Origin of the sequence: Microbacterium plantarum (assembly GCF_035231185.1) — a bacterium.
Taxonomy (GTDB): Bacteria; Actinomycetota; Actinomycetes; order Actinomycetales; family Microbacteriaceae; genus Microbacterium; species Microbacterium plantarum.
The window spans coordinates 796,364-910,062 of sequence record NZ_CP141117.1 but is presented as its reverse complement, the minus strand read 5'-3'; the positions used below and the strand labels follow the sequence as shown (position 1 = coordinate 910,062).

The window sequence follows — 113,699 nt, the reverse complement described above, 5'->3', positions numbered from 1 at the left end:
CACTGCTGGGCTTCGCCGCTCTCGGCCACCTGCCGTTGTTCGGCTCCAACCTCGCCTTCCGTCGCGCGGCCTGGCGCAGCGTACGGACGGAGGTCCACCGCGGCGACGCAGAGGTGCACGACGACTTCGACCTCGCGTTCCACCTCGGCGGGCGACACCGCATCGCGTACTCGCGCCGTGCCGACATGGGGATCTCGATGCGACCCTTCGACGACGGGCGAGCCTTCCGCACGCGTATCGCCCGCGGCTTCCGCACCGTCCTCACCCACTGGCCGGACGAGCTGCCCCACCGCCGCGTCGCCCGGCGGCTCCGCCGCGCGCAGCGCGTGGCCCCGGAGCACCCGGCCTCGGAGCTGTCTGCGCAGGTCGGCCCATGACGGTCTCGACGGGCACGGCTGCGGCGATGCCGCGCATGTTCGGCCTCGACGAGATGCATCCCGACGACCTCCACGTCGCGACCTGGAACATCCGGCGGCGCATCGACGGCCCCACCTGGCCCCCGAACGACCGCTGGTCGGTGCGAGGTCGGCGCCTCGCGACGGTGCTCCACGCCGACCCGCCCGCCATCCTCGGAACGCAGGAGGCGATGCCCGATCAAGCCGACCTGGTGCGCGCCTCGCTCGGCACGGCCTACCGCTTCGTCGGTCATGGCCGGGGCGCCGACGGCCGCGGCGAAGGCTGCCCGATCTTCTTCGACAGCGAGCGGCTGGAGCTCACGGACCACGAGCAGCTCGCTCTCTCCGAGACGCCCGAGGTCGCGGGGTCGATGTCGTGGGGCAATCCCGTGCCGCGGGTGGTGGTCCGCGCCGCCTTCCGCGATCGGGTCACCGGCAGCGACCTGACCGTTCTCAACACCCATCTCGACGTGTTCTCCGCTCGGTCACGGCTGCGCTCGGCGTGGCTCCTGCACGACCTGGCAGCCGAGACGACGGGGCCGGTGGTGGTCATGGGCGATATGAACGCCGGCCCGGGGTCCGCGCCTCTCGCCGCATTGTTCAGCGGCGACCTGGTGGATGCGTGGCACACGGCAGGGGTGCGGACGACCCCGCTCTGGGACACCTACGGCGGTTATCACCCGCCGCGCGTGCGGAAAGGACCGATCGACTGGATCGCGGTCGACCGGCGCACCCGCGTCGTGCGCGCCGCGGTCGACACCCGGACGATCGACGGCGCCGCGCCCTCCGATCACCTCGGGATGCACATCCTCCTCCGCCTGAGCGGGGAGCAGTCGTGAGCCGGCCCGTCATGATCGACAACTTCCTCCGACCGCCCCGCACCACGAGCGCTGTCGCCGCGGACGCGGTGCGGCTGTGCGGCGTCCTCAGCATCGTGGTCGCGGTGCTGTGGTTCGAGCCCACGGACGCCGGCATCCTCGCCTTCGCCCTTCCCGCACTCGTCGCACCGCGGTTCGTCGGCGTCCGTCCCGCATTCGACATCCTGTGCGGCATCACGGTCCTGGTGGCGGCGTGGAGCAACGTCGTCGATCTGTACCGCAGCGTCCCGCCGTGGGACATCCCCGTGCATCTCGTTTGCACGGGCGTCCTCGCAGCGCTCGCCTACATCGCGGCGGCTCGGGTCTCGATCGTGCCGCTTCCCGGCGCCGCGGGCTTCCGGCGGCGGACCGGCCTCACCGTCACGACGGCGTTCGGTCTCGCCTTCGCGGCCCTCTGGGAGATCGTGGAGTGGGTCGGCAAAGCCTTCGTCGACTCCATCCTCGTGACCTACGACGACACGATCGGCGACATGGCCGTCGGTGGACTCGGCGCGCTGATCGCCGGCATCCTCGTGGCCCGCGTGCGGCTGACGGTCGAGCGCACGCCCGCGGCGGGCAGCGACGCCGACCACGATGCCGCGGGCGTCACGCCCTCCCGGTGAGGATGAGGTTCCAGTAGACCCAGGGCAGCACGCGCCGGTCGAAGAACCACGACAGCGCGCTCTCGCGGTACATGCGGCGGAAGAAGGGGATCGTCGGCATGAGCTCGCCGGAGGGCCCGAACTCGGCCCACACGACGCTCGAACGCGACACCGTCATCGGGCATACGCCGTAGCCGTCGTACCGCGCACGGGGTTCGCCACCCGAGGCGACGGCCGCGAGGTTCTTCGCGAGCACCATGGTCTGCTTGCGCAGCGCTCCCCCGCTCTTCGAGTTCGTCGTCGCGGCGGCGTCACCGATGGCCCACACGTTGCCGAAGCGCGTGTGGCGGAGGGTCTCGGGGTCGACGTCGACGAACCCGTCCGCATCGCCGTCCGCTGCCAGACCCGAGGCGCGGATCCAGTCGGGCGCCGACTGCGGCGGCACCACGTTGACGAGATCGAACCGGAGGCGTTCGATGCCGGAGGGCGAGCCGATGACGACTTCGGAAGCCGCGGCATCCACCTCGATCAACGCGCTCTGCGTCCGCAGCTCGATGCCGTAACGGTCGATCGCCCGCTGGATCTCGTGGTCGAAGGCCGGGATGCCGAACACGGTGCTCTCCGGCACGACGAGGACGACTCTGATGTCGTCGAGCACACCGGTGCGCTGCCAGTAATCGCACGCCTGGTACATGGGTTTCTGCGAGGCACCCGCACACGAGGCGGGGCCTGCGGGCTGCGTGAAGACGACGGTGCCCTGCCGCAGATCGCGCAGGCGCAGCGACGTGCGCGCCGCGAGGTCGCCCTCGTAGTGCGTGGTGACGTCCCCCGTGCCGATCGACTCGGCGAGGCCCGGAACGCTCGCCCAGTCCTTCTGCATCCCGGGGCTGAGGACGAGGTGGTCGTAGCCGATCTCGTCGCCCGAGATCAGGCGGACGACCGATCGGTGCGGGTCGACCGAGACGACGGCATCCTGGATCCACCGGACGCCGTCGGGGATGACGCTGCGCTGTGGCCGGACCGTCTCGCTGATGCGCGCGGTGCCGCCGGCGACGTGCGAGAACAGCGGCTGATACTCGTGGACGTCCTTCGGCTCGATCAGCGCGATGTCGTCGAGTCCGCGCCGCTGCAGTCGAGCCGCGGCGGACACCCCGCCGTTGCCGCCGCCGACCACGACGATCCGATGATGCGCGGTGTGCGACCGGGTCGCTCGGGGATCGGATGCTGCGTCTGCCGTCGCCATGCGACCACGGTAGGTGGCAGGCGCGGAACGACCGAGGTGCTTGCGTCGCGCGACGGCGGGGTCTAGAGCGTCTCGGTGATGTAGATGAGCACGAAGATCGCGAGAGACCCGACGGCGAGGATGCCCATCGCGACGGCCAGCCGCCGACTGCGGACGGGGGCATCGGCCGACGACCGGGCGGCGACGACCATCATCGCCCAGCCGACGACCGCGAAGATGATGCCGACCGCGGGCAACGCCGTCTGCAGCTGGAATGCCAGCACGTAGAGCACGATCGCGACCGCGGCCAGGACGCCCGCGGGCACGAGCCACCGCGAGGCCGATCCGTGCCGGAAGCTGGCCTGATTGGTGAGATCGGTGGGATCGGGCCGGGGGTGGCGGTCCGGCATCTGCTCGGGTCCGTGGGGCTCGTTGCGCTTGTCGACCATGTCGTCCTCCCGTTCGACCCCACGGTATGCGCTCCCCGCGCCCCCGCCGACCCCCTTGCGCATCCCGCGCCGAGCACGCACCGTCCGCGCGAGAACGCACCCTGCACGGTGCGCTTTCGGCGCGACGGTGCGTACTCGCGCAGCACAGCCGGCGCGGGCGGGTCAGCGGGCGAGGGCGACCATCTCGGCACTCCGGTCCCAGAGCTCGCGGGCGAGGTCGGCGTCGGTCGCATTGCGGTGGGAGCGGGTCGGACGGTCGTTCTCGTAGTAGGCGCCGGGCACCCAGTCACGGTTGGGGATGCCGTCGGCGAGGAAGACCAGTCGAGCGCCGCCCTCGTCGGTGGTCGTGAGCAGGCGCCGGGCGAGTGGGTTGTGGTAGACCCAGCGGAGCGGGCCGGGAACGTTCGCGGCGAACTGCGTCGCGACGACGCCGGGGTGGAACGCGGCCGCCGAGATGCCCTGTTCGCCGAACCGGGTCTGGAGTTCCCGCGTGAACAGGATGTCGGCGAGCTTGGCGTTGCCGTAGGCGATGCGTCCCGAGTAGTGCTTCGCCGCGTTCAGGTCGGTGACGTCGAACCGTGAGAACAGGCGAGCCGCCACACTCGCCGTCTGGATGACGGATGCCTCGCTCTCGATGAGCCGCTCGAGCAGCAGGTTCGTCAGCAGGAACCCGGCGAGGTGATTGACCTGGAAGGTCTGCTCGTAGCCGTCGACGGTGAGGGCACGCGGGCCGAAGATGCCGCCGGCGTTGTTGGCGAGCACGTCGATGCGCGGATACGCCTCGAGCAGCTCGTCGGAGAGCCGACGCACCTGCGCGAGCTCGGCGTAGTCGGCCAGGTGGTAGGGCGCGCCGAGCTCGCTGGCGAGAGCCCGCGTCTTCTCCGGCGAACGCCCGACGAGCACGACTCGATGCCTCTCTCGCGCGAGGCGCCGCGCCGCGGCCGCCCCGATTCCGTCGCTGGCTCCCGTGATGACGATCGTGCGCATGCCCGCAGTCTCGCAGGCTGCGGCCGGTCGACGGGAGTGCTGGCGCATCCGACCCCGGTGTGTCAACGACTTCTCCCCCGGCACCGGCCGGCGGAAGGATCGCGGCAACCGAAGCACAACGGAAGGAGCCGGCATGGCTCAGGAACTGTCGAAGGGCGACCGCGTCAGCTGGGACACCTCCCAAGGGCGGACGCAGGGGAAGATCGTCGAGAAGAAGGAGAAGGACTTCCAGTTCGCGGGTCAGAAGTTCACAGCATCCGCCGACGAGCCGGCCTTCATCGTCGAGTCGGAGAAGAGCGGCGACCAGGCGGCCCACAAGCGTTCGGCGCTGCGCAAGCTCAGCGATTGAGCGGCAGCCACCCCGCAGCGCGACGAGAGGCCCCTCCGCCGAACGGAGGGGCCTCTCGTCGTAGCCGTCAGCGTCGAGGTCAGTTCTCGATGTCGCCGCGCCAGGCTCCGGTCTCGGTGCCGCGCGACTCGATGAACTCCTTGAAGCGCGTGAGGTCCTTCTTCACGGCGTGGTCGTCGATGCCGATGGCCGCGCCGACCGACTCGACGAAGCCCTCGGGCTTCCAGTCCAGCTGAACCGTGACGCGGGTCTCGTTGTCGCTGAGCTTGTGGAAGGTCACGACACCGGCGTGCTCGTCCTTGCCGCCGACGCTGTTCCAGGCGACACGCTCGTCGGGGTGCTGCTCGGTGATCTTCGCGGTGAACTCGCGCTCAGCCCCGCCGATCTTGACCTTCCAGTGGGTCGTGCCGTCGTCGAGCTGGGTGACCGACTCGACGAAGCTGAGGAAGTGCGGGAACGACTCGAACTGCGTCCACTGGTTGTAGGCGACGGAGACGGGAACGTCGACGTCGATGGTCTCGATGATGCGAGCCATGGGCGGCTCCTTTCGTTTCGATTGCGGGGCTGTCACCATGCTTCGCCGTCACCGGCGCCATCGCGACCGACTTGCGACCTCGACGGTCGGCTGGTAGGCCAGGGGCGGAGTCAGTCGAGTCCGCGTACCGGCACCCCGAGCCATTCGGCCAGGTCGCGGATCTCCGCCTCGACCATCTCGCGTTCCTCGTTCTCCCAGGGCACGAGCTCGTGCAGCGACGCGACGACGAGGTTCTCCTTCGGTTTGTCGAGGGCAGCGTCGAGGAGGCCGATGAACCGATCGCCGCAGAGGATCGGATGCGCGAAATACCCGTACACGCGCTGAGCCTTCGGAACGAACTGCTCGAGCTTGTAGGTGAAGTCGAACGCCTCAATCAGGCGCGGGCGGTCGAACAGCATCCCGTCGTACGGGTTGAGGATCGCCACCCTCCCGCCGGGATCGTCGTCGATCGCCTCGAGCACCCGCGGGTCCACCCGCCACTTCCACGTGCTCCCCTCGACGACGGCCGGCTCGCCGGCCATCCCGACTCCCGACCACGACGACTTCTGCCGCGCGAGCCCCGCGCCCTGCAGCCGGCGCTCGTCGAGGATCGCCCCTGCCTCGTCGTAGGTCAGGTCGGCGGGCTCGGGACCGCGAGCCCGCTCGGCGACATCCCAGCGGCGCAGTCGACCGGCGCGCCCCACGACCGCGACCTCGCCGAGCCGCTCGAGCAGATCGAGCATGCGCGGCACCTGGTTGTCGCTGTACCAGCCGCTGTCGTTGCCGGCGGGCACGGCGGCGGTGTCGGGGATGTCGGCCGCCAGCAGCGGTCCGTCCGCGCGCAGGCGCGCCAGCACGTCGGCCCGGAACGCGCTGTTGGCCTCGAGCCACGCCGCGGTGCTCTCGCGCACAGGACGCATCCGCATCCGCACGCGCATCGCGGGCAGCATGCTCGCGGGGTGGAACGATCCGGCGTACTCGAAGAGGTGTCGGTCGTCTTCGACGGCCTTCGTCAGCTGCCCCGGCTCATATCCCCAGCCGATCCTCGCCCACGGGATGGCCTGCTCGCTGGGCGCGATGACGGCCGTCGGGTCGATCTTGATGGCGCCGATCTGCTCGGCCACCTCGACGACGTCGCCGGGACGGTCTGCCTCGAGCAGCTGCGCCCGCACGATGACGCGGCGCGCCTGCTCGCGCGTGAGCCGATGCGGTTCCATGCGATGACGCTACCGCCGACCCCCGACCGCGACGCTCAGAAGCGGGCGACCCACTCGGGAACGGTCGCCGTCGCCGGGCCGAGCAGGACGTCGTCGAACAGGCGAAGGTCCTCGTAGGCCTCGAGGTTCAGCAGAGCGGTGCGGGCCCCGGCTTCCGCCGCCACCGCGACGAGGGATGCCGCGGGCGTGACCGCCCCCGACGTCCCGATCACCCAGAACTGCTCGCACAGCGCCACCGCGTCGAAGATGTCGTCGAGCCCATATACCGCCTCACCGAACCAGACCACGTCGGGGCGGAGCGCTCGGGCTCCGCACACGGGGCAGGGCGGCCCGTCGGCGAGGTCGCCGTGCCACCGCATCCGCTCTCCGCACGCCTCGCAGAGCGCCGACTCGAGCTCGCCGTGGATGTGGCTGACGCGCACCGACCCGGCACGCTCGTGCAGATCGTCGATGTTCTGCGTGACGATGAGCACATCGCCCGGGCGCAGTGCTTCGAGGTCGGCGAGCGCGATATGCGCCGCATTGGGCTCCGCGGCGGCCGCCGCGCGACGACGCTCGTCGTAGAACGCGTGGACGAGAGCCGGGTCGGCCGCATAGCCCTCGGGAGTCGCGACATCCTCGATGCGGTGGTCCTCCCAGAGTCCGTCGGCGGCGCGGAACGTACGGATGCCCGACTCGGCGGAGATACCGGCCCCCGTGAGGACGACGATTCGCGCCACCGTCAGCGCCGCGCCGTCAGGTCGGGGGCGAGAGCCTCGCGCTCGTCGAAGACGAAGCACTCTCCGTTCCAGTGCGCACCGCCCGCGTGCTCGAAGTAGCCGAGGATCCCGCCCTCGAGCTGGTAGGCGTCGACCCCCTCCTCGCGCAGGACGATCGCCGCCTTCTCGCAGCGAATACCTCCCGTGCAGAAGCTGACGACCGTCTTATCGGCGAGCTGGTCGCGATGCGCGGCCGCAGCATCCGGGAACTGGGTGAACCGTTCGATCCGCCAGTCGACGGCGCCCACGAAGGTGCCGTAGTCGACCTCGAACGCGTTGCGGGTGTCGAGCAGCACGATCTCGCGGCCGGTGTCGTCGTGGCCCTGGTCGAGCCAGCGCCGCAGGTCGCCGGGCGACACGCTGGGCGCGCGTTCGGCGGCGGGGCGGATCGCGGGGCGGTCCATGCGGATGATCTCGCGCTTGACCTTGACGAGCATCCGGCCGAACGGCTGCTCGTCGGACCAGCTCTCCTTGGCCGTCAGCGCTGCGAAGCGCTCGTCGGCGCGCAGGTCGTCGAGGAAGCCCCGGACATCGGTCTCGGCACCGGCGAGGAAGAGGTTGATGCCCTCCTCGGCCAGCAGAATCGTGCCCTTGAGCCCCGCGCCCACGGCACGCTCGCGCAGCACCTCGCGCAGTGCGGCGGGGTCGGCGATGTGCGTGAAGAGATACGCCGAGACGTTGAGAACGGATGCCACGCCTCCAGCCTACGAAACCGGCGGCCGCACGCGGATCGGGCGCAGTTCCCGATCTTCGCCGCAGAAGAATCTGCGCGCGATGCCGAGAACTGCGCCCGAAGCCGAAGCCGGAACGGCCCGAGGGGGGTCAGTTCACCTCGGAGGGGTGGGCGCTCACGCGGCCCGAGCCGTCGCCCGGGTCGAGCGCCGAGATCGCGTCGACCTGCGCCGTGGTGAGCTCGAAGTCGAACAGCGATGCGTTCTCGACCATGCGCTCGCGGCTGACCGTCTTGGGGAAGACGATGAAGCCACGCTGCAGGTGCCAGCGCAGCACGACCTGAGCCGGGCTCTTGCCGTGCGCGGCGGCTGCCTCGGCGACGGGCTCGGCACCGAACAGGTCGTACTTGCCCTGACCGAGCGGACCCCACGACTCGATGCGCACGCCCTTGTCGGTCGCCCAGTCGACGACATCCTTCTGCTGGTAGGCCGGGTGCAGCTCGATCTGGTTGACGGCGGGGAGCACACCGGTCTCGGCGTGGATCTTCTCGAGGTGCTCGACGAGGTGGTTCGAGACGCCGATCGAGCGGGTGTGGCCCGCGTCGCGCAGCTCGATGAGCTTCTGCCACGCGTTGACGTAGTTGCCGTTGGCGGGGGCCGGCCAGTGCACGAGGTAGAGGTCGACGTGGTCGAGCCCGAGCTTCTCGAGGCTCTCGGAGAGTGCCTTGCGGGGCTCATCGCCGCCCTGGCGGTCGTTCCACAGCTTGGTCGTGATGAACAGCTCGTCACGCGGGATGCCGCTCGCGGCGATGGCGCGGCCGACGCCCTCCTCGTTGCCGTAGATCGCGGCGGTGTCGATGTGGCGGTAGCCCGCCTCGAAGGCCTCGGAGACGAGACGCTCGGTCTCGGCCGGGTCGACCTTGAAGACGCCGTAGCCGAGCTGCGGGATCTCGAAGCCGGAGTTGAGTGACACGTTCGGAACGTGGATCTGATCTGCCATGAGTCCACCCTACGAGCGCGCTCCGACCGCGTCGCCGGGATTGACGCGGGGCGCTCCGAGGGGCATGGCAGCACTCAGCCGGCGAGCGCGTGCAGGGCGTCGCCGGTGAGGCGCTGCGTCGTCCACTCCGACATCGGCTCGGCCCCGATCGAGCGGTAGAACGCGATCGAGGGGGCGTTCCAGTCGAGGACGGTCCACTCCAGCCGCGAGTATCCGCGTTCGACGCAGACCTCGGCGAGCGACGCGATCAGCGCCTTGCCGTAGCCGGTGCCGCGCTGCGATTCGTCGACGAAGAGGTCTTCGAGCCAGATGCCGTGGCGTCCCGTCCAGGTCGAATAGGTCAGGAACCAGATCGCGATGCCCATGATCGCGCCGTCGCGCTCGACCACGTGGCAGAAGGCGCGGGGCTCTGGTCCGAACAGCGTCTCGGTGAGCATCTCGGCGGTGTTCTCGACGGCATCCGGTTCGCGCTCGTAGACGGCGAGGGCGTGGATGCAGGCGAGGATGCCGGTCTCGTCACCGGGGCGGGCGGCGCGCAGGACAGCGCCGCCGGTAAGGTCGCGCGGGGTCATCCCGCCAGCGTATCGAGCGTGGCGTCCGCCGCCACGCCGCGCCAACTCCTCACTTTCGGGCGTTGCCCGCACCGGACGGCCCGGGATGCCCGCGATGGCCGCCGAGACGACCTCCGACCATGAGGAGTTAGCGCGAGCGTCGGGAATCACCCGACGAGCGGGCCGCCGTGCCGCCAGTACCCGAGGAACGAGATGCGCTCCTTCGGCATGCCGACCTCGGCGGTCAGGAACCGGCGGATGCCGGTGACGACGCCCGACTCGCCGGCGAGCCACACGCCGTAGCCCGGGTCGGCCGCGGCGGCGGCACCGTGCTCCGCGGCCCAGGACCGCACCGCCGTGGAGAGGGCGTCGTCGCCGGCGCGGTGCTCGACACGCGTCACGAGGGCACGGTCGGCGATCGATCGCGTGACGAGGTCGTCGGCGGGGTCCGCCGCGCCGACGATCACGTGCGGCTGCGCCTCCTCCGGCAGCGAGTCGACGATGTTCCGCAGGGCGGGGAAAGCCGTCTCGTCGCCCACGAGGAGGAAACGGCTCGCCTCGCCCGGCGTCCAATGGATGCCGTATCCCGTCCATCCCATCCGCACGTCGGGTCCCGTGATGACGAGCGGGTCGCCGGGGCGGGCGGCCAGGGCCCATGCCGAGGCGGGGCCGACGGGCTCGTGCAGGAAGAAGTCGACGTCGATCTCGCGTTCGGCGACGCGAATCGCCGACGGCGTATAGGTGCGCAGCACGTTGCGGTCGTCCTCGTCGAGCGCCTTCCACCGGGCGTACCAGTCGGAGGGGTGCGGGGTCGGCTCGTCGAGCAGGCCGAACTCGGCGAGCCCCGGGTGTGGGCGCCCGGGCATCGGCAACACGATCTTGATGCGCTGGTCGAGCCCCCACGGCGCGAAGTTCGCCAGCGCCTCCCCGCGAAGGGTGATGCGGATGAAGCCGGGGCTCAGTCTCGCCACGGCGGCGACCTCGACGACGAAGGCGCTGTACGCCCAGGGACGCTCAAGGCTCACGGTGCTTCCTCCCCCGTCACTGCCCTGGGCCGACGCGCGCGCAGCGGCACGACGAGCGGCCCACCCGTGACCGGATCATCGACGACGACGTTCGCGAGCCCGAAGACCTCCTGCACCCGCTCGCTCGTGATCACCTCCGCCGGGGGTCCCTCCGCGAGGATGCGCCCGTCTCGCATCGCGACGATGCGGCTCGCGTACCGGGCGGCGTGGTTCAGGTCGTGGAGCACCGCGACGATCGTACGGCCCCGCTCGTTCAGCTCGGCGAAGAGCTCCATCAGGTCGACCTGGTGGGCCATATCAAGGAACGTCGTCGGCTCGTCGAGCAGCAGCAGGTCCGTCTGCTGCGCCAGGACCATTGCGACCCAGACGCGCTGCCGCTGGCCGCCCGAGAGGGCCTCGACCGCGCGCGAGGCGAGCTGCGTCGTCCCGGTCGCCGCCAGCGCCTCGTCGACGGCCGCATCATCGGCGGCCGACCACTGCCGGAAGAGGTTCTGGTGCGGATAGCGCCCGCGTCCGACGAGCTCGCGTACGGTGATGCCCTCGGGCGCGATCGCCGATTGCGGCAGCAGACCCAGTCGGCGGGCGACCTCCTTCGCGGGCAGCTCGGTGATCGCGCGCCCGTCGAGCACGATGTTCCCCGCACGCGGCGCGAGCAGGCGCGACAGGCCGCGCAGAAGAGTGGATTTGCCGCAGGCGTTGGGCCCGATGATGACGGTGAACGACCCGGGCTCGATTCGTACCGACAGATCGCGGACGATCTCGGCGCCGTCGTAGGCGAGGGTCACGGACTCGGCGGCGAGCGATGTCGCCGAAGGGAACGGGTCAGGCACGGCGGCGGACCTCCAGCACGATCATGAGGACGAGGTAGGCGCCGCCGAGCGAGACGGTGACGACGCCGACGGGAAGCGGAGCGGGCAGCACGTGCTGCGCGATGAGGTCGGAGGCGATCAGCAGCACGGCGCCGATCAGGGCGGAGAGCCCGAGCGACAGGTGCGGAGTGCGCGCGATGAGGCGCCCCACCTGCGGCGCGGCCAGCGCGACGAAGGCGATGGGACCGCCGACGGTCGTCGCGGCCGCGACCAGCACGACCCCGACCAGCAGCGCGAGCGTGCGAACGAGCTGCGGTCGGGCGCCGGTGGCGGCAGCGAGGTCGTCACCGAGCTCGAGCTGACGCAGCCGCGGTACGAGCGCGAACGACAGGGCGACGAACGGCACCGCACACGCGAGTGCACCGGCCACCGCCGGAGCCGTGACGCCGTTGAGACTGCCTGCGCCCCAGGCCGAGGCGAACATCGCGGTCTCGAGCTCGATCTGCAGCAGCATCCAGGTGTTGAGCGACGCGAGCATCGCCGAGACGCCGATGCCGACGACGATGAGGCGGAACCCCTGCAACCCGCCGCGCCAGGCGAGCGCCCAGATCGCGACCGCGGTGCCGAGAGCACCGATCAGCGAGCCGCCCACGAGCACCGGCCAGCTCGACGACACCAGAACGAGCGCGGCGAGCATCCCGGTGAACGCTCCGCTCGACAGCCCCAGGATGTCGGGGCTCGCGAGCGGATTGCGGGTGACGGTCTGGAAGAGCGCCCCCGCGATCCCGAGGATCGCCCCCACGCCGAGGGCTCCGAGCGCTCGCGGCAGCCGCCACTCGCGGACGACGGTCTGCACGAGCGCATCGTCGCTCGCGCCGGCCAGCGCCGCGATGACATCGCCCGGCGCGACGGGGAACGTACCGGCGCCGAGGGCGACGACCAGCAGGACGCCCGCGACCACGAGAGCAGCCATCCCGACGACGACGCTGCGCAGGCGGACGGGAACGTGCAGTCCACCGACCCGCAGGCGCAGCATCCGCGGCCCGCCGCTCACAGTGCGCTCGCCCGGCGTCGGCGCGCGAGCGCGATGAGGATCGGAGCTCCCACGAACGCCGTGACGATGCCGGCCGGCAGTTCCGCGGGCGCGATGAGCACGCGCCCCACGACGTCCGCGGCGAGCACGACGACCGGGGCGAGCAGGGCGCTGACGGCGAGGATCACCCGGTGATCGGCACCGAACAGCCAGCGTGCGATGTGCGGCACCATGAGCCCGACGAACGAGATCGGCCCCGCCAGTGCCGTCGCCGCCCCGGCCAGGAGGGTCACCGCGACGGTGACGCCGATCCGGATGCCGGCGAGGTTCGCCCCCTGCGCCCGAGCGACGTCATCGCCCAGTGCGACGGCGTTGAGTCCGGCGCCGAGCACGAGCGCCAGGACGAGCCCGAGCGCGATGAAGGGCGCGACCGGCACGATGGTGTCCCAGCCGCGACCCAGGAGCGACCCGGCGTTCCAGCTGCGCATCGCAACGAAGGCGTCGGGATCGCTGAGCACGATGCCCGTCGTGATGCCCGACAGCACGGCACCGAGCGCGACACCCGCGAGCGTGAGCCGGATCGGTCCCGCCGCCCCGCGCCCGCCCGAGCCGATCAGGTAGACGGCGACCGTAACGACGAGTGCGCCGACGAACGCGAACCAGACCGCTCCCGACGTCGCGTGGACGCCGAGGACCGCCATTCCGAGCGCGACCGCGAGAGCGGCGCCGGCGTTGACTCCGAGGATGCCGGGATCAGCGAGCGGATTACGCGTGAAGGCCTGCATCAACGCTCCGGCGACACCGAGGGCAGCACCCGCGATAAGCCCCACGACCGTCCGCGGAACGCGGAGCTCGGCGACGACGAACGTCGCCTCGGGCGAGCCCTCGCCGCGCAGCACCCCGATGACGGTGTCGAGTGACAGCGGATTCGCCCCAACGGCCAGGGATGCCGCGACGACGAGCACCAGGGCCAGGGCGATCGCGGCCCCCGCCGCCGCGCGTCCGGCTCTCGAGCTCACCGCCCGTCGAGGAAGCGCTCGATGTCGCTCAGCACGCTCTGGGCGCCGCGCGGACCGACACCGGCCACCCAGGTGCTCGTGTCGACGAGGGTCACCGACGGGAAGGCATTCGCGTTCTGGGTGATCGCCGCCGGAACCGCCGATGCGTCGGTCGTGTCGGATGCCGTGACGAAGACGGCGTCCGCACGCGCGTCGAGGACGTTCTCGGGAGAGATGTCGGCCTGCAGTCCGTCGGCCCAGTCGTGCGCGGGCGTCGTGTAGCCGACGCACTCGAGCAGGCTGCCCGCGAACGAGACGGGTCCGTACAGGCTGAGGGTCGTCTCGTCGCGGGGGCGGATGACCTGTGCCGTCTTGCCGGCGAGATCGTGGGCTTCGCCGATTTCGGCGCAGCGGTCGTCGACGGCGGCGATCTGCGCCGCGACCTCATCCTCGCGCCCGAGCGCCTCGCCGATCAGCTCCGCGTTGTCACGCCACGGGTCCGCCTGCGTCGCGATGAAGACTGTCGGGGCGATCGCGGACAGCTGGTCGTACAGCTTCGAGTGACGCGCCTCGGTTCCGAGGATGAGATCGGGCTTGAGCGCGGCGATCGCCTCGAGGTCGGGCTCGGGTACCGTGCCGACCGGTTGAACGCCATCGACGCCGAGGTAGGCGGGGATCCCCGCGACGTTACTCGCGACCGCGGCTCCGACCGGCGTGATGCCGACGGAGACCGCGGTGTCGAGTTCGAGGGGCTCGAGGGTCACGACGCGCTGGGGCTGCTCGGGAATCTCGGTGACGCCGCGGGCGTGCTCGACGGAGCGAGCCGCGGCGCTGGCCTCAGGGGCGACGTCGGCCGCAGAGGGCTGCGCCGCACATCCGGCCACGACGAGGGCCGCGGCGGCCGAGATGGCGACGGCGCTCAGGGCGCGCCGAAGGGGACGAGACAGCATGTGGGGGCCTTCCCTCGGGTCGATCTCGCGGCGAGCGCGATGAGGCAAGGCAACCCTAACAAAAACGGTCAGTCGGCTGTGAGGGCCGCCTCGATCGGGGTGTCGCCGCCCGTGAACTCGATCATGCGTCCGGCCGTCGAGGGCTCGGCGAGGACGGCTGCGATGACCGCCGCGACATCGCCGCGGGGAACGGACTCCTCGCCCGAGCCGCCCACCGTGATCTTGCCGGTCGGCTCGTCGAGCGTCAGGCCGCTCGGCGCGACGATCGTCCAGTCCAGCCCGCTCTCGCGCAGGTGCGCGTCGGCCTCCGCCTTCGCCTCGGCGTAGGCGTAGAAGGAGTCGTCCTCGGGCACGCCGTGATCCGGTCCCGCACCGAAGTACGACACCATGACGTAGCGGCGCACGCCGGCTGCCGCGGCGGCGTCGATCGAGCGGATGGCCGCGTCGCGGTCGACGGCCCAGGTTCGGGCGGCATCCCCTCCTCCGGCTCCGGCAGCCCAGACGACCGCGTCGTTGCCGCTGAGCAGGTTCGTCAGCTGGTCGACGTCGAAGGACTCGACGTCGGCGACGAGTGGCGTGGCACCGGTCGCGGCGACGTCGGCCTCGTGATCGCGGTTGCGGATGACGGCGGTGACGGTGTCACCGCGCTCGGCGAGGATCGGCTCCAGGCGGAGCGCGACCTTGCCGTGGCCTCCGATGATCAGGATGCGGGACATGGGTGTTCCTTTCGTCGGGGGGGGTGTGGATCGGATGCGGCTGCGCCGGCTCTTCGGCCGGCGCGTCAGCCGCGGAAATCGTCGGGATCGATGTCGTCGAGGAACTCGCGGAACTCCGCGACGCGCTGCTCGGCCGCCTCGGGAGTCTCGGCCCCCTCCGGCGCTTCGCTCACGGTATCGGGGATGCCCGCCTCGGCGAGCACGTCGTCGGCGACGAAGATCGGCGCCCCGGCACGCGAGGCGAGCGCGATCGCGTCGGAGGGGCGGGCATCGACCACCCGAGATCCGGTGAGGGCCGTGACCGTCACCTCGGCGTAGAAGGTGCCGTCGTCGATGCGGGTGACCTCGACACGGTCGACGGTCGCGTCCGTCGCGTCGAGCAGGCGGATCATGAGGTCGTGCGCGAGGGGACGCGGGGGCGAGACCCCTTCGACCGCGACGAGGATCGACGTCGCCTCCTGCGAACCGATCCAGACCGGCAGCACCCGATCCGACAGCGCGTCGACGGGCTTGAGCAGGATGACGTGCTGCTGAGCGGGATCGAGCGCGACCCCGAGAACGCGGACCTGGACCATGACACCTCCCGGGGTCGGTTTCGCCCAGCCTATGCACGGGGGAATGCGAACGGGGCCACGGGCGTTGCGGGTTGACATGCAGCGTTTCGGCACTCTCTCGTTCGGTCACTACGGTCCCCTGGGCGGCGGTCGCGAGCTCACCGCCGGTGATTCGCTGCGTCAGGCCATCGACCTCGCGCAGGGAATGGACGACCTCGGCGCCGTGGGCGCCTACTTCCGCGTGCACCACTTCGCACGGCAGCAGGCGTCGCCGATGCCGCTGCTGGCCGCGATCGCCGCGACGACGAAGAACATCGAGATCGGCACCGGCGTCATCGACATGCGGTACGAGAACCCGCTCTACCTCGCCGAGGAGGCCGCGGCCGTCGACCTGATCTCCGACGGGCGACTCGCGCTCGGCGTGAGCCGCGGGTCACCCGAGACCGTCGTCCGCGGGTACGAGGCGTTCGGGTACACCGGCTCGCAGGATCCCCGCGGCGCCGACATCGCACGCGAGCACTTCGACACCTTCCTCCGCGCCATCGAGGGCGAAGGACTCGCCGAGCGCGACCCGAACAGTCCCTTCGGCGGCGGGAACGGGATGCAGCGGATCGAGCCCCACTCCTCCGGACTCCGCTCCCGCATCTGGTGGGGCGCCGGCACGACCGAGACCGCTGAGTGGGCCGGACGCAAGGGTGTGCACCTGATGTCGTCGACGCTCCTCACCGAGGCGGACGGTACGCCGTTCGACATCCTGCAGGCCCGACAGCTCGATGCGTTCCGCGCCGCGTGGCGCGAAGCCGGGCATCCCGGTGAGCCCCGCACGTCGGTCAGCCGCTCGGTCTTCCCGATCACGACCGCCGAGGACGAGCTGTACTTCGGCGGCAGCAACGACCAGGACGGCATCGGTTACATCGACGGCATGCGCTCGACCTTCGGCAAGACGTACGCCGCGGCGCCCGACGTCCTCGTCGAGCAGCTGCTGCAGGATGCCGCGGTCATGAGCGCCGACACCCTCATGCTGACGATCCCGTCGCAGCTGGGCGTCGAGTTCAACCTGCGCATCGTCGAGTCGTTCGCGAAGTACGTCGCTCCCGCGCTCGGCTGGAAGTCGGCACCCGCCACCGTCTGACCGCCTAGGCTCGGCGGCGTGACGAAGCTCGACGTCCATCCATCTGCACCGCTCGCGATCGCGTCGGGCGCGGTCGTACTCGCGGGACTCGACGTCGCGTCCGGCCTGATCGCGGTGCGAGATGACGAGGCGTATCTCGCTATCGCGGTGTCCGCTGGCCTTCGTCTCTTCGCGGCGCTGTGCCTCGTCGTCGCGCTGGTTGCGGCGTTCCTGACCCCGAAACGGCGGGGCGTGCAGATCGCCGGGGTTCTCGCGGTGGCGGTGGTTGCGATCGCCGTGGTATCCATCGGCGAACACCTCGCCCGCGAAGCGAGCGCCTTCATCCCCTGACCTGACACAGCCCAGCCAGCCGTTAGCGTTGAGCGCGAGCGCCGCTGACCGGCGCACGGCTGCCGCGACCGCGGCACCGCCCGCCCCCGAAGCGAAGGCGCCGCCATGATCATCGAGCTCGTCCGTATCGACCCGACGGGAGCCGACCGCGAGGAACTGATCGCGTTCATGACCGGCGAGGTGTTCCCGTTCCACGTCGGGACCCGGCCGACGCGCGAGCAGGTCGAGGACGGCATCGCCGCGGGACGGTTCCGCGACGACGACAACGACTCGTTCTGGATCGACCATGTCGAGCACGGCCGCATCGGGTTCTTCCGCCTCGAGGAGATCAGCGACGGCGCACCGCTGTTCGATCTCCGGCTGGCGTCGGCGTGGCGGGGCCGCGGCCTCGCGAAAGACGTGCTGGCGACGGCGGCAGACCACGTGTTCACGACGATGCCCGACGTCGACCGCTTCGAGGGGCAGACCCGCGAGGACAATCGCGCGATGCGCCGCGTCTTCGATGCGTGCGGCTGGGTCCAGGAGGCCTACTACCGCGAGGGATGGCCCGTCGAGGGGGCCGAACCGCTGGGATCGGTGGCGTACAGCATCCTCCGTCGCGACTGGGAGACGGGCGAGGTCACGCCACTGCGCTGGTCGTAGCTCGCGCCGAGCACGCACCATGGCGGCGAGAATGGAGGGATGACGCAGCACCGCCGCACCATCATCGACCGTGACGGCGTCTCGCTCACGGTGACCGAGGCGGGAGGGTCGGGTTCCGCGGTCCTGCTGCTGCACGGGTTGGCGGGCAGCTCGCGCGAGCTCATGCCCACGGCGGACGCGCTCACCGACCGGCATCGCGTGCTGCTGCTCGACCAACGCGGTCATGGCTGCAGCACGCGGCGACCCGACGATCTCTCCCGCGACGCCTTCGTTGCGGATGCCGTCGCCGTGATCGAGCGGTTCGCGCCGGACGAGCGGGTGGCGCTGGTCGGACAGTCGATGGGCGCGCACACCGCGTTCCTCACCGCGAGCCGTCATTCCGACCTGGTGAGCCGGCTCGTCATGCTGGAGGGACACCCGGCGGGAAGCGCCGATCCTCAGGATGCCGCCGACCTCGGCGCCTTCTTCGCCTCGTGGCCGCCCCCGTTCGCCGACGCTGCCGCCGCGCGGGCCTTCCTGGGCGACTCGCCGCTCGTCGACGCCTGGGTCGCCGACCTCGAGAAGACGCCGTCGGGATTGCGGCCGCGCTTCGACGCGGACGTCATGCAGGCCGTGATCACCGCGGTGCACGAGCCGCGATGGCCCGAGTGGGAGAGCCTCACGGTGCCGACGACCGCCGTCTTCGCCCACCGCGGCATGTTCTCCCCCGAGCAACAGGCCGAGCTTGTCCGCCGACGCCCCGGCACCCGCATCCTGCCTCTCCCCGACGGCACCCACGACGCACATCTCGACGCATTCCCCGCTTGGCTCGCCGTGCTGCGTGAGGCGCTTGCCTGACGTAGCTCGGCCGAGTACGCACCCATGGCGCCGAGAGCGCACCGTCGCGGGTGCGTTCTCGCCGCGACGGTGCGTGCTCGCCGCTCGCACGGGCCCGCAAGGGTACAACCACGGCGGGAGTGGGCGAAAGAGCGAACGTGATCCCGCGGGCGCGGCCATAACCTGTCGTCCGCCCCCGGGTGCCCACCGGCACCTGTTCCAGCGAAGAAAGAAGAAGCACCATGCTCTGGACGATCCTCGGCCTCATCCTCGTCGGACTGATCGCCGGCTTCATCGCACGCGCCGTCATCCCCGGCAAGCAGAACATCGGCATCCTGATGACCATCGTGCTCGGCATCGTCGGCTCGTTCGTCGGCGGATTCCTCGGATTCCTCATCTTCAACCACAGCCCCGAGGGCGGCTTCCTGCAGCCCTCCGGCATCATCGGCTCGATCATCGGCGCCATCATCGTGCTCGGCATCTACGTCGCCGTCTCGCGCCGCGGCTCGACCCGCACGCGCTGACACCGCTGCGCACGCGCACCGCGCCAACTCCTCAGATTCGGCGATCCCCTCCCCTGGCGGGGGCTCGGCACCGCATGGCGGGTCGGATTCTGAGGAGTTGGCGCGTCGTCGTTGGACCGGAATACGAACTCGCCCCCACACCTTGAACCCAACATGAGCACGATCGGAAACAGCGACCTCTCCGTCTTCCCCCTCGCCCTCGGCGGCAATGTCTTCGGCTGGACCGCCGACCGCGACGCGTCGTTCGCGATCCTCGACGCTTTCGTCGAGGGAGGCGGCAACTTCGTCGACACCGCCGATTCCTACAGCGCCTGGGCGCCCGGCCACAGCGGCGGCGAGAGCGAGACGATCATCGGCGAATGGCTCGCCGCGCGCAGCCGCCCCGAGGTCGTCGTGGCGACCAAGGTCAGCCAGCATCCCGACTTCCGCGGCCTGTCCGCCTCGAACGTCCGCGCTGCCGCGGAGGCATCGCTGAAGCGCCTGGGCGTCGACGCGATCGACCTCTACTACGCCCACTTCGACGACGAGGAGACCCCTCTCGAAGAGACGGTCGGCGCGTTCGGCCAGCTCGTCGCCGACGGCCTCGTCCGCCACATCGCCGTGTCCAACTACACCGCCGAGCGCATCGAGGAGTGGCTGCGCATCGCCGACGAGACCGGCGTCGCCCGCCCCGTGGCCATCCAGCCCCACTACAACCTCGTGCACCGCAACGAGGTCGAAGACACGATCGTGCCGATCGCCGAGCGCGAGAACCTCAGCCTCGTCCCCTACTTCGCTCTGGCGAAGGGCTTCCTGACCGGCAAGTACCGGTCGACAGACGCCTCGGGGCACGACACCCCGCGCGCCGAGGGCGCCGCCGTGTATGCGACGCCGCAGGGCCTGCAGATCATCGAGACGCTCGAGCGCATCGGCGCCGCACACGACGTGTCGATCGCCTCGGCCGCTCTCGCGTGGCTGCGCTCGCAGCCGACCGTCGTCGCGCCGATCGCGAGCGCCTCGCGCCTCGAGCAGGTGCAGGGCCTGCTCGACGGCGGACGCGTCGAGCTCACGGCCGACGAGATCGCCGAGCTCACCCGCGTCTCGACGTGGAGCCCGGAGGCCTGATCGGCAGCATCCGTAGCTCGGAGAATCACGCGAACCTCGGAGCCCTGCGCACGCGGGCTCCGAGGTTCGTCATATGCTCCGACGTTCGCGTCGACGCGCGCTCATCGCCGCAGGTCGACCGCCGTGGAGTCGCGGGCATGCAGCGAGGGCAGCACGTGGGTGCGCTGAACGGGTCGCGCGGCCCCGCCGGCCAATCGCGCCGTCACCGCCTCGACCGCGAGCCTGCCGATGTGCTGCTTCGGCGGCCGCAGAGCCGTGATGGCGGGCTCGGCGCTCGCAGCGACCTCGTCGTCGTAGGCGATGATCGCGAGGTCGTCGGGCATGGACCACCCGAGGTCGCGCGCCTGCTGCTGCACGAGGACCGCCTGAGGGTCCGAGTGGACGAGCAGCGCGGTCGTCCTGCTCCGGCGGCACTCGGCGAGCAGGTCCGCCACGACGCTCTCGCGCGTTGCGGCGTCGAGCTCGTCGAGGGAGAGATCGCGGTCGATCGTCGGGACGAGCCCGTCGTTCTCGATGGCACGCCGCCAGCCGCGTCGCAACGGGGGTGATGTCGGCGAACCGGCCGATGTCACGAAGCCCACGCGGACGTGTCCGCGCGCCGAAAGATGGGCGGCGGCCAGCGATCCTCCGAAGTCGTGGTCGGTCGTCACCCACTCCAACCGGGTGAGCGCGAGGTGCGAGGGAGCGCTGCGCTCCGCCAGGACGACGGGGATCGGCAACGCGTCGAGCCAGTGCAGCAACGCCGCACCGTCGGCTCCGAGCGTCTCGGGCGCCACGATGAGCCCGTGAAGATCGCCCATGTCGAGCAGCGACGAGATCTGACGGCGTTGGTCGTGCACCGAATAGCTCGCCCCCCGCAGGATGAGCTGAACGCCCGCATCCGTCGCCGCAGCACGGGCACCGATGACGATTTGCGGCCAGTAGTAGGTCAGCGACGGGACCACCATTCCCACCCGGAACAGAGTCGGACGTCTACCGCCCACCCCGAGCGGTACCGAGGTGTCGAGGCGACTGCGCAGAGTGGCTCCGCCATGCACCCGCGTCAGCAGCCCGCGGTCGGCGAGGTAACCGATGTCGCGGCGGATCGTGAGTTCCGCGACCCCGAAGCGGCGAGCGAGATCGGCGACACGGACCGAGCCCGCGTACCGGAGCTCGTCGAGGATGCGCTCGCGGCGCGACACCGCGAATCTCGCCCCCATCGGCTCCTCCACGCCACCCACCATAGCGATCGCCTCGGTTCGAGTGTGTTCGAATGCGATCGGATGCCTCGCCTCGATGGCGCCCGGGTGGTTCCCTCGAAGCATCCCCACTGGACCTTCACCGACGAGGAATCCACCGATGACGAAGATGTCATGGGCTCGGGCGTTCGCGCCCGTCGCCGCCGCTCTCATCACGACGACCGGACTGGTCGTCCCCGCAACCGCGGCGAACGCCGTACCCCTCTCGTCCGTCGCAGCGGATGCCGCCACGGCGACCTCCGGCGCTTCCGAGCTGCCCACGCTCACCTATGACGACGTCGCAGAATGGGCCGAGCTGCTCGTGGACGGCGAGGACGTCGAGCGCGATGCATCGGGCTCGCCGTTCAACACATTCGGCGGCTTCGGCTCGGTGTCGTGCAACAACACCTCGAACCTCCTCCTCGATTACAAGGAGGAGCACCCGGACGTCTATTGGCGCATCCTGCGGATGCTGTTCGACCCGGTGGAGGGCGCGGGTCTGAAGCACATCAAGGTCGAGCTCGGCGCGGACAACAACACCTCGTCGGGAACCGAGCCCGCCACGAAGCGCTCCGCCGACGAACCCGCCAACGTGCTGCGCGGCGCCGGCTTCCACTTCATCGCCGACGCGCAGTCGATCAACCCGGACATCGAGGTCGAGGCGCTCCGCTGGGGCGAGCCGTCGTGGACGAAGGCGCAGCCCGACCTCCGCTACCAGTGGTACAAGGAGACCATCGACGCCGCCTACGACACCTACGGTGTCGAGTTCGACTACCTGAGTCCGTCGCAGAACGAGGTCCACGCGAACTACATCGGCTCCGAGCTCGCCTGGACCGTCGACTTCGCGAAGCGCCTCGAGGCGGACGCTCGGGCCGAGGGCGCGCGCTACGACTACTCGAAGATCAAGATCGTCGCGCTCGACTCCTACCGGAACGTCGGCCAGGTCTCGCGTGCGATCCTCGCCAGCCCCGAGGCGCTCGAGCAGGTCGATGCGATCGGCTACCACTACGACATCTCCGGTGATCCGGCGCTGACCCGCCTGAACAAGGAGTTCGGGATGGAGGTGCTCTATTCGGAGGGCGTCGCGCCGATGATCGACCCCGAGTACCGCGTGCAGGCCGACCCCACGCGCGGCGGCATCGGGGGCACCGTCGGCGCCGTCGACATCGCCGACCGGTTCATCAACGCCTACCGGTGGAGCGGCTCGAGCGCCGACCCCGGGCACATGACGACGTTCCTCTTCCAGCCCGCCGTCAGCGCGCTGTACGAGGGCTCGCAGTACTCCCCGAAACACCTCATCCGGGCGTCCGACCCGTGGTCGGGCTACTACGAGGGCGGTGTCGGCATCGCGCTGGTGCGGCACTTCACGCAGTTCATGGACGAGGGCTGGGAGTACATCGAAGGCGCCTCGGGCGGCGACGGGCAGAAGGGCGACGGCGGAACCGTCGTCGACACCTCGACCCGCACAGCCCTGACGCTGCGCACGCCCGCGGCCGACGTCGCCGCGGGCGAAGATCTCGAGTTCAGCCAGGTGCATGCCAACAACACCTCACGCGTCCGGAACTTCGAGGTGAAGGTCGCGAACCTCGACACCGACGACGACACCCCGCTGTACGTCTGGGAGACGACGGGGCCGGATGCCGGTGACGCCTTCGACGCGGACTGGTTCCAGAACACCGGGAAGGTCGTCCCGGTGCGCACCGAGACGAAGGACGGCGTCGAATACGACGTCTACCGGGTGCAGGTGCAGCCGTACTCGATCCTCACTCTGGCGACACAGCAGCACGGCATCCACGACGCCGCGGCCGACTACGCCAGCGGCCAATACGCCGCCACCGCCACCGACGACGTCCTGCCCCTTCCCTACACCGACGACTTCGAGTACGCCGGCTACGCCGTTCAGGACGTCGGCGGCGTCCCGATGGACTACGTCACCCGCCGGGGCGGGTCGCCCCGCTACACCGCCGACCAGAACGGCGCGTTCGAGGTCATCGGCACGGATGCCGGCAACGTGATGCATCAGGCGATCCACGCCGACAACCGCGGCTACACCTGGAACGTCTGGGGCGACGGCTCGCAGCGCAACCCCTCCACCACGACGCCGGCGACGGTATTGGGCGACCACACCTGGACGAACTACACCGCGAAGATCGACTTCCGCCTCGACGGTGTGGTGCGTGACGCATCGCTGGCGAACTTCGCGGGCCTCGGGGTGCGGCAGACGACCACCGAGGGCACCGGCGCGGACCTCGCGACCTACACCGCTCGCGTGCACGCCGACGGAACGTGGGAGCTGCGCAAGCTCGGCCAGAACGTCGCGACCGGCACCATCTTCATGTTCGACGCCGATGCGTGGCACGAGCTCGAGGTCGAGGCCCGCGAGAACGTCATCACCGTCCGCCTCGACGGTCAGCAGCTCGGCACCTACGCCGACACCACGCCGAACCCGACGATGGCCGGGCGCGTCTCGATCGTGAGCGGCTACTACAACACCCAGTTCGACGACCTCGCGATCAGCCCCATCGAGGATCTGTCGTGGCACGCCGTGAAGGTCGATGACGCCGACGCGCGCATCGCGTACCCGCAGGGCTCGTCGTTCACGCAGGCCGGCTATGCCCACTACAACCGCACGCAGCACGTCGTCGCCGCGGGCCGCTCGTTCGCCTTCGACCTCGAGGGCACCGGCTTCAACCTCAACGGCGCGACCGGCGCCTCGGTCCTCTCGATCATGATCGATGATCAGCCGGCACGCTCCGTCACCGTCTCGGGCATCGGCAACCGCCAGACCTCGGCATGGGTGCGCGGACTCGAGGACGCTCCGCACCGCGTCACGGTGCAGGTCGTCTCGGGAACCTTCAGCCTCGACAGCATCGACTTGCTCGTCGGCGGATCGAGCGGTGGCACGGCCGACCCCGAGCTGCGGCCGGTCGAGGTCCTGACGGCGCTTCCCCGCCTGTCGACCGCCCCCACGGCGGTCCCGGGGCTGCCCGACACCGTGCGCGCTCGCAGCGAGGCCGGCGGCGAGATCGACGCCCCGGTGACGTGGAGCACGACTCCCGCGCAGTTCGGCACCGCCTACGATCTCGTGAAGGTCGACGGTGTGTTCCGCGACAACCCGGCACTGGCGGTCAGCGCCTACGTCGAGGTGGTGCCCGCCGGCATCCGCTACTTCGTCGATGCCAACGCCCCCACCGATGCGCCGTCGTATCCCGCGATTCGGGATGCCGCGGCCGACACTCTGCGCAACACCGCCGCCGACGCCGCCTACTCGGCGAGCGCCGGATGGGGCCGGGTCGGATCGGCGTCGGCGAAGGGCCGTCTGAATCAGACGCCGTACGACAAGACCCGCGAGACCGGCTGGTACAGCGCGAACGCGGCGACCCCCCTCGTCTACCGCTTCGCCCTGGAGGCGGGCGAATACGACATCGCGACCGGCCACACCGAGTGGTGGAACCCCGGCTCGGGGCGCAGCCGGGTCGTGACGGGTACGGTCGAGTACACCGCGGGCGGCGAGACCGTGCAGGTGCCGATCGGCAACCACACCTTCGCCAACGGCAGCATCGGCCAGAGCGCTGTACTGCGAGGTGGATTCACTCTCGACGCAGCGACCGACGTGACGGTGCGGATCAGCGGAACCGGCGGAACGGAGGCCCCGGCCCTCAGCTGGATCGGCATCTCCGACCACACCGAGACGGCCGATCGCACCGAGCTCGCCGCGGCGTTGGCCGAAGCGACGACGGCGCCGCGGCAGGCCTACACCCCCGAGACCTGGCAGGCATTGCGCGAGCAGGGCCTCGCGGCCAAGGCCGTTCACGACGACCCGACGGCGACGCAGGAGCAGGTGGATGCCGCGACCGCGGCGCTGCGCGCGACGATCGACGCCCTCGTCGAGGTCGCCTACCTGGCACTGCCCGACTACCGCGTCGCCGTCGTGGCAGGCGAGGAGCTCGATCTCCCCGACACGGTCGAGCTGGCGACGCGCAGCGGTGCGACGCAGGAGGTCCCCGTGCAGTGGCAGGAGACGCCGACCGCCGAGACGCCCTACGCGGTCGTCCCGGTCGCAGGTCGCGCCGGTCAGACCGGTCAGACACCGGTGACGCTCCAGCTCGAGGTCGTGCCGGACGGCGTCGTTGCCTTCGTCGACGCGGCATCCACGCAGGGCGCCGCCGACATCGAGGCGCCGGGGGCGTCACCCGCCTTCGATGCTGTCGCCGAGCTCCGCGGCGACGCGCTCATCGGCGACGTCCCCGATCAGGTATTCGACGACGAGACCGGGTGGGGGCTGCGCAACCCGATCGGGTCGGGCGAGAGCTATGTCGGCCTCCGCGCCCGCGGCACCGGCGTCTACGACAAGAGCCGCACCACCGGGTGGTGGGCGAGCTCAGGCGGATCGGTCGACTACGGCTTCACCCTCCCCGCCGGCTCGTACGAGCTGACCAGCGGGTACCAGGAATGGTGGAGCGTGACGCGCCAGGTCGCACCGAGCGTCGAGATCGGCGGCGAGCGGATCTCCGGCGATCGGGTGAACCTGTCGGGATCGACCCCCCAGGGCACCTCGACGATCGCGTTCACGCTCGACGAGGAGACCGTCGTCGACTTCCGGGCCGCGCGCGGCACCGGGACCGCGGACCCCGTGCTCAGCTGGATCGCCATCGCCGATGTCACGGCGCCCGGCGCACCCTCCGGCGTCGCGGCCGAGGCGACGTCGACGACGACCGCGACGGTGTCGTGGCAGGCACCAGCGGGTGCCGGTACCCGGTACGACGGTTTCCGTGTCTTCGTGGGCGACGCGGCCGAGCCGGTGTGCGAGGTGGCATCGGATGTCACCACCTGCGAGGTGACCGGGCTGACCGCGGGCAGCACCTCCGACGTCTCCGTCGTCTCTTTCGACGCCGATGCCGAGAGCGAGCGCGCCACGGTGAGCCTCGTCCTGCCCGAGGTGCCGGCCGACGACGCCCGCTCGGTACCCGGCAAGGCGGTGCTGAGCTCGGACGACGGCTGGGACACGGGCCTGAGGGACGGGACGTTCCGGGTCACCATGAACCTCTGGTGGGGTCAGAACGGTTCGCTGTTCAAGCTCTACCGCGACGGCGAGCTGGTCGGGTCGGTGCCGTTGGAGATCGCGAGCGGCCCGAGCGCACAGCAGGCGGTCGTCGACATCGCGGGACTGCCGAACGGCACCTACCGGTTCACCGGTGAGCTGGTGAACTCGCGCGGGACGACGGCGACGGCACCGCTGACGGTGACCGTGACCGACGCCTCCCCCGGCTCGCCCGTGCTCTCTCACGACAACCACGACGGCGACGGCAGCTACACCGTGCGCGCCGACATGTGGTGGGGCACGAACGCGACCTCGTACCGGTTCCTCGAGAACGACGTCGAGGTTGCCGCGGGAGACCTCGCGTCCGCCAGCCCACGAGCCCAGATGGCGACGCTCGCGGTGTCGGGCAAGACCCCCGGGCGGTACCGGTACGTCGTCGAGTTCATCAACGCGGCGGGCACGACGGTGAGCAGGCCGCTCGTGGTGACCGTGCGGTAGCGGCATCCGTAGCTCGGAGAATCACGCGAACCTCGGAGCCCCGCGCACGCGGGCTCCGAGGTTCGTGGCTTTCTCCGAGGTTCGCCGGCCGAAGTGCTCGACGGCGTGAGCAAAACGACAAAATTCACGGTGTGGTAGGACCACACCGGTTTTCCGTGTTTAATGAGTCCTATGAGCACCGCGACCGTCGGATACAGCGCCATCTCGAGCTACTCCCGCGTGGAGATCCTGCACCTCATCCAGGAGCAGCCCCGCCGGACGATCCTCGAGCTCCAAGAGGCCACCGACCTGCACCCCAACACCATCCGCGAGCACCTGGCACGCCTGATCTCCGACGGGTTCATCGTGGCCGAGAAGGAGCACCGCACCACCCGCGGCCGCCCCCGCGTGCTCTACAGCGCCGCTGACGGCGACGCGACCCGTAGCGCCATCCAGCGCCGCAAGGTGCGGGATGCCGCGCAGCGCGGCGACCTCATGCGCCGCGTCCTGACCCTCGACGTGCCGGACGTGCTCGAGACCCGCGCCCTGCACCAGATCGATGCCCTCGTCGAGGAGCTCGAGGACGAGGGCTTCGACCCGATCATCGACGACGCCGCGCTGACCGTCGACCTCACCCCGTGCGCCCACGCGACGGCGCAGGCGGATCACCGCGAGGTGCTGTGCAGCGTGCACTTGAGCCTGCTGCAGGGTGTGCTCACCGAGGCGGGCGGACCGCTCGCTGTAGATGGCATGCGCTCCTCGTGCGACCCGTCGGTGTGCATCATCCAGCTGCTGCACGCAGCGACCACCCACGACTGACCCCGATCGGGCTGGGCACGGCACCCGAGCCCGGCGTCAGACCCCGGCGGCCGCGATCAGGATCGCCGCCGTCGAGCGCGCGTGCGCGGTGTCGTGATCGCGCTCGCGCAGCCGCATCGCCAGGTCTCCGCTGACGACGAGAAGCAGCCGCTCCGCAAGCTCGTCCGCGGCGGCGCCGGCGACGGGACGCGCGAGCGCCGTCAGCCGCGCCCGCATGCCCTCGGTGTCGGCGCGGACAGCGGATGCCACCTCCGGCGGCGGGTCGGCATACTCCGCGGCCGCCCCGAGGAAGGCGCACCAGCGCGACCCGCGTGGCTCGTCGCGGAACGCCGCCAGCGCGTCGAACACCGCCAGCAGGCGCTCCACGTCGTCGGCGCTGCGCGCCACAGCGGCATCCCACGTCTCCAGCCACACCCGCTGCCGCCGCTCGAGCGCCGCCGCGAGCACCGCCTCTTTGCTGGGGAACCCGCGGTAGAGCGTCGCCGCCGACACGCCAGCACGCGCGATCACCGCATCGATCGGCGTCGCGGCGATGCCCTGCGTGAAGAAGAGGTCCTCGGCGGCGTCGAGGATGCGTTCCTCCGTGCGCGGCCGCATTCCCATGCCAGCACTCTATGCTCGGTAAAGTGAAACGGTCGTTTTTGTTTTGGCGGTGGCCCCTCGTCGCTTCGGGTGTCGCGCTCATCGCGGCGACCTACGGCCTCGTGCGCCTAGCCTTCGGACTCCATCTGCCCGATATGAGCGACGACCTCGGGATAGACACCGGCGCGGCCGGCCTCATCTCGGCGGCGGGCTCGATCTCGTACGCGGTCGCCGCGGTGATCGGGTTCCTCGCCGCCGAGCGCCATCCCCGGCTCCTCGTGATCGCAGCGACCCTCACCGCAGGCGGCGGCGCCGTCGGGATCGCCGTGGCGACGGATGCCGCGACCTGCGCCCCCGCGGCGGCGATCGCCTCGGCCGGGGCCGGGCTCGCCTCCCCCGCCCTCGTGCGCCTGGTCGCTCGCACCTTCGCCGAGCATGAGTCGAGCACGCCGCAGGCGATCGTCAACGCCGGAACCGGCCCGGGCCTCGTGGCTGCCGGAGCAATCCCCCTGATTCTCACCGCCGATTGGCGCATGTGCTGGATGATCGCGGCCGTCGCCACCGCGGTGGCGGGGATCGCCGTCCTCATCACCGACCGCGCGCGCGAAAGCGCACCGGTCGACACGCGCGCGAACCGGCCCGCCATCCTCCCGCCGCGCGAATGGTGGGCGGCGCATCGGTCCGCGGTCGCGGCATCCGTCCTCCTCGGGGTCGGCGCGTCCGCGATCTGGAACTACGGCCGTACCGTCCTGGTCGAGGCGGGAGCATCGGAGGCGCAGTCGGTGACGTCCTGGATCCTGCTCGGATGCGGCGGCGCCGCCGTCATCGTCACGTCGCGGCTTCTGCGCGGGCTGCAGCCGCGCGCCCTCTGGCTGATCGGCGCGAGCCTCATCAGCGTGTCGACGCTGGCGATCGGCGCTGCCCCGGCCCAGGGCACGCTCTCCGCCGCAGCGTGCGCCGTGTTCGGGTGGGCGTACGTCACGGCGTCGGGGGCCCTCATCGGATGGACGACGCAGATCAATGCTGCCCACGCGGCAGCCGGCACAGCCCTGCTGTTCGTGACCTTCATGGTCGGCCAGGCGCTCGGAGCGGCGGTTCTCGGCGCCCTGCTCCCCCTCGTCGGGCCCGTGACCGGGTTCGCCGCCGCGGCCGCTCTGGGCATCGCCGGCGGCGCGAGCCTGATCGCACCGGCCCGCCGCGAGGCGACCGCACCCCGCGTCTGAGCCTCGACCTCGGCCTAGCCGCCGATGGCGTTCATGCCGCGCGCAGGCTGCAGGAAGGCGGGGTCGTCGATCGCGTGACCGGCCTTCTTACCCGCGATGCAGTTGCGCAGCACCTGATCGATCCGGTCGGCACGGCCCTCGGGCGTCATCTCCGAGCGGAGAACCGGGAGCAGGTCGTACTCGTCGATCGAGAAGAGGCAGTTGCGCAGCTGACCGTCGGCCGTCAGCCGCATCCGGTCGCACGCACCGCAGAACGGCGCCGTCACCGACGCGATGACGCCGACCGTGTGCGGGCCGCCGTCGAGGCGCCATCGCTCGGCGGGCGCACCGCCACGCCCGGGGACGGGCTCGAGACTCCAGCGCGCGGACAGCGCCTCGAGGATCTCCTCTCGGGTGACCATGGTGGACCGGTCCCACGTGTGCCCGGCATCGAGCGGCATCTGCTCGATGAAGCGCATCTGGGCGTCGTGCTCGACGGCGAAGGCCACGAGGTCGGCGAGCTCGTCGTCATTGACGCCGCGCATGGCCACCGCATTGATCTTCAGGGGGCGGAGCCCGGATGCCTGCGCGGCGCGCACGCCGTCGAGCACGTCGTCGAGACGGTCGCGACGCGTGAGGTTGCGGAACCGTTCACGGTCGAGGGTGTCGAGCGAGATGTTCAGGCGAGCCAGCCCGGCGGCGACGAGGTCGGGCAGCACCTGAGGCAGCCGGATGCCGTTGGTGGTCATGGCGATCTCGATCGGGCCGTCGGATGACTCGATCGCCGCGAGCCGCCGCACGATCTCGACGAGGTCCGTCCGCAGCAGCGGCTCGCCGCCCGTGAGCCGGAAGGTCGTGATGCCCGCCGCAGCCGCGACGGTGGCGGTCTCGACGATCTCGTCGAGGGTGAGGATGCTCTGCCGAGCGAGCCACTCGTTGCCCTGCTCGGGCATGCAGTACGTGCAGCGCAGCGAGCAGCGGTCGGTCAGCGATATGCGCAGGTCGCGGTGGACCCGGGCGAATCTGTCGACGAGCGGCTCCCCCATGGGTCGAGCGTAAGCGGCTCCGGTGCACCCGCGGGTCGATCCCGCCCGATCGGCCCGCGTCGGCTGTGGTCTGACAGCACCTTGATAAGTGGTCAGACCACGCGTAGCATTATTCCCGGCCGCCCCTGAGACCGGGGAAAACCACACTCGATACCTTCAGCCTGTCGAAACCTTCGCCTCCCGAAAGGCACCTCCCGATGGACTTCCTCGATCCGCTCCTGCTGGCCCGCTGGCAGTTCGGTCTGACGACGCTTTACCACTACCTCTTCGTGCCGCTGACCCTCGGGATGGCTCTCGTCGTGGCGATCTTCCAGTCGGTGTGGCACCGCACCGGCAACGTGAAGTGGCTGCACCTGACGCGCCTGTTCGGCAAGATCTTCCTCATCAACTTCGCGATGGGCGTCGTCACGGGCATCGTGCAGGAGTTCCAGTTCGGCATGAACTGGTCGGCCTACTCGCGTTTCGTCGGCGACATCTTCGGCGCACCGCTGGCCTTCGAGGGCCTCCTCGCCTTCTTCTTCGAGGCGACCTTCATCGGCCTGTGGATCTTCGGCTGGGACAAGCTCCCGAAGGCGCTTCACCTGTTCTCCATCTGGATGGTCGTGCTGGGTTCGACCCTGTCGGCCTACTTCATCCTCGCGGCCAACGCGTTCATGCAGAACCCGGTGGGGTATCAGATGGCCGCCGACGGCGGCCGCGCCGAGCTCATCGACTTCGGGGCGGTCCTCACCAACCCGATCGTGCTGGCCGCCTTCCCGCACACGATCTTCGCCGCGTGGATGTTCGCCGCCGCCGTGGTCATCGCGGTCGCCGCCTGGCACCTCTCTCGCGCGCAGCACATCGAGACGATGCGTCCCGCGCTCCGCTTCGGCATGTGGGGCATGATCGTCTCGTTCGTCGGCGTCGCCCTCTCGGGCGATCAGCTGAGCCTCGTGATGGTGGCGACGCAGCCCATGAAGATGGCCGCGGCCGAAGCCATGTTCAACAGTGCCTGCGGCGCGGATGCATCCTTCTCGATCTTCTCCATCGGAACGCCCGATGGCACCGAGGAGATCTGGTCGCTGCGCGTGCCGTACCTGCTGTCGTTCCTCTCGACCCACAGCTTCGACGGGTGCGTCGAAGGGCTCAACGACCTGCAGGCCCAGTACACCGAGACCTTCGGTGCGGGCGTCGATTACCGCCCGATCGTCTGGGTCACCTACTGGTCGTTCCGCTGGATGATCGGCCTCGGCGGTGTCGCCACCCTCATCTCGGTCGCCGGCCTCTGGCTGACCCGCAAGAAGGCTCAGCGTCCCGTGGCCCGCTGGATGTGGAAGGTCGCGATCTGGTCCGCGCCCCTCCCCCTCCTCGGCAGCCTCGTCGGCTGGGTCTTCACCGAGATGGGCCGCCAGCCCTGGATCGTCTTCAGCCTGATGCTGACCGAGGACGGCGTCTCACCGAACGTCCCCGGCTGGACGGTCCTGATCTCGCTGATCGCGTTCACCGCGGTCTACGCCTCGCTCGCCGTCGTCGAGTTCGGCCTCATCCGCAAGGCCGCACAGAAGGGCCCCGACCCGCTGCCCGAGCCGGGCTCGCCCGAAGCCGAGAACCCCTCGGCGTCCCACACGCAGACCACCGTCTACTGAGGAGCACGACATGGATCTCGCATACGTCTGGTTCTTCATCGTCGGAGTCCTGTTCGTGGGCTACTTCGTCCTCGACGGGTTCGACTTCGGTGTCGGGATGTCGCTGCCCTTCCTCGGGAAGGACAACGTCTCACGGCGCCAGATCATCAACACGATCGGTCCGGTCTGGGACCTCAACGAGACCTGGGTCATCGTCGCGGGCGCGTGCCTCTTCGCGGCCTTCCCGGAGTGGTACGCGACCCTCTTCAGCGGGTTCTACCTGCCACTGCTGCTGATCCTCATCGCCCTGATCCTGCGCGGGGTCTCGTTCGAGTACCGCCACCAGCGCGATGATGCCACCTGGCGCAAGCGCTTCGACCTCATGATCGTCGTGGGCTCGGCGCTCCCCGCCTTCCTCTGGGGCGTCGCGGTCGCCAACATCGTTCAGGGCGTGCCGATCGACGCCGACAAGGAGTTCACCGGCACCCTGTTCACGCTGCTGAACCCCTACGGCCTGCTCGGCGGGGTCGTGACGCTCCTGCTGTTCTTCACGCACGGCGTCTACTTCGTCGCTCTCAAGACCGACGGTGACGTCCGCGAGCAGGCCCGCCGGCTCGCGACGAAGTCGGGACTGCTGACCCTCGTCGCGGCGGCCGTCTTCCTCGCCTGGACCGTGCTGTCGGCCATGGGGGCCCAGGCGCCGCTGCTGCCGCTGGTGTTCGTGACGGCCACCGTCGCCGCGGTCATGCTGATCGGGGCCATTCTCGCCAACGCGACCGGGCGTGAGGGTTGGGCCTTCGCGGGAGGTGCGGGAACCGTGATGTTCGCCGTCCTGACGCTGTGGCTCTCGCTCTTCCCGAACGTCATGCCGTCGTCGACGGATCCCGCATGGAACCTCACAATCGAGAACGCGTCGTCGACGGATTACACGCTGACGATCATGACCTGGGCGGCCGTGATCTTCCTGCCCCTCGTGCTCCTCTACCAGGGCTGGACGTACTGGGTCTTCCGCAAGCGCGTGACCCGGGCACGCATCGAAGAGGCCGAGCTCGTCACCCACTGACCGAGTGACGGGATGCCTCGGATCCGCGCTATCGCGCCGGACCCGAGGCATCCCGGTCCCGGGGTAAGGCAGGATCGAAGGGTGAGCATGGACGACCCCGAGGCGCCCGCGCGCTCGAGCGGACGACCCGTCGATCCGCGGCTGCTGCGCTACGCCCGCACCTCGCGCCTCTTCTTCGTCGCGATCGGCGCGATCGGCCTCGCCCAGACCGCCGTCGTCGTCGGGTTCGCCTGGCTGACCACGCAAGCGATCGTCGGAGCCATCGGCGGGATGCCGGTAGCCGACCTCATGCGCGTCCTCGCCGCCCTCGCCGCCGTCGTCGCCGCGCGCGCCGGGCTCCTCTGGCTGCGCGAGGGCGTCTCTGCTCGCGCCGCCGCCCGGGTGCGCAGCGAGCTGCGCGGCGGGCTCACCTCGGCCGTCGGTCGCCTCGGCCCCGGCTGGCTCGCGAACCGCAACTCTGCTCAGCTCGCGGTGACCGCGGGCCGCGGCCTCGACGCGCTCGACGCCTACTTCGGCCGCTACCTGCCGCAACTCGTCCTGACGGTCATCGCGACCCCGGTGCTCATCGCCGTCATCTGGTGGAGCGACTGGATCTCGGGCGTGACGGTCCTCCTCACGATGCCGTTGATCCCGCTGTTCATGGTGCTGATCGGACTCGCCACCCGCGCGGTGCAACGCGCGCAGTGGCAGACCCTCCGCCAGCTCGCAGCCCGCTTCGCCGACACCGTCCGCGGACTTTCGACCCTCACGGTGTTCGGCCGGCAGCACCGCGCCGCGTCATCGATCGAACGGGTGACCGAGAACTACCGCATCGAGACGATGCGCGTGCTGCGGGTGTCGTTCCTATCGGGCTTCGCGCTGGAGTTCCTCGCGTCGATCTCCGTCGCGATCGTGGCGGTGTCGATCGGCTTCCGGCTCATCGACGGCTCGCTCGCCCTGTCTGTCGGACTCTTCGTGCTGCTGCTGGCCCCCGAGGCCTACCTTCCGCTTCGTCAGGTCGGGGTCCAGTTCCACGCCGCCGCAGAGGGTGTCGCGGCCACCGACGACGTCTTCGAGGTACTCGACGCGGCGCGCGCGCTGCCGCCGCAGGATGCCGCGAGCTCAGCGTCGACGACGGACGCCGCGACGAGCGTCGCGGCGGAGCGCGGCATCCTCCGCGCCCGTGAGCTCCGGGTGCGGCGCGGCGATTCGCTGCTCGCACCCGTGTCGTTCACGGCGAGGCCGGGCACGATCACGCTCCTGTCCGGGCCGAGCGGCGCGGGCAAGTCGAGCGTCTTCGCCGCGCTGCGCGGCGTCGCCCCGTTCGAAGGGGAGCTGACCCTCGACGGCGAGCAGGTTCCGCCGCCGGCGTCGTGGCTCGCCTGGGCCGGACAGGACGCGGGGCTGATCGCCGGCACCGTCGCCGAGAACGTCACGCTCGGCGCTTCGACGGACCGCGTCGCCGGGCCCGCGGGTGAGCGCGCCGTCGTCCGCGCGCTCACAGCCGCCGGCGCCGCTGACCTCGACCCGGCGCTCGAGCTCGGCGTGCGCGGCGCGGGCCTCTCCGGCGGGCAGGCGCAGCGCGTCGCGGTCGCCCGGGCTCTCTTCCGGCACGTGAACAGCGGTGCGCCGGTGGTCGCGCTCGACGAGCCGAGCGCCGCACTCGACGCCGAGACCGAGGCCGCGCTCTGGCAGAGCCTCCGCCGTGTCGCTGACGACGGCGCGACTGTCCTGCTCGTCTCGCACCGGGAGTCTGCCCGGTCGATCGCCGACGTCCTCGTCGACGTACGACCCCGATTGGAGGTGACGGCATGACCACGACGTCCGAGGTGCTCCGCGGCGCGATGCCCCCGCCGCGACGATTCTGGCGCGCCCTCGCGACCGGGTTCGCCACGGAGGCCTCGGCCGTCGCGCTCCTCGCGTGCAGCGCGTGGCTCATCGTCCGCGCGAGCGAGCAGCCCGCGGTGATGTACGTGATGGCGGCCGTCGTCGGGGTGCGGGCGTTCGCGATCTCGCGTGCCGTCTTCCGCTACCTCGAGCGCCTCACGTCGCACGATGCGGCGCTGCGTCAGCTCGCAACGACGCGGACCGACCTCGTCCGACGCCTGATCCCGCTCGCACCCGACGGGCTCGGCCGCATCCGCCGCGGATCCGCGCTCTCCGCCCTCGTCGACGACGTCGACGACCTGCAGAACCTGCCGCTGCGAGTGGTGGAGCCGCTCGTGGCCTCGGCCACCGTCGCTCTCGCCGCCGTCGTCTTCGTCGCGACGGTCTCGTGGCCGGCCGGGCTCACCCTGCTCGGCTGCCTCGTCGTCGCCGCGGCGGCGGCCACCGGCTGGGGCTGGGTCGCGGGTGCTCGCGCGGAGCGCACGATCGCCCCGCTCCGCGCCCGGCTCGCCGACGCCGTCGCCGACCATCTCGGAAGCCTCGACGTGCTGCTGGCGTACGGGGCCGAAGAGCAGAGCCGTCGCCGTGTCGAGGCAGCGGACGCCGACCTCCGACGTGCGGTCGTCCGCCGCGCCGGTGCGCAGGCCGGAAGCGCAGCCATCGTCTCGCTCGCCGCGGGCGCCGCATCGATCCTCGCCGTCATCGTCACCGCCCCGGATGTGACCGCCCTCGGCGGTCCGTGGCTGGCCGTCGCCGTCCTCGTGCCGATGGCCGTGTTCGAGGTCTTCCAGACGGTTCCGCTCGCAGCGGCATCCTGGCGTCAGGTGCACGCGTCGGCGGAACGGATCGCCGAGACCGTGCCCGGCGACATCCCGTCGGGACTCGTTGCGAGCAGCGTCGCACCCACGGGTGTCGCGCCCGCGCTCGGCGACGGACTGCACCTGCGCGACGTGTCGGTGACGTGGCCCGGAGCAGATCGGCCGGCCCTCGCGGGCGTCGACCTGGATGTCCGCCCGGGTGAACGCCTGCTCGTCGTCGGCTCGAGCGGTGCGGGCAAGTCGACGCTCGCGCATGCCCTTGTGCGCTTCCTCGACGTCGATGGGAGCTACCGGATCGGGCGCACTGACGTGCAAGGCCTCTCTCCCGACGACGTGCGGCTGACAGTGGGACTGTGCGAGCAGCAGCCGATGCTCTTCGACGAGGACATCCGCCAGAACCTCCTGTTCGCCCGCGACACCGCGACCGACGCCGAGCTGGAGGCCGTGCTCGAACGCGTCGGCCTGGGCGGCTGGCTGCGCGAGCGCGGCGGTCTCGACGCTCGCGTCGGCGAGCACGGCGCCCTCGTCTCGGGCGGCCAGGCGCAGCGCATCGCGCTCGCTCGTGCGCTGCTGCACGGCTTCCCCGTGCTCGTGCTCGACGAGCCGACGGCCGGGGTCGACCCCGCGGCATCCGACGCGCTGATGCGCGATCTGCTGTCCGCCGTAGACCCGGAACGTGCCGTCGTCCTCATCTCGCACGTCCGGGTGCCGAGTGCGCTCGTCGACCGCACGGTCCGCATCTCCGACGGGCGCCTGCTCGCCGGCTGACGCGCGGCCCCCACCCCGCGCCCACCCGCCCCCCACACCCCGCGCGGTCCCATTTCGGCCGGGAAACCCGCCCCCAAACCCGGCCCAACGGGGACCTCGGCGAGCCGCGTGACCGGGCCTCAGCGGTCGAGGTCGATGCCGAACGCCTGCGCGCCGGGCGAGGAGGGCAGGCGCTCGAACCCCAGGCGGTCGTAGAAGGCGAGCGCCCCGTCGTTGGCCGCCGACGCGACCAGGTGCAGACGGATGACGCCCGACGCGCGGAGCTGCTCCGACACCCGGTCGATCAGCCGTCGCCCCCACCCCTGCCCCTGGGCCGCGGGCAGCAGGTCGATGTGCAGGTGCGCGGGATAGGTCGCGGCGAGCGGCTCGGCTCCGGGGCGTCGACCGTAGGCGTATCGCAGCGTCCCCGCCTGCCGCGAGGTGTCATCGGGCGAGGGCACGGGCCAGCGGTCGGCGAACCGCGGCCACCAGTCGCCGCGGAACCACTCCTCGAAGGCATCGGTGTCCGGCGTCGCGACGACGTAGCCGATCGCCCGGTCCTCGTCATCGGCCACGACGAAGGCGGAGTCGGGATGCCGCTCGGCGTAGGGCAGCACGAAGATCGCTCCCCAGATGTCGTCGTCGTCGAAGAGTCCGGTGGCATCGGAGCCGTGGTCGGCGGTCCGCAGACAGATCTCGCTCAGCGCGGCGTCATCGCCGGGCCGGACGGCGCGCATGTGGGGCATTCCCCCATCGTGCCACTCAGTCCCATGTGATCGCGGCGGTCGGCAGCGAGAGCTGCACGAGGCCGCCCGCGCCGAGGTCCGCGGCCAGATCCACCGGGATGTCGACCGCCGCCGGCGGATCGGAGACGATCACCCGGACTCCGCCGACGGTGGGCTCGAGCCGAACGACGCGAGCCCGCCACACGACGCGGTCGGCGTCCGACGGCGCAGCCCCCGACCGCGCGAGCCCGTCGCCGGCCGCGACCCCCTCGAGCCGGACGTCGCTCGGGCGGAACAGAGCGGCAGCGGCACCACCGTCCGCGCCGGGCCGGGGCACCGCGAGGGTGCCGGCCTGCCAGACCGTGTCATCGCCCTGGCCGACCACGTTGCCGACGACACGGTTCACTCCCGCGATGGCAGCACCGAACGCCGTGGCGGGGGTCCGCAGCACCTCTCGGACGGCGCCGCTCTGGGTCACGAGTCCCGCTTCGAGCACCACCAGCCGATCGGCCACCGCCGCCGCATCGAGGGCGTCGTGGCTGACGATCACGGCCGTCGCCCCGGCAGCCCGCAGCTGTTCGCCGAGCATCGCCCGCAGTGACGCGGCCGTCGCCGGATCGAGCGCCGTGAACGGCTCGTCGAGCAGGATGACGCGGGGCCGCGCCGCGAGCGCGCGGGCGAGGGCGACGCGCTGCTGCTGCCCCCCGGAGAGCTCCCGGGGATGCCGGCCGCCGACCCCGGCGAGCCCGACCCGCTCGAGCCATTCGTCGGCGATGAGGCGCGCCCGGCGTGCCGGCTCTTTGCGAGAGCGGAGCCCGAAGGCCACGTTCTCGCGCGCCGAGAGGTGCGGGAAGAGGCCGGGGTCCTGACGCAGCATCACGATGCCGCGGTGCTGCGGCGCCACGCGCCTGCGGGGGCTCGCGACCTCGTCGTCGTCGACGCGGATCGATCCCGCGTCGAGCGGCACGAGGCCCGCGATCGCCTCGAGCACCGTCGTCTTCCCCGCGCCGCTCGGCCCCATGACCGCGACGACCTCCCCCGGTTCGGCGACGAGGTCGACGGTCACGGTGAGGCCGGGCCGCTGCACCCGGACGCGTGCCGTGAGCCGGGCACTCATCGGGCACCGCCCGGCCGCCAGGCCCGCACGAGCAGAAGCGCGGCGATCGCGGTGATGAGCAGGAGGAGCGACAGTGCCACAGCCGTGCCCTCCGACACCCCGGCACCGTTGAACGCCGTGTAGATCGCCAGCGGCATCGTCTGCGTGACGCCGGGCGCGTTGCCGGCGAACAGTGCGGTGGCGCCGAACTCGCCGAGGGCGCGGGCGAAGCACAGCACGGTCCCTGCGATGAGCCCGGGCGCTGCGAGCGGCAGGGTGACCCGGAACAGGATGCGCCACCGTCCCGCCCCGAGCGCGGCGGCGGTCTGCTCGTACCCGACTCCCGTGGCGCGAAGTGCGCCCTCGAGCGCGAGCACGAGGAAGGGCAGAGCGACGAAAGTCTGCGCGATCACGACAGCCACGGTGGTGAACGGGATGCGGATGCCGGCTTCGCCGAGCATCGCGCCCAGCCAGCCGGTCCGCCCGAACAGGAACAGCAGGGCGACGCCGCCGACCATGGGGGGCAGCACGAGCGGGACCGTCACGATGGCTCGCAGCACCGCCGCTCCGCGGGCGCCTGCCCGGGCGATCGTCAGGGCGAGCGGAACGCCGAGCACGATGCACGCAGCGGTGGCCGCGAGCGCGGTCTGCAGCGAGAGCGCGAGCGCCGCGCCGGCCTCGGGCGACGTGACGTCGGTCCACACCGTCGTGGGGTCGACGCGGCCCACCAGGGCGGCCAGCGGGACCACGAGCAGCGCGAGCCCGACGACCGCCGGCACGAGAAGGACGCGCGGCACATACCCCGGCGCGCTGCGGCGCGTCGTCCGGTGACCGCCGGCCCCACCGCCGCTCACGGCGCCCCGAAGCCGAGACGGCGCAGCACCGTCTGGCCGTCTTCGGACAGCACGTAGGCGACGAACTCCGCGGCGGCCTCGGGCGACCGCGCGTCGGCGAGCGCCGCGATCGGATACCGGTTGACGACTCGCTCGGCGCCGGCGACCTCCACCGTCTCGACATCGCCGGTGAGGGCGGCATCCGTGACGTAGACGAGGCCGGCATCGGCCTCGCCGCCCGCGACCTTCGTCAGCACCGCGGTGACGTTCTGCTCGTAGCTGTCGACGCTCGGAGTGACACCGGCGTCGCGGAGAAGCGTCTCCGAGGCCGCGCCGCACGGCACCGCCTGTGCGCACAGCACGACGGTGCGGTCGGCGTCGGCGAGGTCTGCCAGGCCGGTGATCGAACCGGGGTTCCCGGCCGGCACCACGAGGGTGAGCCGGTTCGTCGCGAAGACGTCCGGGGCGGCGGCGAGCCCGGCGTCGACGACCTTCTGCATGTTCGCCTCGTCGGCCGAGGCGAACACGTCGCCGGGGGCTCCCTCGATCAGCTGCGTCGCGAGCGTCGACGACCCGTCGTAGCTGATGGGCGAGATCGTGACGGAGGGATGCCGCTGCTCGAACTGCGACGCCAGCTCGTCGAATCCCGTCTTCAGCGACGCGGCAGCGAAGACGGTGACCTCGCCCGAGACCTCGGATTCCGCGGCGCCCGGCCCCGACTCCGCGACGCCGCCCGCGGCGCACCCGCTCAGGAGGAGCATGACAGCCGCGAGGGCGGCGACGGTGATTCGTCGTGTGCGCACGGCTCAGTCCTTCGGAGTCTCGACCACGACCGTCGTGGCCTTCACGACCGCGACCGCGAGCGATCCGGGTTCGAGCTCGAGTTCGCGCGCCGCCTCGGCCGACATGAGCGACACGATGCGGTGCGGTCCCGACTGCACGTCGACCTGGGCCATCACCCCGTCGATCTGCACGCGGGTGACAAGGCCGACGAAGCGGTTGCGGGCGCTCGAGAGTCGGTCGGAGGGGTCCGCCGCGGCGGAAGCGAGCTCGACCGCGTGCGCGGCGAGCGCGTCGCCGGGCACCCTCGCCGGGCTGTCACCCGAGACCGGAAGGACACCCTGCTCGATCCAGCGGCGCACGGTGTCGTCGCTGACTCCGAGCAGGCGGGCCGCCTCCGAGATGCGATACGTCGTCATGGGCCGAACATACCCGCATCTGCGGAGCAGAAGGAGCGAATCCGCCGCATCCACGGACGCTCGCCCCGGGCCCGCCCACGTCCGCCCCCGCTACCCCTATGCGCGTCTAGCCTGATCCCATGACCCTGCCGCCCCTCGTCGATCCCGCCGAGACCCTGTCGAATCGTGAGCGCGAGCGCACCGCGAGGCATGCCGTCCTCGCGGGCCTGGGCGACCAGGGTCAGCGACGACTGGCGGCGGCCCGCGTCGCGGTCGTCGGTGCCGGTGGTCTCGGCTCGCCGGTGATCCTCGCCCTCGCCGCCGCCGGGGTCGGGACGATCACCGTCATCGACGACGACGTGGTCGAGTTCGCCAATCTCCAGCGGCAGGTGATCCATCGCGTCGACGACGTCGGCGCACCGAAGGTCGCCTCCGCGGTCCGAGCCGCCACCGCGTTGTCGCCCGAGACCCGGATCGAGACGCGCCGCGAGCGGCTGGATGCCGATAACGCGTCGCGTCTGCTGGCGGGGAGCGACCTCGTCATCGACGGCACCGACACGTTCGAGACCCGCACCGTCGTGGCCGCGGCATGCGCGGCACTCGGGCTGCCGCTCGTCTGGGGCGTCATCCAGGAGTTCCACGCGCAGGTCACCGTCTTCTGGACCGCGCCGCCGGCAGGCGTTCCGGCCGTCGGCCTCGACGACCTCTACCCCGCGGGCAGCGCGGACGACCTGCCGACGTGCGCCGAGGTGGGCGTGCTCGGGTCCCTCTGCATGACGGTGGGCGGGATGCTCGCGACCGAGGCGATCAAGCTCATCACCGGGGTCGGCGAACCGCTCCTCGGCCGGCTGGCCGTCGTCGATGCCCTCACCGGCGCCCAGCGCGAGGTCCCGCTGCGCGCGGCGTCGAGTGCGGCGTCCCCGGCCGCGGTTCCTCCGCCCCCTGCAGAGCCGAGACGGACCGCGGCACCCGAGGTCGATCTCGAGCAGCTCCGAGCGCAGCAGTCCGTCGGCGCGGTGGTGCTCGATGTGCGGGAGCCCCACGAGACGGCGACCGGTGTGCTGCCCGGCTCGGTGCTGGTACCGCTCGGCGAGCTTCTCGCTGATCCGAGCCTCGCCGGTGCCGACCGGGTCGTGGTGGTGTGCGCGCACGGCATCCGCGCCCATCGCGCTGCGGATGCCCTCCGGGGCCGCGGTGTCGCGGCATCCGTGCTCGCGGGCGGGCTCGCACGGTGGCAGTCGTGAGCGGGGGGCTGCGCACCGTCGAGGATCAGCTCGCGGACGTCCTCGCCGCCGTCCGCCCGCTGCCGACCCGCACGGCCGGGCTCGCCGACGGCGCCGGCTGCGTCCTGCGCGAGGCTGCGACCGCGCGCGGGGGGATCCCCGACTTCGACAACTCGGCGATGGACGGCTTCGCGGTGCGCTTCGATGATGTCGCGACGGCGTCCGCCGAGCGTCCCGTCGACCTCGCGGTCATCGCCGATCTGCCGGCGGGCACGGCGGACGATCCGCATCTGACCCCCGGCGAGGCCGCACGCATCATGACGGGCTCCCCGGTGCCCAGCAGCGCCGACACCATCGTGCCGTTCGAAGACACCGCGGGCGGCCTCGATGATTCGCTGACGACCGCACGCGTGCTCACCGCCCCCGCGAGGCGGGGCATGTTCGTCCGGCGCGCACACGACGACATCCGCCCCGGCGACACGGTGCTGGACGCCGGGACGCTGCTCGGCCCGCGGCAGCTGGCGGCCCTCGCCGCCGCCGACATCGCCCGGGTCACCATCTCGGAGTCCCCGCGCGTCGTCGTCATCTCGACCGGCAGCGAGCTCGTCGAGCCCGGCTTCCCACGCATCCGCGGACAGATCCCCGAGTCGAACGGCCTGCTGCTCGAAGCGCTCAGCCGTCAGGCGGGCGGTACGGTCATCCGCCGCGTGCACGTCGACGACGGCGGCGCCGCCTTCCGGCACGAGATCGCCGCGGCCACGACCGGCGGATCCCGAGCGGACGTCGTCATCACCTCGGGCGGGGTGAGCGCGGGCGCCTACGAGGTCGTCAAGACCGAACTGGGCGACGCGCTGCGTTTCTCGCGGGTGGCGATGCAGCCGGGCAAGCCGCAGGCCTTCGGGGTCCTGCCGTCGGGAACGCTCGTCTTCGGCCTGCCGGGCAACCCGGTGAGTGCGGCGGTGTCGTTCGAGGTGTTCGTGCGCCCTGCCCTGCTCGCCCTCCAGGGCCGCTCCGACCTGCGGCGGCCGGCGCTCCGGCTTCCCGCGGCCGAGTCCTGGCGCACGCCACCGGGTCGTCGGCAGTACCTGCCCGCGGTGGTCGACCGCACCGACCCTGCAGGATGGTCCGTGCGCCCGGCGACACCGGGCGGCTCGGGCTCGCACCTCGCGGGCGCACTCGCCCTCGCCGAGGCGTATGCGGTCGTCCCGGAGGAGACGGCCGTCGTCGAGCCCGGCGACCTCATCGACGTCGTGCTGCTGGAAGGATGAGGGCATGAGCTTCACACACCTCGACGACGCCGGTCACGCCCGCATGGTCGACGTCACCGCGAAGCAGCCGACCGTCCGCGCGGCGACTGCTCGCGGATTCGTCCGCTGCTCGCCCGAGGTGGTCGCAGCGCTGCGCGACGGCGCCGTGCCGAAGGGCGACGTCCTCGCCGTCGCACGCATCGCCGGCATCCAGGCTGCGAAGCGCACCCCCGAGCTGCTTCCGCTGGCGCATGTGATCGGCGTGCACGGCGTCGTCGTCGACCTCGACATCACCGACGACGGCATCGAGATCGAGGCGACCGCACGCACCGCCGACCGCACCGGCGTCGAGATGGAGGCGCTCACCTCGGTCTCGGTCGCCGCCCTCGCCGTCGTCGACATGGTGAAGGGCCTCGATAAGGCGACCTCGATCGAGAACGTCCGCATCACCGCGAAGTCCGGTGGCCGCAGCGGCGACTGGCGACGTCCCGGCGAGGACGCCTGATGGCCCGCGTGCGCTACTTCGCGGCCGCCGCCGAGCGCGCGGGGAGGCCCGAAGAGGATCGCTCCGAGAGCAGCCTCGGCGCCCTGCGCGACGCGCTGTCGCGGGAGCACCCCGGGCTCGCGGCGATCCTGCCGAAGTGCGCCATCCTGGTCGACGGCGCACGCGTCGCCGACACCACCGAGATCGGGCCCGACGTCACCGTCGACATCCTGCCGCCCTTCGCGGGCGGCTGAGACGGCCCGGGTTCGACGCGATCAGCCGCCGATCCCCTTCCACGCCGTCGTGCCGTCGGCCTCGATCTGCTGCTTCCAGATCGGCAGCTCGCGTTTGATCGCCTCGATCAGCTCGCGGCACACGTCGAACGCGTCACCCCGGTGCGCCGTGCCCACCGCGATGACGACCGCGGCATCGCCCACCGCGAGGTCGCCGATGCGATGGCTGACCGCCACGACGCCGTCGCGGTCGCCGAGCGCCGCCGAAGCGATGGCTCGCAGCGTCGTCTCGGCGTCGGGATGGGCCTCGTAGTGCAGCGCGGCGACCGTGCCCGCGGCATCCGGGTCGTGGTCGCGCACGGTGCCGACGAAGCTCGTCACCGCTCCGACGGCGGATGACTCGACGGCCTCGAGGTGCTGGGAGACGTCGAGAGGCTCCGCGGTGATGCGGGCGATGCGGATCTCGCCCATCAGTGATCGTGCCCGTCGAGCTGGGCGACGACGTGCCCGGCGATTCCCGTCACCACGTCCATGCCGGATGCCACGGCGCGCGGCGACCCCGGCAGGTTCACGATGAGCGTTCGGCCGGCCACCCCGGCACGTCCGCGTGAGAGCACCGCCGTGGGCGTCTCGGAGACGCCGCGGCGGCGCAGCTCTTCGGCCACGCCGGGCAGCTCGCGCTCGATGACCTGGCCCGTGCCCTCGGGGGTCTCGTCGCGGGGCGCCACGCCCGTTCCGCCGGTCGTCACGACCAGACGCGCTCCGTCGGCGATCGCGGAGCGCAGCGCCTCGGCGACGGAGGCGGCGCCGTCGGCGACGATGGTGGCCTCTGCGCATTCCCACCCCGCGGCGTGCAAGGCCTCAACGGCGACGGGACCGGCCGCATCCGGACGCTCACCGCGCGCTGAACGGTCGGACACGGTGATGACGGCGGCGGAGCGGCTCATGACCCCACCCTAGAAGCGTCCGCGCCTGCCGTGGCGGTGTCATCGTCGGCATGGGTGTTCTCGACGGCGATCCGTCCCTCCTCGACCTTCCCCTCGGCCATCTCGGTGATGCGTGTGGCCATCGCCGTGAAAATGAGCCCGTGGAACGGCAGCACACCGAGCCAATACAGTCGCCCGGCCAGTCCGCGGGGGAAGAAGATCGCACGCTGCTCATACCGGGCACCGCCGTCGCGCGGTGCGACTTTGAGCTCGAGCCAGGCCTCCCCCGGCACCCGCATCTCGGCACGCAGCCGCAGCAGGCGGCCCTCCTCGACGGCCTCGACGCGCCAGAAGTCGATCGCATCCCCCACTCGCACCTTTCCCCGGCTGCGGCGGCCGCGCGCGAGGCCGATGCCGCCGACGAGACGGTCCATCCAGCCGCGGATCTCCCACAGCGCGCGAGCCGAGTACCAGCCGTTCGTCCCGCCGATGCCGGCGATCACCTCCCACAGTCGCTCGGGCGACGCGCTCGTTTCGGCGGAGCGCTCGTCGGTGAACACGGTGCGGCCCGCCCATTCGGGGTCGCTCGGCAGCGGGTCGCTCGGCGCGCCGAGCACGTCGGCGTCCTGCCAGCTCGTCTCGACCTCGTCGGCGTCCACCCGGCCCAGCGCCAGCCGCACGCTCGTCCGGTACGACGTCAGGCCGCCCTCGGGCTGCGGGATGATGTCGTCGATGTCGTGGTCGTCCATGACGCACTCGTTCTGAAGCGACGCGATGAGCGGGCGGGCGATGGCGCGCGGCACCGGCGTCACGAGGTTGACCCAGTGGGAGGCCAGCCCGGGCGTCAGCACCGGCAGGGCCGCGATCGCGCGCTGCCGCAGGCCCGCCTCGAGGGCATAGCCGTTCATCATCTGTCCGTACCGCAAGACGTCGGGACCGCCGATGTCGACGGCACGGTTCAGCTCAGGATCGACGCGGGCTGCGCCGAGCAGATAGTGCAGGACGTCTCGCACGGCGATCGGCTGGATGCGGTTGCGCACCCACTTCGGCGCCGGCATGTACGGCAGCACATCGGTGAGATGACGCACCATCTCGAACGACGCCGACCCCGACCCGATGACGACGCCCGCCTGCAGCACGAGGGTGGGCACGCCGGACTCCAGCAGAATCTCGCCGACCTCCACGCGCGAGCGCAGGTGCGGCGAGAGCTCCGCATCGGAGGGGTGCAGGCCACCGAGATAGACGATGCGCTTCACGGATGCCGCCGCCGCGGCGTCAGCGACCGTGCGGGCGGCCCGCTCGTCGGCCGCCTCGAACCCGGCCCCCGCTCCCATCGAATGGATGAGGTAGTAGACGACATCCACGTCGTCGACAGCCTCGGCGACGGCATCCGCGTCGTCCGCCGAGCCGCCCACGATCTCGACGGCGTCTCCCCACGGGAAGCTGGCGACCCGCTCGGGCGTCCGTGCCAGCACGCGCACGCGGTACCCCGCCGCGACGAGGCGAGGCACCAGCCGTCCGCCGATGTACCCGGTGGCGCCGAGGACGAGGGCTCGCGGGGCGGATCCGTCCGGTCGGGGCTGCGCCTGCAGCTCGGGCTCGTGTCCGGTGGGTGCGGTCAGCTCGGTCATGATCAGACGGTAGGCGTCCGTCGGCCCCGTCCGACACGACTTGACACGTGACGGATGGACGGTCGCCGGCCGGGCGTACGGGCCGTTCGCCTCACGTGCGCGCGATAGGCGGCGACGCACCGGACCGCAACGCCCGTCGCCGAGGTTGCGCACGACCCCGCACCGGGGTCTACGCTCCCGTGAGCGAAGGACAGTCGTCTGGCGACCCGAGCCCGGCGGCACTGCCGGAGGAGAATCGAATATGTCACGCACGCGCACCAAGCGGCCTGCCCGCCGACGTCTCGAGGTCGACGACGTCATCGTCGTCGAACGCAAGAAGGTACGCACCGCGATCTCGGGCACCGTCGTCGGCAACTTCATGGAGTGGTTCGACTTCGGGATCTACGGCTACCTCGCCGTGACCCTGACGGTGGTGTTCGCCGAGGACATCCCCGACCCCTGGGGCCTTCTCGTGACGCTCCTCGGCTTCGCCGTGTCGTTCCTCGTGCGTCCCCTCGGGGGGATCGTGCTCGGCCCGCTCGGCGATCGGATCGGGCGCCAGAAGGTCCTGTTCCTGACGATGGCGATGATGGCGACCGCGACCGCGCTCATCGGACTGCTGCCGACGTCTGCGCAGATCGGTATCTGGGCTGTCGTCCCCCTGTATGTGCTGAAGATGGTGCAGGGCTTCTCGACCGGCGGCGAGTACGCCGGGGCGTCGACGTATGTGACCGAGTTCTCCCCCGACCGCTCGCGCGGTTTCTGGGCATCATGGCTCGACGTCGGCTCGTACGTCGGCTTCGCCGCCGGCGCTACGGTCGTCGCGCTGACCACCCTCATCACGCAGGGGCTCTGGGGCCCCGACGCGATGGTCGACGGCGGCTGGCGCATTCCGTTCCTCGTCGCCATCCCGCTCGGCATCGTCGCCATCTGGTTCCGCCTGCGCATCCCCGAGACCCCGGCATTCGAGCAGGAGTCGGAGTCGGCCGCGGCGCCCAGCAAGGACGACCCGATGGCTCGTCACGGCATCGGCGGCATCCTGCGCCACCACTGGCGGACGATCCTGGTCGCCGTGGCGATCGTCGCCGCGACCAACACGGCCGGCTACGCGCTGACCAGCTACATGCCGACCTACCTCGAGAAGGAGGTCGGACTCTCGAACCTCTCGGCCGCGGTGGCGACCGTGCCGGTGCTGATCGTCATGTCGGCGACGCTGCCGTTCGTCGGGCGCCTCAGCGACCGGTTCGGCCGGCGTCGCATCTACGCTTTCGCGATCGGCGCCTCCCTCGTCCTGACGATCCCCGCCTTCGCCGTCATGCAGATCGGCGAGCTGTGGGCCGTGTTCATCGCGCTGGGCATCATCGCGGTACCGGTCGCACTGTTCGTCGCGATCTCGGCGAGCGCCCTGCCGGCACTGTTCCCCACCGCGACCCGCTTCGGCGCGATGGGCATCGCGTACAACCTGGCGGTGTCGCTCTTCGGCGGCACGACGCCGCTGTTCAGCCAGGCGCTCATCGAGTGGACGGGCAACACCTACATGCCCGCGTTCTACATCATGTTCTTCTCGGCGCTCGCGGCCGTCGCGCTCTTCGCGATGCGCGAGACGGCGCAGCGGCCGCTGCTCGGGTCGGTGCCGACGGTCGAGACGATCGCCGAGGCCGAGGCGCTCGTCGCCGGGCAGGACGACGATCCGCGCATCGACACCTCGACGATGCCACTCGACATCATCCGTCCCTGAGACGCCCGCGTCCCGGGCGCGCCGTCAGCGCCGTCCGGTGCTCAGCGCCGTCCGGTGCTCAGCGCCGTCCGGTGCCGAAGATTCCCCGGATGACGCCGGTCAGCACCTCCTGGGCCGCGCGCGAGCCGAGGATCTGCTCCGCCGGCGTTCTCCGGCGCGAGCGCGTGTTCGAGGTCATGCTGCGCAGCATCCGGTCGTCGTCGCGTCGCTCCTTCGCCTCGTCGGCCGCGGCCTGCTTCCGGATGGCGGCGAGCTGCTTCGCGTAGGCGGCGTCGGCCTTCGCCCGCAGCTTCGCGGCGTCCTGCTCTGCCTTGCGGCGCGCGGCCTCGGCCTCGGCCGCATCGAGAGCCGCCTGCGCGGCGTTCATGCGAGCGGTGAGGATCTCGCGCGCCGACTCGCGATCGACCGCCTCGGCGTAACGCGGCCGGATCTCGGATGCCGCCACCCGGGCCTGGACGTCCTCCACCGCTGCCGGCGACATCGACGCCTGCGGCGCACGGAGCCGTGTCCACGCGACGGGGGTGGGCGCACCTTTCTCGTTCATGACGGTGACGACGGCCTCGCCGGTGCCGAGCTCCTGCAGAACCCTCTCCAGGTCGTAGCCCGATCGCGGGTAGGTGCCCACACTCGCGCGCAGCGCCTTGACGTCATCCGGGGTGAAGGCACGAAGCGCATGCTGTACGCGCGAGCCGAGCTGCGCCAGCACATCGGACGGCACGTCCTTGGGCGTCTGCGTGACGAAGAAGACGCCCACACCCTTCGACCGGATGAGCCGGACCGTCTGCACCACCGCGGCGAGGAAGTCCTTCGACGCGTCGCGGAACAGCAGATGCGCCTCGTCGAAGAAGAACACGAGCTCCGGCTTGTCGACGTCACCCACCTCGGGCAGCACCTCGAACAGCTCCGCGAGCAGGTACATCAGGAAGGTCGAGTAGAGCACTGGGCGGTCGGCCACACCGGGCACCTCGAGGAGGGTGACGATGCCCTCGCCCGCGTCCGTGGTCCGCATCAGGTCTCGGACGTCGAACTCCGGTTCGCCGAAGAAGACGTCCGCCCCGGCGTCGGCGAAGGTGATGAGTTCGCGGAGGATGACGCCGGCCGTCGCCTTGGAGAGTCCGCCGAGCTCCGCGAGCTCGGCTTTGCCGTCATCGCTCGTGAGGTAGGTCAGCACCGCCCGCAGATCGGCGAGGTCGACGAGAGCCAGGCCGTTCGCGTCGGCGTAGTGGAAGACGAGACCGAGACTCGACTCCTGGGTCGCGTTGAGTCCGAGCACGCGGCTCAGCAGCAGCGGGCCGAAGCCGGAGACGGTCGCGCGCACCGGCGTTCCCGCCCCACGGCCGCCGAGCGCCAGGAACTCGGTCGCGAAAGAACGCGGCGACCAGTCCTGCCCGATCGCGCTCGTTCGCGAGAGGAGCTTCTCGCTCGGCTCGCCCGCCGAGGCCAGACCCGAGAGATCGCCCTTGATGTCGGCCGCGAACACCGGCACGCCGTTGGCGGCGAGCTGCTCCACGAGAACCTGCAGCGTGCGGGTCTTGCCGGTGCCAGTGGCGCCGGCAACGAGACCGTGACGATTCGTCATCGCCAGCGGGATCCGCACGAGCGCATCACGCTGCGGCTCGCCGTTCAGGAGCGCCCCGAGCTCGAGGACGGGACCGTCGAACGTGTAGCCCCGGCGGATGTCGTCGACCTCGGATCGGTCGAGCGGAACCGCCGCCCCGGAGGGCTCGGCTTCCCCGGCCGCCGACGGCTCGGGTTCGCCGGTCGGAGCCGACGGCGCCGAGTCCCCGGCCGGGGCCGACCCGGCTCGCGCGGCGGCTGCCTCGGCGGCGGCCAGGGCGGCTCGAGCTCGGGCGGCGACGAGCGCGGCCTCAGCGGCTTCCGCTTCCGCACGCAGTCGTGCGAGATCGGCTGCGGCGATCGCGTCGTCGGAGGGCATGGCCGGGTCGTCGGGCGAGACGCTCATGCCGGCGAGCCTAGCCCCGCCGCTCTCGCACGGCGCGGCGCTCGCGTTCGAGCTGCTCGGTGAACATGGCGGCCACGATCAGGGCGACGCCGGCGCCCAGCAGCATCCCACCGACGGTGTCGGAGAGCCAGTGAGCGTGCACGACCGTACGGCTGAGCGCCATCAGCAGGGTCCAGACGATTCCGACGAGCGCGACCCAGACGCGCGGGAAGAGGATGATCGCGACGATCGCGATCGTGGCCGCATTTGCCGTATGCCCCGAGGGATATGAGCCCGCATCCGTCGTCACGAGGATGTCTTCGGGTCTCGACCGATCGACGAGGTTCTTGATCAGCTGGACCACCAGCGCGCTCAGCGCCGACGCCACGAGGAAATAGCCCGCAGCCCAGGGCCGTCGCAGCAGGACCAGAGCCACGGCGACCGCGATCGGGATCGCGAAGACGCCGACCCACGTGCCGCCGATCCGGTTCATCACGAGCCCGAACACCAGGCCGACCGCGCCCGGGTCGGCCGGCAGCGTCTCGTTCCACCACCGGTCGATCGCGAAGGGCTGGCCGAGCTGCGTGAACAGCCACCATCCCAGCAGCGCACCGGCCACCACCAGCACGAAACCGATGGCGGCGCGGCGCGGCCAGAGTCGGCGGGGGTCGGTCGGCGGAGCGTCGTTCATCCGTCCATTGTGTCGACGGCGGCGGATTCGACCCCGCCCCTTGCGCTGGGAGCAGCGATCAGGGAGAGAGCTGCGGCACGCTGCGCGGCCTCACGACGAGCCACAGCGAGAGGACCGCCACCACGGCGCACCCCGCCATCACCGAGGCCATCGTCGTCGCGGTGATGCCCGAGCCGCCCGAGATCCACGCCGCGAGCGGCGAGATGAAGCCGGCGACGCCGAAGTTGACGGCGCCGATCAGGGATGCCGCGGTCCCGGCGGCTCGGCCGTGACGGTCGAGAGCGAGCACCTGAACGCAGGGGAAGGTGAAACCGCACGCCGTGATGAAGAAGAACAGCGGCACGACCGTGCCCCACAGGCCCAGCCCCAGCTGGTCGGTGACGATGATGGTGGCCCCCGCGATGACGAGCACGGCGGTCGAGACCGCCATGACCCACTGCGGGCCGAAGCGGGCGGCGAGCCGCGACGCCGTCTGCACGCCCAGCACGACTCCGAGGGAGTTGACGGCGAACAGGACGCCGTACTGCTGCGGATCGAAGCCGTAGGTCTGCTGGAAGAGGAACGACGACGACGACAGGTACGAGAACAGTCCGCTGAAGGTCATGCCGCCGATGATCAGCACGCCGATGAAGATGCGATCGCTCAGGACGCTGCGGTAGCGCTGCCAGACCGTGGCGGAACCGCTGTCGCGGCGGCGCGCTTTGGGCAGGGTCTCGGGCACGAGGAAGAGCGAGGCGATCAGCATCACCGCGCCGTACGCGGCGAGCACGACGAAGATGCCGCGCCAGGGCATGACCGTCAGCAGGCCCGAGCCGACGAGCGGGGCGGCGACCGGGGCGACACCGGAGACCAGGGCGAGTCGGCTGAGCATCACCACGAGCCGGCGTCCGCCGAAGAGGTCGCGCACGATCGCCATCGCGACGACACCGCCCGCCGCGGCGCCGATCCCCATGAAGACCCGGGCGGCGCTCAGCAGCTCGAGGGTCGGGGCGATGGCGGCGGCCGTGCTCGAGAGCACGTGGAGCGCGGTCACGCACAGCAGCGGGACCCGGCGCCCCAGCTTGTCGCTGAGCGGGCCGACGATGAGCTGGCCCAGCGCGAAGCCGACCATCGTTCCGGTGAGCGTCAGCTGAATCGCCGCCGCCGTCGTCTGGAAGTCGGCCTCCAGCGCGGGGAAGGCGGGCAGGTAAAGGTCGATCGTGAAGGGCCCGAGCGCCGTCAGCGCGCCGAGCAGGATGATGTAGATGACGCGGCGTGAGGTCGGGATCGCGTCACCCGGATGCAGCATGATGGGCGCGGTAGCCGGGTTCGAGCCCAGCGTGCGGATCGCCCCGGTGGCGGAGGAGGAATGATGGGGAGGAGTTTCGGGCACGTCTTCTTCGTTTCGTGGCAGCAGCGTTTTTGAGCGACCTTCTATCGTAACCCGCCGCCGCTCCGCGTCGTTCGCGCCTCTCAGCCGATTCACCATTCACGCGCATAGGCTGGCTCCGCGCCGCGCGCGCTCCGACACTCCCCTTGCCCCCGAACCGAGGTCACAGCAATGACTCCGTCCGCCGACAAGCGAACGAGCGGCAATCCTGCCGCCCAGGCCCAGATCAACCTCACCGTCAAGCAGCAGCGCGAGCAGCAGAAGCAGGCCAAGCTCGCCGAGTACCAGAAGCAGCTGGCGAAGCGACGTCGCAGCAAGCTGACGTGGTGGGTCGTCGGCTCGACCGCCGCGGTCGCCGTGGTGGGCCTCATCGCCGCGTCGGTCATCCTCGCGCCTCGGCCCGTCACGTACGAGGCCGGCAACAGCACGGGTCGCGAGATCCCCGGGGTCGAGACGTTCCAGAACATCACGACGCACGTGGAGGGCACCGTCGAGTACCCGCAGAACCCGCCGGCCGGTGGCGAGCACAACCCGTACTGGCTCAACTGCGGCGTCTACACCGAGCCGCAGGCGAACGAGAACGCGGTCCACTCGATGGAGCACGGCGCCGTCTGGATCACGTACGACCCGGCCCAGGTATCGGATGCCGACATCGAGACCCTCGAGGGCTACATGCCGAGCACGTACGCGCTGCTGACGCCGTACCCCGACATGGACACCCCCATCGCCGTGAGCGCCTGGAACGCGCAGCTGAAGGTCGACTCGGCCGACGACGAGCGCATCCGCGACTTCTTCACCGAGTACTGGCGCAGCCAGAACGTCCCCGAGCCGAACGCGATCTGCTCGGGCGCGATCGACGGCCCCGGCAAGGCGTGACGGACGAGGTCACGGCGGAGACGGGCGCGCAGATCCCCGTCCCGTCATCCACCGGCCTGCGCTGGTGGGCGGTGCTCCTCATCGTCCTCGCGGTCGCGGGCTCGGCATTCGCGGTAGGACGTTTCTCCGCCTTCGGCACCTCCCCGTCGGTTCCCGGCGGCTCCTCCCCCGAGGCCGGGTTCGCCCGTGACATGCAGGTGCACCACACGCAGGCGATCGAGATGGCGATGACGATCTATCGCAAGACCGAGGATGAGGGCATCCGCACGCTTGCGTTCGATATCGCCACCGCACAGGCGGGCCAGCGCGGCGAGTTCTACGACTGGCTCGTCCAGTGGGGGCTGCCGCAGGCATCCACCGCGCCCCTCATGCAGTGGATGGTCGGGCACCCCGCTCACAACCACGGGACTCAGGCGCAGCAGCCGAGCGACGAAGAGCTCCGCGCCGAGATGGGCATGGCCACGCCCGCTCAGCTGGCGCAGCTGGATGCCGAGACCGGGGTCGCCGCCGACTGCACGTTCCTCGGCCTCATGATCCGGCACCACGAGGGCGCGATCCCCATGGCGCAGGCTCTCGTCGACCTCGGCAGCGACCCGCGGGCCGTCCAGGTCGCCGGCGGCGTCATCGAGACGCAGAGCGCCGAGATCGACCTGATGCGCTCGATCCAGCAAAGACTGGGGTGCGAGGGCTGACAGCCCCCGCACCCCAGCGGCATCCGATCCTGCCGATCAGCCCTTCGTCGCACCTGCCAGCAGGCCGCGCACGAAGAAGCGCTGCAGGGCGAAGAACACGATCAGCGGCACGATGATCGAGATGAAGGTTCCCGCCGACTGCAGGAACCAGCGGTTGCCCCACGTGCCCGACAGCGAGTTGAGCGCCTGCGTGATCGGCAGCGCGCCCGGCGACGCGAAGATCGTCGCGACCAGCAGGTCGTTCCACACCCACAGGAACTGGAAGATCGCGAACGATGCGATGGCCGGGGCTGCCAGCGGGACGATGATGCGGAAGAAGACCTGCCCGTGGCCGGCGCCGTCGACCCGCGCCGCCTCGATGATCTCGCCCGGGATCTCGGCGATGAAGTTGTGCAGCATGAAAGTCGCCAGCGGCAGGGCGAAGATCGCGTGGGCGATCCAGACGCGGGCGAAGCTGTACTGCACCTCGTTCAGGCCGAAGCCGGGGAAGATGGGCACGTCGTTGATCGTCAGGCCCTCCGAGAAGAGGCTGAGCAGCGGAACCAGGGCCATCTGCAGGGGCACGATCTGCAGTGCGAAGACGAACACGAACAGCGCACTGCGGCCCTTGAAGTCGATCCAGGCGAACGCGTAGGCGGCGAGGGCTGCCATCACGATGGGGAACACCGTCGCGGGGATGGTGATCGCGAGCGAGTTGATGAACGCCGACGCGAGCGTCGTGGACGTCCCGCCCGACGTCAGCGCCTCGGCGTAGTTGTCGAGGGTGAACTCGGGATTGGTGAAGACGGTCCACCAGCCGGTGGACTGGGTGTCGGCACCGGGTCGGAACGACGTCACGAACAGGCCGAACGTCGGGATCGTCCAGAAGACGGCGATGATGACGGCCGCGATGGTCGCGCCCTTCGACGTCAGCTTCTTGTGGGCGATCGCCTCGTTGCGGCGGGTGTCGCGCGCCACTTGGCGCTTGGTGCGGGTGTCGACGGGCGCGGCCGGGGCTGCAACGGTCATCAGCGGATCTCCCTCTGCTTGGCCATCGATCGGGCGTTGTAGATGATCAGCGGCAGGACGAACAGGAACAGCACGACGGCGAGCGCGGACGAGTGCCCGTAGCTCTGGAATCGCTGCTGCTGGTTGACCATCTCGAAGCCGAGCACGGTCGTCTCATCGCGACCGCCGGTCATGACCGCCACGATGTCGTACACCTTGAGCGACGCGATCGTGATGGTCGTGAGGACCACGATGAGCGACGACCGGATGCCGGGCACCGTGACGTTGCGGAACCGCTGCCAGGCATTGGTCCCGTCCAGCTGCGCCGCCTCGAGCTGCTCGGTCGGCACCGCCTTGATCGCGGCCGACAGAATCACCATGGCGAATCCGGTCTGGGTCCAGATGAACACCACCAGGAGCATGAGGGTGTTGATGACCGGCTTGATGGCGAGCCACTGGATCGGATCGCCGCCGAATGCCGTGACGATCGCGTTGAGCAGGCCGACCTGCTCCCCCTGGCGGGCGTCGTACATGAACTTCCAAATGATGCCGGCGCCGACGAACGAGATCGCGACGGGCATGAACACCAGGACCTTCAGGACCTTCTCGCCGCGGGCACGATCGATGAACACCGCGTACGCCAGGCCGATGGCGACGGAGATCGTGGGAGCGAGGAGCGCCCACAGGATCGTGTTGACGACCGAGGCCGTGCCCGTCGGGTTCGTGAACACCCAGAAGTAGTTCTCCAGGCCCACGAACTGCTCGCCCGACTTGTCGTAGAACGACTTGAAGATCGTGGCGATCGCGGGGTAGATCAGTCCGAGCGCCAGCATGATGCTGGCCGGGGCCATGAAGAGGATGAGCTGGAACAGATAGCCCGCGCCCTGACGCGACCGGAAGTCCGCGAAGAAGAGCAGCGCACCGACGAGCAGCGCGATCGCGACGACGTAGAGGACGGCGTTGGCGTAGGGCCGCAGCAGCAGGAAGGCGAGCACCGGGATGACCAGGCACGCGACGAGCCGCATGATGAAGTAGCCGCGACCCGGGCGGGGCGCGTACTCGATGAGCACCAGGATGATGCCCACGACGAGCCCGAACACGGCCAGGATGACGGGGATCTGGATGAGCGGGTTCATCGCGCCCAACCAGAGGAAGAAGCTGTTGAGCGAGAACCCGATCGTGATGCGCGACGATTCCTCGCTCGATCCGGTGAAGTTCAGCAGCAGGAGGATGGCGACGATCAGGGCGAATCCGGCGGCGACGATGATCCGAGTGATCGACCGCCCCTTCGGATCGGTGGCGTGCGTGGTGGTGGGAGGTTCGGTGTCGACGGGTCTGTCGACGGTCGTCTGCGACATGTGGATCCCCTTCTGAGTACAGCGGCGTACCCGGGCGGTACGGACGGGAGGAGCGGGGCCGGGCTTGTGCAGCCCGACCCCGCTCGGCTCAACCGATCGTCAGGCGACGATCAGTTCTCGTAACCGGCCTGGATGTCGGACAGGACCGTCTCGGTGTCCTTACCGTCGATCCAGTCGACCATGCCCTTCCAGAACGAGCCCGAGCCCACCGTGGACGGCATCAGGTCGGATGCGTCGAAACGGAAGACCGTGGTCTCGTCCTGCAGCGTCGTCATGGCTTCCTGGAGGAACTCGCTCGAGGCGAGCGAGGGGTCGGCGTTCTTGTTCGCCGAGATCACGCCGCCGAGCTTGACGCGCGCGTCAGCGAACTCGGGCGAGGCCATGAACTCGAGAACCTTCTGCGTCGACTCGTCGTCCGAGAACGCGGCGACGAACTCGCCGCCGCCCTCGACCTGGAGCTCGCCTTCGGTGTACCCCGGCGTCAGGAACGCGTAGACGTCACCGTCGGGAGCGACCTCGGGGGTCGCGCCGTCGGCGGTCTGCACGTCGAGGAAGTTCGCCGACAGGAACGAGGCCTGGTGCGTGAGGGCGCAGTCACCGCTGGCGACAGCCGCGGCCACGTCGCCGAACGCGGTCGAGTTGATGCTCTTGACGTCGCCGTAGCCCGCGTTGACGTACTCGGGGTTGAGCAGGATCTCGCCCACCGCGTCGAACGCGGACTTGATCTGCGGGTCGGTGAACTTCACGTCACCGGCCACCCACTGGTCGTACACGTCGGGGCCGGCCTGGCGCAGGACGAGGTCCTCCACCCAGTCGGTGCCCGGCCAGCCCGAGGCGGCGTCGGAGGCGAAGCCGGCGCACCACGCGGGACCGCCGGTCGTCTGCACGATCTTGTCGGTGAGAGCGATCATCTCGTCCCACGTCTTGGGAATCTCGACACCCCACTCGGCGAACTGCTTCGGGGAGTACCAGACGTAACCCTTCAGGTTCGCGAGCATGGGTGCCGCGTAGAAGGTGTCGTCGAACGTGCCGTACTGCTTCCAGTCGGGCGACCAGTTCTCGTCGACCGCGCTCTCGACCGCCTCAGTCGCGGGCAGCACCTTGCCGGTCTCGACGAGCGTCTTCAGCAGGCCGGGCTGCGGGACGATCGCGATGTCGGGGGCGTCGCCACCGGTCACCTTGGTGACGATGTTGCCCTCGAACGACTTGTCGCCGGTGTACTCCACCTTGATACCGGTGTCCTCGGTGAACTGCGCGAACGACTCGTTGAGTGCGTCAGCCTCACCACCGGTGATGCCGCCCGAGATGCGGACGGTCGTCTTCGCGTCGCCGCCGCCCTCGCCGCCGCCTTCGGCGCACCCAGCCAGCACCAGTGCTGCCGCGCCCATGAGGGCGACGGGGGCAAGAAGACGGTATCGCTGTGACAATGCCATGTACTTCTCCTCTATCGGGATCATCGTTCACCCAGAGGAGCCTTGTCCGCATCCATTGGGGAACCGATTCCAGGACAACCTACTGTCCTGCGGAGTCCGGCACAACCAGCGGAATATCACGGATTGACAACCATCCCATGTGGTAATAAGCGAGGCCGTGGGAGCGCTCACACTTGAGACGCCTGGAACCGGTTCCCGGTCGCGGTCGAAACCGCTACGCTCTGGTGGGAGTCCCCCGGCAGGTCTCCCCGAACGGACGAGGAGGTCCCATGAGCACCATCGCCGACGTGGCCACCCGTGCAGGGGTGTCGAAAGCGACGGCGAGCCGCGCCCTCACCGGACGCGGGTACGTGTCCGACGAGACCCGCAGGCGCGTCGCTGCCGCAGCACAGGAGCTGTCGTATGTCGCGCACTCGTCGGCGATGAGCCTCGCGACCGGTCGCACGCAGACCGTCGGCGTCGTCATGCCCCACGTCAGCCGATGGTTCTTCGGAGAGGTTCTCGAGGGCATTCAGGCGGCTCTCCTGGAGCACGGCCTCGACCTGACCCTGTACGACGCTCGCCCGGGGACGGAGACGCGGCGCCGGGTGTTCGAGGACTTCCTGGCCCGTCGGCGCTTCGACGGTGTCATCGCGGTGGGCCTCGAACCTGCCGAGAGCGAGCTGGACGCACTGCTGGCGCTGGGAAAGCCAGTCGTCAGCGTCATCGGCACCGAGGGCGACACCAGCCTCGTCACGCTCGACGACGCGCACGCCACCGCTCTCGCGACCGCGCACCTCGTCGAGCTGGGGCATCGCCGCATCGCGTTCCTCGGTGGCACCGACTCCACGCACTGGCCTCACGTCGAGTCAGAGCGATACGCCGGCTACGAGTCGGAGATGCGTCGCGCCGGTCTCGCCGACGAGATCTCGCGGGTGCCGGCCGAGCTCTCGATGCCAGCCGGGTACGCTGCCGCGGTCGACCTGCTGAGCGACCCCGCCGCCCGACCCACGGGCATCGTTGCGGCCTGTGACGACGTCGCGATCGGAGCGATCATCGCCGCCCGCCGCCTCGGCATCCTCGTCCCGTCGTCGCTGAGCGTCGTCGGCATCGACGATCACGTCAATGCCGAGATGTTCGCCCTGACGACGTTGCGACAGGTCCCCCACGAGCAGGGCCGGGCCGCCGTCGAGCTGCTCCTGCGCCACATCGAGGACCCCGAGGCCGACACCGTGACGATGCGGATCAAGCCGCGCATGGTGGTCCGGGGGACGACAGCGGGAGCACCCGGACACAGCTCCGTCGCCGTCCGCGACTCGACCCTCTCCCGCCGGGACTGAGTCCGGCGCAGACGACGACGGCCCCGGATGCAGCATCCGGGGCCGTCGTGCTGCTCTCGAGTGAGAGCGGGGAATTACTTGAGGGTGACCGTCGCGCCGGCCTCTTCGAGAGCGGCCTTCGCCTTCTCGGCGGTCTCCTTGTTCGCGCCCTCGAGGACGGCCTTGGGAGCACCGTCGACGACAGCCTTGGCCTCGCCGAGGCCCAGCGAGGTGAGCTCGCGGACCGTCTTGATGACCTGGATCTTCTTGTCGCCGGCAGCCTCGAGGATGACGTCGAACGAGTCCTTCTCCTCCTCGGCCTCAGCGGCACCAGCGCCACCAGCGGCGCCGGCAACGGCGACGGGGGCAGCAGCGGTGACGTCGAACTTCTCCTCGAACGCCTTCACGAACTCGCTGAGCTCGACGAGGGTCAGGCCGGCGAACTGCTCGAGCAGCTCCTCGGTGGAAAGCTTCGCCATGATGTATCTCCTAGATAGATGGGGTTGGTGTAAGAGCTCGCCTGTCGCTCACGCGGCGTCGGCGGTCTCCAGCTTTTCGCGAAGCGCGTCGATGGTGGCGGCAGCCTTGCCCATCGTCGCCTTCATCATGCCCGCGGCCTTGGCCAGCAGAACCTCGCGGCTCTCGAGCGAGGCGTACTTGTTGACCTCGTCGGCGGTGAGGGCGTTGCCCTCGAAGATGCCGCCCTTGATGACGAGGAGCGGGTTGGCCTTGGCGAAGTCACGCAGAGCCTTGGCGGTGGCGACGAAGTCGCCGTGCACGAACGCCACGGCCGAGGGACCCTTGAGGTCCTCGTCGAGCGCCGTGATCCCCGCGTTGTTCGCGGCGATCTTGGTCAGCGTGTTCTTCACCACGGCGTAGTTCGCGTCCTGACGGATGCTGTTGCGCAGCTGCTTGAGCTGGGCCACCGTCAGACCGCGGTACTCGGTCAGCAGAACGGCAGTCGAGTCCTCGAATGACTTCGTGAGCTCGGCGACCGATGCGTCCTTCTGCACCATGGTCACTCCTTGATGTGTGCCTGACGCCCCGCGGTGGCGGAGCGCCGGCCTCGACCAGCCCCGGACATGACAAAAGCTCCGGCGCAGAGGCACGGAGCTCGGTTCCCGAAGGAGAAGTTCAGTGTCACCTGCGCGGGCCCCTGCAGTGCAGAGCTTCGATCACGAGTGCGCTCACGCGCACACCGATGACCAGCGGTCTTTGGCTTACCCCCACCATACCCCCACACCCCCCATCCCCCAAATCCCCCCACCCCCGCGCCGAGCGCACGGCATCCCGCCCACTGCACGGCACCGCTACGCAGCGTGCCCGTGCACTCGGCGCGAGCTCGTTCGCTCGGCGCCGGCCGCGAGTTCTGCACATGTGGGGGTGGGGTGGGGGTGTCCACACATGGGTGGGGGGATGGGGTGGGGTGCGGGGGTGGGGGTGAGCATGGGCGGGATGCGCAGACGACGAGGACCGGATGAGGTGCGGGCATTGCTCCACCGCCGACGCGACCTGCTCGTGGCGGGTGAGAGCGAACGCTCGATCGACCGCTCGGTGCGGGACGGCATCCGGGTGCACGTGCGACGCGGCTGGTACGTCGACCGCGCCGCGTTCGATGAGCTCTACGCCGAGGACGCGCATCTGCTCCATGTGATGGCGGTCGCGCACGAGGTCCGGGGGCACGCGGTCGTCTCGCACGAGTCCGCCGGGGTCCTGCACGGCCTCGATCTCTATCGCCTCCGGCCGACCCGCGTCCACCTCACGACGGCCCCGGGCGCCCGGGTCTCCAGCGGCCCCGATGCATTCCGCCACTGCGCGCCTCTCGATGCGCATGACGTCGTCGAGGTGAACGGCATCCGCTGCACCTCCCTGGCGCGGACGGTCTTCGACGTCACGCGCACCATGACTCCCGAGGCGGAGCTCGTCATGGCCGACCGCGCGGAACGGATCTGGTGCGACCGCACGGGCCGCTCCCCCGACGACTGGCGGATGGCGATGTCCGCTCGGATCGCCGAGGCGGGCGCGGCGCGAGGGATCAGGCGGGCTCGATGGGTGGCGGGCTTCGCCGACGGCCGGGCCGAGTCGACCCTGGAAAGCGTGAGCCGGTTCCGGTTGCACCAACTCGGCTTCCGGTCGGTTCGGCTACAGGTGCCGATCGCTGGCCCGCGCGGTGCGGGCTGGTACCGCGTCGACTTCGGCCTCGACGACGCCGATGCCTGGGGCGAATGCGACGGCGTCGGCAAGTACCTCGACCCGGAGCTCCGCTCAGCCCGCTCGGCAGAGAGGACGGTCCTCGACGAGAAGCGCCGCGAAGACTGGATCCGGGGTACGACCGGGCGCCGCCTCGTGCGCTGGGAACCTCGTCACGTCACCTCCCCGTCAACCCTCGCCGCCCACCTCAGGGCATTCAACATCCACCCTCCCCGTTGAGCGCACGGCTTGCCGCCGAATGACCGCGACATCTACGCACCGATGCCGTGCAATCGATGGGATGCCGTGCACTCGACGCCTACGCGTGAGGTGGGGTGGGGCGGGGGCACGCCGAGGGGCAAGGGCAGGGAGGGAGGGCGGGCGGGGTTAGGGTCGAAGGCGTGTCACCCGAACTCGCTGCTCGCATCGTCGCGGACTCGCGCGACCGCGTGGCGTGGATCCGGGCTCGCTCGCGGGGCATCACGGCGACGGACGTCGCGGCGCTGACGAGCCCGAAGGCGATTGCGCGCGCCGCCGACGCCAAGCTCATGGGCTCGGGGTTCTCCGGCAACGCGTACACCGACCACGGTCGCCGCCGCGAGCCGGAGATCGCCGCCTGGGTCGCTGCGACGCACGGCATCCAGCCATCGTCCGCGCTCTTCCACGCCGTGGTCGAGAAGCGACACCTCGCCACGCCCGACGGCGTGATGGTGGATGCCGACGGCCGTGTCACCCTCGCCGAGATCAAGACCACGAACAAGAGCTGGCGCTCGATCCCCCGCACCTATCTGCGTCAGGTGTGGTGGCAGCAACACGTCCTCGGCGCCGAGCGCACCCTCGTGGTGTGGGAGCAGCACGACGACTTCGTCCCCATCGACGACGAGCCGCGCTGCGCGTGGGTCGACCGCGACGAGCGCGAGATCCGATCACTCGTGAATCTCGCGACCGATCTCATCGACGAGCTGTACCGCCGCACGATGCAGCGGCGCGCGGCGGAAGCGCCGCGGATCGTCGCATCGCGCCCGCGCGAACCCTTTCGAGCCCTCGCCCTCAGCGACTGACCGGCCTCTCGTCACGGGCGGGGCGATCACGCCAGCGGCGTGACCACCTTGGCCTCGGCATCCCAGAGGCGCAGTCCGGTCAGTTCACCCTCAAGGGTCGGCGCCCCGACGATGCCGAGCGCGCGTCCGATCTGCTCCGCCGTCATCCGGCGCGCCAGGGTGATGTGCGGTGTCCATCGGTCTGCCGCGGTGACGGCGTAGCGCACCGGCGGCGGTCCGATGAGGTCGACGATGCGGGCGTGAAACCTCAGCAGCGCGGCCGTCATGACGAGGGGCCGGGCCAGGACGAACCTCTCCCCCGCAGCGAACACCACCGCGCCACCGAGCCGGCACTCCACCGGCAGGGCGTCACCGAGACGCGCCAGTTCGCGCCCAGCATCCGTCGACAGGTCGTCGCGCACCGCGAGAGTCACGTGGGGGCGGTTCGATTCCGAGGGATGCCGCCCCGCGCTGGGCAGGTCGGCTTCGATGAGCCGCTGCCAATCGGCCCGCACGGCCACCTCGATGCGGGTATCGGGAAGCGCCTCCACACTGAACACGTCCCCATCCTCGTCGCAGCGAAGCGCGCGCGGGAATAGTTGACGTAACTCAACGATTGAACATATAGTTGACCGATCTCAACGGTTGACTTTCGTCAACCAGTTACGCCGCCCCGCGGCTACCGAAGTACCGTCCGCCGACGATCCGCGCCAACGCAGCCGCGTCCGTCCGAATCCCAGGAGGACTCATGTCCGCTTCCGCATCCACTCAACCCGAGGGGAAGAACATGTCGCGCCGCGGCGTGCTCGAGGCCCTTTCGGGCCTTCTGCTCGGCATGTTCGTGTCGATGCTCGCCTCGACCGTCGTCTCGACCTCGCTGCCGGTCATCATCCACGATCTCGAGGGCACCCAGGCCGCCTTCACGTGGGTCGTCACGGCGACTCTGCTGACGACCGCGATCTCGACCCCGATCTGGGGAAAGCTCGCCGACCTCACCAACCGCAAGGTGCTGTACCAGCTCGCGATCGTCATCTTCGTGCTGGCGACCGCGGCTGCCGGCTTCTCGCAGTCCCCCGAGATGCTGATCGCGTTCCGCGCGGTGCAGGGCATCGGCGCCGGTGGCCTCGCCGCCCTCAGCCAGGTGCTGATGGCCGACATCATCAGCCCGCGCGAGCGCGGCCGCTACATGGGCCTGTTCGGCGCCGTCATGGCCGTCGCCACGATCGGCGGCCCGCTGCTCGGCGGCGTCATCACCGATGCCTGGGGCTGGCGCTGGAACTTCTTCGTCGCCCTCCCCGTCGCCGTCGCCGCCCTGCTGATCGTGCAGCGCACGCTCCACATCCCCGCGCACCCGCGCAAGGAGACGCGCATCGACTACCTCGGCATCGTGCTGCTGTCGGCATCCGTCTCCCTGCTGCTGATCTGGGTGACGCTCGCGGGCGACTCGTTCGAGTGGATGAGCGTCGAGACCCTCCTGATGGTCGGTGGCGCCGTCATCGGCGCGGTGCTCTTCGTGATCACCGAGCTCAAGGTGCGCGAGCCGCTCGTGCCCCTCACGCTCTTCCGCAACCTGACCTTCACCCTCTCGGTGATCGCCTCGATCGCGACGGGCATCGCCATGTTCGGCGCCTCGGTGTTCCTCAGCCAGTACATGCAGCTCGCCCGTGGAGCCACCCCCACCGAGGCCGGCCTCATGACCATCCCGATGATCGGCGGACTGCTCGTCGCCTCGATCGGCGTGGGCGCGCTGATCACGCGGACCGGCCGCTGGAAGCCGTTCCTCATCGTCGGCGCACTGCTGCTGATCGGCGGAGCGAGCCTGCTCTCCACGATCCACTACGACACCGACTTCACGCTCGTCTCGATCTACATGGCGATGCTGGGCGCGGGCATCGGCATGACGATGCAGAACCTCGTGCTCGTCGTGCAGAACACCTCTCGCCCCACCGAGATCGGCGTCGCGAGCTCGGGCGTGACGTTCTTCCGGAGCCTCGGCGGCACGATCGGCGTCTCCGTCATGGGGGCGGCGCTCGCCTCGCAGGTCACCACGCTCGTCAGCGATCGGAAGGACGACATCCAGGCCGCACTGGTGTCGCTCGGCGACCAGGCCCCGACCTGGGCCGCACAGCTGCAGTCGGGCACGCTCCCCCAGGTCTCGGCGATGCCCGAGGCGCTGCGGATCGTCTTCGAGGACATCTACGCCACCGGCATCTCGCACTCGTTCCTCATCGCCGTGCCGTTCGCGGTCCTGAGCCTGATCGCGATCGTGTTCCTGCCGAACAAGCCGCTGACGACGATGACCACCACCGAGCGTCTGCAGGCCGGCGAGGCCGACCTGGCCACCGTGTCGGTTCCGGAAGGCATGAACGCCCTCACCGCGACCGGCGCCGTCCACACGGATGCCGCAGACTCCGACGCCCCGGTCGACGCGGAGACGCGCCGCTCGGCTCGATAGGGTGATCGGGATGACCGCGCGAGAGTCCGCCGAGTCCCGGGGGTGCACCACCCCCGGGACTCCCGGCCCGTGGGGATCGGTCTTCGACGACGAGCGCACCGCGGCCGTCCGAGCGCTCGAGCTCGAGTTCGGTGAGCTGTTCACGCACGTCCGGCGGCTGTTCGCCGAGAACGCCGACCGGCTGAGCCCGGGAATGCTCCCGGGCGCGTACAAGGTGTTCACGACGATCGCGCGCCGTGGCGAGATCACGCTCTCCGCCCTCGCCGAGACGCTCCACTCCGACAAGGGCCAGATCAGCCGCACGGTCCGCGAGCTCGAGGAGCTCCAGCTCGTGCAGCGCACGCCCGACCCCGCCGACGGCCGCTCGAGCCTGCTCTCGGCCACCCCCGACGGCATCCGCCGGCTCGACGCCGTCCGCGCGCCGCGCGAGAACTCGCTGCTGACCGCGCTCGAGTCGTGGCACGTCGACGACATCCGCGAGCTCACCCGGCTGCTCCACGCCCTGTCGTCATCCGAGACGCCCGACTGAACGCCCTCGCTCCCGCTTCCGGCGACGCCGAGCTTCTCCCTCCGGTGACCGCGGCGTAACACGGTCGAGACAATCTCACGATTGACTGAGATCGACCGAGCATCATCGCCGCCGACGCCGCGGTGTGAGGAAGGAGCGACGGATGAGATTCCGGCCGCTGCGCACAGCAACCGCCTCCCAGCCGACGACGCCGGCCGAGGCGACGCCCGAGACGATGCGAGCGGTCGTGTTCGATGAACCCGGCGCGCCCGAGGTTCTCCGCGTGACCGATGTCCCGGTGCCCTCTCCCGCCCTGAGCGAAGTGCTCGTGCGAGTGGTGGCCGCCGGTGTGAACCCCATCGACACCAAGACGCGGCTGGGACGCGGTGTGGCAGGACTCATCGATCGCTGGCCGAGCACCCTCGGCTTCGACTTCAGCGGCGTGGTCATCGCGAGCCCCTACGAGACCCACGAGCTGCAGCCCGGCACCGAGGTGTTCGGCATGCTACCGTTCCCCCGCTCGGGTGGCAGCTACGCGGAGTACGCCGTCGTGCCCTCGTTGTCCGTCGCCCGAAAGCCCGCGAGCCTGTCGCATGTGGAGGCGGCGGGGGTTCCCCTCGCCGCGCTCACCGCTTGGGGGCTGGTGGTCGAGACCGCCCACGCGCACGAGGGACAGCGAATGCTGATCCACGCCGGATCGGGCGGGGTCGGTCACTTCGCTGTGCAGCTCGCCGCGTACTTCGGCGCACAGGTGACCGCCACCGGCTCGGACCGCAACCTGCCCTGGCTGCGCGAGCTCGGCGCTTCGGTCGCGATCGACTACGCGACGACGCGCTTCGAGGACGTCGTCGGCGAGATGGATGTCGTCATCGACCTCGTGGGCAACGTGCACGACGACACCGGTTCCCGCTCGCTCGGGGTGCTGCGTCCGGGCGGTCTGTACGTCATGGTCCCGACCGGCGGATGGCCGGGGTACGCCGAGGCTGCCGCAGCGGCGGGCGTACGCGCGACCGGGTACAAGGTGATCCCCGACGGCAGCGTGCTGGCCACCCTCGGCCGCCTGCTCGACTCGGGCGCCATCCAGGTCTTCGTCGACAGCGTCCACGACCTCGCCGATGTCGCCGCCGCTCACATCGAGGTCGAGCGGGGTCACTCCCGCGGAAAGGTCGTCCTCACGGTCGCGGAGTCCTGAGTCCCTCCCCGCCCGGCGGAGCGGCTTCGCCGAGCACGCACCGTCCAGCCCACCACATACCGTCACAGCGACACTCTCGCGCCGAGGGTGCACTCTCGGCGAGCCGAGCTCGGGATCAGGCGGCGGGCTCGAGCACGCGCCGGGCTTCTGCGACGATCTCCTCGGCGACCGCGTCGAGGAGCGGCGAAGCGAGGTTCCACTGCTGCCAGTACAGCGGCACGACGATGTCGTCTCCCCCGAGCCGCACCAGCTCGCCCCGTTCCACGTGCACGCGTGACTGCAGTGTCGGCAGGAGCGCCCACCCGAGGCCGAGCAGCACGGCGGTCGCGAAGTCCTGGGATGCCGGGACGCGGTGCCGCGGCGGTGCGTCGGCAGCCACACCCGCGCCGCGCAGCCACCGGGTCTGCAGCTCGTCGCGGCGGTCGAAGTCCACGACCGGCGCCGACGCGAGTCCGGCGCGATCGGGTCCTGCGCCCACGCCCGCGCCCTCCGCGAACCATCGCCTCGCAAAGGCGGGCGTTGCGACCGCCTCGTACCGCAACGCGCCGAGCGCCGACACCCGGCATCCCGCCACCGGAACCCGCCGAGAGGTCACCGCGCCCATGACCGTTCCGCTCTCGAGCAGGCCGGCGGTGAAGTCCTGATCGTCGCGATGCAGGTCGAACACGACATCCCGTGCGGACGCGACCCGGGCGAGCGGCGGCAGGAACCACGTCGCGAGCGAGTCGGCGTTGACCGCGAGCGGAACGCTCGTGGCCTCTTCGTCGGCCCCCTCGAACGCGTCGCGCTCGAGCAGGGCGAGCTGGCGGGCGTAGCGCACGAAGCGGTGCGCCGCCTCGGTCGCGCGCGCAGGCTTCGACCGCACGAGCAGAACCTGGCCGGCGACGCGCTCCAGAGCCCGCACCCGCTGGCTCACGGCGGATGGCGTGATGTGCAGACGACGCGCGGCGGCATCCAGGCTCCCCTCGTCGAGGATCACCGCGAGGGTCTCGACCAGCTCGACCGGAACGCGCATCTTCAGCTGTGCTTCATCGACTGCAGATCCATGAACTGGACTGTACCGACCTGCGACCCTAGCGTCGACTCGTGCTCTCCGCTTCCCTCTCGGGCCTCGGCCTCGGCCTGTCGCTCATCGTCGCCATCGGCGCGCAGAACCTGTTCGTGCTGCGGCAGGGCATCCGGCGGGAATACGTTCTACTCGTCGCGACCATCTGCGCCGTATCCGACGCCGTGCTGATCGTCGCGGGGGTGACCGGCCTCGGCCTCGTGGTGGCGGGCCTGCCGTGGCTGGTGCCCGTCGTGCGGTGGGCCGGCGCGGCGTTCCTCCTCGCCTACGGCCTCCTCGCTGCTCGTCGTGCCTGGCGCCCCAGCGGGCAAGCTCTCGACGCGCGGGCGGCGACCGAGCGCCCCGCGCCGGCCCGCCGCGCCGCCGTCGCGCTCACGTGCCTCGCGCTGACCTGGCTGAACCCCCACGTCTACCTCGACACCGTCTTCCTCCTCGGGAGCATCGCCGCGACCCACGGCGACGACCGCGTCTGGTTCGCTGTCGGCGCTGTGACGGCGAGCGTCGTCTGGTTCTTCGCGCTCGCGTTCGGAGCGCGCCTCCTCGGGCGCGTGCTCGCGACTCCGGGCGCGTGGCGCGTGCTCGACGGGCTCGTCGCCCTGGTCATGATCCTCCTCGCCGTGAGCCTCGTCTGGCCGTGAGGCAGGATGAGGGGATGCGAAGCGTTCACGTGGTCGTCGAGGGCCGTGTCCAGGGCGTCGGATATCGCTACAGCCTGCTGCTCGAAGCTGATAGGCGCGGCGTCGCCGGCTGGGTGCGCAACCGTAGCGACGGCACCGTCGAGGCTGCCCTGGAAGGCACGGATGACGCTGTCGACGCGGTGCTCGCCTGGATGGCGGAGGGCCCTCCCGGGGCGCGGGTCGACGCGGCGCGGGTCACCGACGCGGCGCGCATCGGCTCGATGGGCTTCGAGGTTCGCGACACCCAGTGACCGAAGCCGCGGCACCGCGCCGGCGCCGCGACCGGCCTCACGACGCCGGCAGACCGGCGGCGAGCTCGCGCAGCACGTCTCCCGCGTCGTCTCGCGTGGCGAGGCCTGCGGCCTGGCCCGCCCACAGCGACGAGAGCTCCGGGTCACCCCCGGCGGCGGCGCGGAAGACTCCCGTGAGCCAGTTCTGCGCCGGGAATGGCGCGATCACCCCCGCGGACTCGATGTGGCGGACGGCGCGATTCGGGATGCCGCGCGCGAGGCGCCCGCTCATCGCACGCGTGAGCACCGTCGACGTGTCCTGCGCCCCGGCGATCGCGGCGCGATGGCCCTCGGATGCGGCCGATTGCCGCGTCCGGAGGAAGGCGGTCCCGACCTGCACCCCCGAGGCCCCCAAGGCGAACGCTGCGGCGACGCCGCGCCGGTCGGCAACGCCGCCCGCGGCGACCACCGGCACGGACACGGCGTCGACGACCTGCGGCACGAGAGCGAAGGTCCCCACGAGGGAATCCTCCGGCGCCCCGAGGAACGAAACGCGGTGACCCGCGGCCTCGGCGCCGCTCGCGACGATGACGTCGACGCCGCCGGCCTCGAGCGCCCGTGCCTCGGCGACCGTCGTGGCGGTCCCCATCACGCGGATGCCCAGCCGATGCGCGTCTTCCACGACCGCCGACGCGGGCACGCCGAACACCACGCTCAGGACCGCGGGTCGTGCCTCCCAGATCGCAGCGAGCTGCTCCTCGAGCGGCGGCAGGAAGCGCTCCGGCAGCTCGGGTACGGCCGCGCCCGCGACTGCGTAGAGCGGCCGCAGCGCGTCGCGCGACGGCGCGGCATCCACTCCGTGCGGCGTGACCTCGTCGCCGAGCGGCAGCCACAGGTTGAGAGCGAACGGGCGAGCCGTGCGCTCTCGGATCGACGCGACGGTCTCGCGGATCCGCGTGCCGTCGTACCCGTAGAGCCCGAACGACCCGAGTCCACCTCCCTCACTGACCGCGGCCGTCAGCGCCGCGGACGACAGACCCCCGAAGGGTCCGAGCACGATGGGCAGATCGATTCCGAGGACATCGGTGAGAGAATGCCGCATGAGCCGACGCTAGCGCGATCCGGGCGAGCCCGGAACGACGAACGGGGCCTCACCCGAAGGTGAGACCCCGTTCATGCGAATCGCGATCAGACGAGCGCGTTGACGTCCAGCGGGATGCCGGGGCCGAACGTGGTCGACACGGCGCCCTTCTGGATGTAACGGCCCTTGGCGCTCGAGGGCTTCAGACGGACGATCTCCTCGACCGCCGCGTTGAAGTTCTCTTCGAGCTGCTCGGCCGAGAACGACGCCTTGCCGACGACGAAGTGCACGTTGGCGTGCTTGTCGACACGGAACTCGATCTTTCCGCCCTTGATCTCCTCGACGGCCTTGGCCGGGTTGGGGGTCACGGTGCCGGTCTTCGGGTTGGGCATGAGGCCTCGGGGACCGAGGACCTTGCCCAGGCGGCCGACCTGGCCCATGAGCTCGGGCGTCGAGACGGCCGAGTCGAAAGCGGTCCAGCCGCCGGCGACCTTCTCGATGAGCTCGGCGCCACCGACCTCGTCAGCGCCGGCGGCGATGGCGGCCTCAGCGGCCGGGCCCGTCGCGAAGACGATGACGCGAGCGGTCTTGCCCGTGCCGTGGGGCAGGATGACCGTGCCACGGACCATCTGGTCCGCCTTGCGCGGGTCGACAGCGAGCTTCAGCGCGACCTCGACGGTCGAGTCGAACTTCTTCGAACCGGTGTCCTTCGCCAGAGCGACGGCCTCGGTGGAGCTGTAGAACTTGTCGCGGTCGATCTTCGCCGCGGCTGCTTCGTAAACCTTGGACTTAGCCATTGTGTTCTCCCCCTCAGCTCTCGACCGTGATGCCCATGGAGCGGGCGGTGCCGGCGATGATCAGCGAGGCGGCCTCGATGTCATTGGCGTTCAGGTCGGGCATCTTGGCCTCGGCGATCTCGCGGACCTGGTCCTTCGTGAGCTTCGCGACCTTGGTCGTGTGAGGCGTGGCCGAACCCTTGGCGACTCCGGCGGCCTTCTTGATGAGCTCCGCGGCGGGCGGGGTCTTCAGGATGAACGTGAAGCTGCGGTCCTCGTAGACGGTGATCTCCACGGGGATGACGTTGCCGCGCTGCGACTCGGTCGCGGCGTTGTACGCCTTGCAGAACTCCATGATGTTGACGCCATGCTGACCGAGCGCGGGGCCGATCGGCGGCGCCGGGTTGGCTGCTCCGGCGTTGATCTGAAGCTTGATCAGGCCGGTCACCTTCTTCTTCGGTGCCATTCGTTTTCCTTTCGTCGAGCGGATGCCGGCGGCATCCCTCTCCCGCACGCCCGGCATCTCCGAGCGGCGGTTGTGTCATGCAGGCGCACAAGGGCCCGCAAACTCCCCAAGCTTACCGCATCCTCGGCTTCGAGGATGCTGGCAAGGGCGGCGCCGGGACGACGAAGCGCCCCGGCCGCCGGGTGGCGGAGGGGCGCTCGTCGACGTGATGTCGCGTTACTGCTTGGTGACCTGGTCGAACGAGAGCTCGACGGGCGTCTCGCGCTCGAAGAGCGACACGAGCACCGTGAGCTTGCCGCTCTCGGGCTTGATCTCGCTGATCGAGCCGGGAAGGCCGGCGAACGAGCCCTCCTTGATCGTGATGGTCTCGCCGATCTCGAAGTCGACCTCGGTGACGACGCTGCGCGTGGGGGCGGCGACGCCCTTGGCCGCGCCGGCCTTGGCGGGAGCCGCTTCCTTGACCTCGACGAGCGACTTCAGCATGTTGAACGCCTCGTCGAAGCGCAGCGGCGTGGGGTTGTGGGCGTTGCCCACGAAGCCCGTGACACCGGGGGTGTGGCGGACGACCGACCAGGTGTCTTCGGTGAGCTCCATGCGGACGAGCACGTAGCCGGGGATCCGGACGCGCGTGACCATCTTGCGCTGACCGTTCTTGATCTCGACGACGTCCTCCATCGGGACCTCGACCTGGTAGATGTCTTCCTCGACCTCGAGCGTCGACTTGCGCTGCTCGATGTTGGCCTTCACCTTGCGCTCGAACCCGGCGTAGGAGTGAATGACGTACCACTTGCCCGGCAGCATGCGCAGCTCGGTACGGAACGCCTCGTACGGGTCTTCGTCGTCGCCGACGGAGATCTCGATGCCGGCGGCGGCCTCGAACTCGGAGAGGTAGTCGACGGCCTCCTCGGAGACCTCGACGTCGGGCTCGGGACCGTCGTAGGGCTCGACCTCGTCGGCCGCCTCAGCGGCCTGCTCGGCGATCTCCTCCTCGAGGGAGTCGGTCAGGACCTCCGCGGCGGCTTCGGCCTCGGCGGTCTCGTCGATCTCGAGCGCGTCGTTCACGACGGCGTCGGCCTCGGGGTCGTCGATCTCCACACCGTCGAGGTCGGTGTCGTCCTGCTCGGCCTCATCGTCCACGACGTGGACAGCGGCGTGCTCGGCGGCGTCGGAGGCGCGCTCCTGGCCTGCCAGCACGTTGCCCTCCTGGGCTTCGTCGTCCTCGCTGGACTGCTCGGCGGCCGTGGCCCAATCGACGTCGTCGGGGATGCGTTCTGACACTGCGTTCTCTTCCATCGGTTGTCGGGATGCCTGGCTGGCAGGCATTCGCGGGTCGTGCGGGCTGGGCCCGTCGATCAGCCCGGGACGCCGAAGACGACGGTCGTGATCCAGACGAACAGGACGTCGAGGCCGTAGACGAGCGCCATCATGACGACGACGAATCCGAGGACCACTGCCGTGAACTTCACGAGCTCCTGGCGGGTCGGGGTGACGACCTTGCGGAGTTCGGCGAACACCTGGCGGATGAAGATGATGATCCGCGCGAAGATGTTGGGCTTCTTCTCGCGGGGCGCGCCACCTGCGGCGACGACTTCGCCACCCTCTTGGACCATCGAACCCACCTGATACCTTCCGTGTGCCGGCTGACGCCGACGCGCAGGGCGGACAGGAATCGAACCTGCAACCTGCGGTTTTGGAGACCGCTGCTCTGCCAATTGAGCTACCGCCCTAGAGATCCTTCGGACCCCGGGGTCTACGCCCGCATTCCTCCACGGCCGTCGAGTCTTCGACGCTTGGGCATGGCGAAAGAATGCAGATTTCGACTGCTCCTCTCAGTGTACGTCATGACCGCCGGGGTCGCGAACGTCGGCGCGATTTCGGCACGGGCTCCTCCCCTGGCGCGACGTGGGACGAGTTGCCCACAGGGGCACGTACGTTCGACGGGAATGTCTGAGGCTGGTGCCAGGATGGGAACATGACAGCGAACCGTGGTAGCGGGCTCGGGGGTGACGGCGCCGCGGATGCGTCGCCGCACGCCGAGGCGTTCTCCGTGTTCGCTGAGGCGCTCGACCTGTTCCATGCGGCCGATGTTTCGCGGGTTCGGGCGTTGGCGGAGCTGGGCCGGTCGGCGATGCGTGAGGCGCGGCGTGACGGCGTGCGGGGGATGGCGTCGGACATGGAGTTGCGGTCGGTCGCGGCCGAAGCCGCGGGGATGGCGCGGCTGACGGACCGCAGGTTGCAGGGTGAGATCGACCACGCGATGACGGTCATCGACGACTACCCCGCCGTGTTCGAGGCGTGGGTTCAGCGGCGGATCGAACGCGGCCACGTCGATGTGGTCGTGCGGGTCGGCGCCGGGGTGCCGCACGAGGTGCGGTCGGCGTATGCGGAAGCGGCGGTCGGGGTGTGTGAGCGGGATGTGCCTTCCCGGGTGCGCGGGACGCTGGAGGCTCTTGCGGCGAAGTTGCACCCGCAGACCTTCACCGAGCGGCACAAGACTGCGGCGGCGGAGCGGTGCGTGCGGGTGTTCCACGGCACGGACGGGATGTCGAACCTCGTCGCCAACCTCCCGACCGTCATCGCCGCGGGGATGCTCGACCGGCTCACGCAGATGGGGCAGTCGGTGAAGGACGCCCGGGTCACGACTGGTCCGGAGGGCGGGTCGGATGCCGCGGGGTCGGGCGAGCCGGCGGATGCTGGTGGGGCGGATGCCGCCGACTTGGCCGCGGACCCCGATACGCGGACGATGGATCAGCTGCGGGCCGACATCCTCGGGGACCTCGTCCTCGGCGGGGCACCCGTCGTCGACCCCACGTACGGGACCGACCGGGCCGGTGGGCTCGGCGCCATCCGGGCACGCGTGCAAGTCGCCGTCACCGCCGAAACCCTGATGGGGCGCGACGAGAACCCCGCCGAAGCCGTGGGCGCGGGGCTTGTCGATGCCGACACGGTCCGCCAGCTCGCCGGGCAGGTGTCCGAATGGGACCGACTCTTCATCGACCCCGTCACCCGCACACCGGTCGAGATCGACACCTACCGGCCCACGGCCTCGATGAAGAAGCTCTTAATGGCGCGGGATCAGCACTGCCGGTTCCCCGGATGCCGCCGGGCCGCGATCCGCTGCGAACTCGACCACACCATCGATTACGCCCTGAGTGGGCATACCCACATCTTCAATCTCGCCCATCTGTGCCAGCGACACCACTCCATGAAGCAATTCACCAAGTGGGAAGTCCGACAGCTCGGCGGCGGGGTTCTCGAATGGACCTCGCCCCTCGGCCGGGTCTACCGCGAAGACGTTCCCATACCGGCCGTCTGCTTCACCATCGACATCACGGATCCGCCACCGCACGCCGCATCCAGCGGACCGCCCGACGAGCCGCCACCCTTCTGAACCGGTCCGGTTGCCATGAGCCGGCGGTCGATAATTGCGCGTCGATTCTGGACGCGAATCAGAAATGCGCCTTTACCGGGAACTGTTACGCTCTGCTGTCGCACCGAGGACGCCATCGGTGGTGCTTACCCGAAACGAAATCAGGCGGATGAATACCGGACGATCACAGCAGTTCCAGGTCGACCTTCGCGGCATCGTCGACCTCCTGAGTCGACACATCTACTCGGGTCCTCGCGTCTTCCTGCGAGAGCTGATGCAGAACGCCTGCGACGCGATCACCGCTCGGGCAGAGTTCGAAGCGAGCACATCCCCCGCCGGGATGCCGCGCCAGTCGAGCGGCATCCGCATCACCCCGCTCAGCGACCGCAGCGACGAGTTCATCGTGCGCGACGACGGCATCGGACTCACCGCCTCGGAGGTCACGGACCTCCTCGCAACCGTCGGCCGCAGCTCGAAGCGCGACATCTTCGACCTCCCCAGGAGCGACTTCCTGGGGCAGTTCGGCATCGGACTGCTGTCGTGCTTCATGGTGGCCGAGACGATCGTCATCCGATCGCGGAGCGCGCGCGGGGGCGACGCCGTCGAATGGCAGGGCAACGCCGACGGCACGTTCACGGTGCGGACGATTCCCGATGACCTCCCGGTCGGCACGAGCGTGCACCTGCGGCCGCGCCCCGGCCAGCGCGATCTCCTCAGCACGCCCGCGACGGTCGAGCTGGCCGAGACGTTCGGCGAGTTCCTCCCCATCCCGGTGCGCGTCGACCTTCCCGGCGGCGGCGAGCAGCTGACGACCCGCACGCCTCCCTTCCGTGCCGCCACGACCGGCATCGACGAGGCGGCGCGCTGGGCCTACGGGCGCGATCTGCTCGGCCAGGACCCGTTCGACGCGATCCCGCTGCACGTCCCGGGAACCGATACCGTCGGAACCGCGTACGTCCTCCCCTACGCTCCCCCGCCCGGGGCCCGCCAGGCCACCCGCGTCTACCTCGGCCGGATGCTGCTGAACGAGAACGCCGACGACATCCTGCCCGACTGGGCCTTCTTCGTCCGCGCCGTGATCGACTCCACGGCCCTCAGCCCGACCGCGAGCCGCGAAGCGCTGGTCGAGGACGAGGCCCTCGAGCACACCCGCCAGGAACTCGGAGCCGCGATCCGGCGCTGGGTGCTCGACCTCGGCCTGACCGAACCGCACCGTCTCGCGCAGTTCGTCGCGGTTCACGAAGTCGCTCTCAAGTCGCTCGTGCGTCATGACGACGAGCTCGCCGCCTTCATCGTGCGATGGCTGAGTGTCGAGACCACGCACGGCCGGATGCGGGTCGGCGACCTGATCGGCCGCTTCCCCCACCTTCGATACGTCGAGACGGTCGACGAGTACCGCCAGATCGCCGGCATCGCCGACCCGCGGCAGCCGCTCGTCAACGGCGGATATCTGTTCGACGCCGAACTGGTGCGCCTGCTCCCGCTCGTGTTCGACGGCGTCACGGTCGAGCACGTCGACCTCGCTGAGGAACTCGACCGGCTCGATCCGCCCCCGCTCGACGACCGCGCCCGCGTCCTCGCACTGGAGGAGCGCGCGAGCTCCGCCCTGTCTGCTGTCAGCTGCACCGTCGCGGTGCGTTCTCTCGACGCCGCCGAGATCCCGGCGGTCTACCTCGCAGGCGCCGAAGCGCTGCGCGCGATCGACCGTGGCCGCGCCCGATCAGTGGGCAGCCCGCTGTGGGGAAGCGTCATGGACCGCATCGACGCGACCGCCGAGAAGCTGCGCCCGGCGTCGCCCGAGAGCGCGTCCGGGGGCGTTCGGCTGTGCCTGAACTGGCAGAACTCGGTCGTGCGCTCGCTCCTGGACATCCCCGACGACCTCGCCTTCGCACGCACGGTCCACCTCCTCTACGTCCAGGCGCTCCTCGCCGCGCAGCGCCCCCTCAGCGGCGACGACCGCGCGCTCATGATGGGCGCGCTCCATGCGCTCGTCGAACTCTCCGCGCGCCCTGCGTCCTGACCGCATCCCGCGCCTCGGCCCCCACGAAAGGACAGCATGACCAGCGACCGCATCCTCGAACTGTTCGAGCAGATCGACCGCACCCCGGTCGGCATCGAAGAGCGAGCCCTCATCAACGAGGCCATCGCCCTCGCCGTCGAGGCGGGCGACGAGCCCCTGGAGTACCGGGCCCGGATGCGGCTGACCTCGTCCGCCTGCATGAGCGGCGACACCGAGGCGATGCTGACCTCCTTCGCGTGGTGCCTCGGCAAGCATGACGACGACCCCGAGCGCTTCCCCGCCGACCTCGGCGACGAGACCGCCGACCTCATGTGGCAGTTCAAGTGGATGGCCGACAGCCTGGCCGCATCCCCGGCGTTCGACCGCGAACAGATCTCCGCCGTGCTCGACGACATGGAGAACCATTACCGCGCCGCCGGGCTCGGTCAGAGCGGCGTCCTCATGGCCCGCTTCGAGAACGCGTGGATGGCCGGCCGCCTCGACGAGGCCGAACAGCTGCGCACCAAGCTCGAGACGACGCCCCGCGACAGCCACAGCCACTGCGAGGCCTGCGTCCGCAGCGTCGTCGCCGGCTACCTCATCGACACCGACCGCGAGGACGAGGCGATCCGCCTCGTCGAAGAGCTCGTCGAGGGCGACTTCTCGTGCGGCGAAGAGCCGGAGCACGCGCTCGCACGGTCGCTCGTTCCGTACCTGCACGCGGGTGAATACGACAAAGCCCGCCTCGCCCACCTGCGCAGCTACCGGCTCGCGAAGGACAACGCGGACAACCTCGCCATCGTCGCCGACAACATCGTGTTCTGCGCCATCACCGGCAACGAGGCACGGGCACTCTCGCTCGTCGAACGCCACCTCGACTGGCTCGCGCACGACGCGCTCGGCGTCGACGGCCATCTCTCCGCCCTCACCGCCTTCGCGATCGCCCTGGAAGCCGTCAGCGCCGCGGGCCACGCCGACACCATCGTGCGCGGCGCCGACTCCGACCGGCTCCGCGCATTCTTCGGCGACCACGACGGCCCGTGGCGTGCCGCCGAGCTGGCCGCGGTGATGCGTTCGGAGGCCGAGCGGATCGCCGGCGAGTTCGATCGCCGCGACGGCACCGACGGTCACCGCCGACGCCTCGACCGGGCCTGGGCCGTCGGGCAGGAGCGCTATTCGCTCCCCCTCAGCGCCGAGCCCCTGCTCCCCCGGGTCGCCCCCGTGGCCGCACGGTCGGCCGAAGAGCTCGTCCAGCGGGCTATCGACCTCGGCGACTACGGAGCCTCGGAAGCGCTGGCTGCGGCGGATGCCGCACTCCCCGGCGCGACCCTCGAGCAGCGCGCCAAGCTCCACTCGGCGCGCATCGCCGCTCTTGTCGCGCGCGACGACCTCGAGGGCGCCCAGGCGGCTCTGCAGGACCGTCTCGACGCCCTCCGCGCCGCCGGCCGCGACGCGGAGGCCCAGGTCGAAGAGCGCGCCGGGCTCGCGCTCTTCGGACGCGGCACCCCCGACGACCTCGAGACGCTTCGCGCGGTCCTCGCCGACGGCGAGAGCCTGCCGCCGCGCCTGCACGCGATCGTGGAGGTCGTACTCGGCATGGCTGTCGCCGAGAGCGACCCGGAGACGGCCCGCGAGCTCTTCAACGACGCGCGCGACCGCGAGGCCGCGCTCGGCGACGACGACCTGCGCCGCATCGTCGCGCTCGCGCGTGCGTCATTCCAGGGCGCCATCGGCGCGTTCGACGAGTGCGACGCGACGATCGCCGCCGCGCTCGAGAGCCCCGCAGTCGGCGCCGGCGCACGAGCCCGGCTGCTCGGGCTGCGCGCTCGCATGCGCGGTGGCCAGGAGCGGTTCCTCGACGGCGTGACCGACGCCGACGAGCTCTGCCGCATCCTCGTCGAGCTCGACGCGCGCAGCGTCCTCGCCGGGGCATACGTGCTCGCGGCCGCCCTGAACGAGGACGCCGGCGCTCCCGGCGAGGCGGTCGCGCGCTACCGGTTCGCCGAGCGCGCCGCGACCGAGAACGGCGACTCCGTGACCGCGGTGCAGTACCGCCTCGCGCGGGCACTGCTCGCATCCGGCTCTGCCGACGAGGCCGCCGAGCTGCTGGTGAACGTCTACTCCGACGAGACCGACCGCGAGGAGCCCGCGGCGTCTCGCGCCCAGACGCTCATGCTGCTGGCCCGCGCCTTCGAAGACGCCGGCGAACCCGGCCGCGCGGTCGGCGCCTGGGATTTCGCCGCCGAGCTGTTCGACGAGGGAGAGGCCCCGGTGGGTCGCGCCAACGCCCTCCTGTCGCACGGTCGCCTGCTGCACCGGTTCGGAGAGTTCGACGACGCCCTCGCCTCGCTCGAGACGGCGGTCGCGATCGCGCGCACGGAGCCCGACCAGGTCGGCCTGCTCGCCGAAGCGCGGCACTCGGAGGGCCAGGTCCGCGCCGCCCGCGGCGAGCAGGAGGCGCTGACAGCCCTCGACGAGGCCCGCGAGATCGCGTCCGGTCTCGGTGCCCCGTGGCTCGCCGCCGACATCACCGACTCCCGAGCCCGCGCGCTCGCGATGCTCGGGCAGGCGGACGAGGCGGTCGCCACCGCTCTGCAGGCCGCCGACGGCTTCGCCGAGGTCGGCGACGCGGGCTCTGCCGGCGCGTCCGAGCTCTTCGCCGCACGCGTCCTCACGCAGCACGAGCGCGCGGCCGACGCGGTGCCGCTCTATCGGTCCGTCATGGAGCGTGCCGCGGAGATCCCGCCGCTGCTCCAGGTGGCTGCGGGCGAGCTCGGCGACGTCTACGAGGCTCTCGGCCGCCCTGCCGAGGCCGCGGAGGTCCGCTCTCTGCTCGACGCCTGAGCCCGGTCACCCCACGACCCCGATCACCCACGACGAAGGGCGCGCCGATCCGCTCGGCGCGCCCTTCGTGCTGCTCCGTGGGCTCCCGCGACGGGTCAGGCGCCCGTACGGATGAGCTTCTTGTTCACGAACTCGTCGGCGGCGAGGAGCCCGAGCTCGCGTGAGGTGCCGCTGCGCTTGACTCCGCCGAACGGCAGCCCGGCTTCGTCCGCGAGCACGAGGTTGATGTAGACCATTCCCGCGTCGATCGCATCGGCCACACGCTCAGCCTGCTCGGCATCCGTCGTGAACACGTACGACCCGAGCCCGAACGGGGTGTCGTTGGCGAGCTCGATCGCCTCGGTCTCATCCGCGACGCGGTAGACCACGCCGACGGGACCGAAGAACTCCTCGCGGTAGGCATCCATCTCCGGTGTCACGCCGGTGAGCACCGTGCCCGGGTAGAAGGCGCCGTCGCGGCGTCCGCCGGTCACGAGGGTCGCCCCCTGCGCCACGGCTCGGTCGACCTGCTCCGCCAGCCGCTCCGCCGCCGTCCGCGACGAAAGCGGCCCGAGGACCGTGTCGTCGGCGAACGGGTCGCCGACCTTCGCGTCGGCCAGCGCCGCGGCGAACTTCTCGACGAAGGCGTCGTAGAGTCCATCGACCACGATGAACCGCTTCGCTCCGTTGCACGACTGTCCCACGTTGTCGAGACGCGCCTCGGCGGCCGCCGACACCGCGGCATCCAGATCATCGGTCGAGAGCAGGATGAACGGGTCTGACCCGCCGAGCTCGAGCGCGACCTTCTTCAGGTTGCGACCGGCGATCTCGGCGACCGCCGATCCGGCGCGCTCCGACCCGGTCACCGAGACGCCCTGCACGCGGCGGTCGGCGATCACATCGGCGGCCTGCTCGTTGCTCAGGTACAGGTTCGTGTAGACCCCGGCCGGGAAGCCCGCGTCGCGGTAGATCGCGTCGATCGCGGCGGCGGACTCGGGGCACTGCGGCGCGTGCTTGAGCAGGATGGTGTTCCCGACCGCGATGTTCGGCGCCGCGAAACGGGCCACCTGGTAGTACGGGAAGTTCCACGGCATGATTCCGAGCAGCACGCCGAGCGGGCTGCGCCGGATGACCGCGGCACCCTCCCCCTCGATCGGAATCGGGGTGTCGCCGGTGATCTCGTCGATGTGGTCGGCGTAGTACGCGGTGATGTCGGCGGCGAAATCGACCTCGCCCTCCGCCGCGGCGAGCGGCTTGCCCATCTCGCGCACGATGATGGCGGCCAGATCGTCGCGGCGCTCGCGGTGCAGCTCGGCCACGCTGCGCAGACGGTCTGCCCGCTCAGCCGGCGCGACGACGCGCGACCAGGTGCGGTACGCCTCGTCCGCGGCGGCCAGGGCGCGCTCGACGTCCTCGTCGGTCGCGGGGTCGTACGTCGCCAGCGTCTCGCCGGTGGCGGGGTTGGTCACGGCATACGTGCTCATCGGTTCTCCTTCGTCTCGTCAGTCGGCGGGGATCAGGGTGTACTTCGTCGAGAGGTATTCGTGGATGCCCTCGAGTCCGCCCTCGCGCCCGATTCCCGACTGCTTCACACCACCGAACGGGGCCGCCGCGTTGGAGACGACCCCGACGTTCAGGCCCATCATGCCGGTCTCGAGGCGATCGATCATCCGGTGGCCGCGCGCGAGATCCTGCGTGAACACGTACGACACCAGTCCGTACTCGGTGTCGTTGGCCAGGCGCACGGCCTCGTCCTCGTCGGAGAAGGTCGCGATCGCCAGGACGGGTCCGAAGATCTCCTCGCGCAGGATGTCACTGCCCGCGGCGACCTCGGTCACGACCGTGGGCTCGAAGAACGTCCCCTCCCCGTCGATGGCCGACCCGCCGGTGCGCACCGTGGCGCCCCGCGCGACGGCATCCTCGACGAGCGCGCCCGTCTTCGCGACCGCCGTCTCGTCGATGAGCGGCCCGATCTGCACGCCGTCCTCGGTACCGCGACCGATCTTCATCGCCGAGACGCGCTCGGTGAGCCGGTCGGCGAACTCGTCGGCGATCGACTCGTGCACGATGAAGCGGTTGGCCGCGGTGCAGGCCTGCCCGATGTTGCGGAACTTCGCGAGCATCGCGCCCTCCACCGCCTTGTCGAGGTCGGCGTCGTCGAACACGACGAACGGGGCGTTGCCGCCGAGCTCCATCGAGACCCGCAGCACCCCTTCCGCCGCCTGCTCGATGAGCTTGCGCCCGACCGGGGTCGAGCCGGTGAACGAGAGCTTCCGAAGCCGGGGGTCGGCGATGATGGGCGCGGCGACCTCGCTCGAGCGCGTCGCGTTGACGACGTTGACGACGCCCGCCGGGAGGCCCGCCTCTTGCAGGATCTGGACGAACAACGTCGTGGTGAGCGGCGTGAGCGCCGCGGGCTTGACCACCACGGTGCACCCGGCCGCCAGCGCCGGGGCGATCTTGCGCGTCGCCATCGCGAGCGGGAAGTTCCACGGCGTGATGAAGAACGACGGACCGACGGGACGCTGCGAGACGACCATGCGGCCGGTCCCCTCGGGGTTCAGGCCGTATCGGCCCGAGATGCGCACCGCCTCCTCGCTGAACCACCGCAGGAACTCACCGCCGTAGACGACCTCGCCGCGCGCCTCGGCGAGGGGCTTGCCCATCTCGAGCGTCATCAGCAGCGCCAGGTCCTCCTTGCGCTCCTGCACGAGGTCGAACGCGCGGCGCAGGATGTCGCTGCGCACGCGCGGCGCGGTGGCGGCCCACTCCTCCTGTGCCGCGACGGCGGCGTCGAGGGCGCGGATGCCGTCGGCGGGCGAGGCGTCGGCGATCTCGATGAGCGTGCGGCCGGTCGAGGGGTCGGTGACGGGGAAGGTCGCGCCGCCCTCGGCATCCACCCACTCGCCGCCGATGAAGAGGCCGCGTTCGATTCCCGCCAGCAGTCGTGTCTCGTTCTCGTGCGTCATCGCGCCACTCCTCTCGCGCGCCGGCTCACCGGCGCATCCTTGGTCAAAGTCTCGCCTCGGAAGAACGCGGGGCGCTTCACGGCCTGCCACACCATCACGACGACGCCGACGAGGATGACTCCCACGCCGAGGATGAACACCAGGCCGATGCCGCCGATCTGCGATCCGCTGCCGTACGCCGGATCCATCGTGTCGATGAGCGTCGTGACGAACAGCACCGCCAGGATGACGCCGCCCACGAGCGGGAAGAGGAACGTGAAGAAGACGTTCCGTACCGAGTCGAACCACTGGCGCCGGAAGTACCAGACGCAGGCGAACGCCGTCAGGCCGTAGTAGAAGCAGATCATCATGCCGAGCGCGAGGATGGTGTCCCACAGCACGTTCTCGCTGACGATGCGCATGACGACGTAGAAGCCCGAGGCGACGATCGCCGAGACGATCGTGGCGTAGCCGGGCGTGAAGAACCGGGGGCTCACCTTCGCGAAGCTCTCGGGGAGGGCCCCGTAGTGGCCCATCGCGAGCAGTGTGCGCGCCGGCCCGACGAAGGTCGACTGCAGCGACGACGCGGAGCTGGTGAGCACCGCGAGCGAGACGAGGAACGCCAGCGGGCCGAGGATCGGTCCCGAGAGGTGGAAGAAGACGTTCTCCTGGATGTCTTCGTTGCCGAGTCCGAGCTCGCCCGTGCCGACGCCCGCGAACATGATCATCGCGATCGCGAGCAGCAGGTAGAGAGCGACGATCATGACGACCGTGATCGTGGCGGCGCGCCCCGGCGTGCGCTCGGGGTCCTTCGTCTCCTCGTTCATCGTCAGGGTGACGTCCCAGCCCCAGAAGATGAAGATCGACAGCGACAGCCCGGCGGCGAAGGCGCTGAACGTCGGTACCGCGAAGGGGTTGAACCACGACCAGTCGAACGCCGTGGCATCGAAGGCGTTGCCCGAGACGGCCTCGACGATCGCCGCGATGGCGAACAGCACGAGGACGACGACCTGGAAGGCGACGAGTCCGTACTGCAGCTTCTGCGTCGTCTGCATGTCGCGGTACGAGATGAAGGTCGCGGCGGCGACGAACAGGACGCAGACGAGGACGTTGATCCAGACCACGGAGGCGAGGCCGGCAATCGACTCCTGTCCGGTGAGCTGGGCGATCAGCAGGAAGAGGAAGTCGACGGCGACCCCCGCGAGGTTCGAGAGCACGAGGATCGTGGCGGCGACGAGCCCCCAGCCGGCCATCCACCCGATCCACGGGCCGAAGGCGCGCGTCGCCCACGTGAAGCTCGTACCCGAGTCGGGCATGCGGTTGTTGAGCTCGCGGTATCCGAAGGCGACGAGCAGCATCGGGATGAAGCCGACGAGCACGATCGCCGGCACCTGAGTGCCCACGACGGATGCCGTCGGCCCGACCGCCGCGGTGAAGGTGTAGGCCGGGGCGATGCAGGAGATGCCGATGACGACTGCTCCGATGAGGCCGACCGTTCCGGCGCTCAGCCCCTTCCGGGAGATGCCGCCGGTGACGGGGTCGCCCGCGGGCACCCCCGCCTGTTCTGCTCGGGTCATGCGCTCGCTCCTTCGCGGTCGCTGCGGGTGCGGGGCACCACGATCATGGGGGCGGTGACGACGCGCAGCATGCGCGCCGCCGTGGAGCCGAGGAAGAGCCGTCGCGGCTGCGCGAGACGGCTGGAGCCGACGATGACGACCTCGCCGGCCTCCCATTCGAGGTGCGACACGGCGTCCTCGATGCCGTCGCCGGCCGCGACCACGGCGGTGACCTCGGCCTCGGCCGGAAGAGCTCCGCGGACCTCGTCCAGGACCTCCTGCGCGTGGTTCTGACCGACCGTGCGGATGGCCCCGGTGTCGAGGCCCGCGGGCAGGTCGAGGGCGACGAGCGAGAGCAGCCGCACCGGCGCCGCGGTCGCTGCGGCGAGCCGGATGGTCGCCTCGACGAGGAGCTCGGTGCCCTCGCGCTCGCCCACAGCGGCGGTCAAGCGCGTGATGCCGGTCTCGACCGGAACCCGGCGCGCGCCGCGCGGAACCAGGGCGACCGGCACGTCGGACGAGTGCACGAGCTCGGTCGTCGTCGTGCCGAGCCGGTGCCGGCCCCGATTGCCGCCGTCGGCGGCCCCGACGACGATGAGCGAGGCCCCCAGCTCGTCGGCGGTGTCGATGAGCCCCGCCGCGACCGACTCGCCGTAGCGGACGTGGGCGCGGTGCGACACACCCTCGGCAACCTCCGCGGCGCCCTCCCGCAGCCAGCCGGCGGCCTGCTCGCGCAGCAGCCGCTCGTAGCCGGCATCCGGCGGGACGATCCCCGGCTTCTGGGCGGGGAGCACGAGCACGAGGTGGAGCGCGGCCCCGGATGCCGTCGCGAGGCGACTCGCGAAGGCCACGGCATCCCGCCCCGCCTTGGTCGCGGTGTATCCGACGACGATGCGGCCGCCGGACGCCGAGCGGCTCATGCGCGGTCCGCTTCGAGGATCTCGTCGGCGACGCGGTGGCCCATGCGGATCGCTCCGTCGACGTGCTGGTAGCCGAGTCCGGCGAGATCGCTGCACGCGACGTGCAACGGTGCGACGAGCTCGAGCTGCTCAGCGCCGTAACGGGTCAGGCCGCCGAGGTCGAAGCTCGCAGCGTAGGCGCCGCGCGTCCACTCCTCGCTGCCCCAGTCGCTCTCGTAGTAGACGATCGGGTTCTTCGCCTCGGGTCCGTAGTAGTGCGAGAGCGACTCGAGGATGCGCTCGCGCCGCTCGTCCGCGGAGAGGCGGAAGAGGTCGTCCGCGCTCTGGTCGGACACGAACCCGACGAGCGTGCCCCGCTCGTCGCCGTGGTTGGTGTTGTCGTACGCCTCGTGCGACAGCTCGTACGGGCTGAAGGCGGTGCCCGACAGCCCCTGCTCGCGCCAGAACGGCCGGTCGTAGACGGCGTGCACCTTGATGACGAAGCCCATCGAGAAGTGCTGGTGCATCTGGTGCTTCAGACGCGGCAGCGGCGGCGAGAACGAGATGCGGCTGTAGAGCACCGGCGCCAGAGCGAGCACGACGTGGCGTGCCCGCACCGTGACCTCGTCGGTGCGGACGACCGCACCCGCGTCGGAGTACTCGATCGAGCGCACCGGCTGACCCAGCAGGACGTCCTCGCCCAGCCGCTCCGCGAGGCGCAGCGGCACCTGCTGCAGACCTCCGACGACGCGCTTGTCGAGGATGAAGTCCGCATCGACCAGGTGCGAGTACGAGCCCGCCGACGCCGCCATGAGCAGCGACTGGAGCAGCGAGAAGGTGTGCGTCGGCTTGGTGAGCATCGCCGATCCCGTGGCGAAGGCGAGGTTGCGCACCGCCTCGTCGTCATCGGTTTGCTGACGCAGCCACGCGTCCCACGAGATGCGGTCCCACTCGGCCGCCTTCTCGTGCGCCCACGGCCGGTCGGGGTCGATCTCGGCGACCATCTCGTCCAGCCGCGCGGTGATCTCGTCGATGACGCGCTCGGTCTCCGGCGCCACCGGGAACATCTCGCCGCGGAAGCGCCGCGCCCGCCCGTCCGGACCGACGTACACGCTGTCGCCGTCGCGATACCGCGTGTACGTCTCGAGTCCGAGGTCGGCGAGCGTGTCGATCAGCGCGTGCTGGTCGGGCGAGACCCACTGTCCGCCGAGCTCGAGCATGGCGCCGTCGATCTCGTCGGTCCACAGGCGTCCGCCGACGCGGTCGCGCGCCTCGAGCACGACGACCGACAGCCCGGCCTTCCTCAGGTCGTTCGCGGCCGTCAGTCCGGCCGCGCCGGCTCCGACGATCGTGACGTCGCGGGTGATCTCAGTCATTTCCGACTCCTTCGTTGGCAGAACCCGTGACCGGGGCGACACTCTCCCGGTCGAGCCGACGGGCGCGCAGGTTGCGGCGCACGAGCGGCCAGAACACCAGTAGTACACCGGTGGCGATGAGACTCGTCCACACCTGCGAACGCCCCGACTCGGTCGTGAGCATGACCACCACGACGGCGGCGATCGCGACGATCAGGAAGATGTTGAGCCACGGGTGCAGCCACATCTTCAGCTTGAGCGCGGCCACCTCCTCGGGCGTCATCCGCTGACGCAGGCGCAGCTGGGTGAGGGCGATGAAGACGTACACGAAGAGCGCGACGAGGCCGGCCGAGTTCATGATGAAGTCGAAGATGCCCGACCCCGGCGTGAGGAAGTTCACGAGCGTCGCGATGAGCCCGCCGATGGTCGAGGCCAGCAGCGCCATCACGGGAACGCCGTTGCGCGAGCGCCGCGCGACGAGCTTCGGGGCGAAGCCCTTGTCGGCCAGCGCCGAGAACATCCGCGAGGCCGAGTACAGGCCCGAGTTGAGGACCGAGATGACGGCCGTGAAGATCACGAGCTGCATGATGACGTCGGCCCCGGGGATGCCGAAGCGCGACAGCGCGACCGTGAACGGCGCGTTCGCGACATCCGTCGGCGCCGGCAGCTCTTCCCAGGGCACGACGGTGACGATCACGAGCACCGACCCGACGAAGAACAGCAGGATGCGCCAGATGATCGTGCTGGTCGCCTGCCGGATGCCCTTGGCGGGATCGACGGATTCGGCCGACGCCATGACGGCGATCTCGGTGCCGAAGTACGAGAAGATCACGAGGGCAACGCCGGTGAAGGCGACGCCGATGCCGTGGGGCGCGAACCCGCCGTGCTCCCACAGGTTGGGGACGGCGAAGGTCGCCTGCGGCCACAGCCCGAGGGCGAAGAGGATGCCGGCGCCGAGGAACACGACGATAGCGAGCACCTTGATGCTGGCCAGCCAGAACTCGACCTCGCCGAACGTGCGGACCGAGATGACGTTCGTGCCGACGAAGACCGCGAGCAGGATCAGCGACCAGCCCCAGGAGGGGATGACCGGGAACCAGGTGTGCATCGTCTCGCCGCCGAGCACCGCCTCGTAGGCGAGCACGCCGACCCAGAAGTACCAGTAGAGCCAGCCGACAAGATAGGCAGCCCAGTCACCGAGCCCGACGCGGGCGTACTCCATGAACGAGCCGATCGCCGGACGCGACGCCGCCATCTCGCCGAGCATGCGCATCGCGAGGAAGACCAGCAGACCGCCCAGCAGGTACGACAGGACCGCGGCCGGCCCGACCGTGCGGATGACGTTGCCGGATCCGACGAACAGGCTCGCGCCGATGATGCCGCCGAGAGTGATCATCGTGACGTGGCGCGACCGCAGCTTGTTCGAACGCGCCTTCGTCACCGCCCCGAGCCCCGCGGACGTCTCGGGCGAGACCGGGTTCTCCCAGCCGCTGGAGCTCGGGGCCGCCACGCTCAGGCCCGCCCGAGAGCCGCGGCGATGACGTCGAGACCGTCGTCGAGCAGCTCGTCGCCGATCGAGAGCGGCGGAAGGAACCGGATCACGTTGCCGTAGGTGCCGCACGTGAGGACGATGACGCCCTCCGCGATGCACGCCTTGGCGATCGCCGAGGTCAGCGCGGCGTCGGGGGCGCCGGTGGCGGGGTCGACGAACTCGGCGGCGATCATCGCGCCGAGCCCGCGCACCTCCCCGATGCGGGGGTCGCTCTCGCGCATCGCGTTGAGACGAGCTGTCAGGCGCGCCCCAATCTGCTGAGCGCGCTCGATCAGGCCGTCGTTCTCAAAGGCGTCGATCGCGGCGAGGGCCGCCGCGCAGGCGACGGGGTTGCCGCCGTACGTGCCGCCCAGGCCACCGGGGTGCGAGGCGTCCATGAGGTCGGCGCGGCCGGTGACGGCCGCGAGCGGCAGGCCCGCCGCGATGCCCTTCGCCGTCGTGATCAGGTCGGGGACGATGCCGAAGTGCTCGCTCGCGAACATCGCACCGGTGCGGGCGAAGCCGGTCTGGACTTCGTCGGCGATGAACACGACGCCGTTCTCGCGGCACCAATCGGCGACCGCCGGCAGGAACCCGTCGGCGGGGACGATGAACCCGCCCTCGCCCTGGATGGGCTCGATGATGACGGCGGCGAGGTTGTCGGCTCCGATCTGCTTCTCGATCTGCGAGATCGCGCGGGCCGCGGCATCCGGGCCCGACAGTCCGTCGCGGAACGGATACGACAGCGGCGCACGGTAGACCTCGGGGGCGAAGGGCCCGAATCCGCTCTTGTAGGGCATCGACTTCGCGGTGAGCGCCATCGTGAGGTTCGTGCGGCCGTGGTAGCCGTGGTCGAAGGCGACGACCGCCTGACGGCCGGTCGCCTTGCGTGCGATCTTCACGGCGTTCTCGACCGCTTCGGCGCCCGAGTTGAACAGCGCGGTCTTCTTCTCGTGGTCGCCGGGGGTGAGCCGGTTGAGGGCTTCGGCGACGGCGACGTACGACTCGTACGGCGAGATCATGAAGCAGGTGTGGGTGAACTGCGCGACCTGCGCCTGCACAGCGGCGACGACGGCGGGATGCGCGTTGCCGACCGAGGTCACGGCGATGCCCGAGCCGAGGTCGATGAGCGAGTTCCCGTCGGCGTCGACGACGACTCCGCCACCCGCGGCGACGGCATGGATCGGCGCGGTATGGCCGACACCGGCCGGGACGGCGGCTGCCTTGCGTGCCAGCAGCTCCTCGGAGCGGGGTCCGGGGATCGCGGTGACGACGCGGCGCTCCTGCGGGAGGGTCGGGCCGCCGAGGGGGATGGTCGGCGTCGAGATCGTGGTGCTCATTCCGCGACAGTAAGACGCGCATCGCGCAACCCGCATTCACCGGGTTGTACAGTGATGCCACCTCTTATCGCCAGCACGTACAGGATGCCGATGCCCGCCGCCGCTCCCCCGTCACCGACGATCCGCGCCCTGCTGGCCCGGCGTGAACTCGATCTGCGCCTCGCGACGCCTGCCGACGACGCCAACCTCGACGCGCCGGTGCGCTGGGTGCACAGCTCCGATCTTGCCGACCCCACCCCCTTCCTCTCGGAGGACGTCGTCCTGCTCACCACGGGCACCCAGTTCGCCGGGGACTCCGATGCGGAGGCGGAGGCGGAGGCCTACGTCGGCCGCCTGCGGGCGCGCGGTGTCCGCGGGCTCGGCTTCGGCACGGAGGTGGTCCGCGACGGCATCCCCGATTCCCTCCGGCTCGCCTGCACGACGGCAGGCATGCCGCTGTTCGAGGTGCCGTATCGGACCCCGTTCATCGCCGTCGCCCGAGCCGCCGCGGAAGCCATCGCCGCGCAGGCGTACGCTCGGCGCAGCTGGGCGCTCGACGCGCAGCGCGCCCTCGCGATCGCCGCCCTGCGGCCCGACGGGTTCGACGCGACGCTGGCCGAGCTCGCGCGCCAGCTCGGCGCGTGGGTCGGCCTCTACGACGCCTCGGGGACGCTGACGCACGAGCACTCCTCCGCCGGGTCCGCGGTCGACGGCGATCTGCGCGGGGCCGTCGGGGCAGAGGCTGCGGCACTGCTGCGACGGGGAGGGGGAACTGGCGCGGCGATGCGGTTGGCGGGCCATCCGGTGACGCTGCAGACGCTCGGCTCGGGGGGTCAGCGCGGCGTCCTCGTCACTGCCGGCGCCGAACTCGACCAGGACGCCCGCGCCGTCGTCACCGCCGTCGTCGCGACGACGGGCCTCGCTCTCGAGCAGCGCCGGATGACCGCGGGCGCGTGGAGCGGGCTGCGCGCTGCGCTCGTCGACCTCCTCGCCGACGGGCACCTCGCCCTCGCACGGAAGGTGGCGACCGATGCCTGGGGCGGCTTCCCCGCCGCGCCCTACGTCGTCGCGGTGGCGGATGCGCACGCGCCGACCGGCGCGCGCGAAGTGCTCGACAATCACGCCGCAGGCGGCCGGCTGTTCTACGGTCGCGACGAGGACGGCGTGCTCCTCATCGTCGGGACGAACGAACGGCACCTGCTCGACGAGATCGCCGCGCGGCTGTCGTGGCGACTCGGGACCGCGGCGGCCACGACCGACGACGACGTGACGGCGGCCCGCGACCGGGCCCGGCTCGCGCGCGACCGCGGGCGTCCGGGTGCCGTCACCGATGTCGTCGATGCTCCAGGCGACCTGCTCGACGATCTCGCGACGGCGCCCGCTCGCGCCCGCGCCGGAGCCGAGCTCACCCCGCTGCGCACCCACGATGCACGTCACGGCACGGCGCTCGAGGCGACGCTCGTCGCCTGGCTCGACCACGACGGCGCTCACGAGTCGACGGCGCGCGCCCTCGGCGTGCATCGACACACCGTCCGCACGCGCATCGCCCTGGCCCAGCGCCTGCTCGGCCGCGACCTGTCGAGCTTCGCCGACCGCGCCGCCGTCTGGACGGCCCTCCGCCTCTCCCCCTGACCCCGTGCTCAAGCCCCGAGATTGTCGGAGAGGACCTCGAGCACCTGCGCGCGCACGGCGCTCGCGCCGCCGGGCAGGCGCGCGGCCACCTCGTCGGCGAGAGCCTCGACGAACAGCGCGTGCGCGGCCCGCGACGTGTGCTCGAGCTCATCGCGGAAGCTCGTCCCCGCCGGCGCGATGACGAGCGCGTGCGTGGCCCGTTCGACGAGCGGGGATGCCGCGAACGAGGTGATCGCGATGACGACGGCTCCCCCGGTCGCGGCCGCCGCCGCGGCCCGCAGACTCGCCTCGTTCGCGCCCGAGCCGCTCACGACGATGCAGACGTCACGACTGCCGAGCTGCCGAGCGGAGATCTGCTGCGCGATGACGTCGGCGATCACCTCGGCGGGCCGCCCCACGGCGGTCAGGCGCATCGCGAGATCGCTCGCGACCGGCGACGAGAGTCCGTTGGCGACGACCAGCAGCCTGCCGGCGCCGACCACAGCCGTCACCGCTCGCTCGACCTCGTCAGCCTCGAGCAGGCTCGTCGACGCCGGCAGCGACGCCGCGGCTCGATCGATCGACCTGCGCACGCGCCCGAGCGCCCCGTCGCCGTGGTCGGATGGCGCCGGCGCGGCCGCTCCGAGTTCGGCGGCGAGCGCGACCCGCAGCTGCGGATAGCCGCGGAACCCGAACGTCTGACAGGCGCGGACCACCGACGAACGCGCGACCCCCGCACGGTCGGCCAGCTGCTGCGCGGTGAGTTCGACCACGACCTCGGGCGCGTCGAGGATCACGTCCGCGACGCGGCGCTCGGTCGGCTGCAGCCCGTTGCGGAGCGCCTGGATGCGCACGGTCGGCGGAGCGTTACCGGACACGTGCGCCCTCCATGATCCGTCGGCGGATGCGGCCCGAGATGCCGTCGATCGTCATCGTGACGACGATCACGACGATCAGCAGCATCCCCACCGTCGACCACTCACGGTACTGGGTGTAGGTCGTCAGCATGTCGCCGATCCCGCCGACTCCGATGAGCCCGAGGACGGCCGACGAGCGCACGTTGATCTCGAAGCGGTAGAGCCAGAACGACAGGAACACCGGGGTCGCTTGCGGCCACACGCCCCATCGCAGCACCTGCGCCGGGCTGCCCCCGGCCGCGCGCGCCGCTTCGATGGGTCCGGCGGGGACGGCTTCAACGGCTTCGTACCCCCACTTGCCGAGGGTGCCGATGCCGTTCACCGCGAGGGCGAGCGCCCCCGTGAGCGGCGTGAGCCCGGTCATCGAGAGGATGATGATCGCGAAGATGATCTCGGGAACGGCGCGAATCGTCGAGAACACGAACCGCAGGATCGAGCGCAGCCATGCCGGACCGAACCCTCGGGCCGCCACCAGGCTGAGCGGTGTGGCCACGATAACCCCGAGCACGGTCCCGACCCACGCCATCTGAACGCTCTGCCAGGTCTGCCACAGAGCGTCCGGCAGCTTCTCCCACGTCGGCGACGAGAACATGAGCCAGCCGTAGCGCACGAGCTCGGCGGGCAGGTCAGCCAGCCGCGACCAGGTGATGTCCACCGACCAGAAGGCCAGGATGACGACGATCGTCACGGCGGCGGCGACCACGGTGCGCACCCGTCGACGCGGGCGGGAGGGCACGGCCGGCGCTGACGTGCGTCGCGGATCGGCGAGAACGGGAGCGGTCATGCGAGCCTCCGTCGCAGGGCGGAGCTGGCGGCGTCGATGACGAGCACGACGACGAGGATCTCCAGGATGATGAGCGACAGCTGGTCGTACCGGTAGAAGGTGCGCACGGCGTCGATGATGAGGCCCATGCCGCCGGCGCCGACGAGCCCCAGGACGGTCGACGCGCGGACGTTGAGCTCGAGGACGTACAGCGTCTGCGCCGCGAACGCGGGCCAGGTGTCGGGCAGGGCGAGGGCACGATTGATCTGAAGCTGCGTCCCGCCCGCGGCGCGGCCCGCTTCGAGGGGCCCCGTGTCCATCGCGTCGATCTGCTCGGAGACCAGCTTCACGATGATGCCGACGTTGAAGATCACGAGGGCGAGGATGCCGGGCAGCGCGCCGACCCCGACCATCGCCACCAGGATCGCCGCCGACAGCAGGTCGGGAACGCTCCGGACGATGTTGAGTATCGCGCGGACCGCACCCCGCAGCACCGGGCGCGGGTTGGTCGGCCGAGCCGCCCACAGACTCAGCGGCAGCGAGAGCGCGGCCCCCACCGCGGTGCCGATCACCGCCATCTGGAGCGTCTCCAGCAGCGGGGCGACGGTCCGCGGGAAGAACGTCCAGTCCGGCTGCAGCAACCCGAGCACCTTGTCGGCGCCGTGCTGCCAGTTGCGCGCGATGCCCGACAGGTCGAGGCCGACGCCGATGCCGGGGAGGCAGGTGACCACCGTGATCGCGGTGACGATCCCCGCGACCAGCCACGGCACCGCACGTCCGCGGGGTCGCGGCGGGACGACGAGTGCGGGCGCGCTCATGCGTCGAGCCGGTCCTCGGCCGTCAGCGATCGCCCGTAGATGCCGGCGAAGTCCGCGTCGGAGGCATCCGCTGCCGGGCCGTCGTAGACGACCTCGCCCGCCCGCATCCCGATCAGTCGCACGCCGTAGGTGCGCGCCAGGTCGAGCAGGTGCAGGTTCACCAGCACCGTGATGCCGAGCTCGGTGTTGATGCGCTGGAGGTCTTTCATGACCCCGTGCGCCGTGGGCGGATCGAGGCTCGCGACCGGCTCGTCGGCCAGGACGATGCGCGGCTGCTGCGCGAGGGCGCGGGCGATCGCGACGCGCTGCTGCTGACCTCCCGAGAGAGCGGCGGCGCGATCCCAGACCCGCGGCAGCATCCCCACGCGCTCGAGCGCCTCGAAGGCGAGGCGGCGGTCGTCGGACCGGTAGGCGCCCAGCAGGGTGCGCCACACCGGGGTATGGGCGAGGCGACCAACGAGGACGTTGTTGAGCACGCTCGTGCGACCGGCGAGGTTGAAGCCCTGGAACACCATGCCGATGTCGCCGCGCAGGCGACGCAGCTCGCGCCCACGCGCCGTGTCGACGCGCACGCCGCCGACCTCGAGCACGCCCGAGGTCACGGGGACGAGGCCGTTGATCGTGCGGATGAGGGTCGACTTGCCCGATCCCGACAGCCCGACGACGGCGACCATCTCGCCCGCACCGATCTCGAGCGAGACCCCGCGCAGGCCGAGAGTGCCGTTCGGGTAGCGCACCGTGACGTCGTGCAGCCGGATGCCCGACGGCGATGCCGGGGCCGCGGCCCCGGCATCGCGTGCAGTGGTGTCGGTCACTGCAGTCCGAGCGCCTGCGCGGCGCGTGCGACGACGTCGAGCGACGAGGCGTCGGCGGGTGCGAGCTTCGTGATCGAGTAGATGCTCTGCAGCACCTCCGAGCCCTCGGCGGTGTTCGAGAAGTCCTCCAGCGCGGTCGCGATGCGCTCGCGCAGCTCGGGCGAGAGGTCCGAGCTCAGCGCGACACCGTCGTTCGGGATCTCCTCGGTCATCGCGAACACGACGACCTTCTGCCCGACGTCCGGGGTGTCCTTCTTCACGATCGTGCGCGCGTCCCAGAAGCTGAACCCGACTTCGGCGTCACCGTTGTAGACGGCGAGCACGGACGCGTCGTTCGCGGTCACGGGCAGCTGATCGATGTCGCTGTCGGTGTTGAGCCCGGCCTCCTGCAGCGCGAGGATCGGGTAGATGTAGCCGGCGGGCGACCCGGGTCCGAGCACGGCGACCTTCGCGCCCTTCACCTTGGTGATCGAGTCGAGGCCCGCGGGGCCCGTCATCGCGTCGGCGCCGTTGCAGAAGAGCATCCCGTCGCGCTCGACGGGAGCGTCGTCGCAGTACTTGTCGGGGTTGTTCGTCATGAACTGCGCGGGGTAGCTGATGTTGCCGTTGCGCTCGGTCTGCAGCACGACGTCAGCGCCGTACATGTCGTTGGCCTGCCACAGCTGCAGCGACGGGAGGAAGCCGATCTGCGCCTGGCCGGCGCCCATCGCCTCGACGGCGGCCTGATAGTCCTTCGAGACCACACCGGTGACCTCGATGCCGAGCTCGTCGCTCAGGTAGTCGGTGAGCGGAGCCGCGGTCTCGACGAGCCCGTTCTGGTCCTGCGAGGGGACGAGCGCGAGCACGAGCGACGTCGGGTCGGCGGCGGCCTCAGGGGTGTCACCGGCGGCGGGCGAGCCCGCGCAGCCGGCGAGGGTGATGGCGGCGATGGCGCTGACGGCGGCCGCGGCGAGAAGTCGGGTGGTGCGCATGAGTGGATGTCCTTCGGGTGAGGGGTGGGAAAGGAGTGGTGTGAGAGGTGTACGGAGTCAGGGGGCGGATGCCGCGGCCCACGCTTCGATGCGCGGCAGCAGTTCGGTGAGCGTGTCGGCGTGGAAGGTCGGGGATGCCGCGGCATCCGTCCACGGACCGACGAGCGCGGTGTCGTGTCCGCGCCGGTGCGCGGGCTCGAGGTCGTTGCGCCAGATGTCGCCGACCGCGAGCACCCGGCGGTCACGGACCTCGGGCGCGTCGAGCAGCCGTTCGAGTCCGGCGGGCTTGCCCGCGTCGGTGACGATGCGCGCGAAGGCGTCGCCGAGCCCGAGCGCGTCGAGGGTCTCCGCGACGCGGGTCGCCGGGGCATTGGTGACGAGGACGCACTCGGCCGGCAGGCGTTCGGCGACCGCGGCGAGCCCGACCGGCGCCTCGACGGGAGCGAGATCGGTGCCCAGCAGTGCGCGGCTGTCGAGGTAGGCACGCGACAGCGCCTCGGCGCCGACCCCCGCATCCTCGGCGACGAGGCGGATGACGTCGTACGCGTCGAGGGGCGCCCCGGCCCCGGCGGGTCGGCCACGCAGTCCGTCGTCGACCCGGGCGAGGAACCGGTCGGGCTCGCCGGAGGCAGCGGCGGCAGCACGCGCGTAGGCGAGCACCGGCCCGTCGCCGAGGGCGACGGTTCCGTCGAAATCGAAGATGATGAGAGCAGGGTTCGGCACGGATCGGACTTTCTGAGTGGACGCTTCGTCCATCGTTAGGTGCACACGTGGACACAAATCCCACAGTCGATGAACTGCGGATGAACGAGATCCGACGACTCGATGCGGCGGCCGCGACCGCCGCGCGCGGCGACGCCGGGCAGGCGTTCGACGCGGTGCCCTGGCTCTCGCGATCGATAGCCCGGGATGCGGCATCCGGTCGCTTCGCACGCTGGTCGCGGTCGACCATCGTCGACGAGAACGTCGGTGCGCCCGTGCTCGACCGTGCGGTCTTCGACCGGCTGCACGACCTCGCCGGCGAGCCGAGTGCCTGGCCGGTCGGGAACGCGGGCCTCCTTCACGTGTACGGCTACCTGCTCTCGCTGACGCCGACGCCGTACGGCCTGAAGCGCGAACGCTGGCTCGGCCCCGAGCTCGCCCGCGCGTTCGGGCTCGCCGACGCTGCGTTCGCGCCCTGGGCGGACGGGCCGACGCTGCTCGAACGGGTGACGGACGCGGCGACGAGCCTGCTCCGCTCCCCCGCAGCGGCGCGGTCCGAGGCCGGCGGCGAGTACGTCACCGTGCTGTCGGCATCCACCGGTGCCGCCGCGCTCGTGTACGCGCGTGTCACCGACGACGGCATCCGCCTGGTGACGACCTTCCCCGTCGCCGACGCTGCCGCCGTCCTGACCGCGATCGACACTGCCTCGCCCGCCCCCGGCACCCCCTACCGCCCCCGGTGGAACGCCGCTCCCTGACCCGAGTCGACGGGGTGCTTCAGGAGGGGGCGTGCGCCTCCAGGAACGCGTAGAGGTCGGTCGTGTCGACGCCCGGGAAAGCGCCGGTCGGCAGAGTCGCCAGCAGCGTGCGCGGGGTCTTCACGTTCGGCCACGCGGCGGCACGCCACCGCTCCTCGAGGTCGGCCGGCGCACGTCGGCAGCACACGTCGACCGAGTGCCGTGACACCCCGCGATGGGGTGTGTCGCGCCCGAGGAACCACTTCGTGTCATCGAACCGCACGCCGACGCTGACCGAGTGCGCGCCCTCGCTCGAATGCTCGACGCGAGCCGTGCACCAATAGGTCCCGTTGCCGGTGTCGGTGTACTGGTAGTACGGGTTGAAGCGGTCATCGACGTCGAAGACCGCGCGGCTCGTCCACTCCCGGCAGCACAGCTGCCCCTCGATGGCGCCGAGGCGGTCGGTCGGGAAGTCGACGTCGTCGTTCTCGTACGCCTTCGTGATCGTCCCCGACTCGTGAACCTTGAGGAAGTGCACAGCGATGCCCAAATGCTCCGTCGCGAGGTTCGTGAATCGGTGCGCGGCGGTCTCGTACGTCACCGAATACGCGTCGCGCAGATCCTCGATGGAAATCGCGCGCCGCTCCTTGGCCTCGCGCAGGGCGGGCGCGGCATCGGCCTCGGGGATCAGCAGGGCACCGGTGAGGTAGTTGGTCTCCACCCGCTGCCGCAGGAACTCGTCGTAGCTGGCCGGCTCGGTGTGACCGAGGATGCGGCTCGACAGCGCCTGCAGCACGGCGGTCCGCGGATCGGCGGACGTCGCGGCAGCGAGGCGGCTCGACAGGTAGAGCCGCCCATGGGCGAGGTCGGCGACGCTTCTGGTCGTCTGGGGCAGATCCGCGACGTAATGGATGCTGAAGCCGAGATGCCCCGCGATGTCGCTCGCGGTGCGCTGCGTCAGCGGCCCGCCCGGGTGCCCGACCGCCGCCAGCAGCTCCCGCGCCTGCTGCTCGAGCTCGGGGAAGTAGTTGTTCTGCGTCCGCATAAGACGCCGCAGGGCGACGTTGGCGCGCCGCGCCTCCTCGGGAGTCGCCGCGCGCTCGTCGTGCAGCCGCTCGATCTCGCCCTGCAGCGCGAGAAGGGCGCGCAGCACCTCGTCGGGCACGGCGCGCGGGATGCGGAACGGCGTGATCCCGGCGCTTCGGAACGTCGGCCCCGCCATCGCGCGGGCGACCTCGATCTCCAGGGCGGCACGGGGATCCAGCTCCTCGGACTCGAGGAGCGCATCGAGCGAGGTGCCGAGGGCGCGCGCGATCGTGCGGAGCAGCGAGAGCTTCGGCTCGCGGCGACCGTTCTCGATCATCGAGAGCTGGCTCGGCGCACGCCCGACGGCAGCGGCGAGGTCGTCGAGGGTCATCCCTCGTCCGGTGCGGATCTGCCGGATGCGCCGGCCGATCGTGAAGGCGTCCATGTCCTCATCGTCGAGCGCCACGCCCGCGGCGGCGACGGCGTCCTTGCGCGTCATGGCGGGATTCTGTCACGAAAGCAGAAGATCGGCCGATCTTCTCCTCGAACCCGGCGGTGCTGCGCCCGGTAGTTCGCCCACAGTGGTCTCCACGACGGGCAGAGCCGCCCGTTCTGACGAAGGAGACCGACATGACCACGATTCCCGCTCCGGGTCCGCTGCGACCCGGCGACCAGGTTCAGACCGCTGCCGAGCTCGAGGAGCTGTGGCAGACCGACCCCCGCTGGGACGGCATCGAGCGCACGTACCGCGCAGACGACGTCATCCGGCTGCGTGGCTCCGTCCGTGAGGAGGCCACCCTCGCCCGCCGGGGTGCCGAGTCGCTGTGGAACCTCCTCCACACCGCGGAGTACGTCCGCGCCCTCGGGGCCTACACGGGCGGCCAGGCCGTCCAGCAGGTGCGCGCTGGCCTGAAGGCGATCTACCTGTCCGGCTGGCAGGTCGCCGCCGACGCGAACCTCGCCGGGCAGACCTACCCCGACCAGAGCCTGTATCCCGCCAACTCCGTGCCCGCCGTCGTGCGGCGCATCTCGAACGCGCTGCTGCGACAGGACCAGATCGAGCACGCCGAGGGCGGCCGCACCCGCGATTGGCTCGCCCCGATCGTCGCCGACGGCGAGGCGGGGTTCGGCGGTCCGTTGAACGCCTACGAGCTCGCGGCATCCCTCATCGCCGCTGGTGCCGCCGGCACGCACTGGGAGGATCAGCTCGCGAGTGAGAAGAAGTGCGGCCACCTCGGCGGCAAGGTGCTGGTGCCGACCGCTCAGCACATCCGCACGCTCAATGCCGCGCGGCTCGCCGGGGATGTCGCGGGCGTGCCTGCGATCGTGATCGCGCGGACCGACGCGCTGGGCGCCGACCTCATCACGAGCGACGTCGACGAGCGCGACCGCCCCTTCCTCACCGGCGAGCGCACGAGCGAGGGCTTCTACCGCACCCGCGCCGGGATCGACCCCGTCATCGCGCGCGGCCTCGCGTTCGCGCCCTACGCAGACCTGCTGTGGGTCGAGACCGGCGAGCCCGACATCGAGCTGGCCCGCGAGTTCGCCGCAGCCGTCCACGCGGAGCATCCCGGCAAGCTGCTCGCGTACAACTGCTCGCCGAGCTTCAACTGGAAGCGGCACCTCAGCGACGCGCAGATCGCGACGTTCCAGGCGGAGCTGGCCGAGCTGGGCTACCGGTTCCAGTTCATCACCCTGGCCGGATTCCACGCCCTCAACCACTCGATGTTCGACCTCGCCCGTGGCTACGCCGACCGTGCAATGAGCGCGTACGTCGAGCTGCAGCAGGCGGAGTTCGACGCCGAGGCGCACGGCTACACCGCCACCCGCCACCAGCGCGAAGCCGGCACCGGCTACTTCGACGCCCTCTCGACGGCGCTCAACCCCGACAGCGCCACCCTCGCCCTGGCCGGATCGACCGAGGCATCCCAGTTCTGACCCGAGCGTCACAGATCACAGGAGACGAGACCATGACCATCACAGAGACTCAGAGCCGGCGGCGCACCTGGACGGGGCCCGTACCCGTGCAGACGCACGAACCCGCGATCGAGGTGCGCGGCGAGATGCACCCGCGCTTCGACGAGATCCTCACGCCCGACGCGCTCGACTTCGTCACGGCGCTGCACGACCGCTTCGCGGGGCGACGGCACGACCGCCTCGCCGACCGGATGCGGCGCCGCTTCGAGATCGGCAACGGGGCCGACCCATCGTTCCGCAGCGACACCGCGCACATCCGCGAGGACGACTCGTGGCGCGTCGCGGGTGCGGGCCCGGGCCTCGAGGACCGCCGCGTCGAGATCACGGGACCCACCGATCCCAAGATGACGATCAACGCCCTGAATTCGGGCGCCCGCGTGTGGCTCGCCGACCAGGAGGACGCCACCTCGCCGACCTGGCGCAACGTCATCGGCGGGCAGCTGTCGCTGCGCGACGCGATCCGCGGTGAGCTGGAGCACACCGGTCCCGATGGGCGGCGCTACACCGTCACCGCCGAGCGCACGCCGACGATCGTCATGCGCCCGCGCGGCTGGCACCTCACCGAGAAGCACCTCGCCTACACCGACCGCACAGGGCGCGCCCTCGACGCATCCGGGTCACTCGTCGACTTCGGGCTCTATGCGTTCCACAACGCCGTCCGGCTCGTCGAGAGCGGCCGGGGACCGTACTTCTACCTCGCCAAGCTCGAATCCAGCGCCGAGGCGCAGCTGTGGGACGACGTCTTCGCGTTCACGGAGCGCCGGCTCGGACTGGCCCACGGCACCATCCGGGCGACCGTGCTGATCGAGACGCTGCCGGCGGCGTTCGAGATGGACGAGATCCTCTTCGCTCTCCGCGACCACTGCGCGGGCCTGAACGCCGGACGGTGGGACTACATCTTCTCGATGATCAAGAACTACCGCGGGCGCGGAGCCCGGTTCGTGCTGCCCGACCGCAGCGCGGTCACGATGACGGTGCCGTTCATGCGGGCCTACACCGAGCTGCTCGTGAAGACCTGCCACCGCCGGGGCGCGCACGCGATCGGCGGAATGAGCGCCTTCATCCCCAACCGGCGGAACCCCGAGGTCACGCGCGCCGCGTTCGAAAAGGTCGCCGCCGACAAGCGTCGCGAGGCCGGCGACGGTTTCGACGGCACGTGGGTCGCGCACCCCGACCTCATCCCGATCGCGCGCGCCGAGTTCGACGCCGTGCTCGGCGACCGCCCGAATCAGCTCGACCGGCAGCGCGACGACGTCGAGGTCGCAGCATCCGAACTCATCGACTGCCACATCGGCCTGCCGATCACGACCGCCGGTGTGCGCGCGAACGTGTCCGTCGCCGTGCGCTACCTCGAGGCCTGGCTGCGCGGGATCGGCGCCGTCGCGATCGATGACCTGATGGAGGATGCCGCCACAGCCGAGATCAGCCGGTCGCAGATCTGGCAATGGATCCACCAGGACCGCACGACGGATGACGGCACGCCGATCACCCGCGCCTGGGTCGACGAACTGGTCGACGACGTCATCGCCGAGGTCGAGCGCCGCGACGGCGACCGCTTCGACGATGCCGCGGCCCTGTTCCGCGAGGTCGCGCTCGGCTCCGAGTTCCCCGCGTTCCTGACCCTCCCCGCCTACGCGAAGTACCTCTGAGCCGCCTCCCCTAGCCCCCGTCGGGGCTGGGGGGAGGTCAGGGGGACAGGAGGGGGATCAGAGACGGAGGGGCGGGGCGGGTCTGGAAGTCGCTGCCGACGATGCGCTGACAGCCGTCGAGCTCGACGGTCACAGTGAGAGGCGCGCCGCCCGCGGCGGCCGTGACGTCCGGGTGGACGACGACGAAACGGGATGCCGTCTCGGAGCAGTGCGCGCCCGTGGCCCGAGCAGCCGCGGCTTCGAGAACTGCAGCGGCCTCGTCAGCGTCGAGCGAGAAGGTCGCCGCGAACAGGCCCCCATCCCCGACGACGGTCGGCGTGCTGGCCGGGGCTTCGACCTGATAGACGCACACCAGGGCGCCGGCGACGTCGACCGGCGGTTGCGTCTCGGTCGGCGTCCACCGGAGGACGTTGAGCGGGGCCACGCCCGCACGCGTCGCGCAGCCGGCCGCCGTCGCCTCGTGCAGTTCGACGCGCCCCGCCCCCGAGAACGTGCGGTCGACGACTTCGAGCCGAGCCAGAGCGGCGAGAGGTTCGTCCTCCTTGGGTCCGCCGCACGCCGTCAGGGGGAACGACATCGGCACGAAGCGTCCCGCCGCATCGGTCGCCCAGATCGCGCGGAACCCGTACCCGACGGCGGGGCACACCGCTGCCGGCCCAGGATCGCTGGGCGCCGCCATCGCGTCGAGGAATTCCGTGAGGTCGCCCTCGTAGCGCCGCACTTCGTTGCCGGCGATGACGCCGTCGGCATCCTCGCGCGTCACGCCGTTGGCGCACTCCAGCACCGCGATGACCTCGAAGTCCTCAGGAACGAGACCGGCGCCGGGAAGCGGGTTGAGGATCGGGTCCGGGCACGACATCGTGTCGGACACGGTCGCCACCTCGCGGACAGGCGGCGGTCCGAGCGGGATCGACGCGCACCCCGCCAGAAGCAATAGCGTGGCCGAGCCCGTGGCCGAGCCCGTGGCCAGCGCCACCCGCATCCGCATCCCCGCTGCCCTCCCCTGCCCTGTTGCTTCCGTTCCCTCCCACGCTACGACAGCGCCCGCTCCCGCACGTGACGACCCCATAACGAGGGCTTCGGGTCAGGGAAGCAGGCCGCGCTCGAGGGCCAGGGTCACGGCGCGGGTTCGGCTGTCGACGCCGAGCTTGTCGTAGACCCGCAACAGGTGCGTCTTGACGGTCGACTCGCCGATCCCGAGCTGCACCGCGATCTGCCTGTTGCCGTGCCCCGCGGCGACGAGGCGCAGCACGTCCGTCTCGCGCGGAGTGAGAGCGGATGCCGCCGGCTCGGGCTGCCGCATCCGTTCCACCAGACGCACCGCGACGGCCGGCGAGAGAGCCGACTGGCCGGCGGCGACCGACCGGATTCCCGCCACGATCTCCTCGCGTGGAGCCGCCTTCAGCAGATAGCCGCTGGCTCCGGCCTCGATGGCGGCGAGGATCTGGTCGTCGCTCTCGTAGGTCGTGAGGATGAGCACGCGCGGCCCCGCGGCCCCATCGCGCGCCGCCACGATACGAGCCGTGGCTGCGACGCCGTCGAGCACCGGCATCCGGAGGTCCATGAGGATGACGTCGGGATGCGCCTCGGTGGCGAGCCGGACGGCCTCGTCGCCGTCGGCGGCCTCCGCGATCACCTCGAACCCGGGCTCGTCGGCGAGCAGACCGACCAGCCCCGCCCGGACGATCGGGTGGTCGTCGACGATGAGCAGACGGATCATGCGCGCACCGCCGCGCCAGCGCTCGGCACAGGCGACCCGGGCAGCCGAACGGAGAGCGTCGTCCCCGAACCCGCGACGGCCGTGATCTCGAGGTTCCCCCCGGCGAGTGCGACTCGCTCGCTCATGCCGTCGAGACCGTACCCGGTGCGCGGAGACGAGACGTCGAACCCGCGCCCGTCGTCCTCGACGACCAGTCGCAGGGCGCCGTCGTCCTCGCGCGTGAGCGCCACCGTGACCCGCGCGGCTCCCGCGTGCTTGCGCACGTTGGCCAGCGCCTCCTGCAGGCAGCGCAGCGCGACGACCTGCGTCTCGCGATCGGCCCCGGAAGCCGTGTCGACGACGGAGATCTCGAGCCCGGTGTCGGCGCGGAAGCGTTCGGCGAGCCGCTCCACCGCAGCGCCGAGCACGGGGTCGTCGGGGACGGCGGCGGTGCGCGCGACGATCGCACGGGCCTCGCCAAGCGCGTCGCGAGCGGCCACCTCGAGGCGCTCGACCGCGGTCGCGGCGCCGCCTGCATCCCCCGCGCGCGAACGCCGCCCGGCCTGTTCGGCGAGCATGACGATTCCCGCGAGGGTCTGCGCGAGGGTGTCGTGGATCTCGCGGGCCAGATGCTCCCGCTCGTCGGCCGCGCCCTTGTCGCGGCTGAGCGCCTCGACCTGCTGCTGCGCCCGGGAGAGCTCGTCGAGCAGGCGCGCGCGCTCGGTGCCGTATGCGGCGATCGCTGAGATCCACCACCCCATCGCGATCGAGAACGCAACCGAGAGCACCGCGACGGCAGCTGCCTCCAGCAGCGCGTCGGGAGCGAAACCGAAGCCGCCGGCATACCCGACGAGCATCCCGGCGCCGACCGAAAGCGATCCCACGACACCATCACGGCGCAACGGAGCGAAGATCCACACCAGCGGATACACGATGACCTGCATCGTCGCGAGCGAGACCTCGCCGAACGTCATCGCTGCGATCGAGACCGTCACGACGGCGAGGAACACCGCGAAGCGCCGGGGATCCTCCGCGCCGGCGGAGGGCCGCGCGATCAGATACGCCGCGAGCAGGAGCACCAGGCCCGCGACCGCCCACGGCAGCCGGTCCGTCTCTCCCGCGGCTGCGAGGATGCCCACGCCGAGGGCGAGCACGACACCGACGGCGACATCCACCCAGCTGCGACTGATCACGCTCCCATCCTGCCCCTCAGCGGATGCGCGAGCGGATGCGGGCCGCCGCGAGCACCGCGAACGCCACGGCCACGACAGCGAGCACGACCGCCGCGACCCAGACCGGGACCGTCGCCGACCCCACCTGCAGGTCGAGCCCGTAGATGCGGCTGAGCTCCTCGACCGCGCCCGGCGCCCCGCCCGCGAGGCGATCGAGTGGATCGGCGGCGAACTCGCGCCGCACGAGCATCGCCGACTGCGCGAACGGGAGCACGCCGACGGCATCCCGAACGGCGTCGGGGAACGAGCCGACGGGGATGTACGCACCCGCGACGAAGCCGGTCAGGGTTCCCACGAGGGTCGACAGTCCCGAGTACGACCCGCTCGTGCGAAGGAACGACACCACGAACGCCCAGAGCGCCGTGTAGGCGGCCACCGAGAGCACGGTCCACAGCACGATGCGGATGATCTGCCCGGCGTCGGGGAGCGTCCGCCCGGTGAGCCCGAGGTAGGCCAGCGCGACGGCGAGCACGATCAGCGTGGTGATCAAACCGATGATGAACGCCGACCCGAGGTAACCGAGCACGAGCTGCGCGCGGCGCACCGGCGAGACGAGGAAGTCGCGGAACCGTCCGGACGCGGCATCCTCGACGAACGTCGACAGCGCGCCGAGCGGCGTCGTGACGGCGGCGACGGCCACGACCCCGGCGAACATCCACGAGTCGACGAAGTCGCGGGCGGCGTCGGCATCGAACCCCGGAGTCGCGGCGAGCGAGTCCACCTGCATCTGGCCGAGGAACAGGGCGTAGAGGAGGAACACCACCAGGGCGCCGGTGAGCGAGAAGAACACCCCGAGCGGGTCCCGGTAGAACAGTCGGAGATTGCGCCCGACGTACGCCTGCACGGTCTTCATCGCGCCGCCTCCCCTGTCGCCGTCTGCCCCGTCGCCGCCTGCCCGGTGAGGGCCAGGAAGACGTCGTCCATGCGTCCATGACGGAACTCGAAGTCGAGCACCGCGTCGCCCCGTTCGGCGAGGATGCCGCGGGCTTCGGCGGCATCCGCCACCGCGATGCGCTCGTCGCCGTCGGCCGTGACGAGCGACAGGATGCTGGAGCTGTACCGCGCCCGCAGCTGCGCCGGAGTGCCGTCTGCGACGATCCGCCCGCGGTCGATGATGCAGACCTGGTCGGCCTCTTCCGTCTCCTCGAGGTAATGCGTCGTGAGGAACACGGTGAGACCGGCGCGCTCGCGCAGCTCATGGATCGTCCGCCACACCATCTGCCGGCTCGCGGGATCGAGTCCCGTCGTCGGCTCGTCGAGGAAGACGATCTCCGGGTCGTGGAGCAGCGCGCGGGCGATGTCGGCGCGGCGACGCTGTCCGCCCGAGAGCCGGGCGTAGCGACGGTCGATGAACTCGCCCAGGTCGATGATCTCGGCGAGGCGGTCGATGCGGTCGCGGATCGCCGCCGTCGAGCCGAGGTACGGACGCGCCCGCACCGTCAGGTTCTCGCGCACGGTGAGGGCGGAATCGAGGAGCGAGTCCTGGAAGACGACGCCGATCGCGCGGCGCACGGCGTCACCGTCGGAGCGCACGTCGTGACCGGCGACCTCGAGCTGCCCCGCATCCGGCTCGATCACAGTCGTGAGAGCGCTGATCGTCGTGGACTTGCCGGCCCCGTTCGTTCCGAGGAACGCGAACACGCCCCCGGCGGGCACCTCGAAGCTCACGTCGTCGACGGCCGTCACGTCGCCGTATCTCTTGGTCAGGCCGCGCACGACGGTCGGTGCGCTCGCTCTCGTGGTCATGCCTCCAGCGTGCCGGTTCCGTCGCCGGCGCGGGAGAGGTCATCCGGTCGATCCCCGTCCACCATTCGGTGGACCACGCCGCTACTCTCGAAGGGTGACCGAACGCGCACCGCTGTCCCGCAAGCTCTCCGCCATCGCCGAGTCGGCGACCCTCAAGGTCGACGCCAAGGCCAAGGCCCTGCAGGCCGCCGGCCGGCCGGTCATCTCGTACGCCGCGGGCGAGCCCGATTTCTCGACGCCGCAGTTCATCGTCGAGGCCGCTCAGCACGCCCTCGCCGACCCGGCCAACTACCGGTACACCCCCGCCGCCGGCCTCCCCGTGCTGCGCGAGGCGATCGCCGCCAAGACGCTGCGCGACTCGGGCCTCGAGGTCCAGCCCTCGCAGGTCATCGTGACCAACGGCGGCAAGCAGTCGGTGTACCAGGCCTTCCAGACGGTCGTGAACCCCGGCGACGAGGTGCTGCTGCCCGCGCCGTACTGGACCACCTATCCCGAAGCGATCGCCCTGGCCGACGGCATCCCGGTCGAGGTCTTCGCCGGCGCAGACCAGGAGTACAAGGTCACCGTCGAGCAGCTCGAGGCCGCGCGCACCGAGCGCACCACCGTGCTCGTCTTCGTCTCGCCCTCCAACCCGACGGGGTCGGTGTACACGCCCGAGGAGACCGCGGCGATCGGCCAGTGGGCTCTTGAGCACGGCATCTGGGTCATCAGCGACGAGATCTACCAGAACCTCGTCTACGAAGGCGCCCGCGCGGTCTCGATCGTCGAGGCCGTACCCGAGCTCGCGGGTCAAACGATCCTGGTCAACGGTGTCGCCAAGACCTACGCCATGACCGGATGGCGCGTGGGCTGGATGGTCGGCCCCGCCGACGCCATGAAGCTCGCCGGAAACCTGCAGTCGCACCTCAGCTCCAACGTCAACAACGTCGCGCAGCGCGCGGCCCTCGCCGCGCTCACCGGCCCGCAGACCGAGGCCGAGGAGATGCGCTTGGCCTTCGACCGTCGGCGCCGCCTGATCGTCGAGGAGCTCGCGAAGATCCCCGGCGTCGAGGTCCCCAACCCCCTCGGGGCGTTCTACGTCTACCCCGACGTCACCGGACTCCTCGGACGCTCCTGGGGCGGCGCCGAGGCGAACACGAGCCTCGAGCTCGCCGACCTGATCCTCGAGCAGGCCGAGGTCGCCGTCGTGCCCGGCGAGGCCTTCGGTCCGTCGGGCTACCTGCGCCTGTCGTACGCGCTCGGTGACGATCAGCTGCTCGAGGGCCTCCAGCGCCTCCAGCGCCTCTTCTCCTAACCCCTCCTTCTCCCGTCGAGTCGCCAAGAAACGCGGATGCCGGTACCCGACCATCCGCTTTCTCTGGCGAGTCGACGGCAGCGACGGGGTTAGAGCTCGACGCCGACGAGGACGGGCTCGGGCTGCAGGATGAGGCCGAACTCGGCCTGCACGCGCTGCTGGACGAACCGCGCGAGTGCGGCGAGCTCCTCGGCCGTCGCTCCCCCGCGGTTGGTGAGCGCGAGGGCGTGCTTGGTCGACAGGCCGGCTCGCGATCCGGGCAGCGAGAAACCCTTGCCGATACCGGCGTGCTCGATGAGCCAGGCCGCGCTCACCTTGACGTCTGGCTCGGCCACCTCACCCGTCGGCGAGACGCCGTAGTACTCGTTCAACGGGATCACCCGGTCGCTCACAGGGTCGGGTGCCACCGGCCAGCGCGGGCAGGCGTCGGGCAGCGTCCGCGCGAAGGCGGCGGTCACCACGGCGTTCTGGAAGAACGACCCGGCGCTCCACGTGTCGGGGTCGGCGTCGTCGAGCACCATCCCCTTGCTGGCCCGTACGGACAGCACGGTCTCGCGCACCCAGCGCAGCGACACCGTCGCCTCCGGGTCGAGCCCCAGGGCGCCGCGCAGCTGCGGCCCGCTGATCGCGAACTCGCCGTGCCCGACGCGGTCGAGCTCGAGCGTGATCGACAGGATGACCGCGGAACGCGCCGCGACCGATCCGTGGTGATGCTTCAGCACCGAGGTGCGGAAGCCGAGGCCCAGCTCGGATGCCGGCACGACACTGACCTCGCCGGTCGACTCGTCGAGCAGCTCGACCTCGACGAGGGTCTGCACGACCTCCTGACCGTAGGCGCCGATGTTCTGAACGGGAGCTGCCCCCGCGGTGCCCGGGATGCCCGACATCGCGGCGATCCCGCCGAGACCGGCCGCGACGGCGTACTCGACGAGGTCGTCCCACGAGTGTCCGGCCTGCACCTTCAGACGCGCGCGCCCGGGATGCGGCGACGGCAGCTCTTCGATCCCGGTCGTGCGCACGGCGACGACGGTGCCGTCGAACGGCTCGTCACCCACCAGCAGGTTCGACCCGCCTCCGACGACCAGCCAGGGCTCACCGGCCGTCCACAGCTCGCGCATCGTGGCGACGAGCTCGTCCGCCGTGCGCACCTCGACCAGGCGGTCGGGCACGGCGCCCGCGCGCAGCGTGGTCAGCTCCGCGAGGGGTCGCGGTTCGATCTCGGCCACGGTCACTCTGCGGTGCGCACGCGCACTTGCGCCTTGCCGAGCACGACGGTGCCGTCGTGGCTGACGGTCAGGTCGATGCGTGCGACGCCCTCATCGACGGCGCCCACCTTCGCGACGACGGTGAGAGTCGCGCCGGTCTCAGCATCGACGACGACAGGGCGGGTGAAACGCACGCCGTACTCGACGATGCGGCCGCTGTCGCCGAGCCACTCCACGATCGTCTCGACGGCCAGCCCCATCGTCAGCATTCCGTGGGCGAGCACACCGGGCAGGCCGACGCGTGCCGCGACGTCGTCGCGGTAGTGGATGGGATTGAAGTCGCCCGATGCCCCGGCATACCGTACGAGCGACTCGCGCGTGAGCTCGACGGTGCGTTCGGCGACGACGGACCCGACAGTCAGATCGCTCATGCGTCCTCTCCCCCGACCAGCAGCACGGAGACGGCGGTCACGACGTGGTCACCGGCGACGTCGCGGATATCCGCCTCGCTCGTCACCATCGCCCCCTTGCCGAAGGCACGGATGCCGGTGACGGTGAGCTGCGCGGTGAGCTCATCGCCCGCGACGATCGGGCGCGTGTAGCGGAATCGCTGCTCGGCGTGCACCGTCCGCTCGAGGGCGATGCCCGAGTCGGCCTCGCCCAGGAGCTGCTGCAGCGTGAGGTCCTGGATCACCATGGCGAAAGTCGGCGGAGCGACCACGTCGGTGTAACCCAGCGCACGTGCCGCTTCGGGGTCGGTGTGCTGCGGATCGGTCGCGAAGACGGCGCGGGCGAACTCGCGCACCTTTTCGCGACCCACGAGGTACGGGGCGGTCGGCGCGAAGGCGCGGTCGACCAGATCGGGGTTCACGGACACCGTCCGATTCTACCGGTGGCCCCCCGACGGCTGCGCGGCCCGCTTCGTCGCGCGTGCCGCCCGGTGCGCCTTCACGGCGCGGATCGCCATCTGAGACGCGATGAAGGTGAGGAACACGGCGAAGAGGATGTTGGCCGTCAGCGGGTTCAGCAGCGTCGCGATCCACGCCCCCAGCGCCGTGGTTGTACACGCGGCGAGCCCGACGACGAGGGCCGCGACGAGGTCGACGTTGCGTCGCCGAGCGTTGCCGACGGTTCCCGAGATCGCGGTCGGGATCATCATCAGGAGCGAGGTGCCCTTCGCGATGAGGTCGCTCGTGCCGAAGAGGAACATCAGCGCCGGAACGACGATCACGCCTCCGCCCACACCGAGCAGGCCGGCCATGATCCCCGTGAACAGCCCGAGCCCGGCGAGCCCGATACCGACGCCCCAGTTCAGCTCGAGTACCGCGTCACGCGAGGGCACCACGATGAAGAGCATCACGATGACCACGACAAGGAACCCGACGAAGCCCCACCGCAGCGCGTTCTGCGGGATCTTCGCCAGCAGCCAGCTGCCGATCTGTGCGCCGATCACGGCACCCGCGGCGAGGATGATGGCCGGGACCCAGGCGACGGATCCGGTGAGGGCGTAGGAGATGACGCCGACCGAGGCCGTGGGGACGATCGCGGCGAGGGAGGTTCCGGCAGCCAGCCGCTGATCGAATCCGAGCAGCAGCACCAGGAGCGGGACGATGACCGTTCCGCCGCCGACGCCGAACAGTCCCGACAACAGGCCGGCCGCGAGCCCGACCCCGGCACACGCCAGATAGAACCGCGCGCTCCGGCGCGCACCACGCTCGACCATCACTGCTCGACGTAATCGTCGATGAGCCAGCCGGAGCCACCCGGAACGAGCGTGTAAAGCGCTGAGAAGCTCGCGGGAACGGGGTTCTCGAGCGGAGCACCGGCGGCGTCCGCCGTCTGCGTGAAGGTCTCGACGGTTTCGACGTAGATGGTGTCTCCTTCTCGGGTCGTCGAGATGAAGCTCACCTCGTAGTCCTCGACCGAGTTGTTGAACTCGCGGGCCGCCTGGGCGAAGTCCGCGCAGTCGGACAGCCCGCCGCTCGCGAGGAACTCGGGAGTAAGGATGGCCTGGTAGGCCGCGCAGTCCATCTCGTCCCATGCGTCGTCGTACGCGTCGACGATGTCTTCGGCCGCCCGCAGATCGGCCCCCTGGACCGCCGTCGCACCGGGGCGATCGCTGCTCGGATCCAGGATCCCCACGATGAAGCGCGGAATGAACACGGCGGCGAGGACGACGAGCCCGACGAGGACGACGCCGAGCGCGACGAAGACGATCCAGAGCCGGGAACGGCGCGGAGGCGCTGCGTCGGTTTCGCCGACGGCGCCGGTCACGGCCGCTGTCGCGATCGACGGATGCGCGCCGGGATACACCGGCGCGAACCCTCCCGGCGACGGCGGGATCGGCGGCAGCGCGTCGGTCGGCGACGCCGTGTCGGATGCCGCGACCCCGTGCTGGCTCTCGGCGAGGGAGGCCTCCGTCACGGCCGGCGGTTCTTCGGGCTGAGACTCGGCCTCCGGCTCGGGCTCGACGGGGGCGTGTGTGTGCTCGGTCCACCGCGAGCCGTCCCACCATCGCAGTGCGCCGTGCCCGTCGTCGTACCAGCCCGGAGGCGTCGAACCGCTCAACTCTGCCTTCTCTCGCGTCGGGCGCAGATCCGCCTCGTTCAGACTACCGATCGGCCGAGACCGGCCGGCCGCCCGCGGCATCATCGGCCGCGCCGAGCTCGGCGACCGAATCCGGCTGCTCCGTCGCCGCCTGCTCGAACTGCGATTGGTACAGACGCCAGTAGGCGCCCTGAGCCGCGATCAGCTCGTCGTGCGAGCCCTTCTCGACGATGTCGCCGTGCTCCATCACGAGGATGAGGTCGGCATCGCGAATCGTCGACAGCCGATGCGCGATGACGAAGGAGGTCCGCCCCTCGCGCAGCGCCGACATGGCCTGCTGCAGCAGCAGCTCGGTTCGGGTGTCGACGGAGCTCGTCGCCTCGTCGAGGATGAGCACCGCGGGCTGCGCCACGAACGCGCGCGCGATCGTGATGAGCTGCTTCTCGCCGGCCGAGACGTTCGCGGCATCCTCGTCGAGGACGGTGTCGTACCCGTCGGGCAGCGAATGCACGAAGCGGTCGACACGCGTCGCGATCGCCGCCTCGACGATCTCGTCGTCGGTCGCGCTCTCGCGGCCGTAGCGGATGTTGTCGCGGATCGTGCCGGCGAAGAGCCAGGGGTCTTGCAGCACCATCCCGGTGCGCGAGCGCACGTCGTCTCGGGACAGCTCGGAGATGTCCTGACCGTCGAGGAGGATACGGCCGCCGTCGAGCTCGTAGAAACGCATGAGGAGATTGACGAGCGTGGTCTTGCCGGCCCCGGTCGGACCGACGATGGCGACCGTCTGGCCCGGCTCGACGCGGAAGGTCAGGTCGGTGATGAGGGGCTTCTCGGGAGAATAGGCGAAGCGGACATGCTCGAACTCGATCACGCCGCGGCCTCCGCGCGCCGGCTCGACATCGGGAGCGTCGGGGTCCTGCTCGTCCTCGTCGAGGAGCTCGAACACCCGCTCAGCGGAAGCCGTGCCCGACTGCACGACGGCGGCCATGCCGCCGAGCTCAGACAGCGGCTGGGTGAACTGCTGCGAGTACTGGATGAACGCCTGCACGTCGCCGAGTCGCAGCTGGCCCGAGGCGACCATCAGACCGCCGAGGACCGCGATGCCGACGTACGTGAGGTTCCCGATGAAGGTCATGCCCGGCATGATGAGGCCCGAGAGGAACTGCGCCTTGAAGGCCGCTTCGAAGAGCTCGTCGTTCTCGGCCTCGAACTTCTCGCGGGCGTCTCGTTCGCGACCGTACACGCGGACGAGGGCGTGCCCCGAGAACGACTCCTCGACACGAGCGTTCAACCGGCCGACCTTGCGCCACTGCACCGCGAAGGCCTTCTGCGACCGCGGCCCGATGACACCGAAGATCACGGCCATGAGCGGCAGCGAGACGAGCGCCACGAGCGCCAGCTGCCACGAGATCGAGAACATCATGAACAGCACGCCGACCACCGTCAGCACGCTCGTGAGCGCGGTCGAGAGGGACTGCTGCATCGTCTGCGTGATGTTGTCGATGTCGTTCGTGACCCGCGAGATCAGCTCGCCGCGCTGGACCCGGTCGAAGTACGACAACGGCAGCCGGTTGATCTTCGCCTCGACCGACTCGCGCAGACGCCACATCGTCCGCACCATGATGATGTTGATCACGAAGCCCTGCAGCCAGGTCAGCACGGCGGAGCCGACGTAGATCGCGAGGACGGTGACGACCACCCACTTCAGCCGGTCGAAGTCGACGCCCGCGCCCACCTGGAAGTTCTGCATCGCCCCGACGATGTTGGCGACATCCGTCTGCCCTGCGGCGTTGAGCGCCGCGACGACGTCCTCCTGGCTCGTACCCGGGGGGAATTGCGAGCCGAGGTTCGCGGAGACGACGCCCTCGAAGATGAGGTTGGTGGCATCGCCGAGCACGCGCGGGGCGAGGACGGCGAGAACCACGCCGACCGCACCGAGAACCGTCATGAGACCGAACACGAGGGCATAGGGGCGCAGCAGACCGATCATCCGCAGGAAGCTCGGCCCGAACTTCGCCGCCTTGCCGGGAGCGACACTGTCCCAGCTGCCGGAGTTCTGACGAGCCTGTTCCGCGAGCTCGAGCTCGGCGCGCTCCTCGTCGGTGAGGTTCTCGGCGCTCATGCGTCCACTCCCAGCTGCGATTCGACGATCTCGCGATACGTCTCGTTGGACTCGAGGAGTTCTTCGTGCGTACCGAGACCCGCCATCCGGCCGTCGTCGAGCACGAGGATGCGGTCGGCACCGGTCACCGTGGAGATCCGCTGTGCGACGACGATCTTCGTGACCTCCGGCAGTTCGCGCCACAGCGCTTCGCGCAGTCGCGCGTCCGTGGTGAGGTCGAGCGCGGAGAACGAGTCGTCGAAGACCAGGACGTCGGGGCGCCGCACGATCGCTCGTGCGATGGCGAGCCGCTGGCGTTGCCCTCCCGAGACATTGGTGCCGCCTTGCGCGATGCGCGCTTCGAGGCCTCCCTCCATCTCCGCGACGAAGTCGCGCCCCTGCGCGATCTCGAGTGCCTTCCACAGTTCGTCGTCGGTCGCGTCCTCCCGCCCGAACCGGAGGTTCGACGCGACCGTGCCGGTGAACAGGAACGCGCGCTGAGGGACGTAGCCGATGCCGCTCCAGAGCAGGTCGAGGTCGGCCTCGCGCACGTCGACGCCGGCGACCGTCACCGATCCCCCGGTGACGTCGAACAGCCGGGGTATGAGCGAGACGAGCGTGGTCTTGCCCGACCCCGTCGACCCGACGACGGCGACCGTCTCGCCGGGATCCGCGCGGAACGAGATGCCCTGCAGCACCGGCGTCTCGGCGCCCGGGTAAGTGAACGCGACGTCGTCGAACACGATGGCGCCGGGCTCGGGGAACTCCCGCACGGGCGAGGCGGGACGCTCGAGCGCATCCTGAGAGGAGAGCACCTCGCCGATCCGGTCGGCGGAGACCGCGGCGCGCGGGATCATGATCGTCATGAACGTCGCCATGAGCACGCCCATCAGGATCTGGCCGACGTACTGCATGAACGCGAACAGCGTGCCGATCTGCACGTTGCCCTGATCGACCTGGATGCCGCCGAACCAGATCACGCCGACGACCGTGACGTTGAGCACCAGCATCGCCAGCGGGAACATCAGCACGAACAGCGACCCGACCTTGCGCCCGACGATCATGATGTCGGTGTTGGCACCGCGGAATCGCTGCTCTTCGATGCGCTCGCGGACGAACGCCCGCACGACCCGGACGCCGGTCAGCTGCTCGCGCATGATGCGGTTGACGTTGTCGAGCCGGGTCTGGAACTGGCGGAACAGCGGCACCATGCGGCCGATGATGAGCCCGGCGACCACGAGCAGGAGCGGCACAGCGACCCCGATCAGCCAACTGAGCCCGACATCCTGCTGCAGCGCCATGATGACGCCGCCGATCGCGAGCATCGGAGCTGTGACGAGCATCGTGGCGCCCATCATCGCGAGCATCTGCACCTGCTGCACGTCGTTCGTGTTGCGGGTGATGAGCGTGCCCGGACCGAAGCGCGACACCTCGCGCTCGGAGAAGCCGCTGACCTTCTCGAAGACGTCGCGTCGGATGTCGCGTCCCGCGGCCATCGCGGCACGGGCAGCGCACAGCGTCGCGATGACCGACGCGACGATCTGCCCGAGCGCGATGACCAGCATGATGGCCCCGCGCGACCAGATGTAGGCGGTGTCGCCTCGGGCGACGCCGTTGTCGATGATGTCCGCGTTCAGTCGAGGCAGATAGAGCGAGGCCATCGCCGAGCCGAACTGGAACACCAGCACGCCCAGGAGCAGCCACCGATAGGTGCGCAGATAGCGGAACAGGAGCTTGCCGAGCATGGGTCTCCTTGAGCGAGTCGACCGGACGGTTCATGGT

108 protein-coding genes and 1 tRNA gene (1 of these 109 cut by a window edge) are annotated in these 113,699 nt (G+C 70.7%); 40 read left to right on the top strand and 69 right to left on the bottom strand.

Annotated elements, in window-relative coordinates; genetic code table 11:
* The 3 genes in view from VC184_RS04325 to VC184_RS04315 are tightly spaced (each overlapping or abutting the next) and all read left to right on the top strand, a layout consistent with a single transcriptional unit that may run on beyond the window.
* Positions 1–377, top strand: partial view of a glycosyltransferase gene (locus VC184_RS04325; protein ID WP_323987378.1) — the final stretch only. It extends 433 nt beyond the left edge of the window; 377 of the gene's 810 nt are visible here — the last part of the coding sequence; the start codon falls outside the window, past its left edge; the stop codon is at positions 375–377.
* Positions 374–1,234: an endonuclease/exonuclease/phosphatase family protein gene (locus VC184_RS04320; protein WP_323987377.1), complete on the top strand. Its 861-nt coding sequence runs from the start codon at positions 374–376 to the stop codon at positions 1,232–1,234. The genes VC184_RS04325 and VC184_RS04320 overlap by 4 nt, the downstream gene beginning before the upstream one ends.
* Positions 1,231–1,875, top strand: coding sequence for a hypothetical protein (locus VC184_RS04315; protein ID WP_323987376.1), 645 nt, complete (start codon positions 1,231–1,233; stop codon positions 1,873–1,875). Before VC184_RS04320 ends, VC184_RS04315 begins: the two co-directional genes overlap by 4 nt.
* On the opposite strand, the gene VC184_RS04310 is transcribed toward VC184_RS04315, so the two are convergent.
* From VC184_RS04310 to VC184_RS04300, 3 genes are all read right to left on the bottom strand, one after another.
* Positions 1,859–3,097 (bottom strand): NAD(P)/FAD-dependent oxidoreductase, encoded by a 1,239-nt coding sequence (locus VC184_RS04310; protein WP_323987375.1) that lies wholly within the window; start codon positions 3,095–3,097, stop codon positions 1,859–1,861. The genes VC184_RS04315 and VC184_RS04310 overlap by 17 nt on opposite strands.
* Before the next feature lie 62 nt (positions 3,098–3,159).
* The gene (locus tag VC184_RS04305; RefSeq protein WP_323987374.1) at positions 3,160–3,525 is read right to left on the bottom strand and encodes a hypothetical protein; all 366 of its coding nucleotides are present in this window, start codon (positions 3,523–3,525) and stop codon (positions 3,160–3,162) included.
* A gap of 162 nt (positions 3,526–3,687) precedes the next feature.
* Positions 3,688–4,512, bottom strand: coding sequence for an SDR family NAD(P)-dependent oxidoreductase (locus tag VC184_RS04300; protein WP_323987373.1), 825 nt, complete (start codon positions 4,510–4,512; stop codon positions 3,688–3,690).
* Between the two features lie 133 nt (positions 4,513–4,645).
* Between VC184_RS04300 and VC184_RS04295 the strand changes: the two genes are divergently transcribed.
* Positions 4,646–4,861 (top strand): hypervirulence associated TUDOR domain-containing protein, encoded by a 216-nt coding sequence (locus VC184_RS04295; protein ID WP_112613597.1) that lies wholly within the window; start codon positions 4,646–4,648, stop codon positions 4,859–4,861.
* A gap of 79 nt (positions 4,862–4,940) precedes the next feature.
* Here VC184_RS04295 and VC184_RS04290 read toward each other — a convergent pair whose 3' ends face one another.
* The 13 genes from VC184_RS04290 to VC184_RS04230 form a co-directional block, all read right to left on the bottom strand.
* Positions 4,941–5,396 (bottom strand): SRPBCC family protein, encoded by a 456-nt coding sequence (locus VC184_RS04290; protein ID WP_023951935.1) that lies wholly within the window; start codon positions 5,394–5,396, stop codon positions 4,941–4,943.
* 110 nt (positions 5,397–5,506) lie between these two features.
* Positions 5,507–6,592, bottom strand: a complete 1,086-nt coding sequence (locus VC184_RS04285; RefSeq protein WP_323987372.1) for a winged helix DNA-binding domain-containing protein — start codon at positions 6,590–6,592, stop codon at positions 5,507–5,509.
* A 35-nt stretch (positions 6,593–6,627) separates the two neighbouring features.
* Positions 6,628–7,311 (bottom strand): NAD-dependent deacylase, encoded by a 684-nt coding sequence (locus tag VC184_RS04280; protein WP_323987371.1) that lies wholly within the window; start codon positions 7,309–7,311, stop codon positions 6,628–6,630.
* 2 nt (positions 7,312–7,313) lie between these two features.
* Complete coding sequence (locus VC184_RS04275; RefSeq protein ID WP_323987370.1) at positions 7,314–8,045, bottom strand: sulfurtransferase; 732 nt, start codon at positions 8,043–8,045, stop codon at positions 7,314–7,316.
* 127 nt (positions 8,046–8,172) lie between these two features.
* Complete coding sequence (locus VC184_RS04270) at positions 8,173–9,021, bottom strand: aldo/keto reductase (RefSeq protein ID WP_112613589.1); 849 nt, start codon at positions 9,019–9,021, stop codon at positions 8,173–8,175.
* Positions 9,022–9,095: 74 nt separating this feature from the next.
* Positions 9,096–9,593 (bottom strand): GNAT family N-acetyltransferase, encoded by a 498-nt coding sequence (locus tag VC184_RS04265; protein ID WP_323987369.1) that lies wholly within the window; start codon positions 9,591–9,593, stop codon positions 9,096–9,098.
* A gap of 146 nt (positions 9,594–9,739) precedes the next feature.
* Positions 9,740–10,597: a siderophore-interacting protein gene (locus VC184_RS04260; RefSeq protein WP_274177482.1), complete on the bottom strand. Its 858-nt coding sequence runs from the start codon at positions 10,595–10,597 to the stop codon at positions 9,740–9,742.
* Complete coding sequence (locus tag VC184_RS04255) at positions 10,594–11,427, bottom strand: ABC transporter ATP-binding protein (RefSeq protein ID WP_274177481.1); 834 nt, start codon at positions 11,425–11,427, stop codon at positions 10,594–10,596. Before VC184_RS04255 ends, VC184_RS04260 begins: the two co-directional genes overlap by 4 nt.
* Positions 11,420–12,460, bottom strand: a complete 1,041-nt coding sequence (locus VC184_RS04250) for a FecCD family ABC transporter permease (protein ID WP_274177480.1) — start codon at positions 12,458–12,460, stop codon at positions 11,420–11,422. Before VC184_RS04250 ends, VC184_RS04255 begins: the two co-directional genes overlap by 8 nt.
* A complete protein-coding gene (locus VC184_RS04245) occupies positions 12,457–13,458 on the bottom strand; it encodes a FecCD family ABC transporter permease (protein ID WP_323987368.1) in 1,002 nt (333 codons plus the stop codon). The genes VC184_RS04250 and VC184_RS04245 overlap by 4 nt, the downstream gene beginning before the upstream one ends.
* Complete coding sequence (locus tag VC184_RS04240; RefSeq protein ID WP_282502216.1) at positions 13,455–14,387, bottom strand: ABC transporter substrate-binding protein; 933 nt, start codon at positions 14,385–14,387, stop codon at positions 13,455–13,457. Before VC184_RS04240 ends, VC184_RS04245 begins: the two co-directional genes overlap by 4 nt.
* Positions 14,388–14,455: 68 nt before the next feature.
* Positions 14,456–15,103, bottom strand: a complete 648-nt coding sequence (locus tag VC184_RS04235; RefSeq protein ID WP_274177477.1) for an NAD(P)H-binding protein — start codon at positions 15,101–15,103, stop codon at positions 14,456–14,458.
* Between the two features lie 65 nt (positions 15,104–15,168).
* Positions 15,169–15,678, bottom strand: coding sequence for a bifunctional nuclease family protein (locus VC184_RS04230; protein WP_023951957.1), 510 nt, complete (start codon positions 15,676–15,678; stop codon positions 15,169–15,171).
* Positions 15,679–15,754: 76 nt separating this feature from the next.
* On the opposite strand from VC184_RS04230, the gene VC184_RS04225 reads away from it, so the two are divergent.
* From VC184_RS04225 to VC184_RS04200, 6 genes are all read left to right on the top strand, one after another.
* Positions 15,755–16,789 carry an LLM class flavin-dependent oxidoreductase gene (locus VC184_RS04225; RefSeq protein ID WP_269267469.1) on the top strand — a complete coding sequence of 345 codons (1,035 nt, stop codon included), beginning with the start codon at positions 15,755–15,757 and terminating at the stop codon, positions 16,787–16,789.
* Positions 16,790–16,807: 18 nt separating this feature from the next.
* Positions 16,808–17,119, top strand: a complete 312-nt coding sequence (locus VC184_RS04220; RefSeq protein ID WP_323987366.1) for a hypothetical protein — start codon at positions 16,808–16,810, stop codon at positions 17,117–17,119.
* A gap of 105 nt (positions 17,120–17,224) precedes the next feature.
* Positions 17,225–17,761 carry a GNAT family N-acetyltransferase gene (locus VC184_RS04215; RefSeq protein WP_274177474.1) on the top strand — a complete coding sequence of 179 codons (537 nt, stop codon included), beginning with the start codon at positions 17,225–17,227 and terminating at the stop codon, positions 17,759–17,761.
* Positions 17,762–17,800: 39 nt separating this feature from the next.
* Entirely contained in the window at positions 17,801–18,598 is a 798-nt protein-coding gene (locus tag VC184_RS04210) for an alpha/beta fold hydrolase (protein WP_323987364.1), read from the top strand.
* 221 nt (positions 18,599–18,819) lie between these two features.
* Complete coding sequence (locus VC184_RS04205; RefSeq protein WP_023951967.1) at positions 18,820–19,101, top strand: GlsB/YeaQ/YmgE family stress response membrane protein; 282 nt, start codon at positions 18,820–18,822, stop codon at positions 19,099–19,101.
* A gap of 153 nt (positions 19,102–19,254) precedes the next feature.
* On the top strand, positions 19,255–20,205 hold the full coding sequence (locus tag VC184_RS04200) for an aldo/keto reductase (protein ID WP_282502214.1): 951 nt from the start codon (positions 19,255–19,257) through the stop codon (positions 20,203–20,205).
* A 101-nt stretch (positions 20,206–20,306) separates the two neighbouring features.
* On the opposite strand, the gene VC184_RS04195 is transcribed toward VC184_RS04200, so the two are convergent.
* Positions 20,307–21,428 carry a substrate-binding domain-containing protein gene (locus VC184_RS04195; protein WP_274177471.1) on the bottom strand — a complete coding sequence of 374 codons (1,122 nt, stop codon included), beginning with the start codon at positions 21,426–21,428 and terminating at the stop codon, positions 20,307–20,309.
* A gap of 115 nt (positions 21,429–21,543) precedes the next feature.
* Between VC184_RS04195 and VC184_RS04190 the strand changes: the two genes are divergently transcribed.
* A complete protein-coding gene (locus tag VC184_RS04190; protein WP_323987361.1) occupies positions 21,544–26,961 on the top strand; it encodes an Ig-like domain-containing protein in 5,418 nt (1,805 codons plus the stop codon).
* Between the two features lie 171 nt (positions 26,962–27,132).
* Complete coding sequence (locus tag VC184_RS04185; RefSeq protein ID WP_112613567.1) at positions 27,133–27,759, top strand: helix-turn-helix transcriptional regulator; 627 nt, start codon at positions 27,133–27,135, stop codon at positions 27,757–27,759.
* Between the two features lie 36 nt (positions 27,760–27,795).
* Here VC184_RS04185 and VC184_RS04180 read toward each other — a convergent pair whose 3' ends face one another.
* Positions 27,796–28,362 carry a TetR/AcrR family transcriptional regulator gene (locus VC184_RS04180; RefSeq protein ID WP_274177469.1) on the bottom strand — a complete coding sequence of 189 codons (567 nt, stop codon included), beginning with the start codon at positions 28,360–28,362 and terminating at the stop codon, positions 27,796–27,798.
* A gap of 23 nt (positions 28,363–28,385) precedes the next feature.
* On the opposite strand from VC184_RS04180, the gene VC184_RS04175 reads away from it, so the two are divergent.
* On the top strand, positions 28,386–29,564 hold the full coding sequence (locus tag VC184_RS04175) for an MFS transporter (protein ID WP_323987359.1): 1,179 nt from the start codon (positions 28,386–28,388) through the stop codon (positions 29,562–29,564).
* A 14-nt stretch (positions 29,565–29,578) separates the two neighbouring features.
* On the opposite strand, the gene moaA is transcribed toward VC184_RS04175, so the two are convergent.
* Complete coding sequence (moaA, locus tag VC184_RS04170) at positions 29,579–30,589, bottom strand: GTP 3',8-cyclase MoaA (protein WP_323987358.1); 1,011 nt, start codon at positions 30,587–30,589, stop codon at positions 29,579–29,581.
* A 197-nt stretch (positions 30,590–30,786) separates the two neighbouring features.
* On the opposite strand from moaA, the gene VC184_RS04165 reads away from it, so the two are divergent.
* The 4 genes from VC184_RS04165 (at position 30,787) to cydC (ending at position 36,708) form a co-directional block, all read left to right on the top strand.
* Entirely contained in the window at positions 30,787–32,214 is a 1,428-nt protein-coding gene (locus tag VC184_RS04165; protein WP_112613559.1) for a cytochrome ubiquinol oxidase subunit I, read from the top strand.
* 10 nt (positions 32,215–32,224) lie between these two features.
* On the top strand, positions 32,225–33,256 hold the full coding sequence (gene cydB, locus VC184_RS04160; protein WP_112613557.1) for a cytochrome d ubiquinol oxidase subunit II: 1,032 nt from the start codon (positions 32,225–32,227) through the stop codon (positions 33,254–33,256).
* Between the two features lie 87 nt (positions 33,257–33,343).
* Positions 33,344–35,050 (top strand): thiol reductant ABC exporter subunit CydD, encoded by a 1,707-nt coding sequence (gene cydD / locus VC184_RS04155; protein ID WP_274178010.1) that lies wholly within the window; start codon positions 33,344–33,346, stop codon positions 35,048–35,050.
* Complete coding sequence (cydC, locus tag VC184_RS04150; RefSeq protein WP_323987357.1) at positions 35,047–36,708, top strand: thiol reductant ABC exporter subunit CydC; 1,662 nt, start codon at positions 35,047–35,049, stop codon at positions 36,706–36,708. Before cydD ends, cydC begins: the two co-directional genes overlap by 4 nt.
* A 119-nt stretch (positions 36,709–36,827) precedes the next feature.
* On the opposite strand, the gene VC184_RS04145 is transcribed toward cydC, so the two are convergent.
* Genes VC184_RS04145 through VC184_RS04125 form a run of 5 tightly spaced genes read right to left on the bottom strand, consistent with a single transcriptional unit; the run spans position 36,828 to position 40,540 of the window.
* Positions 36,828–37,433 carry a GNAT family N-acetyltransferase gene (locus VC184_RS04145; RefSeq protein ID WP_282502208.1) on the bottom strand — a complete coding sequence of 202 codons (606 nt, stop codon included), beginning with the start codon at positions 37,431–37,433 and terminating at the stop codon, positions 36,828–36,830.
* A 16-nt stretch (positions 37,434–37,449) separates the two neighbouring features.
* Positions 37,450–38,529 carry an ABC transporter ATP-binding protein gene (locus VC184_RS04140; RefSeq protein ID WP_282502207.1) on the bottom strand — a complete coding sequence of 360 codons (1,080 nt, stop codon included), beginning with the start codon at positions 38,527–38,529 and terminating at the stop codon, positions 37,450–37,452.
* Positions 38,526–39,305: an ABC transporter permease gene (locus VC184_RS04135; RefSeq protein WP_282502206.1), complete on the bottom strand. Its 780-nt coding sequence runs from the start codon at positions 39,303–39,305 to the stop codon at positions 38,526–38,528. Before VC184_RS04135 ends, VC184_RS04140 begins: the two co-directional genes overlap by 4 nt.
* A 53-nt stretch (positions 39,306–39,358) precedes the next feature.
* On the bottom strand, positions 39,359–40,144 hold the full coding sequence (modA, locus tag VC184_RS04130) for a molybdate ABC transporter substrate-binding protein (protein ID WP_282502205.1): 786 nt from the start codon (positions 40,142–40,144) through the stop codon (positions 39,359–39,361).
* Positions 40,145–40,147: 3 nt separating this feature from the next.
* Positions 40,148–40,540, bottom strand: a complete 393-nt coding sequence (locus VC184_RS04125; RefSeq protein ID WP_112613545.1) for a TOBE domain-containing protein — start codon at positions 40,538–40,540, stop codon at positions 40,148–40,150.
* Between the two features lie 119 nt (positions 40,541–40,659).
* On the opposite strand from VC184_RS04125, the gene VC184_RS04120 reads away from it, so the two are divergent.
* From VC184_RS04120 to VC184_RS04105, 4 genes are read left to right on the top strand one after another with little or no spacing between them, the layout of a single operon-like run.
* Positions 40,660–41,763, top strand: a complete 1,104-nt coding sequence (locus VC184_RS04120) for a ThiF family adenylyltransferase (RefSeq protein WP_274177461.1) — start codon at positions 40,660–40,662, stop codon at positions 41,761–41,763.
* Positions 41,760–43,010 carry a molybdopterin molybdotransferase MoeA gene (locus tag VC184_RS04115; protein WP_323987355.1) on the top strand — a complete coding sequence of 417 codons (1,251 nt, stop codon included), beginning with the start codon at positions 41,760–41,762 and terminating at the stop codon, positions 43,008–43,010. Before VC184_RS04120 ends, VC184_RS04115 begins: the two co-directional genes overlap by 4 nt.
* Positions 43,011–43,014: 4 nt before the next feature.
* Complete coding sequence (gene moaC, locus VC184_RS04110) at positions 43,015–43,494, top strand: cyclic pyranopterin monophosphate synthase MoaC (protein ID WP_112613541.1); 480 nt, start codon at positions 43,015–43,017, stop codon at positions 43,492–43,494.
* The gene (locus VC184_RS04105) at positions 43,494–43,727 is read left to right on the top strand and encodes a MoaD/ThiS family protein (RefSeq protein WP_323987353.1); all 234 of its coding nucleotides are present in this window, start codon (positions 43,494–43,496) and stop codon (positions 43,725–43,727) included. The genes moaC and VC184_RS04105 overlap by 1 nt, the downstream gene beginning before the upstream one ends.
* A gap of 21 nt (positions 43,728–43,748) precedes the next feature.
* Here the strand turns inward: VC184_RS04105 and VC184_RS04100 are convergent, their stop codons facing one another.
* From VC184_RS04100 to VC184_RS04090, 3 genes are read right to left on the bottom strand one after another with little or no spacing between them, the layout of a single operon-like run.
* Positions 43,749–44,177 carry a molybdenum cofactor biosynthesis protein MoaE gene (locus VC184_RS04100; protein WP_323987351.1) on the bottom strand — a complete coding sequence of 143 codons (429 nt, stop codon included), beginning with the start codon at positions 44,175–44,177 and terminating at the stop codon, positions 43,749–43,751.
* Positions 44,177–44,653: a MogA/MoaB family molybdenum cofactor biosynthesis protein gene (locus VC184_RS04095; protein ID WP_323987349.1), complete on the bottom strand. Its 477-nt coding sequence runs from the start codon at positions 44,651–44,653 to the stop codon at positions 44,177–44,179. Before VC184_RS04095 ends, VC184_RS04100 begins: the two co-directional genes overlap by 1 nt.
* Positions 44,650–46,263 carry an SDR family oxidoreductase gene (locus VC184_RS04090; RefSeq protein ID WP_323987347.1) on the bottom strand — a complete coding sequence of 538 codons (1,614 nt, stop codon included), beginning with the start codon at positions 46,261–46,263 and terminating at the stop codon, positions 44,650–44,652. Before VC184_RS04090 ends, VC184_RS04095 begins: the two co-directional genes overlap by 4 nt.
* A 241-nt stretch (positions 46,264–46,504) precedes the next feature.
* Here VC184_RS04090 and VC184_RS04085 point away from each other — a divergent pair, with 241 nt between their 5' ends.
* Complete coding sequence (locus tag VC184_RS04085) at positions 46,505–47,980, top strand: MFS transporter (protein WP_323987346.1); 1,476 nt, start codon at positions 46,505–46,507, stop codon at positions 47,978–47,980.
* A gap of 58 nt (positions 47,981–48,038) precedes the next feature.
* On the opposite strand, the gene VC184_RS04080 is transcribed toward VC184_RS04085, so the two are convergent.
* From VC184_RS04080 to VC184_RS04070, 3 genes are read right to left on the bottom strand one after another with little or no spacing between them, the layout of a single operon-like run.
* The gene (locus tag VC184_RS04080; protein ID WP_407667127.1) at positions 48,039–49,943 is read right to left on the bottom strand and encodes a helicase HerA-like domain-containing protein; all 1,905 of its coding nucleotides are present in this window, start codon (positions 49,941–49,943) and stop codon (positions 48,039–48,041) included.
* A 10-nt stretch (positions 49,944–49,953) separates the two neighbouring features.
* On the bottom strand, positions 49,954–50,613 hold the full coding sequence (locus tag VC184_RS04075; protein WP_269267448.1) for a phosphatase PAP2 family protein: 660 nt from the start codon (positions 50,611–50,613) through the stop codon (positions 49,954–49,956).
* A gap of 58 nt (positions 50,614–50,671) precedes the next feature.
* Complete coding sequence (locus VC184_RS04070) at positions 50,672–51,901, bottom strand: multidrug effflux MFS transporter (RefSeq protein ID WP_094262140.1); 1,230 nt, start codon at positions 51,899–51,901, stop codon at positions 50,672–50,674.
* A gap of 252 nt (positions 51,902–52,153) precedes the next feature.
* Here VC184_RS04070 and VC184_RS04065 point away from each other — a divergent pair, with 252 nt between their 5' ends.
* A complete protein-coding gene (locus VC184_RS04065) occupies positions 52,154–52,858 on the top strand; it encodes a DUF3105 domain-containing protein (RefSeq protein ID WP_112613535.1) in 705 nt (234 codons plus the stop codon).
* Positions 52,855–53,550, top strand: a complete 696-nt coding sequence (locus VC184_RS04060; RefSeq protein ID WP_323987344.1) for a DUF305 domain-containing protein — start codon at positions 52,855–52,857, stop codon at positions 53,548–53,550. Before VC184_RS04065 ends, VC184_RS04060 begins: the two co-directional genes overlap by 4 nt.
* 36 nt (positions 53,551–53,586) lie before the next feature.
* Here the strand turns inward: VC184_RS04060 and VC184_RS04055 are convergent, their stop codons facing one another.
* The 3 genes from VC184_RS04055 to VC184_RS04045 form a co-directional block, all read right to left on the bottom strand.
* Positions 53,587–54,558 (bottom strand): carbohydrate ABC transporter permease, encoded by a 972-nt coding sequence (locus VC184_RS04055; RefSeq protein ID WP_112613533.1) that lies wholly within the window; start codon positions 54,556–54,558, stop codon positions 53,587–53,589.
* Positions 54,558–55,895, bottom strand: a complete 1,338-nt coding sequence (locus tag VC184_RS04050) for a carbohydrate ABC transporter permease (protein ID WP_323987342.1) — start codon at positions 55,893–55,895, stop codon at positions 54,558–54,560. The genes VC184_RS04055 and VC184_RS04050 overlap by 1 nt, the downstream gene beginning before the upstream one ends.
* Before the next feature lie 110 nt (positions 55,896–56,005).
* The gene (locus tag VC184_RS04045; protein ID WP_181574107.1) at positions 56,006–57,328 is read right to left on the bottom strand and encodes an ABC transporter substrate-binding protein; all 1,323 of its coding nucleotides are present in this window, start codon (positions 57,326–57,328) and stop codon (positions 56,006–56,008) included.
* A 269-nt stretch (positions 57,329–57,597) separates the two neighbouring features.
* Here VC184_RS04045 and VC184_RS04040 point away from each other — a divergent pair, with 269 nt between their 5' ends.
* Positions 57,598–58,647, top strand: coding sequence for a LacI family DNA-binding transcriptional regulator (locus VC184_RS04040; protein WP_323987340.1), 1,050 nt, complete (start codon positions 57,598–57,600; stop codon positions 58,645–58,647).
* A 74-nt stretch (positions 58,648–58,721) separates the two neighbouring features.
* On the opposite strand, the gene rplL is transcribed toward VC184_RS04040, so the two are convergent.
* Both rplL and rplJ read right to left on the bottom strand, forming a co-directional pair.
* The gene (gene rplL / locus VC184_RS04035; protein WP_023952029.1) at positions 58,722–59,105 is read right to left on the bottom strand and encodes a 50S ribosomal protein L7/L12; all 384 of its coding nucleotides are present in this window, start codon (positions 59,103–59,105) and stop codon (positions 58,722–58,724) included.
* Between the two features lie 48 nt (positions 59,106–59,153).
* Entirely contained in the window at positions 59,154–59,642 is a 489-nt protein-coding gene (rplJ, locus tag VC184_RS04030; RefSeq protein ID WP_112613525.1) for a 50S ribosomal protein L10, read from the bottom strand.
* Positions 59,643–60,081: 439 nt separating this feature from the next.
* Between rplJ and VC184_RS04025 the strand changes: the two genes are divergently transcribed.
* Entirely contained in the window at positions 60,082–61,056 is a 975-nt protein-coding gene (locus tag VC184_RS04025) for a hypothetical protein (protein WP_323987339.1), read from the top strand.
* Positions 61,057–61,217: 161 nt separating this feature from the next.
* On the top strand, positions 61,218–61,877 hold the full coding sequence (locus VC184_RS04020; RefSeq protein ID WP_112616890.1) for a YqaJ viral recombinase family protein: 660 nt from the start codon (positions 61,218–61,220) through the stop codon (positions 61,875–61,877).
* 26 nt (positions 61,878–61,903) lie between these two features.
* Here VC184_RS04020 and VC184_RS04015 read toward each other — a convergent pair whose 3' ends face one another.
* Positions 61,904–62,416: a 2'-5' RNA ligase family protein gene (locus VC184_RS04015; protein ID WP_269267439.1), complete on the bottom strand. Its 513-nt coding sequence runs from the start codon at positions 62,414–62,416 to the stop codon at positions 61,904–61,906.
* A gap of 188 nt (positions 62,417–62,604) precedes the next feature.
* Here VC184_RS04015 and VC184_RS04010 point away from each other — a divergent pair, with 188 nt between their 5' ends.
* The 3 genes from VC184_RS04010 (at position 62,605) to VC184_RS04000 (ending at position 66,011) form a co-directional block, all read left to right on the top strand.
* Positions 62,605–64,311, top strand: coding sequence for an MDR family MFS transporter (locus tag VC184_RS04010; RefSeq protein ID WP_274177449.1), 1,707 nt, complete (start codon positions 62,605–62,607; stop codon positions 64,309–64,311).
* A 10-nt stretch (positions 64,312–64,321) separates the two neighbouring features.
* Positions 64,322–64,840, top strand: coding sequence for a MarR family winged helix-turn-helix transcriptional regulator (locus tag VC184_RS04005; RefSeq protein WP_112616995.1), 519 nt, complete (start codon positions 64,322–64,324; stop codon positions 64,838–64,840).
* Positions 64,841–64,982: 142 nt separating this feature from the next.
* Complete coding sequence (locus VC184_RS04000; protein WP_274177448.1) at positions 64,983–66,011, top strand: NADP-dependent oxidoreductase; 1,029 nt, start codon at positions 64,983–64,985, stop codon at positions 66,009–66,011.
* A gap of 115 nt (positions 66,012–66,126) precedes the next feature.
* On the opposite strand, the gene VC184_RS03995 is transcribed toward VC184_RS04000, so the two are convergent.
* Complete coding sequence (locus VC184_RS03995; protein WP_274177447.1) at positions 66,127–67,026, bottom strand: LysR family transcriptional regulator ArgP; 900 nt, start codon at positions 67,024–67,026, stop codon at positions 66,127–66,129.
* 71 nt (positions 67,027–67,097) lie between these two features.
* On the opposite strand from VC184_RS03995, the gene VC184_RS03990 reads away from it, so the two are divergent.
* Entirely contained in the window at positions 67,098–67,715 is a 618-nt protein-coding gene (locus tag VC184_RS03990; RefSeq protein ID WP_274177446.1) for a LysE/ArgO family amino acid transporter, read from the top strand.
* Positions 67,716–67,729: 14 nt separating this feature from the next.
* Positions 67,730–68,005 carry an acylphosphatase gene (locus VC184_RS03985; RefSeq protein ID WP_114588097.1) on the top strand — a complete coding sequence of 92 codons (276 nt, stop codon included), beginning with the start codon at positions 67,730–67,732 and terminating at the stop codon, positions 68,003–68,005.
* A gap of 37 nt (positions 68,006–68,042) precedes the next feature.
* Here the strand turns inward: VC184_RS03985 and VC184_RS03980 are convergent, their stop codons facing one another.
* The 6 genes from VC184_RS03980 to VC184_RS03955 form a co-directional block, all read right to left on the bottom strand.
* Positions 68,043–69,086, bottom strand: a complete 1,044-nt coding sequence (locus VC184_RS03980) for an NAD(P)H-dependent flavin oxidoreductase (protein WP_274177445.1) — start codon at positions 69,084–69,086, stop codon at positions 68,043–68,045.
* 86 nt (positions 69,087–69,172) lie between these two features.
* Complete coding sequence (gene rplA, locus VC184_RS03975; RefSeq protein ID WP_112616874.1) at positions 69,173–69,862, bottom strand: 50S ribosomal protein L1; 690 nt, start codon at positions 69,860–69,862, stop codon at positions 69,173–69,175.
* A gap of 13 nt (positions 69,863–69,875) precedes the next feature.
* Positions 69,876–70,307: a 50S ribosomal protein L11 gene (gene rplK, locus VC184_RS03970; RefSeq protein ID WP_023952050.1), complete on the bottom strand. Its 432-nt coding sequence runs from the start codon at positions 70,305–70,307 to the stop codon at positions 69,876–69,878.
* A 216-nt stretch (positions 70,308–70,523) separates the two neighbouring features.
* Positions 70,524–71,585 (bottom strand): transcription termination/antitermination protein NusG, encoded by a 1,062-nt coding sequence (gene nusG, locus VC184_RS03965; RefSeq protein ID WP_181574192.1) that lies wholly within the window; start codon positions 71,583–71,585, stop codon positions 70,524–70,526.
* A gap of 74 nt (positions 71,586–71,659) precedes the next feature.
* The gene (gene secE, locus VC184_RS03960) at positions 71,660–71,917 is read right to left on the bottom strand and encodes a preprotein translocase subunit SecE (protein ID WP_114588099.1); all 258 of its coding nucleotides are present in this window, start codon (positions 71,915–71,917) and stop codon (positions 71,660–71,662) included.
* 44 nt (positions 71,918–71,961) lie between these two features.
* A tRNA-Trp gene (locus tag VC184_RS03955) sits at positions 71,962–72,034 on the bottom strand.
* A 245-nt stretch (positions 72,035–72,279) separates the two neighbouring features.
* Between VC184_RS03955 and VC184_RS03950 the strand changes: the two genes are divergently transcribed.
* From VC184_RS03950 to VC184_RS03940, 3 genes are all read left to right on the top strand, one after another.
* Positions 72,280–73,698: an HNH endonuclease signature motif containing protein gene (locus VC184_RS03950; RefSeq protein WP_323987336.1), complete on the top strand. Its 1,419-nt coding sequence runs from the start codon at positions 72,280–72,282 to the stop codon at positions 73,696–73,698.
* Positions 73,699–73,846: 148 nt separating this feature from the next.
* Positions 73,847–75,697 (top strand): HSP90 family protein, encoded by a 1,851-nt coding sequence (locus VC184_RS03945; RefSeq protein ID WP_323987335.1) that lies wholly within the window; start codon positions 73,847–73,849, stop codon positions 75,695–75,697.
* 36 nt (positions 75,698–75,733) lie between these two features.
* Positions 75,734–78,520, top strand: a complete 2,787-nt coding sequence (locus VC184_RS03940) for a tetratricopeptide repeat protein (RefSeq protein WP_323987333.1) — start codon at positions 75,734–75,736, stop codon at positions 78,518–78,520.
* 95 nt (positions 78,521–78,615) lie between these two features.
* On the opposite strand, the gene VC184_RS03935 is transcribed toward VC184_RS03940, so the two are convergent.
* Genes VC184_RS03935 through gabT form a run of 7 tightly spaced genes read right to left on the bottom strand, consistent with a single transcriptional unit; the run spans position 78,616 to position 88,128 of the window.
* On the bottom strand, positions 78,616–79,983 hold the full coding sequence (locus tag VC184_RS03935) for an NAD-dependent succinate-semialdehyde dehydrogenase (RefSeq protein ID WP_323987332.1): 1,368 nt from the start codon (positions 79,981–79,983) through the stop codon (positions 78,616–78,618).
* Between the two features lie 18 nt (positions 79,984–80,001).
* On the bottom strand, positions 80,002–81,468 hold the full coding sequence (locus VC184_RS03930; protein ID WP_323987331.1) for an NAD-dependent succinate-semialdehyde dehydrogenase: 1,467 nt from the start codon (positions 81,466–81,468) through the stop codon (positions 80,002–80,004).
* The gene (locus VC184_RS03925) at positions 81,465–83,024 is read right to left on the bottom strand and encodes an APC family permease (protein ID WP_323987330.1); all 1,560 of its coding nucleotides are present in this window, start codon (positions 83,022–83,024) and stop codon (positions 81,465–81,467) included. The genes VC184_RS03930 and VC184_RS03925 overlap by 4 nt, the downstream gene beginning before the upstream one ends.
* The gene (locus tag VC184_RS03920; RefSeq protein ID WP_323987329.1) at positions 83,021–83,923 is read right to left on the bottom strand and encodes a universal stress protein; all 903 of its coding nucleotides are present in this window, start codon (positions 83,921–83,923) and stop codon (positions 83,021–83,023) included. Before VC184_RS03920 ends, VC184_RS03925 begins: the two co-directional genes overlap by 4 nt.
* A complete protein-coding gene (locus VC184_RS03915; RefSeq protein WP_323987328.1) occupies positions 83,920–85,278 on the bottom strand; it encodes a flavin monoamine oxidase family protein in 1,359 nt (452 codons plus the stop codon). Before VC184_RS03915 ends, VC184_RS03920 begins: the two co-directional genes overlap by 4 nt.
* The gene (locus VC184_RS03910) at positions 85,271–86,767 is read right to left on the bottom strand and encodes an amino acid permease (protein ID WP_323987326.1); all 1,497 of its coding nucleotides are present in this window, start codon (positions 86,765–86,767) and stop codon (positions 85,271–85,273) included. The genes VC184_RS03915 and VC184_RS03910 overlap by 8 nt, the downstream gene beginning before the upstream one ends.
* Positions 86,768–86,769: 2 nt before the next feature.
* Positions 86,770–88,128, bottom strand: a complete 1,359-nt coding sequence (gabT, locus tag VC184_RS03905) for a 4-aminobutyrate--2-oxoglutarate transaminase (protein WP_323987325.1) — start codon at positions 88,126–88,128, stop codon at positions 86,770–86,772.
* 90 nt (positions 88,129–88,218) lie between these two features.
* Between gabT and VC184_RS03900 the strand changes: the two genes are divergently transcribed.
* Positions 88,219–89,739 (top strand): PucR family transcriptional regulator, encoded by a 1,521-nt coding sequence (locus tag VC184_RS03900; RefSeq protein WP_323987324.1) that lies wholly within the window; start codon positions 88,219–88,221, stop codon positions 89,737–89,739.
* Positions 89,740–89,747: 8 nt separating this feature from the next.
* Here VC184_RS03900 and VC184_RS03895 read toward each other — a convergent pair whose 3' ends face one another.
* From VC184_RS03895 to VC184_RS03870, 6 genes are read right to left on the bottom strand one after another with little or no spacing between them, the layout of a single operon-like run.
* Positions 89,748–90,596 carry a MurR/RpiR family transcriptional regulator gene (locus VC184_RS03895; RefSeq protein ID WP_114588107.1) on the bottom strand — a complete coding sequence of 283 codons (849 nt, stop codon included), beginning with the start codon at positions 90,594–90,596 and terminating at the stop codon, positions 89,748–89,750.
* Positions 90,586–91,419 carry a phosphonate ABC transporter, permease protein PhnE gene (gene phnE / locus VC184_RS03890; protein ID WP_112616846.1) on the bottom strand — a complete coding sequence of 278 codons (834 nt, stop codon included), beginning with the start codon at positions 91,417–91,419 and terminating at the stop codon, positions 90,586–90,588. The genes VC184_RS03895 and phnE (VC184_RS03890) overlap by 11 nt, the downstream gene beginning before the upstream one ends.
* A complete protein-coding gene (phnE, locus tag VC184_RS03885) occupies positions 91,416–92,216 on the bottom strand; it encodes a phosphonate ABC transporter, permease protein PhnE (protein WP_274178520.1) in 801 nt (266 codons plus the stop codon). Before phnE (VC184_RS03885) ends, phnE (VC184_RS03890) begins: the two co-directional genes overlap by 4 nt.
* Positions 92,213–93,031, bottom strand: coding sequence for a phosphonate ABC transporter ATP-binding protein (phnC, locus tag VC184_RS03880; RefSeq protein WP_112616842.1), 819 nt, complete (start codon positions 93,029–93,031; stop codon positions 92,213–92,215). The genes phnE (VC184_RS03885) and phnC overlap by 4 nt, the downstream gene beginning before the upstream one ends.
* The gene (gene phnD, locus VC184_RS03875; RefSeq protein ID WP_323987322.1) at positions 93,028–94,002 is read right to left on the bottom strand and encodes a phosphate/phosphite/phosphonate ABC transporter substrate-binding protein; all 975 of its coding nucleotides are present in this window, start codon (positions 94,000–94,002) and stop codon (positions 93,028–93,030) included. Before phnD ends, phnC begins: the two co-directional genes overlap by 4 nt.
* A gap of 57 nt (positions 94,003–94,059) precedes the next feature.
* A complete protein-coding gene (locus tag VC184_RS03870) occupies positions 94,060–94,725 on the bottom strand; it encodes an HAD family hydrolase (RefSeq protein ID WP_323987321.1) in 666 nt (221 codons plus the stop codon).
* A gap of 80 nt (positions 94,726–94,805) precedes the next feature.
* On the opposite strand from VC184_RS03870, the gene VC184_RS03865 reads away from it, so the two are divergent.
* Complete coding sequence (locus VC184_RS03865; RefSeq protein WP_323987320.1) at positions 94,806–95,462, top strand: amino acid deaminase; 657 nt, start codon at positions 94,806–94,808, stop codon at positions 95,460–95,462.
* A gap of 19 nt (positions 95,463–95,481) precedes the next feature.
* Here VC184_RS03865 and VC184_RS03860 read toward each other — a convergent pair whose 3' ends face one another.
* Positions 95,482–96,912: a helix-turn-helix domain-containing protein gene (locus tag VC184_RS03860; protein WP_114588209.1), complete on the bottom strand. Its 1,431-nt coding sequence runs from the start codon at positions 96,910–96,912 to the stop codon at positions 95,482–95,484.
* Positions 96,913–97,097: 185 nt separating this feature from the next.
* On the opposite strand from VC184_RS03860, the gene aceA reads away from it, so the two are divergent.
* On the top strand, positions 97,098–98,405 hold the full coding sequence (gene aceA, locus VC184_RS03855; protein WP_323987319.1) for an isocitrate lyase: 1,308 nt from the start codon (positions 97,098–97,100) through the stop codon (positions 98,403–98,405).
* A 32-nt stretch (positions 98,406–98,437) separates the two neighbouring features.
* Complete coding sequence (aceB, locus tag VC184_RS03850; RefSeq protein WP_407667126.1) at positions 98,438–100,093, top strand: malate synthase A; 1,656 nt, start codon at positions 98,438–98,440, stop codon at positions 100,091–100,093.
* 37 nt (positions 100,094–100,130) lie between these two features.
* Here the strand turns inward: aceB and VC184_RS03845 are convergent, their stop codons facing one another.
* The 5 genes from VC184_RS03845 to VC184_RS03825 form a co-directional block, all read right to left on the bottom strand.
* On the bottom strand, positions 100,131–101,069 hold the full coding sequence (locus VC184_RS03845; RefSeq protein ID WP_323987318.1) for a hypothetical protein: 939 nt from the start codon (positions 101,067–101,069) through the stop codon (positions 100,131–100,133).
* Positions 101,070–101,177: 108 nt separating this feature from the next.
* Positions 101,178–101,813: a response regulator gene (locus tag VC184_RS03840; protein WP_112616828.1), complete on the bottom strand. Its 636-nt coding sequence runs from the start codon at positions 101,811–101,813 to the stop codon at positions 101,178–101,180.
* On the bottom strand, positions 101,810–102,985 hold the full coding sequence (locus VC184_RS03835; RefSeq protein ID WP_274178516.1) for a sensor histidine kinase: 1,176 nt from the start codon (positions 102,983–102,985) through the stop codon (positions 101,810–101,812). Before VC184_RS03835 ends, VC184_RS03840 begins: the two co-directional genes overlap by 4 nt.
* Positions 102,986–103,001: 16 nt before the next feature.
* Entirely contained in the window at positions 103,002–103,877 is an 876-nt protein-coding gene (locus VC184_RS03830; protein ID WP_269267410.1) for an ABC transporter permease, read from the bottom strand.
* Positions 103,874–104,770, bottom strand: coding sequence for an ABC transporter ATP-binding protein (locus tag VC184_RS03825; RefSeq protein WP_323987317.1), 897 nt, complete (start codon positions 104,768–104,770; stop codon positions 103,874–103,876). The genes VC184_RS03830 and VC184_RS03825 overlap by 4 nt, the downstream gene beginning before the upstream one ends.
* Before the next feature lie 94 nt (positions 104,771–104,864).
* Here VC184_RS03825 and VC184_RS03820 point away from each other — a divergent pair, with 94 nt between their 5' ends.
* Positions 104,865–106,064: a pyridoxal phosphate-dependent aminotransferase gene (locus VC184_RS03820; protein WP_323987316.1), complete on the top strand. Its 1,200-nt coding sequence runs from the start codon at positions 104,865–104,867 to the stop codon at positions 106,062–106,064.
* A gap of 89 nt (positions 106,065–106,153) precedes the next feature.
* On the opposite strand, the gene VC184_RS03815 is transcribed toward VC184_RS03820, so the two are convergent.
* The 7 genes from VC184_RS03815 to VC184_RS03785 are packed head-to-tail and all read right to left on the bottom strand — an operon-like array spanning position 106,154 to position 113,662.
* Complete coding sequence (locus VC184_RS03815; protein ID WP_274178512.1) at positions 106,154–107,290, bottom strand: UDP-N-acetylmuramate dehydrogenase; 1,137 nt, start codon at positions 107,288–107,290, stop codon at positions 106,154–106,156.
* 2 nt (positions 107,291–107,292) lie between these two features.
* On the bottom strand, positions 107,293–107,700 hold the full coding sequence (locus tag VC184_RS03810; RefSeq protein ID WP_112616814.1) for a MaoC/PaaZ C-terminal domain-containing protein: 408 nt from the start codon (positions 107,698–107,700) through the stop codon (positions 107,293–107,295).
* Entirely contained in the window at positions 107,697–108,146 is a 450-nt protein-coding gene (locus tag VC184_RS03805) for an FAS1-like dehydratase domain-containing protein (protein ID WP_274178511.1), read from the bottom strand. Before VC184_RS03805 ends, VC184_RS03810 begins: the two co-directional genes overlap by 4 nt.
* 9 nt (positions 108,147–108,155) lie before the next feature.
* Positions 108,156–108,992, bottom strand: coding sequence for a sulfite exporter TauE/SafE family protein (locus tag VC184_RS03800; protein WP_274178549.1), 837 nt, complete (start codon positions 108,990–108,992; stop codon positions 108,156–108,158).
* The gene (locus VC184_RS03795) at positions 108,992–109,837 is read right to left on the bottom strand and encodes a DUF2510 domain-containing protein (protein WP_323987315.1); all 846 of its coding nucleotides are present in this window, start codon (positions 109,835–109,837) and stop codon (positions 108,992–108,994) included. The genes VC184_RS03800 and VC184_RS03795 overlap by 1 nt, the downstream gene beginning before the upstream one ends.
* A 43-nt stretch (positions 109,838–109,880) precedes the next feature.
* A complete protein-coding gene (locus VC184_RS03790; protein ID WP_274178510.1) occupies positions 109,881–111,938 on the bottom strand; it encodes an ABC transporter ATP-binding protein in 2,058 nt (685 codons plus the stop codon).
* The gene (locus VC184_RS03785) at positions 111,935–113,662 is read right to left on the bottom strand and encodes an ABC transporter ATP-binding protein (RefSeq protein ID WP_114588120.1); all 1,728 of its coding nucleotides are present in this window, start codon (positions 113,660–113,662) and stop codon (positions 111,935–111,937) included. Before VC184_RS03785 ends, VC184_RS03790 begins: the two co-directional genes overlap by 4 nt.
* Positions 113,663–113,699: the final 37 nt, after the last annotated feature.

Coding starts and splice junctions, on each gene's coding strand:
- VC184_RS04320 (WP_323987377.1), top strand. CDS start 374: ATGACGGTCTCGACGGGCACGGCTGCGGCGATGCCGCGCATGTTCGGC.
- VC184_RS04310 (WP_323987375.1), bottom strand. CDS start 3,097: ATGGCGACGGCAGACGCAGCATCCGATCCCCGAGCGACCCGGTCGCAC.
- VC184_RS04305 (WP_323987374.1), bottom strand. CDS start 3,525: ATGGTCGACAAGCGCAACGAGCCCCACGGACCCGAGCAGATGCCGGAC.
- VC184_RS04300 (WP_323987373.1), bottom strand. CDS start 4,512: ATGCGCACGATCGTCATCACGGGAGCCAGCGACGGAATCGGGGCGGCC.
- VC184_RS04295 (WP_112613597.1), top strand. CDS start 4,646: ATGGCTCAGGAACTGTCGAAGGGCGACCGCGTCAGCTGGGACACCTCC.
- VC184_RS04290 (WP_023951935.1), bottom strand. CDS start 5,396: ATGGCTCGCATCATCGAGACCATCGACGTCGACGTTCCCGTCTCCGTC.
- VC184_RS04285 (WP_323987372.1), bottom strand. CDS start 6,592: ATGGAACCGCATCGGCTCACGCGCGAGCAGGCGCGCCGCGTCATCGTG.
- VC184_RS04270 (WP_112613589.1), bottom strand. CDS start 9,021: ATGGCAGATCAGATCCACGTTCCGAACGTGTCACTCAACTCCGGCTTC.
- VC184_RS04265 (WP_323987369.1), bottom strand. CDS start 9,593: ATGACCCCGCGCGACCTTACCGGCGGCGCTGTCCTGCGCGCCGCCCGC.
- VC184_RS04240 (WP_282502216.1), bottom strand. CDS start 14,387: ATGCTGTCTCGTCCCCTTCGGCGCGCCCTGAGCGCCGTCGCCATCTCG.
- VC184_RS04235 (WP_274177477.1), bottom strand. CDS start 15,103: ATGTCCCGCATCCTGATCATCGGAGGCCACGGCAAGGTCGCGCTCCGC.
- VC184_RS04230 (WP_023951957.1), bottom strand. CDS start 15,678: ATGGTCCAGGTCCGCGTTCTCGGGGTCGCGCTCGATCCCGCTCAGCAG.
- VC184_RS04225 (WP_269267469.1), top strand. CDS start 15,755: ATGCAGCGTTTCGGCACTCTCTCGTTCGGTCACTACGGTCCCCTGGGC.
- VC184_RS04215 (WP_274177474.1), top strand. CDS start 17,225: ATGATCATCGAGCTCGTCCGTATCGACCCGACGGGAGCCGACCGCGAG.
- VC184_RS04210 (WP_323987364.1), top strand. CDS start 17,801: ATGACGCAGCACCGCCGCACCATCATCGACCGTGACGGCGTCTCGCTC.
- VC184_RS04205 (WP_023951967.1), top strand. CDS start 18,820: ATGCTCTGGACGATCCTCGGCCTCATCCTCGTCGGACTGATCGCCGGC.
- VC184_RS04200 (WP_282502214.1), top strand. CDS start 19,255: ATGAGCACGATCGGAAACAGCGACCTCTCCGTCTTCCCCCTCGCCCTC.
- VC184_RS04195 (WP_274177471.1), bottom strand. CDS start 21,428: ATGGTGGGTGGCGTGGAGGAGCCGATGGGGGCGAGATTCGCGGTGTCG.
- VC184_RS04190 (WP_323987361.1), top strand. CDS start 21,544: ATGACGAAGATGTCATGGGCTCGGGCGTTCGCGCCCGTCGCCGCCGCT.
- VC184_RS04185 (WP_112613567.1), top strand. CDS start 27,133: ATGAGCACCGCGACCGTCGGATACAGCGCCATCTCGAGCTACTCCCGC.
- VC184_RS04180 (WP_274177469.1), bottom strand. CDS start 28,362: ATGGGAATGCGGCCGCGCACGGAGGAACGCATCCTCGACGCCGCCGAG.
- moaA (WP_323987358.1), bottom strand. CDS start 30,589: ATGGGGGAGCCGCTCGTCGACAGATTCGCCCGGGTCCACCGCGACCTG.
- VC184_RS04165 (WP_112613559.1), top strand. CDS start 30,787: ATGGACTTCCTCGATCCGCTCCTGCTGGCCCGCTGGCAGTTCGGTCTG.
- cydB (WP_112613557.1), top strand. CDS start 32,225: ATGGATCTCGCATACGTCTGGTTCTTCATCGTCGGAGTCCTGTTCGTG.
- cydD (WP_274178010.1), top strand. CDS start 33,344: ATGGACGACCCCGAGGCGCCCGCGCGCTCGAGCGGACGACCCGTCGAT.
- cydC (WP_323987357.1), top strand. CDS start 35,047: ATGACCACGACGTCCGAGGTGCTCCGCGGCGCGATGCCCCCGCCGCGA.
- VC184_RS04145 (WP_282502208.1), bottom strand. CDS start 37,433: ATGCCCCACATGCGCGCCGTCCGGCCCGGCGATGACGCCGCGCTGAGC.
- VC184_RS04140 (WP_282502207.1), bottom strand. CDS start 38,529: ATGAGTGCCCGGCTCACGGCACGCGTCCGGGTGCAGCGGCCCGGCCTC.
- VC184_RS04125 (WP_112613545.1), bottom strand. CDS start 40,540: ATGACGACGTATCGCATCTCGGAGGCGGCCCGCCTGCTCGGAGTCAGC.
- VC184_RS04120 (WP_274177461.1), top strand. CDS start 40,660: ATGACCCTGCCGCCCCTCGTCGATCCCGCCGAGACCCTGTCGAATCGT.
- moaC (WP_112613541.1), top strand. CDS start 43,015: ATGAGCTTCACACACCTCGACGACGCCGGTCACGCCCGCATGGTCGAC.
- VC184_RS04105 (WP_323987353.1), top strand. CDS start 43,494: ATGGCCCGCGTGCGCTACTTCGCGGCCGCCGCCGAGCGCGCGGGGAGG.
- VC184_RS04100 (WP_323987351.1), bottom strand. CDS start 44,177: ATGGGCGAGATCCGCATCGCCCGCATCACCGCGGAGCCTCTCGACGTC.
- VC184_RS04095 (WP_323987349.1), bottom strand. CDS start 44,653: ATGAGCCGCTCCGCCGCCGTCATCACCGTGTCCGACCGTTCAGCGCGC.
- VC184_RS04090 (WP_323987347.1), bottom strand. CDS start 46,263: ATGACCGAGCTGACCGCACCCACCGGACACGAGCCCGAGCTGCAGGCG.
- VC184_RS04085 (WP_323987346.1), top strand. CDS start 46,505: ATGTCACGCACGCGCACCAAGCGGCCTGCCCGCCGACGTCTCGAGGTC.
- VC184_RS04080 (WP_407667127.1), bottom strand. CDS start 49,943: ATGAGCGTCTCGCCCGACGACCCGGCCATGCCCTCCGACGACGCGATC.
- VC184_RS04075 (WP_269267448.1), bottom strand. CDS start 50,613: ATGAACGACGCTCCGCCGACCGACCCCCGCCGACTCTGGCCGCGCCGC.
- VC184_RS04070 (WP_094262140.1), bottom strand. CDS start 51,901: ATGCTGCATCCGGGTGACGCGATCCCGACCTCACGCCGCGTCATCTAC.
- VC184_RS04065 (WP_112613535.1), top strand. CDS start 52,154: ATGACTCCGTCCGCCGACAAGCGAACGAGCGGCAATCCTGCCGCCCAG.
- VC184_RS04055 (WP_112613533.1), bottom strand. CDS start 54,558: ATGACCGTTGCAGCCCCGGCCGCGCCCGTCGACACCCGCACCAAGCGC.
- VC184_RS04050 (WP_323987342.1), bottom strand. CDS start 55,895: ATGTCGCAGACGACCGTCGACAGACCCGTCGACACCGAACCTCCCACC.
- VC184_RS04045 (WP_181574107.1), bottom strand. CDS start 57,328: ATGGCATTGTCACAGCGATACCGTCTTCTTGCCCCCGTCGCCCTCATG.
- VC184_RS04040 (WP_323987340.1), top strand. CDS start 57,598: ATGAGCACCATCGCCGACGTGGCCACCCGTGCAGGGGTGTCGAAAGCG.
- rplL (WP_023952029.1), bottom strand. CDS start 59,105: ATGGCGAAGCTTTCCACCGAGGAGCTGCTCGAGCAGTTCGCCGGCCTG.
- rplJ (WP_112613525.1), bottom strand. CDS start 59,642: ATGGTGCAGAAGGACGCATCGGTCGCCGAGCTCACGAAGTCATTCGAG.
- VC184_RS04025 (WP_323987339.1), top strand. CDS start 60,082: ATGCGCAGACGACGAGGACCGGATGAGGTGCGGGCATTGCTCCACCGC.
- VC184_RS04010 (WP_274177449.1), top strand. CDS start 62,605: ATGTCCGCTTCCGCATCCACTCAACCCGAGGGGAAGAACATGTCGCGC.
- VC184_RS04005 (WP_112616995.1), top strand. CDS start 64,322: ATGACCGCGCGAGAGTCCGCCGAGTCCCGGGGGTGCACCACCCCCGGG.
- VC184_RS04000 (WP_274177448.1), top strand. CDS start 64,983: ATGAGATTCCGGCCGCTGCGCACAGCAACCGCCTCCCAGCCGACGACG.
- VC184_RS03995 (WP_274177447.1), bottom strand. CDS start 67,026: ATGCGCGTTCCGGTCGAGCTGGTCGAGACCCTCGCGGTGATCCTCGAC.
- VC184_RS03985 (WP_114588097.1), top strand. CDS start 67,730: ATGCGAAGCGTTCACGTGGTCGTCGAGGGCCGTGTCCAGGGCGTCGGA.
- VC184_RS03980 (WP_274177445.1), bottom strand. CDS start 69,086: ATGCGGCATTCTCTCACCGATGTCCTCGGAATCGATCTGCCCATCGTG.
- rplA (WP_112616874.1), bottom strand. CDS start 69,862: ATGGCTAAGTCCAAGGTTTACGAAGCAGCCGCGGCGAAGATCGACCGC.
- rplK (WP_023952050.1), bottom strand. CDS start 70,307: ATGGCACCGAAGAAGAAGGTGACCGGCCTGATCAAGCTTCAGATCAAC.
- secE (WP_114588099.1), bottom strand. CDS start 71,917: ATGGTCCAAGAGGGTGGCGAAGTCGTCGCCGCAGGTGGCGCGCCCCGC.
- VC184_RS03950 (WP_323987336.1), top strand. CDS start 72,280: ATGACAGCGAACCGTGGTAGCGGGCTCGGGGGTGACGGCGCCGCGGAT.
- VC184_RS03945 (WP_323987335.1), top strand. CDS start 73,847: ATGAATACCGGACGATCACAGCAGTTCCAGGTCGACCTTCGCGGCATC.
- VC184_RS03940 (WP_323987333.1), top strand. CDS start 75,734: ATGACCAGCGACCGCATCCTCGAACTGTTCGAGCAGATCGACCGCACC.
- VC184_RS03935 (WP_323987332.1), bottom strand. CDS start 79,983: ATGAGCACGTATGCCGTGACCAACCCCGCCACCGGCGAGACGCTGGCG.
- VC184_RS03930 (WP_323987331.1), bottom strand. CDS start 81,468: ATGACGCACGAGAACGAGACACGACTGCTGGCGGGAATCGAACGCGGC.
- VC184_RS03925 (WP_323987330.1), bottom strand. CDS start 83,024: ATGACCCGAGCAGAACAGGCGGGGGTGCCCGCGGGCGACCCCGTCACC.
- VC184_RS03920 (WP_323987329.1), bottom strand. CDS start 83,923: ATGAGCCGCTCGGCGTCCGGCGGCCGCATCGTCGTCGGATACACCGCG.
- VC184_RS03915 (WP_323987328.1), bottom strand. CDS start 85,278: ATGACTGAGATCACCCGCGACGTCACGATCGTCGGAGCCGGCGCGGCC.
- gabT (WP_323987325.1), bottom strand. CDS start 88,128: ATGAGCACCACGATCTCGACGCCGACCATCCCCCTCGGCGGCCCGACC.
- VC184_RS03900 (WP_323987324.1), top strand. CDS start 88,219: ATGCCCGCCGCCGCTCCCCCGTCACCGACGATCCGCGCCCTGCTGGCC.
- phnE (WP_112616846.1), bottom strand. CDS start 91,419: ATGACCGCTCCCGTTCTCGCCGATCCGCGACGCACGTCAGCGCCGGCC.
- phnE (WP_274178520.1), bottom strand. CDS start 92,216: ATGAGCGCGCCCGCACTCGTCGTCCCGCCGCGACCCCGCGGACGTGCG.
- phnD (WP_323987322.1), bottom strand. CDS start 94,002: ATGCGCACCACCCGACTTCTCGCCGCGGCCGCCGTCAGCGCCATCGCC.
- VC184_RS03865 (WP_323987320.1), top strand. CDS start 94,806: ATGAACGAGATCCGACGACTCGATGCGGCGGCCGCGACCGCCGCGCGC.
- VC184_RS03860 (WP_114588209.1), bottom strand. CDS start 96,912: ATGGACGCCTTCACGATCGGCCGGCGCATCCGGCAGATCCGCACCGGA.
- aceA (WP_323987319.1), top strand. CDS start 97,098: ATGACCACGATTCCCGCTCCGGGTCCGCTGCGACCCGGCGACCAGGTT.
- aceB (WP_407667126.1), top strand. CDS start 98,438: ATGACCATCACAGAGACTCAGAGCCGGCGGCGCACCTGGACGGGGCCC.
- VC184_RS03840 (WP_112616828.1), bottom strand. CDS start 101,813: ATGATCCGTCTGCTCATCGTCGACGACCACCCGATCGTCCGGGCGGGG.
- VC184_RS03830 (WP_269267410.1), bottom strand. CDS start 103,877: ATGAAGACCGTGCAGGCGTACGTCGGGCGCAATCTCCGACTGTTCTAC.
- VC184_RS03825 (WP_323987317.1), bottom strand. CDS start 104,770: ATGACCACGAGAGCGAGCGCACCGACCGTCGTGCGCGGCCTGACCAAG.
- VC184_RS03810 (WP_112616814.1), bottom strand. CDS start 107,700: ATGAGCGATCTGACTGTCGGGTCCGTCGTCGCCGAACGCACCGTCGAG.
- VC184_RS03800 (WP_274178549.1), bottom strand. CDS start 108,992: ATGGTCGAGCGTGGTGCGCGCCGGAGCGCGCGGTTCTATCTGGCGTGT.
- VC184_RS03790 (WP_274178510.1), bottom strand. CDS start 111,938: ATGAGCGCCGAGAACCTCACCGACGAGGAGCGCGCCGAGCTCGAGCTC.
- VC184_RS03785 (WP_114588120.1), bottom strand. CDS start 113,662: ATGCTCGGCAAGCTCCTGTTCCGCTATCTGCGCACCTATCGGTGGCTG.